The organism is Leifsonia sp. Root112D2, from assembly GCF_001424905.1.
Classification (GTDB): Bacteria; Actinomycetota; Actinomycetes; order Actinomycetales; family Microbacteriaceae; genus Root112D2.
Window position 1 is genome coordinate 1,303,881 of sequence record NZ_LMCU01000001.1, and the last position, 114,852, is coordinate 1,418,732.

Sequence of the window (114,852 nt, forward strand, 5' to 3'; positions counted from 1 at the left end):
GGCCGAAGAACGTGTACCTGATCGGGCTCGTCGTGTTCACCGCCGCATCCGCCTGGTGTGGATTCTCGGGCGACATCAGCATGCTCATTCTGGCCCGCGCGTTTCAGGGGCTCGGCGCAGCGCTCATGACGCCGCAGACCATGTCGGTGATCACTCGAACGTTTCCGCCCGATCGCCGCGGCGCTGCCATGGGCCTGTGGGGCTCGGTGGCCGGTGTGGCTACGTTGGTCGGACCGATTCTCGGCGGCGTGCTCGTCGACGGCTTCGGCTGGGAATGGATCTTCTTCGTCAACGTTCCCGTAGGCATCATCGCGTTCGTGCTGGCGTGGAGGCTCGTGCCCAAGCTGACGACTCACACGCACAGGTTCGACATTCTCGGCGTCATCCTGAGCGCGGTGGGAATGTTCCTGGTCGTGTTCGGCATTCAGGAGGGCGAGAACTACGACTGGGGCACCATCGTCGGGCCGATCTCGGTGTGGAGCCTCATCATCGCGGGAATCATCGTTCTGGCGGCCTTCGTCGTCTGGCAGCGCTTCAACAGGGCCGAGCCGCTGGTGCCGCTCAAACTGTTCCGCGATCGCAATTTCTCGCTCGCGAACGCCGGCATCACCATGGTGGGCTTCGTGATCACCAGCTTCTCGCTACCCCTCGTGTTCTTCTTCCAGATCGTGCGTGGCCTCACTCCAACCCAGTCGGCGCTCATGCTCGTGCCGATGGCGCTGCTCTCGGGCGGGCTCGCACCCCTGGTCGGCAAGATCATCGACCGCGTTCCGCCGCGCTACATCGCGGTCAGCGGCATGCTGCTGCTCGCCATCGCGCTGGCCTGGTACTCCACCATGCTCAGCCCCACCGTGCCGATCGGCATGCTGCTCTTGCCGAGCGCCGTTCTCGGCCTGGCGAACGCGGGAATCTGGTCACCGCTCTCCACGACGGCAACACACAACCTGCCGCCGCGGGACGCGGGTGCGGGTTCCGGCGTGTACAACATGACCCGCCAGGTGGGCGCGGTGCTGGGCAGTGCGGCCATCGCGGCCCTCATCCAGGCGCGCCTGACGGCTGAGCTGCCCAAGTCGCCCGGTGGAGTCTCGATGGACTCCTTCTCCAGCGGCGGCGCGTTGCCCGCGGCACTGCACCAGGGGTTCACGAATGCGATGGCCCAGTCGCTGCTGCTGCCCGCGGCAGTGGCCGTGATCGGCGCCGCGATAGTGGTCTTCTTCGCCAAGCCGAAGCGCGGCCAGGCGTGGGAGGGCACGGGCTCCGTACCCGCGCAGACGCCGTCAGCGGCCCGCACCCGATAGCGCCGTTCGCCTTTCCCTGGTCGCGGTTGCCGACCGTCGCCTTAGAGTGCGGCGGCCAACTCCGGGGTTGTCACGCGGATGAGGTTGGCCCACGGGTCGTCAAAGCTGACCGCCTTGCCGTCGTGGCGGGTCTCGACGCCGTAGTGCGACATCCGCTCGGTCAGCGCGCCGAGTTCGTCGCTCGACGGAACGAGAATGTCCACCTGACCGAGCCCCAGTGTGCGCGCACGGCGGCCGGCGCCCGCGCTGTTCCAGGTGTTCATGGCCATGTGGTGGTGGTAGCCGCCCGCGCTCACGAAGAGCGCCGAGCCGCCAAGAGCGGCCGTCGTCTCGAAACCGAGTCGGTTCACGTAGAACTCGCGGGCGGATGCCACGTCTCCAACCGAAAGGTGAACGTGGCCAACGCTCGCGTCGCCGAGCGCGGGCGACTCCACGCCCTCCGGCGTGAGGTTCTCGGCGAGAAACGCGTTCGGGTCGAGGTAGAGCGTCGACATCTCGACCTGGCCGTGCGCCCAGCTCCATTGGCTGCGATCGCGGTCCCAGTACAGCTCGACACCGTTGCCCTCGGGGTCGGTGAAGTAGAAGGCCTTGCTCACGAGGTGGTCGGAGCTGCCCGTGAAGGTGCCGGGGGCCTTGTTCGCCACCGAGTAGACGGCGGCCGCGAGTGCGGCCTCACTGTCGAACACGATGGCCGTGTGGAACAGGCCAGCGTCGCGCGGGGCCGCGTGCTTGAGCTCGGGGGCGTGCTGCAGAATCACCACGGGCGTTGTTCCGCGCCCGAGTACCGCGCTGGCGGCATCCTGTGCCAGAAGTGTGAGGGTGACGCCGTCGCGGTAGTAGGCGATCATGTCGTCGAGGTCGGCAACGCGCAGGGTGACGGCGCCCATGGTGGTGTCGGGGGCGAGAAGTTCGGTCATGTCGTTAAGAACACCGATGCGTATGCATATATTTCATGCGTGACCGTGCGCGCGGTTCAGTCTCGCCGAGCGTGGCTTAGTCGCGCGTGAGACGTTCGAGCAGCTCGCGGTAGCGTGCGGTCGTTTGTTCGATGATGTTCGCGGGCAGTTCCGGTGGAACGCCGGACTGGTCCCAGTGCGCCGCCAGCCAGTCGCGCACGATCTGTTTATCGAAGCTGGCCATGCGCTCATCGGGGGTCGCGCCGTTCGCCCAGGCGTCGGCATCCCAGTACCGGCTGGAGTCGCTCGTGAGCACCTCGTCGCCGAGAGTGATCGCGCGCGAGACCCGATCGGCGCCGAACTCGAACTTCGTGTCGGCCAGAATCAGCCCGCGCGATTCCGCGAGAGCGGATGCCTGACGGTAGATCTCGAGAGAGAGGTCGCGCAGCTGCGCCGCGACCTCCGCGCCGACGATCTCGACGGTGCGCTCGAAGGAGATGTTCTCGTCGTGCTGGCCGAGCGGGGCCTTCCACGCGGGAGTGAAAATGGGCTCAGGCAGACGGTCGCCGTTGCCGAGGCCGGCGGGCAGCGGCACGCCGCACACGCTCTGCGACGCCTGGTATTCGGCCCATCCGCTGCCCGTCAGGTAGCCGCGCACCACGCATTCGATGGGGTACATGTCGAGGGGGCGCACCAGCATGGAGCGGCCGGCGACGGCATCCGGAATCTCTTCGATGGTCGTGTCGCCGACGAGCCGGTGGTCGGCGATGAGGTGGTTGCGCACGCCGGCGAGGCGGTCGAACCACCACAGGCTGAGCGTGGTGAGTAGCTCGCCCTTGCCGGGGATGCCCGGCTCGAGCACGTGATCGAAGGCGCTGACGCGGTCGCTGGCGACCACGAGAACGGCGGGGGTGTTCTCGAGACCGGATACCCCCTCCGGCACATACAGGTCACGCACCTTTCCCGAGTACACGGGAATCCAGCCGGGCAGCGCAGCAGAGTCGGTCACGGCTCCCATGATATTCGGCTCGGGGACCGGGCACGGCTGGCGTCGGATAGATTCGTTGCACGAGACCACAAATGGATGGGCGGGCGGCATGGCGGGCGAACTGAACTGGGCGGGCAACTACGAGTACCGGGCAGGCGCGGCCGAGCATCCGGCAACCCTCGATCAGGTGCGTGACGCCGTCGTCGGCGCACGAAAGGTGCGCACGCTGGGCACCCGGCACAGTTTCAATGCGGTAGCCGACGCGGATGCCGGTGGCACGCTCGTCGCGCTGCACGCGTTGCCGCCGCGCATTGATGTCGATGAGACCGCGCGCACCGTGACGGTCGGCGGCGGCCAGCGTTACGGCGACGTCGCCATCGCCCTGCAGGCGCAGGGCTGGGCCCTGCACAACCTGGCCTCCCTGCCGCACATCTCGGTGGCCGGCGCCATCGCGACCGGAACGCACGGTTCCGGCGATGGCAATGGCAATCTCGCCAGCGCCGTCGCCGCGCTCGAGATTCTGCGTTCCGACGGCGAGCTCGTCACGCTGCGCCGTGGCGACGCGGACTTCGCCGGTGCGGTCGTCAGCCTTGGGGTGCTCGGCGTTGTCACGAGCGTGACCCTCGACATTCAGCCGACATTCGAGGTCGAGCAGCGCATCTTCCAGAATCTGCCCTGGGATCAGGCACTCGCCAACTTCGACGCGATCACCTCCAGCGCATACAGCGTGAGCCTGTTCACCGATTGGCGCGACGACGTGAGCCAAGTCTGGCTGAAACAGCGGGCGGATGCGACGGGCCGCCTCGACGCGGTGAGCGAGCTGTTCGGCGCGCGGCGGGCATCCGAACCGGTGCACATGCTGCCCACGATGTCGCCGGTGAACTGCACGCAGCAACTGGGCGTCGCGGGACCGTGGCACGAGCGGCTGCCGCATTTTCGACTGGAGTTCACGCCGAGTAACGGGGCGGAGATCCAGTCAGAGTATCTCGTGCCCCGCGTGCACGCCGTTGCCGCGATCGAGGCGCTGCGCTCGATCGGGGAGCACATTGCGCCCGTGCTGCAGATCACCGAGATTCGCACGATGGCCGCGGACGACCTCTGGCTGAGCGAGGCGAGCGGGCGCGACACGGTGGGGCTGCACTTCACCTGGCTGCGCGAGCAGCAGGCCGTGGAGGCGGCGCTCGTGCACATCGAGGCGGCGCTGGCGCCGTTCGACGCGCGGCCGCACTGGGGCAAGGTGTTCCTCAACGCCGACGGTCGCGTCGCGTCGCTGTACCCGCGGATGCCCGAGTTCGTCGCGCTCGCGGAGCGCTACGATCCCCGCGGCGCCTTCCGCAACGCGTTCCTCGAGAGGCACGTCTTCGGGTAACTGCGCGGTGGGTTTCGAGACGCTCCTTCGTCGCTCCTCAACCTGCAGAAGTTCCGCTGGTTGAGGAGCGGTCGACGAAGGAGGCCTCGTCTCGAAACCTGCGCGCTACGCCACTCCGCCAGCGATGTCCGTGCGAAACTGGGCGCCCTCGAGGCGGATGTGGCCCATGGCCTCATAGGCACGCGAGCGCGCCTCAGCGAACGTGGTTCCGACCGCCACGACACTCAGCACGCGCCCGCCCGTGGCGAGGAGCGCGCCGGTAGACGGGTCCAGCGCCGTCGCCGCGTGGGCGATGTGCACGCCCTCGACTGCGGCAGCAGCATCCAGCCCGGTGATCTCGCGGCCGGTGACCGGGGCATCCGGATAATTCTCGCTGGCGAGCACGACCGTCACCGCCACATCCATCGCGAATTCGGGGCGGGGCATTCCCGCGAGTGAGCCTGTCGCAGCCCCGAACAGCAGCATCGAGAGCGGGGTCACGAGCCGGGGCAGCACCACCTGCGTCTCGGGGTCGCCGAAGCGGGCGTTGAATTCGATCACCCGGATGCCCGCCGGCGTCACAATCAGCCCGCAGTACAGCAGCCCGATGAAGGGCGTCTGTTCCGCGGCCAGCTGACGCACCGTCGGCAGCGCGACGGTCTCGATGACCTCGTCCACAAAGCCGTCGGGCAACCAGGGCAGCGGCGAGTACGCGCCCATGCCGCCCGTGTTGGGCCCGGCATCGCCGTCGCCGAGCCGCTTGTAGTCCTGGGCGGGCGCCAGCGGCAACACGGTGTGGCCGTCGCTGACGAGAAAGAGCGAGACCTCGGGGCCGTCGAGGAATTCTTCGACGAGCACGCTGCCATGGACCAGCCAGTGTTCGGCGTGCGCGGCGGCGGCGGCACGGTCGTCGGTGACGAGCACGCCCTTGCCTGCGGCGAGGCCGTCGGCCTTCACCACGTACGGCGCACCGAAGGTGTCGAGTGCGTCTTCGGCGTCGGCCAGCGTGTCGGCGCGCACGGCGCGACCGGTGGGCACGCCCGCCTCGTCCATGATGCGCTTGGCGAAGGCCTTCGAGCCCTCGAGTTGCGCGGCCGCCTGCCCGGGCCCGAATACGGGGATGCCCCGCGTGCGCAGTGCGTCGGCGACGCCGGCGACAAGCGGGGCCTCCGGCCCTATCACGACCAGTTCGATGTTGTTCTCGAACGCGTAGTTGGTGACGTCCTCCGGCGAATTCGCGTCGAGCGACACGACCGGCACGTCGGCGGCGATGCCCGCGTTGCCGGGCGCTGCGATGATCTCGTGGCCGGCATCCTCGGCGAGCAGGGCGGTGACGATGGCGTGCTCGCGGGCACCGGAACCGAGAACCAGAATCTTCACGCCCCCAGCCTAAAGGTCGCGCAGACTTTGGCAGACTGGGGTCATGGCCAGGGCGAGAATTGCGGATGCCGCAGGCGAGGCATCCGTGCGGGGCGCCCTCGCGGGCAGCGCGGAGGCGCCCGCCTCCCGCGACACGACAGCGATGGCGGTGCGGTACCTGCTGCAACTGCTCGCCGAGCAGGCCGAGGGCAACACGGTCGAGGTGCGCATTCCGCCGTTCGGCGCCGTGCAGTGCATTCCCGGGCCCCGGCACACGCGGGGCACCCCGCCGAATGTGATCGAGACGGATGCCGCCACGTGGCTCGCGCTCGCGACCGGGGCAGTTTCGTGGGACGAGGCCGTGGCATCCGGAGCGGTGCACGCCTCGGGCCAGCGCGCCGACCTCACCGCCTACCTCCCTGTCCTGACCACCGGATGGCCGCATTCAGCTTGATGCGCGACAATGGCGGTATGCAGAACAACGAGACGGTCACGCCCGACACCGTGACCGTGCGGCGGGCGCCGCGCTACGGCCGATTCATGATCGTGGGCGTGGTCGTCTTTGCGATCGTGGCGTTCATTCTCACCTACTCGTTTCCGCAGCAGCAGAACGCCGGCTACGGCCGTCTGCAGGTGTTCGGTTTCATGCTGCTGGTCGCCATCGTCGTCGGCGTAGCAGTGGGCGGCGTTGTGGCGCTGCTCGTCGATCGGGCGGCAACGCGCAGGGCGCGCACCGTGATCGTCGATAGAGTGGATGCGCACGAGGTCGTCGGTGAATCCGTCGAGTCGGATGCGACATCCGGCGCCTAAGAATCCCTCCATCATCACTCCCAGATCAGTAGCAGTACCGAACAGTTAAGGGGTACCCGGTTTGGCCGGTGGCGACGGTCTTCTCAGTCACGATCTTCTGCCCGGGGAGAAGAGTCCGCAGGACGCCTGCGGAGTCTTCGGCGTGTGGGCTCCCGGCGAGGAGGTGGCCAAGCTCAGCTATTTCGGGCTGTATGCGCTGCAGCATCGCGGCCAGGAGTCGGCGGGCATCGCCACGAGCGACGGCACGAAGATTCTCATCTACAAAGACATGGGCCTCGTCTCGCAGGTCTTCAACGAGAACGCGCTCAACACGCTGGTGGGCCACATTGCCGTCGGTCACGCGCGGTATTCGACGACGGGGTCATCCAGCTGGCAGAACGCCCAGCCCACGCTCGGCCGCACCGCCAGCGGCACCGTTGCCCTGGGGCACAACGGCAACCTCACCAACACGCACGAACTGCTGCGCCTCGTTCACGAGCGCTACCCCGCGCTCGACGGCGAGCTCTCGCGCGGCAACACGACAGACACCGCCGTGGTGACGGCGCTGCTCACCGGCGACCTCGACCACACGCTCGAGGCCACCGCCATGGAGGTGCTGCCGCGCCTGCGCGGTGCGTACTGCCTCGTGTTCATGGACGAGACCACGCTGTATGCGGCGCGTGACCCGCAGGGGGTGCGCCCGCTGGTGCTGGGGCGGCTCGAGCGAGGGTGGGTCGTCGCATCCGAGACCGCGGCGCTCGACATCGTCGGCGCATCCTTCGTGCGTGAGGTGGAGCCCGGCGAATTCATCGCCATCGACGAGAACGGCCTGCGTTCGCAGCGTTTCGCCGAGGAGAAGCGCGCCGGATGCGTGTTCGAGTACGTCTATCTGGCCCGGCCCGACACCACCATCGCCGGCCGTGGCGTGCACGAGGCTCGCGTCGAGATGGGGCGGCAGCTGGCCGCCGAGCACCCGGTGGAGGCCGACCTGGTCATCCCGACCCCGGAATCCGGTACCCCCGCGGCCATCGGTTACGCGCAAGCGTCGGGCATCCCGTTCGGTCAGGGGCTCGTTAAGAACTCGTACGTCGGCCGCACCTTCATCCAGCCGTCGCAGACCATCCGTCAACGCGGCATCAAGCTCAAGCTGAACCCCCTCAAAGAGGTCATCAAGGGCAAGCGTCTCATCGTGGTGGACGACTCGATCGTGCGCGGCAACACCCAGCGCGCGCTCGTGTCGATGCTGCGCGAGGCCGGCGCCGCCGAGGTGCACGTGCGCATCTCGAGCCCGCCCATCACCTGGCCGTGCTTCTACGGCATCGACTTCGCCTCGCGCGCCGAGCTCATCGCCACCGGCCTCGGCGTCGACGAGGTGCGTCAGGCGATCGGCGCGGACTCACTCGGTTACCTCTCCGAAGACGGCATGATCGCCTCGACCGAACAGCCGCGCTCAGAGTTGTGCACGGCCTGCTTCACGGGCAAATACCCGATTCCGCTGCCGGATGCCCACCTCATGGGCAAGAATCTGCTCGAGCGCGACCCGGCGGATGCTGCTGCCGGATCGGACGCCGCGCTCGGCGCCCAGGCCGGTGGCCGCGACCCGGGCCCCGATGCCGAGCTCGAGCCGGTGCTCGACGCGACCACGATGCGCGAGCGCGCCTTCGCCCAATCGGGCCTGCTGCCGCTCGGAGACCCCGGCCGCCAGGAGTAGCGCGACTCTGCTGGTTGAGGAGCGACGAAGGAGCGTCTCGAAACCAGCCCGCGCCACGCTGGTTTCGAGACGGGCGCTCCTTCGTCGGGCCCTCCTCAACCGGCGTAACTTTCTCGCTAATGCGTGTGCTGCTGCAGGAAGGTGACCGTCTCGTTCAGCGCGGTGTGTGCATCCTCGAACTTCTTCAGGTGGAACTGATACTCGTGCGGCAGCGACGGCTCGTGGTCGGCCGGCCAGAAGAGCTCGGTGACGTCGACCCCCGCCTGCTGCAGCGCGTGGCTCATCGGCACGGACTGCAGCCAGGTGAGCCCGTCGCCGTTGCCGCCGCTGATAAACGTGGGCGGAAAGTCCTTGGTGACGAAGTTCATGGTCGACATGGTGTTGCCGGCGTAGGTCTCCGACCAGTTCTTGGTGCCCGTGTAGCCCCACAGCGAGATCTTGAATCCCCAGCCCACGATGCCGGTCAGAGCGGCCATGTTGTCCATGTTGTAGACGCCGCAGTTGAGGATCGTGCCGGCGAGCTGCGAGCTCGTCAGCGCGGGCGTGATTCCCAGCAGATTGGCGTAGTCGGGGTTGACCGTGAGTGTGGCCAGCTGGCTGGCCAGCTGCGCCCCGGCCGAGTCGCCCGCGAGCACGATCTGCGTGGGGTCGACGTTCAGTTCGTCGGCATGCTCGTTGATGTAGCGCAGCGCCTCGTTGAGCTGGTTCACCGCGGTGGGGTAGGTGGCATTGGGCCCCACCGTGTAGTTGACGCCGATCGTCGTGTAATTGTGCGAGGCGAGAATGCGCAGATACGGGTCGACGTTCTCCTTGGAGCCGGAGATCCAGGCGCCGCCGTGGATCCACACGATGGTGGGCAGTGGTGTGGTCGCGGAGGCGGGCGTGTACGCATCCAACGTGGTGTCTGCGCCATCCGTGCCGTAGCTCACATCGCTGTGCGTGGTGAGCTTGGTGTCGGGAACGTACGGCTCCATCTCCTCCTGGGTCGCCTTGCCGCCGGCCTCGAACACCGAGCGAATAAGAAGAGCGGATGGCCACGGGGTCGCTCCCGTGACCAGCGAAATGGCGATACAGACCGCCACAACCGTGATCACGATGCGGATTCTGCGGCCCGTGCGTCGCGAGACGGTGAATGCGTTGCCCCAGCGAGGCGGTCGTGCAACGGCCATGTCTACCCCCAGTCGACACCAGTGTGGCAGAAGATGGCTCGCGACGGTGCGGCAGTTGGCCCGGTACTCTGGAGCAGTGACCGAGAGCAGCTCTTCTTACCGCGAGGCCGGCGTCGACACGGCCGCCGGCGACCTGGCCGTCGAACTCATGAAGGCCGCGGTCTCCCGCACACACGGGCCTGAGGTGCGCGGCGGCGTCGGCGGATTCGCCGGGTTGTTCGACGCATCCGCCCTCAAGTCCTTCGACAAGCCGCTGCTGGCCACCTCCACCGACGGCGTCGGCACCAAGGTGGCCATCGCGCAGGCCATCGACAAGCACGACACGATCGGGCAAGATCTGGTGGGCATGGTCGTCGACGACATCGTGGTGGTGGGCGCGAAGCCGCTGTTCATGACTGACTACATCGCCTGCGGCAAGGTCGTACCCGAGCGCATCGCCGCCATCGTGGAGGGCATCGCGCGCGCCTGTGCCGCCACCGGCACGGCGCTGGTCGGCGGCGAGACCGCCGAACACCCCGGCCTGCTCGGTCCCGACGACTACGACGTCGCCGGCGCGGCCGTCGGCGCCGTCGAGGCGGATGCCGTGCTCGGCGCCGATCGTGTGCGTGACGGCGATGTGGTGCTCGCGCTGGCATCCTCGGGTTTGCATTCCAACGGATATTCGCTTGTGCGACACATCCTGGCCGCCCGCGGAATCGGCTTCACCGACACCTCGGCCGAGCTCGGCGGACTCGTCGGCGAGGCGCTGCTCGAACCGACGCGGCTGTACACGACACCGCTGCTGAACGTGCTTGCGGATGCCGCGCTGAACGCATCCGTGCATTCGCTCTCGCACGTGACAGGCGGGGGTATCGCGGCAAACCTCGCCCGGGTGCTGCCGCTCGGTTCCTGGGTCGAGGTGGAGCGCTCCACGTGGTCGCCGCTGCCGGTTTTCCGCGCGCTCAGCGACATGGCCGGCACCACGCTCGAGAGCTCCGAGGGCACCTGGAACCTCGGCGTCGGCATGTTCGCCGTTGTCGCCGCGGATGCCGCGCCCGCCGTGACAGCGCGCCTCGCGCTCGACGGTATCCCGGCCTGGCAGGCCGGAGTCGTCTCGACCTCGGCGCGCGATCTTGCCGGCTTCGAACAGGGTGCCAAGGGCGTCGACGGGGGCGCCGTGCGTCTGGTCGGCAGCTACGCCGCCTGAGTTCTCTTCCGCACCGGCCCGACCGGGCCCACACGACTGGCACACTTGTTCCATGACTTCTTCCGCAACGGACGACTCGGTGCGAAATGGTGCGCCGGCGGTCATTTCCGTCAGTCGCGACGACCGTCATGGCTTCAGCAAGCCCGTCGTCGACGAGATAGTCCTGGTGGCCGGGCTCGGGGTGCAGGGAGATGCGCATTACGGGGCGACCGTGCAGCACCGTTCCCGCGTGGCCAGGGATCCGAGCCAGCCCAATCTGCGGCAGGTGCACCTTATTCAGGCCGAGGTCTTCGACGAGGTGCGTACCAAGGGGTTCGAGGTGCTGCCGGGGCAGATGGGTGAGAACGTGACAACCCGGGGGCTGAACCTTCTGGAGTTGCCGCGCGGCAGCATCCTGCACCTCGGCACGGAGGCAACCGTGGAGGTCACCGGCCTGCGCAACCCCTGCTCGCAGATCAATGATTTTCAGCCGCGGCTGCTCAATGAGATGGTCGGGGTCGACGACGCCGGTGCCGTCGTGCGCAAGGCTGGCGTCATGGGCATCGTGCTGCAGGGCGGTCGGGTGCGGGCGGGCGACACGGTCGTCGTCGAACTGCCTGACGGCCCGCGTATCCCGCTCGACCGCGTGTGACGCTCGACCGGAAGTTTTGCGACAGACCGGAAGAATCGAAGGATGCTTCCGGTCTGTCGCAAAACTTCCGCTCTGGGGTAAACGCGGTGTGCGCAGCTCGCGCCGGTGACAAATGTCACGGCAGGATGCTGACGCACGGCATCCGCACGCGGGCCTGCGTCTCGGCACGATAAGAGTGTGAATCAAACAGCTGTCATCCAACTCTCAGGGCTGAAGAAGAACTTCGGCCAACTCACCGCGGTCGACGGCGTCGACCTGACCATCAAGGCGGGTGAGGTCGTGGCGCTGCTCGGCCCCAACGGCGCCGGCAAGTCGACCACCATCGACCTGGCCCTCGGCCTGGCCCGGCCCACCGCGGGCGAGGCCCGCCTCTTCGGCGCCGACCCGCGCGAGGCCATCCAGTCGGGCCGCGTCGGTGCGATGCTGCAGGGCGGCGCGCTACTACCCGAGATGACCGTCTCGCAGGCCGTCGCGCTCGTCGCGAGCGTGCACAGGCATCCGCTCAGCGTCGAGGAGGCGCTCGAACGAGCCCGCTGCAGCGAGATAGCGAAGCAGCGGGTGAGCAAGCTCTCGGGCGGGCAGATGCAGCGGGCACGCTTCGCGGTCGCCGTCGTCTCCAACCCCGATCTGCTCATTCTGGACGAGCCCACCGCCGCGATGGATGTGGAGGCACGTCGCGTCTTCTGGCAGTCGATGCAGGAGTTCACCTCCGAGGGCCGCACCGTGGTCTTCGCCACGCACTACCTCGACGAGGCCGACACCTACGCCGACCGCATCGTGATGCTCAGCGCCGGCCGCGTGGTGGCCGACGGCACGCCCAACGAGGTGAAGGCGGTGGTCTCGGGCCGTCGCATCCGCGCCAGCTTCGACTTCGCGTGGAGCCCCGTCGTCGAGGCCGAGCTCGCCCAGCTGCCCGGCGTCACGAGCGTCGAACACCGCGGCGAGCAGCTCACGATAGTCAGCGACCAGTCGGATGCCACGCTGCGGCTCCTGCTCGCCGCTCACGACGACATTCACGACATCGAGGTCACCGCACACAACATGGACGACGCGTTTCTCGCCCTCACCGAAGCATCACGTATGGGAGTAGAAGCATGAGTATCGCTTATATCGGCCTCGAATCTGCCCGGCAGTTGCGCAACGCGCGCGGCCTCATCTTCACCTTCGCCATTCCCCTCGTGATGCTCTTGATCTTCGGCAGCGCGTACGGCTCCGGCGGCGCCATGGACAAGACCACGGGGCTGCCCTGGGTGGTCGTGACGACAATTCAGATGGCCGGTTACGGCGGCATGATGGCCGCGCTCGGGCAGGCCTTCAACATCGTCACCGAGCGCTCGCTCGGCTGGAACCGGCAGCTGCGCATCACGCCCCTGAGCGGATTCGGCTACATGGTGTCGAAGATCGTCTCGGCGCTCGCGGTCTCGCTCGTGTCGATAGTGCTGCTCATCACGGTTTCGGTTCTTGTGCTCGGCGCGAACCTCTCGTTCGCAGGCTGGGCAATGGCAGCGCTGGGGCTCTGGGGCGGCGTCATTCCGTTCGCCCTCATCGCCGTGCTGATAGGCCAGTTCGCCAAACCGCAGTTCGCGCAGCCGCTCTTCACGGTCGTTTTCTTCGGCATGGCGATAGTCGGTGGGCTGTGGATTCCGTTGCAGATCATGCCGGACTGGGTGTCGAATGTGGCGCAGGTGGTTCCGTCGTACTGGCTGAACAGACTGGGCCAGATGGGTGCGAGCCTGGGCGGCGACATCCTGGAGCCCCTACTGGTGCTGCTGGCCTGGACCGTTGTGCTTTCCGTATTCATCGTCTGGCGGTACAAGCGCGATGCCGCACGCAGCTGACACGGCCGACCGGTGGGGCGTCGCAGACGGCGACGCCCCCCCGCCCGGCGATACAGTGAACGACATGGATGCGATCGCCAGGCACCCGCAATCGAGCACGACACCACGCACCGCCCCCTGGCGGTCGTGGTGGTCGCGCGCGTGGGCCAGCGCGCGCAACCGCAACGCTCGCGGCTGGTACTTCGGGGCGTGCTTCGGCCTGATCTATCAGGTGATCATGGTGATCAGCATCTGGACCTCCATGACCACCCTGAGCCAGCAGCTGCTCGCGACCGTCTTGCTCGTGCCGTTCTACGCGGGATTTCTGCTGCTCCCGCCGATGAACTGGGGCGAGCGCCGCAGCATCCGCCTCACGGTCGTCGGCCTGTACTGGGCATACACCCTGCTGTTCTTCCCCCTGCTCGGCGCGGACACGTTCTGGCTGTGGATTCTGGTGGGGGCGGTCGCGACGACCCTCTGCGAGGAATTCCCGGTCGTGGTCACGGTGATAGCCGTTCTCGTTGCCGTGCCGCTGCTTTACGGTTTCGTCACCGACTTCATCGACTCGACCTTCATCGCCGCGCCGATCATCTTCTCCGTTGCGGCGATGATGTACGGCATCAACGTGCAGATCAAAAGCCTGCGCGAACTCAAGCAGGCGCAGGGCGAGATGGCTCGGTTGGCCGTTGTGGAGGAGCGGGCCCGCTTCTCCCGCGACATGCACGACATTCTCGGCCATTCGCTCACCGTGGTGACGGTGAAGTCCGAACTGGCCCGCCGGCTCGTCACGCTCGACCCGGCCCGGGCCGAAGAAGAGATCGCCGACATCGAGCGGCTCACGAGGGCGGCGCTTGCCGATCTGCGCTCCGCGGTGACCGGATACCGCGAGTTGAGCCTCTCCACGGAACTGGCCGTGGCACAAGCCTCGCTTGCCTCCGCCAACATTCAGGCGCACCTGCCGCAGAGCGCTGAGACCGCGGCACCCGATCTACGCGAGGTCTTCGGGTGGGTGCTGCGCGAGGGGGTCACCAACGTCATACGGCATTCGGGAGCCAAGAACTGCTGGGTCGAGTTGACGCGCAGCACGATGGAGGTTTCGGATGACGGTCGCGGGCTTCCCCCCGCCGGCTCAACGCGCTCAGGTGCCTGGGAGGGTGAGGATTGCGCCGGCAACGGTCTGCAGGGGCTGCTGGAGCGCGCGGCCGCCGCCGGCGCACGGGTGAGCACGGGTGCGAGCGCCCACGGCGGCGCGCGACTGCTGGTCGAACGGGCCGGCGAAGCCGCCGTGGACCGGTCGGGCGAGCGGGCGAACGCGTGAGCGAGACGATACGGCTGCTGCTCGCCGACGACCAGGCCCTCGTGCGGGGCGCCCTCGCGGCGCTGCTCGATCTGGAGGCCGACCTCGAGGTCGTCGCTCAGGTGGGGCGGGGCGACGAGGTGCTGGATGCCGTCGTGCAGTCGGGCGCCCAGGTGGCGCTGCTCGACGTGGAGATGCCGGGGCTCGATGGCCTGAGCGTTGCCTCGCTCCTGCGTGAGCATGCTCCGCAGTGCCGCTCCCTGATCGTGACCACCTTCGGGCGCCCCGGCTATCTGCGCCGCGCGATGGAGGCGGGTGCGAGCGGTTTCGTCGTGAAGGACACGCCGTCGAGCCAGCTGGCGGATGCGGTGCGTCGCGTCGCATCCGGTCTGCGGGTGGTGGATCCGGCGCTGGCGGCCGAATCGCTGGCATCCGGAAGCTCACCGCTGACCCAGCGCGAGACCGAGGCGCTGCTCGTTGCGAGGCGCGGCGGCTCCATCACCGACATCGCGCGCGAACTGCACCTCTCGCAGGGCACTGTGCGCAACCATCTCTCCAGCGCCATCGGCAAGACCGGGGCGCGCAACCGCTCGGATGCCGCGGCCATCGCCGCCGAGAACGGCTGGCTGCTCTAAGCGCGAGCCCCCGCTTATTCGACCGGGCGAAGCCGAAGCTCCTGCATGCCGCCGTCCACCGCGAGACTCGTGCCGGTCGTCGACCGATTATGCGGGCTCGCCAGGTACGCGATGGCCTCGGCGATCTCCTGCGGGGCGACGAGTCTTCCGTGTGGCTGGCGCGCAGCAAGCGCGGTGCGTTCAGCGGCGGGGTCTGCCGCCGAATCGAGCAGCCGCCCCACCCACGGCGTGTCAGCGGTGCCGGGATTGACGCAATTCACCCGGATGCCCTCGCGGAGGTGATCCGCCGCCATCGCCCTGGTCAGTGACAGCACGGCGCCCTTCGAGGCGCTGTACGCGGCGCGCAGCGGCAATCCCGCCGTTGCGGCGATCGAGCAGGTGTTGACTATCGCGGCGGAGGCCGACCGGCGAAGATGCGGCAGCGCCGCACGGCTGACCCGAGCGATGCCGACGACGTTAATGTTGAGCACGCGCATCCACTCGTCGTCGCTCGTGTCGGCGACGCTGCCCTGTGCGCCGATGCCCGCGTTGTTCACGACGATGTCGATGCCGCCGAAGCGTTCGACCACGGCCTCGACGCCCGCGCGCACGGATGCGTCGTTCGCGACATCCGCCTCGACGGCGAATGCCGCCGGGTTCGCGCCGTCTATGCGCAGGTCGAAGACGGCAACATTGGCGCCGCCCTCAAGCAGCCGCTCAACGACCGCGGCGCCGATGCCCGCGGCACCGCCCGTGACTATCGCGGTGAGTCCGTCGAATTCCATGCTGTGCCCCTTATGCCTGACGGAAGAGCTGGCGCTGGCGGCCGAGCCCTTCGATCTCGATCTCGACGACGTCTCCGGCCTTCAGGTACGGGAAGCGGCCCGAGAGCGCGACCCCCTCGGGCGTGCCGGTGAGCACGACGTCGCCGGGCTCGAGCGCGAGAAACTGGCTGAGGTGCCAGATGATGTGGTCGATGCCGAACACCAGGTCGGCGGTCGTCGAGTCCTGGCGCGGTTCACCGTTGACCCAGCTGCGCAGACGCAGGTTGCCCGCGTCTACCTCGTCGGGCGTGACCAGCCACGGTCCGAGTGGGCTGAAGCCGGGCGATGACTTTCCCTTGGACCACTGGCCTCCCGAGAGCTCGAGCTGAAACTCGCGTTCCGAAAGGTCGTTGGCCACGAGATAGCCGGCGATGTGCTGTGCCGCGTCAGCAGGCGAGTCCAGGTAGAGCGCCCGCTTGCCGATGACGACGCCGAGCTCCACCTCCCAGTCGGTTTTGAGGCTCTTGCGCGGAATGTCGACGTCATCGTTCGGGCCGCCGACGGTGTTCGGCGTCTTGAGAAACATGATCGGGATCTCCGGGGGCAGCGATCCGGACTCGGCGGCGTGCGCGGCGTAGTTCATGCCGATGCACACGATCGCGCTCGGTCGGGCGACGGGGGAGCCGATGCGCATGGTGGAGGCGCCCGGCAGCTCGGGCAGGGTGCCGGCATCCGCTGCGTCGCGAATTCGTGCGAGAGCACCGGATGCGAGAGCGTCGCCGTCGATCTCGTTCACGATGCCCCTCACGTCGAGGTATCGCTCCCCGTCGATCAGAACCGGGGTCTCGTTACCGACATCACCGAGTCGGGCAATCTTCATGCGCGCATTCCTCTTCGATAGCAATTCTCGACAGACATGGGATGTCTATTCTGCGTATTACCGTAGTTGACCGTGGAAGTCACCGCAACTGGCCATATTGGTGGGATGACTGCGGGTCAACTAGGATCACCGCATGGCAGTCACGGAAGAAGCTATCTCCACGATCAAGGCCATGATCGTGGCGGGTGAACTCAAGCCGGGTGACCGGCTTCCGCCCGAGAAGGAGCTCAGCGAGCGCCTCGGCGTCTCCCGTAACTCGTTGCGCGAGGCGGTCAAATCGCTTGAATTCATCCATGTGCTTGATGTGCGTCGCGGCGACGGCACCTTCGTCACCAGTCTGGAACCGCGCCAACTGCTCGAAGCCATGTCGTTCGTGGTGGATCTGCACCGTGATCGTTCGGTGCTTGAGATCTTCGAGGTGCGGCGCGTGCTCGAGCCGCACGCCGCAGGGGTGGCCGCCCGGCTCATCAGCGATTCGGAGCTCGATGCACTCGCCGCATCGCTCGCATCCGTTGACGAATCGACCGATGTGGATCGCATGGTCGCGCACGATCTCGAATTTCACCGGATCATCTCGAACGCGAGCGGCAATGCCTACCTCTCGAGCCTGCTCGACAGTATGTCGGGCTCCACGACGCGGGCGCGCATCTGGCGCGGCATCACCCAGAATGAGTCCGTCGGCCGCACCCTGTCGGAGCATGCGTCGATTCTCAAGGCGCTGCGCGAGCACGACGTTGAGATGACGCGTGCCGCACTCGTGGTGCACATCGGCGGCATCGAGTCGTGGCTGCGAGCGGCGGTCGAGGCATGAGCCTGCTGGTTGCTGTGCCCGACGCCGCCATGCTCAAACGGCTGGGCCCGTTGCCCGCGGGTGTCGAATCGACGGTGTGGGCGCTCGGTTCCGATCCCGTCGACGACCGCTTCGACCTTCTCGTGCTGCCGTACATGATTCCCGCACGCGCCCTCGCCGGTCTTGCCGGGCAGGCCGCCACCGTCGTGCAGGGCCAGATGCTCGGATTCGACGGCGTCGCAGACAACCTTCCTCCCGGCCACATCTACTGCAATGCCGTCGAGGTGCACGAGGCAGCAACGGCAGAGCTCGTGCTCGCCCTCATCCTTGCCGCGCAACGCGGCATTCCCGACTTCGTGCACGCAGCGGATGGCGGGGCCTGGGCTCATGCGCGCTACCCCGGCCTGGCGATGCAGCGGGTGCTGCTGCTCGGCGTGGGCGGCGTCGGCCGCCAGACGGCGCAGCGGCTGGAGCCCTTCGACGTGGACCTCGTGCGCGTCGCGCGAACCGCGCGCCGGGACGAGTTCGGTGAGGTGCACGGCTGGAGCGAGCTCGAGGCCCTCCTGCCCACGGCGGACATCGTGGTGCTCGCGGTGCCGCTGAACGATTCCACCCGGGGACTTGTCGACGACGCGTTTCTCGGCGCCATGAAGCATGACGCGCTCCTGGTCAACGTTGCGCGAGGCCCGGTGGTCGATACGGATGCGCTCACGCGAGCGGTGGCGAGTCGGCGGGTGCGGGCGGCGGTCGACGTGACCGATCCCGAACCGCTGCCCGCGGGGCATCCGCTCTGGAAACTGCCGGGGGCGCTCATCAGCCCGCACGTCGGCGGCGATGTGGCGTCAATGAGCCGCCGAATGGATCGACTGGTGCGCGAGCAGATCGCGCTGTTGCTCGCGGGCGAGCAGCCCAGGAACGTCGTCGTGCGCAGCTGACGCTCGCGCATAGCGTTCGCTGAGTACCGCGAGATGCCTCACGAGTTCGCGCGGCTCGGTGACGCGGAAGTCGAGCCCGAGCATGCCGATATAGACGGCGATGATCTCGAAGCTGTCGGCACCGGTCACCAGCACGCAGCTGTTCTCATTGATGGATTCCACCACGCCGACCGTGGCATTGATGCGACGCAGCACCTCCTCAGCCGGCGCGAAGACGGTGATGCGGGCGTGCACCTTCCACCCCGTGGAGGCGACGTCGCGAAGCACGAAGCTCGTATAGTCGCCGCCGGGCAGTGGCACGGCATCGAAGCCGCGATGCGTGCGCATACGCGGCTTTGTCCAATCGACGCGGAAGGTCGACCAGGCGCCCGAGTTGACATCCCTGCCGACCAGATACCAGCGCCGCAGCCAGTTCACGAGCCGGTACGGCTCGATGAGGTGCTCCCTGCCCTCGATCAGCTCGGATGCGATGGGTACGGATTCCCACGGTGTCGGCGTGCTTTCCGTGGCCCGGTACTCGAAGCGAAACCACTCGCGGTCCCGGATCGCCGTTGCTATCTGGGCGAGTGTCGCGGCATCCACTTCGGGATCGTCGACGTTGCTGCCGTTATTCTCCGGTGCTTCTGATGTCGCATCGTGGATTGCCGCCACCTGTCGACGCAGGCGGTGCGGCAGTACCTGTTCCAGCTTGGCCAGTGCCCGCGCGCTGCTTTCCCGGATGCCGCTGACACCGGTTCCGGTACGCAACCCGATCGCCACGGCCACCGCTTCTTCATCGTCGAGGAGCAACGGCGGAAGCGTGGCTCCAGCGCCGAGCGTGTAGTAGCCGGCCGAGCCACGCGTGGCGTCGACGGGGTACCCGAGCGTGCGCAGCCGATCGATGTCGTTGCGAATCGTGCGCGGGCTCACGCCGAGCCGATCGGCCAGTTGGGAACCGGGCCAGGCCGGTCGGGATTGCAGAAGCGAGAGCAGGGCGAGCAGGCGCGCGGACGTATCGAGCATGATGAAAAGATTCTCGCACATTAGGAATCAAACGTTCCTATATCGCTTCTATCGTGAAGTCATGACAAACACGCAGAGCACCGGCTCGACAGACATCCGCCCCTTCCGTGTCGACATCGCCCAGGGCGAGCTCGACGATCTCAACGAACGCCTCGCCCGCACCCGCCTTCCCCGGGTGACGCCGGAAGAGAACTGGGACTACGGCACCCCGAACGGCTACCTCGCCGAAACCGTCGAGTACTGGAAGGACGGCTTCGATTGGAGGGCGCAGGAGGCACGCATGAATGCGTTCCCGCACTACCTGACCGAGATCGAAGGTCAGACGGTGCACTTCATCCACGTTCCGTCGGCCGAGAAGACATCGACGCCATTGCTGCTCGTGCACAGCTACCCCGGCAGCTTCGCCGACTTTCTCGACATGATCGGCCCGCTGACCGATCCGGTCGCGCACGGCGGCAGGGCCGAGGATGCCTTCTCGGTGGTCGTTCCCTCGATCCCGGGTTTCGGATTCAGCACGCCGCTTGTCGGTGCGGGCTGGACGATGGCGCGGGCGGCGCACATCCTTGACGCCCTCATGCGCCGACTCGGCTACGAGAGCTATGGCTCGCACGGAAGCGACGCCGGTGCCATGATCTCGCGGGAACTCGGGCTCATGAACCCCGCCGGGTATCTCGGCATGCACGTGCTGCAGCTGTTCTCATTCCCGTCCGGCGATCCGGCCGAGTTCGAGAAGCTCGAGCCGAAGGACTATGCGGCGCTCGAGCACATGCGGTGGTTCCAATCGGTGGGCGGCTATAACGCCATCAACGCCTCGCGCCCGCAGACGGTCGCGGTGGGGATCGCAGATTCCCCGGTCGGCCAGCTCGCCTGGAGCGAACTCTTCAACTCCTTCGGCAACGGCACCAGTCTGGTCACCCGTGACCAGATTCTCGCCCAGGTAACCCTGTACTGGTTCACGAACACGCAGGCAACCGCCGGTCGCTACCACTACGAGGAGGCGCACGCCGGCGCCGAGCCGGCCATCAACGCGGCTCCCACGGGAGTCGCGGTCTTCGCCGACGACTTCACGTCGATCCGTAGCCTCGCTGAGCGGGACAACAGCAACATCGTGCACTGGAGCGAATTCCCCGATGGTGGCCACTTCGCAGCCATCGAGCGACCGGATGCCGTCGCTGGCGACATCCGCGCATTCTTCGCAACCCTTCGCGCAGCCTGAACGAGCCCAGCCGCGACGAGAGAGTCCGTTCGCGACGAGGTCGCCCGCCACAAGGGCGACTCTCGCCGCCAACGGACTTTCTCAGCGAAAAGAGACGAGGAGTAGCAGACCGAAGGGTTCAGGCGCGCTTGGGCTCGTCGTGCGACTCGAGTTCTTCTGCGTAGTCGTCGCTCGGAGAATCAGGCTCGTAATCGGCCCACTGGGCATACTGATCGTCGACGTGATCGTGCCCGGTGAGCTCGCGTTCGAGCGCGCCGTAGTTCACGTCTGGGCTGAAAGACTTCAACTCGCGTGCGATCTTCGTGTGCTTTGCTTTTTGACGGCCGCGCCCCATGCGTGACCCCCTTACGATGCCAGGCCGGGTAGGCGATGAGCGACCCGGGATTCCGAACAGGGAACTACAGAAATCTAACCGCTAGTTTAGCATGTGGGACCCGAGTAACCTTGGTGCGCCCGTGCACCCGAACATGATGGGATGAGGCGTGAGCCCGAGCGAGATGAACACCCAGGTGGTCATTGTGGGCGCGGGCCAGGCGGGCCTCGCTGTCGCGTACTACCTGCGGCGATTCGAACTCACCCCTGGCGTCGATTTCATCGTCTACGACCGGGGTCCCGACGCCGGGGGCGCGTGGCAATTCCGCTGGGAGGCGCTGAAGCTCGGCAGTGCGCACCGGGTGAATGATCTGCCGGGCATGAGCGAACTCGGCCTCAGCTTCGAGACCGCGGATCGCTCGCTGCCGGCACGCGAGGTGGTGGCCGACTACTACAGGCGCTACGAGGATCATTTCGGGCTGCAGGTGCGCAGGCCCATCGAGGTGAGCCACGTGTTCAACCGTGGCGCCGACCTCGTGGTGGCCCACAGTTCGGGCGAGACGACCACGCGCGCGCTCGTGAACGCCACCGGCACCTGGGGCGCGCCGTTCGTTCCCTATTACCCGGGCATCGACACATTCCGCGGTCGGCATGTACACACCAGCGGCTACGTCTCGGCGCTGCAATTTCGGGGGCAGCGGGTCGTGGTCGTCGGTGGTGGAACATCCGCCATCGGGTTTCTGCTCGAGCTGGAAGGCGTGGCGTCCGAGCTCGTCTGGGCAACGCGCCGGCCCGTGGACTTTCGCCACGAGAGCGAGCTGAGCATCGAGGGTGGCGTGGCCGCCGTGGCGATGCAGGATGCTGCGGCGCGCGCCGGTCGCGCCCTGCCCAGCATCGTGAGCGGCACCGGTGTTCCGCTCACCAGACGTAACGCGGCGGGCGTGGAGCGCGGGGTGCTTGTGGAGCGGCCCATGTTCACGTCGATCGAGGAGGGTGGCGTGCGTTGGCCCGATGGGTCCTTCTTCGAGGCGGATGCCATCGTCTGGGCCACCGGATTCCGCCCGGAACTGCGACATCTGGCACCGCTGAAGCTGCGCGAGAAGGCGGGCGGACTCACGGTGGAGTCGGGGGCGGCGTGGCAGGATCCCCGAATCTTCCTGGCCGGCTACGGCCCCCAGGCGTCCACGATCGGCGCGAACCGCGCCGGCCGCATGGTGGCGCGCCAAATCATGGCGCAACTCTAACCCGCTGCGCGGCCGTCGGGAGCGTCAGCGTTTGGTGCGGTGAGTGCTGCGCGTCGAGGTCTTCGCGGCAGGCTTCGCCGTCTTCGCGGCGGCTTGGGAGGCCGTCGACGCCGGCGCGAGGGGCCTGCGCATCACGGGCGGAATCGGCTCGCCGCGTCGATCCTGACCGGGCAGCGGGCGCGAGCGGCGCCCGTAGATGAGCGAGGACGAATCGAGCAGCCACGGCACCAGCGCGATGGTCACCCCGTGGCAGAGCATGAGCTGGCGGGCGATGCGCCGCGAGCGGTGGTTGTGCAGCAGCCCCTCCCACCAGTGGCCCACGATGTACTGCGGCAGATACACGGTCACGACCTCGGAGCCGTGCTCCTCGCGGCGCTGCTTGATGTACTTGATGAGCGGCACACCGAAATCACGATACGGCGACTCGATGATCGTGAGCGGCACATGGATGTTCTGCTCGGCCCACTGCCCCTGCAGCTTCTGGGTCGACTCCTCGTCGATGGCGATGTTCACAGCCTCGATGCTGTCGTGCCGAGCCGCGATGGCGTAGTCGAGGGCCTTCAGCGCGGGCTTCTGCATCTTGCCGATCAGCACAATCGCGTGGTCGCCCTTGCTGCCGAAGGTGGTGGTCGCGTCGACCTCGACCTCTCTCTCCACGTCGCGGTAGTAGCGGTTCACGCCCATCATCAAGAGGAACAGGATCGGCATGAAGATGAACACCAGATACGCGCCGTGCGTGAACTTGGTGATGGTCACCACCACGAGCACGCTGAAGGTGAGAAGCGCCCCGAAGGCGTTGATGCAGAGGCTGCGGATGATGCCCACCCGGTCGGGCGCACCGCTCTTCAGCAGTCGAATCCAGTGCTTCACCATGCCGGACTGGCCCAGCGTGAACGACACGAACACCCCGATGATGTACAGCTGGATGAGCTGCGTGAGGTTGGCCCGGTAGATCAACAGCAGCACGCAGGCGCCGAGCGCCAGCAGGATCATGCCGTTGGAGAAGACGAGTCGGTCGCCGCGGGTGTTCAGCGACTTGGGTGCGTACGAGTCGCGGGCCAGCACCGAACCCAGCAGCGGGAATCCGTTGAATGCCGTATTCGCGGCAAGCAGCAGCACGAGCGCCGTTGCCGCCTGCACGATGAAGAACAGGATGCTGTTGTTGCCGAAGACCGCGGATGCCACCTGGGCTATCACGCTGCGCTGCGGCGAGGTGGCGCACTGCGCCCACCCTTGAAGATCACACGGATTCTCGGCGTAATGCACGTGGGTGATCAGCGCGATGGCGGTGAGGCCCACGAACAGGCCGACGGCGATGGATGCCATCAGCAGCAGCGTCGTGCGCGCGTTTCTGATCTTGGGGGTGCGGAACGCGGGAACCCCGTTGGCTACCGCTTCGACGCCGGTCAGGGCGGAACATCCGCTTGCGAAGGAGCGCAGCAGCAGCAGGATCACCGCGGCCTGCGTGATGTTCTGCGCGTGCACGCTGTATCCGGCGGATTCGGCGATCGGTGCGCTGCCGAACAGTGTCTGCACCAGACCAGTGACCACCATGAGCACGATGCTTGCGATGAACACGTAGGTGGGAATCGCGAACGCCTTGCTCGACTCGCGTACTCCGCGCAGGTTTACTGCCGCGATGAGCACCACAAAGGCGACGGCGAGTTCGACACGCCATCCGCTCAGCCAGGGCAGGGCCGAGATGATGTTGTCGACACCACTGGCCACCGACACCGCAACCGTGAGCACATAGTCGACGAGCAGAGCGGATGCGACGATCAGACCTGCCTTCTCGCCCAGGTTCTTGTGGGCCACTTCGTAGTCGCCGCCGCCGGAGGGGTACGCCTTGATGAGCTGGCGGTAGGAAGCGGCGACGGTGATGAGCAGCACCACGACGCAGGCCGCGACCCATGGGGCGAAGCTCAGAAAAGCAAGCCCGCCGATCGTGAGGATCATGAGCATTTCCTGCGGACCATATGCCACGGAGGAGAGCGCGTCGCTGGCGAAAATGGGTAGCGCAAGGCGCTTGGAGAGCAGCTGCCCCTCGAGCTTCTCGCTCGGTAGCGGCTCGCCAATCAGCCAGCGCTTCGGGGATCGCCCCTCGTTTGTCACGAGGGATGACACTACACCTCGCGGGGCCGCTGTCAAATCGGATCGGGAATACTGTTGTCAGTCGGCGCGTTGGGAGTGGGCCGCCACCTCTTGATAGCGAGATCGATGTGCTGTTTTCCGGAGCCTTTTGCGACCGGCACGCCTACACTTGAGGCATGGCACACACACGCCATACCGGCACACGGCACTCCCCAGCGGGCTTCGCCGAATGGCTGGACGACCGGCTTCTTCCGATACTCGGACCGCCGCCGCTCGGACCATACGACGTCGAGACGCCGCCCACGCCCGATCACCTTCTCTGCCCCCTCTGCGGCACGCCGATGGCGGGGCACACGATGGAACGGGATGGCGCGCACGCCTTCATCCACTGCCCGGGTGCGCACGACACCGGTGTGGCAGAAACGGGCCGCGCGGCCTGAATCGCGCGCAGCAGCCGCGCCCACGCCGAAATCCGTGGGTGCGCGAGTTTGGCCGTGCTATCGGCCGAGCGCGGACAGGACGTTCTTTCGCAACTGCGTGAGTTCGTCGCGCAGCTGGGCGACCACGGCATCCGTCAGCGTGCCGCGTGCGGCGGCGGTGCGCAGATCGGTGCGCAGATGCTGGCGGAACTCGGTGAGCACCACATCGGAGTCGCGCAGGGCGGCCCGCGAGTCGGCGCGGCGATCCATCGGTTCTGTTGAATCCCTCGGCTGGCGCTCGGGTTCGGGCCCAGCCTCGCGCCTGGCGTCGCGTGCGGCCGAGGCAAGGTCGGCACGCAGGCTCTTCATGGCCGCGTTGACGCCGGCGCGCACCTCGTCGGCCAGACGGCGCACCGAGTCTGTCACCTCGTTCTCGATGGCGTCGAGCTCGTCTTCGCGGTCGGCGAGCTCGGCCCGGCCCGCATCGGTGATCTCGTAGACGGACTTGCGGCCGTTCGTGGCCTTGGTGACGAGGCCTTCCTCCTCGAGCTTGGCCAGTCGCGGGTAGATCGTGCCGGCGCTGGGGCTGTATGTACCGCCGAAGCGGTCGCTGAGCGCCTGGATGAGTTCGTAGCCGTGCCGGGGGGCCTCGGCCAGCAGGCTCAGCAGGTAAAGGCGCAGGCTGCCATGCGCGAACACCGGCGTCATGCTGTTGCCCCCGCTTCGGACCCTGTGCCTGCCGAGGCACCCGGCGCTGCCGCAGATCGCAGCATCGAGACGTTGCCCGACACCGAATTCACCCGGATGTCGCTCCACGACCCGTCGAGGCTGCCCAGCGTTCCGGTGTAGGCCTTGCCGCGCGCGCCGACGATGCGGGTGTTGTCGACCAGCAGCTTGCCGGTGATCGTGTTGAGCACGTAGCGGCATCCGCCCGCATTGGCCAGGCGCAGCGTGAGATCGCCCGAGACCGAGTTCGCGGTGATCTCGTCGGGCGTGTCGTTCAGGTCGAGGAACACATCGGCGGAGACGCCGTCCACACTGAAGCGGGTGATGTCGCCGGTGGCCGTGATATCGCCCGAGACCGTGTGCGCGTTGATGCGCCCGGTGTGATTGCGCACAGAGAGCTCGCCGCTCACGCTGTTGAGTTCGAGGCTTCCGCTGAGTTCGTCCACCACCACCTCGCCCGAGACGGTGCTCAGCCGGGAGTCACCGGCGAGGCCGGAGACGAGGGCGCTCGCCGAAACCACGCCGAACTTGAGGGCGACGTCGCGCGGAACCAGCACGCTGACATCCGCCTTCGCGTTGTCGCGCCAGCCACGGAACACCTCGATGAAGTTGTCCCAGCGCAGCTGCGGGTGGTCGATCTCGAGGGTGTCGCCGTCAATGGAGATCTTGAGGTCTTTACCGCTGACCGAGTGCACCTCGATGCGGGCGCTCTGCTCGTCGTGGCCGATGATGTCGACCTGGCCGCCGATGAGGCCCACCTTGAGCGCGCGCACCAGCTCGATGTCGAGCACCTTCGTCTCGCCGGGCTGTATCAGCCACTTCTCCTGTGCCATCGTTCTGTCCTTTTCTCCGGTACCGTCACGTCTGATAACGCGATATATCGCGTTGTGTTCAAAACACGATATATCGCGTTTGCCGGATGCGCAAGCGCCGCACGCAATTCGTGGTTGACATTGACGTAACGTCAAGCTCTAGCGTGGGTTGCATGCCGAATGAAGGAGACGGAGATGACGGCGAATGACCGCGACTGGTCGATTCAAGAGATAGCGCGGCTGGCCGGCACCACGAGCCGCACCTTGCGCCACTACGGCGAGGTCGGGCTGCTCGAGCCGAGTCGAATCGGCTCGAACGGCTATCGTCACTACGACCAGAATGCCCTCGTGCGGCTGCAGCGCATTTTGCTGCTGCGAGACCTCGGGCTCGGCCTTCCGGCCGTCGCTGAGGTGCTGAATAACGAGACGGATGCGCCGCGCGCCCTCCAGAACCACCTCACGTGGTTACAGCGGGAACAACAGAGGCTGGCGCGACAGATCGCATCCGTCGAGACGACGCTCACGGCAATGGAAGGAGGTGAACAGCTCATGGCAGAAGAGATATTGGACGGCTTCGACCACACCCAGTACAAGGAGGAGGTCGAACAGCGCTGGGGCGCCGATGCGTACGCGAAGAGCGATGCGTGGTGGCGTTCGAAGAGCGAGGCTGAGAAGAAGGAGTACCACGAGCAGCATGCCCAGATCGCGCGTGACTATGCGGCCGCACACAGTGCGGGGGCGGATGCCGCAAGCGAGACGGTGCAGGCGATAGTCGCCCGCCACGTCGACTGGCTCAATCTGAGCGCGTCGGTGACGGGAGGGCCCATCACGGCCCAGCGTCTCAACGGCTACGGCGATATGTACGTGGCCGATCCGCGCTTCGCCGCGAACTACGGTGGGCAGGCCGGTGCCGAGTATGTGCGCGATGCGTTTCGCGTGTACGCAAGCGGACTCCCGTTGGTCGAGTAGCGCGCTGGAGCTGAAGCGATTGCGCCAGCAATCGCCTCAGCTCCAGCGCCGAGCGAGCGTGCGAGCTACTCGACCAGCGCGGCGCCGATCGTGTTCAGTTCGGCGAGAGCGTCGGCCGGCAGCTCGAGCGCGGCGCCGGCGACGTTCTCGTGCAGGTGCGCGACAGACGACGTGCCGGGGATGAGCAGGATGTTGGGCGAGCGCTGCAGCAGCCAGGCCAGGGCAACAGACATCCGGGTCGCGCCGAGGCGCTCGGCGACACGGCTCAGCGTCTCGGACTGCAGCGGCGAGAACCCGCCCAGAGGAAAGTACGGCACGTAAGCGATGCCCTGCGCGGCGAGCGAATCCACGAGGTCATCGTCCTGGCGATTGGCAATGTTGTAGAGGTTCTGAACCTCCACGATCGGTGCGATGGCCTGCGCCTCGGCCACCTGTTCGCCCGTGACATTGCTCACTCCGAGGTGCGCGATCAGGCCTTCATCGCGGAGTTCCACCAGTGCCGAGAACGGCTCTGCTATCGAGCCGGCCTCCGGGCTGTCTATACCGCCCACCCGCAGATTCACCACATCGAGTCGTTCAAGGCCGAGCCGCGTGAGGTTGTCGTGAACCGCCTGGCGCAGCTGGTCTCGTGAACGGGCCCGCGGCCATCCGCCGTCGGCGTCGCGCAGTGAGCCGACCTTGGTGACCAGGTGGAGGGCATCCGGGTAGGGGTGCAGTGCCTCCTTGATGATCTCGTTCGTGACGAACGGCCCATAGAAGTCTGACGTGTCGATGTGGGTGATGCCGAGCTCCACGACCGCGCGCAGCACGGCGAGTGCGGCCTCGCGGTCGGCGGGCGGCCCGAAAACATGCGGCCCGGCGAGTTGCATTGCGCCGTAGCCCGTGCGGGTCACTGTGAGGTTGTCGGCGAGGCTGAAGGTGCCTCCGGCAAGTGTTGTGCGTGTGGATGTCATGGCTCAACTCTGCGCCGGTGACCGCGGCACAGCGAGAGTCCTCGTGTTCCTAGGGGCGACAGGGACAGTCATGCGTCCGCGCGCGGGTCTACCGTTGTGACATGGACGACAACGCGCTCGGGGAGTATCTCAAGGCACGGCGCGGACTTGTGCAGCCGCAGGATGTGGGAATCCGGGCCGGGGGCATCCGCCGTGTTGAGGGCCTGCGGCGCGAGGAAGTGGCGATGCTTGCGGGCATCAGCTCCGACTATTACCTGCGACTGGAACAGGGGCGGGATCGACGGCCCTCTGTTCAGGTTCTCGAGGCTCTCGCGCAGGTACTGCAACTGGATGAACTGGCCACCCGCTACCTCATCAACCTTTCCCAGGAAAAGCCGCGCAGGACCGCGCGCCGCGCGCGCGAAATCGTGCCGAGCGGCATTCGGCAACTGCTCGGCGTGCTGCAGCAGCCCGCCTTCGTGGAGGGCCGCTACCTGGACGTGCTCGCCTCCAATTCGCTCGCCGCGGCGCTCTCGCCGACGTTCGACGTCGGCGGCAACCGCATCCGCGACTTCTTTCTCGATGAGCGCGAGCGCAGCCTCTTCGTCGACTGGGAGGCAATCGCTCCCAGTATCGTCGCGGGCTTCCGCGCCCTGGTGGGCGCCGACACGAGCGATCCGCGATTCGTGCAGCTCGTCGGCGAGCTTTCTCTCGGCAGCGAGCCGTTTCGGCGGCTTTGGGCCCGGCATGACGTCAAGCTGCAGGGCAGCGGACCCTCGCTCCTGCGCCACCCCGAACTCGGCGATCTGAAGTTGCGCCGCGAGAAGCTAAGCGTCGGTGGAACGGATGGGCAGCTGCTCGTCGTCTTTCACGCCGAAGCCGGATCGGAAACGGCCGACTTGCTCTCGGTGCTGGGCTCCCTCGAGGCATCCCGCCCCCGCCAGACCATCCCGCTCCCGTGAGGTGCGAAGTGCTCGGTGTATTTGCAGAGACTGCAATGAGATAATCTCTGCGACTGGCGATGTCGCCGTTCGCCATCGCGCACCCGCCGCACCCGCGGCATCCGTCTGCCGCACTCGAGGGGAACCCCGTGCACTTTCTTGCCGTTCTGAGCATGAAGAACCGCGCGCTCATCGCTCTCATCACGATTGTGGTTGCCGTGTTCGGCGGGCTCGCGCTCACCAACCTCAAGCAGGAACTGGCGCCGTCGATCCAGTTTCCGCAGCTGGCGATAGTGACGAACTACCCAGGCGCCTCCCCCGAGGTCGTCAACAACGACGTCTCCACGCCGGTCGAGGCCGCCATCCAGGGCGTGCCCGACCTCGACAGCAGCTCGGCGGTGAGCAGCACCAACCAGTCGCTCATCACGGTGAAGTTCACGTACGGCACCAATCTGGCCACGGCCGAGCAGAAGCTCGACCAGGCCATCAACCGCATCAAATCCACGCTGCCCGACGGCGTTGAACCGCAGGTGCTCAGCGGCAGCATCGACGACCTGCCTGTGATTCAGCTCGCCGTCACCAGCACCGAAGACACCAAGGCGCTCGGCGCGGACCTCACCCGGCTCGCCCTGCCCGACATCAAGAAGATCACGGGCGTCAACGACGCACAGCTCGTGGGCCAGGTCGGCCAGCGCATCACCATCACGCCGGATGCCGCGAAGCTCGCGGCAGCGCACCTCACCACCCAGGACATCAAGACCGCCCTGACGCAGAACGGCGTTCTCGTGCCCGGCGGCTCGATCACGGAGGGCGACAAGACGCTCTCGGTGCAGTCGGGGGCACAGCTGAGTTCAGTGAAGGATATTGCAGCGCTGCCGATGTTGGCTGGAGCGGGCGTTTCGGCGGGTTCAGGGATCGCGGCAGGTGCGAGGGTCGCGACGACTGTGACGATCGGCAGCGTCGCATCCGTCGCCGAGACCGACGACCCCACGACCTCGCTCTCGCGCGTCGACGGTAAGCCGGCGCTCACCATCGCCGTCACCAAGTTGCCCTCGGCCAACACCGTCGAGGTGTCGAAGGGCGTGCGCGCCATTGTCTCCGATCTCACCGCCAAGGTGGGTCACGACGCGAAGATCACCATCGTCTTCGACCAGGCGCCGTTCATCGAGCAGTCCATCAACTCCCTCACCGAGGAGGGTCTGCTCGGTCTCGGTTTCGCCGTGGTGGTCATCCTCATCTTCCTGCTGTCGATCCGCTCGACGCTCGTGACCGCGATCTCCATCCCCACCAGCGTGCTCATCACCTTCATCGGCATGCAGTCCACCGGTTACACGCTCAACATCATCACCCTCGGCGCCCTTACCATCGCGATCGGTCGGGTTGTCGACGACTCCATCGTGGTGATCGAGAACATCAAGAGGCATCTGGTGCCCGGCGCAGATCGCGCGAGCACGATCATCCGCGCGGTCAGGGAGGTTGCCGGTGCCATCACCGCCTCGACCATCACGACCGTCGCGGTGTTCCTGCCGCTCGCCTTCGTGGGCGACATGACGGGCGAGCTGTTCCGTCCGTTCGCGCTCACCGTGACGATGGCGCTGCTCTCGTCGCTGCTCGTGGCGCTCACCATCGTGCCGGTGCTCGCGTACTGGTTCCTGCGGCCGCACAAGCAGAAGAAGCACGCGCCGCAGGCCGTGCTGGGCGACGCCGCGTTCGTCGATGAGGTCGACGCGGCAGGCCACGCCACCACGAGCGGCACCGGCACGAGCGCGCCCGACGAGCTCGAGCATCCGTCGCGCCTGCAGAAGGCCTACCTGCCGATCATCCACTGGACGCTCAAGCACTCGGCCATCACCGTGATCATCGCGATTGTGGTGCTCGGCGGCACCATCGCGCTCGTGCCGAGCATGAAAACCAACTTCCTGGGCGCCACGGGGCAGAACACGCTCACCGTCACGCAGAAGATGGCGCCAGGCACGAGCCTTGCGGCGTTGGATGCCGCCGCGAAACCCGTCGAGAAGAAGCTGCTGGCCACGAAGGGCATTCAGACGGTGCAGCTCTCGATCGGCTCGAGCGGCAGCGCGCTGCGCGACGCGTTCACCGGCGGCGGTGGCGGCGCCGTCACCTACTCCATCACGACGGATGCCAGCGTGGACCAGACCGCGCTGCAGAACACCATCGAGCGCGAGCTGAAGAGCATCACGAGCTCGGGCGAGACCACGGTCTCCTCCTCGAGCGGATTCGGCGGCTCGAGCGACATCGAGATCGACGTGACGGCATCCACCGGCAAGGCGCTGACGGATGCGACGGATTCGATCACGAAGGCGGTCGGCGGGCTCGACTCCATCAAGCAGGCATCGAGCAACCTCAGCTCCTCGCTGCCGTACATTGCGGTGACCGTCGACCGCGCGAAGGCCGCGGCGGCCGGGCTCAGCGAGGTGGCCGTGGGCGGCATCGTCTCGCAGGCCATGCAGCCGACAACGGTCGGCTCGGTGGCCATCAACGAGACGACGCTGAAGATCTACATTCAGAACGCGAGCGCACCGACGAGTGTCGCCGAGCTGGCCGCGCTGAAGGTTCCGACCGCGCGCGGGGTGGTGGCGCTCGACACGCTGGCGACGGTGAAGCAGACCACGGGGCCAGCATCCATCACCACACAGAAGGGGTTGCGCAGCTCGGCCATCACCGCCACGCCGGCGACGGACAACCTCTCGGTGGCCAATGCGGATGTGCAGAAGGCGCTCAAGGACGTCTCGCTGCCTACCGGCGCGACCGCGACGATTGGCGGCGTGACCGCCAGCCAGGGGGATGCCTTCTCGCAGTTGGGCATCGCGCTGCTCGCGGCCATCCTGATCGTCTACATCGTCATGGTGGCGACGTTCCGTTCGCTTCGCCAGCCGCTGTTGCTGCTCGTCTCCATCCCGTTCTCGGCGACGGGGGCCATCGTGCTGCAGATCGTCTCGGGCATCCCGCTCGGAGTGGCCTCGCTCATCGGTGTGCTCATGCTCATCGGCATCGTGGTGACGAATGCGATCGTGCTCGTCGACCTCGTGAACCAGTACCGGCGTCGAGGCATGAGTGTTCCGGATGCCGTCACTCACGGCTCGTCACGCCGGTTGCGCCCGATTCTCATGACGGCGCTCGCGACGATCTTCGCGCTGCTGCCGATGGCGATCGGGGTCACCGGGCATGGCGGCTTCATCTCGCAGCCGCTCGCGATTGTGGTGATCGGCGGGCTGGTCTCCTCGACGCTGCTCACCCTCGTGGTGCTGCCGACGCTCTACAACCTGGTGGAGGGCGCCAGGGCGCGCCGCGCCGCGAAGCGGGAGGCTGCAGCCTAGCGTGGCCGACTTGGTTTCGAGACGCTCGTTCCTCGCTCCTCAACCGGCGAACCGCTGGTTTCGAGACGCTCGTTCCTCGCTCCTCAACCGGCGAACCGCTGGTTGAGGAGCCGCTGAGGGACGAAGCGGCGTCTCGAAACCACCCGCACGGCCCCGGATGCCACGAGCGCCCCACCCAGCAGCGCCACACTCACGAGCGCGGTTCCCGGTGTGAAGCCCACCACGAGCAGCATGCCGATGCCGACGACACCGAGCACCGCTGCAACGCCTACGCTCACCGCCTGCACGCGCCGCGTCTGACCGAACCCCGCGGCGCGCGGCGCCGAAAATGTCTCGAAGCGGGCCATCGCGGCCGTCACCGCTGCAACGGCCAGCACCACGAGCAGCAGCCAGGCCGGCCGCGTCGCCCACCATTCGGCGCTCAGGGGGGTCGGCAGCGGCATCCGGGTCATCAGCAGCACGCCGGCGAGGGCCACGAGCACGCTCATGTGCCAGAGGTAGATGGTCATCGCGCGGGAACCGATGGCGGTCACCGCGGCGAGGCGTGCCGGCGCGGCGGCGACCCACGAGCGGATGCGCGGCTGCAGCACCGAGAACAGCATCAGCTGCACGACGCCCAGCAGAACGAGGCAGAGCGTGGGCGGGTTGAGGTTGACGAGCATATCCCCCGAGTACACGCCGGCGGCGGTGAGGGTGACGAGAGCGGCGAACGCGGCACCGGCTGCGGCGAGGCGCACGCGCACCGAGAGGCGGTCGAGCGCGCCGTCGGCGAGCCAAAACCCGAGCTGCTGCACGAGCAGCCACACGAGGGCCAGGTTGAGGTAGCCGATGGGCTCCACGCCGGTGGCGATACGCACGGCATCCACGCCGATCACGCCGGCGAGCATGAGCGCGCCGGTGGCGAGAGGCGAGCGTTCGTGGGCGCGCACCAGCAGCGGCACCAGCGCGGAGCATCCGATGTACACGGCGAGAAACCAGAGCGGCTGGCTGATGCGGAATCCGGCCGTGGCGACGATGTCGGCGGGCACGCCGACGGCGCTGAGCATCGCCAGCCCCACCCCGACGGATGCGACGAGCACCACCGCGGGTCGCAGCAACCGGGCCAGCCGGGCGCGCACGTAATCGCTGCCGGATGCGCCGCGCTGCTCCATGCGCCGCCACTGTGTGATGCTCGAGAAGCCACCCGCGATGAAGAACAGTGGCATGATCTGCACGATCCAGCTCACCGGCGCGAACCAGGCCTGGCCTTCGAGAGCGTTCTGCAGAACGGGGCCGTTCGCGCCCATGCTGACGCCCACCATCATGGCGTGCAGCATGACCACGACGACGAGGCAGGCGGCGCGAGCAACGTCGATGCTGAGGTCGTGATGGGTGGGGGCGGGGGTGCTGGTGCGGTGTGGCGAGCCGATAAGTGCGGTCATCGTCGGTCTCCTTCGTCGGCGGAGTTTCCGCCGGTGACGACACCGTACGAAGCGGATGCGTGCGCTCACCTCCCCCCGAAGAGCGGTCTTGGTGCCCCTACCGCGGTAGGGCATCCGCTGGTTGAGGAGGACTCGACGAAGGAGGGTCCGTCTCGAAACCAGAGCCGTACGTGCGGGTTTCGAGACGCTCGTTCCTCGCTCCTCAACCCGCGTATGGGAACAGGCAATTTTAGGCGGAAGCGCGCACCAGGCCGAGTTCGTAGGCGAGCACGACGGCCTGCACGCGGTCGCGCAGCGAAAGCTTGCCGAGAATCTTGCTCACGTGGGTCTTCACGGTCTGCTCGGCGATGAAAAGCGAGCCGGCGATCTCCGTGTTGGAGAGCCCGCGCGCCACCAGCAGCAGCACCTCGCGCTCGCGTTCGGTGAGCTCGCTCAGGCGTGCCGAATTCGGCGGCGTCACCGGGGCTGTGCGGGCGAACTGCTCGATCAGCCGGCGCGTCACGCTCGGCGCCAGCAGCGCGTCGCCCGCGGCGACGATACGCACGGCGGCCACGAGTTCCTCGGGCAAGGCATCCTTGAGCAGAAAGCCGCTCGCGCCCGCCCGCAGCGCCTCGTACACGTAGTCGTCGATGTCGAAGGTCGTGAGCACGAGAATGCGCGGCACATGCACGACGCCGCGGGCCGGCTGCGTGAGTTCGCGGGTGGCCTCGAGCCCGTTCTTCACGGGCATCCGCACGTCCATGAGCACGACGTCGGGGTGCAGCCGGTGGGATAACTCCACCGCCTCTGCGCCGTCCTTCGCCTGGCCGATGACGCTGATGCCGTCCTGCGCGTCGAGCAGGGCGCCGAAGCCGGCGCGCACCATGGCCTGATCGTCGGCGATGAGAACGGTGATGCTCATGAAGGCTCCGATTCTGCGTCAGAGGCGGTGTCGGCCGGGTGGGTGGCAGCCGTTTGGATGCCGGCCGCGTCCAGCGGCAGCCACGCCTCAACCGTATAGCCACCGGCATCCGTCGACCCGAAGCGGATGTGGCCGCCGAGCAGCGCCGCCCGCTCGCGCATGCCGAGCAGCCCGTGTCCGCCGCTATCGGTAGCGGCGAGCGGTGGAGTGTCGCTGCCGACCCCTGGGGCGACCGTGCTGCGGGAGGCCGCATCATTCGCGATCGTGAGATGCAGCGCGGCGCCGAGCGTCGCATCCGCTGCCCGCTCGATGCGCACGGCCGTCGGTGCCTGCGGTGCGTGCCGAATCACGTTACTCAGCGCCTCCTGAACGATGCGGTACGCGGCGACGGCGGTGGTCTCGGGCACCTGGGCGGTGCCGTCGGTGAGGCCGTTCTCGATCTCGAGCGACACCGGTACGCCGGCACGTCGAGCGGATGTCGCGAGCTCGGGCACCGCAGAAAGCTGCGGCTGGGGTGCGAGCTCGCCGCTCGTGTCGTCCTCGCGCAGCACGCCGAGCAGACGGCGCATCTCGCGCATGGCGGCACGGGCCGATGCGGCGATGTCGGTGAACTCGGCGGTGGTCGCGGCATCCATGCCCGGCAGACGGTACGGCGCCGTCGTGGCCTGCACCTGAATGACCGACATGCTGTGCGCCACAACGTCATGCAGCTCGCGGGCGATGCGATTGCGTTCCTCCACGAGCTCGCGGCGACCCTGCTCGGCGGCGGTGAGCTGACGTTCGTGGTGCAACTGCTCGCGCGCGTTCTCCCGCTGGGCGAGCAGAACGGCGAGGGCGAGAAGGGGAGCGGAGATGCTCGCGAACAGGATGATGCTGGTGATGGCGCCGCCGAGGTGGTCGACGTGCGCGACGGATACGACGACGGATGCCGCGACGCTGAGTGCCCACGCCACAGCCGACAGTCGCCACGGGTTGCGCAGCCCGATTACGACCAGCACGGCGCACTGCGCGATGAGGCCGGCAACCGGCCAGGGCCAGGGGGCGTCGACGGCCTGCGCGAGCAGGGGAACGGCCACGACCGGAATGAGCGACGTGACTATCGCGGCCTTGGGCAGCTGCACCGCGAGCAGGATCGAGCCGCACTGGAGCACGCCGAGCAGGAAGGCGGCGGCGACGGGGACGCCGTAAATGCCCGCGTTGAGCGGCACGCTCACGGCGAAGAGGGCGGCGGCGAGCACGGAGAGAATGCTCCAGGCGACGACGCCGGGGCGTGGGACGTAGATGCTCCTGGGGGCGCGCGGTGCGGTGGGCGCGGTAGGTCGCGTGACCGGGGGCAGCGGTGCGGTGGGCTGGAGGCCGGATGCGTGGGTTGCGCGGGGTGCGTCACCTGGTGCCGTGCCGGGCACGTCGGATACCGGCGGCACGCCTGGGGGGTACGGTGCGGGACGCGCGGCGGGCGTGCCGGGCTCGCCGGGCGCGCCGGACGCTCGAGGTGCGCTGGGCTCGCCGGGTGCGCCGGACGCTCGAGGTGCGCTGGGTACGGTCGAGTCAGACATGCGTGCAGCCTAACGAGCGGGGGCCGCGCGGCGCATCCGTCTGGGGAGCTGGTTCACGACCGTACGCGGGTAGGGGGCGGCGGGTGCCACCGTGACACTGTCGGCGCACCGTCACCCGAGGTAGCGGTGCAGGAAGGCGACGATGTTTCTGCGCATGGGTGGGTCGAGCAGTGCCACAGAGTGTCGCTTGCCCGGCATGGTCACGAGGGTGTGCGGAACGTGCGCGCGACTCAGCGCGGCGGCGAACGCGTCGCCCTGCTCGCGGGGGATCAGCTCGTCGGAGGACTGCGCGATGAAGACCGGCGGGTCGCTGCGGTCGATCGCGTAGAGCGGTGAGGCATCCATCGCCTGGGGGCAGTCGCTGAACGTGCGGCAGCCCAGATAGGCGCGCTCGATCTGTGCGACGTACGGTACCGGATGCCCGAGACGCTGCCCCGCTTCGGTCAGGTCGATGGGGCCGGAGAGTTCGGCGACCGCTGCAACGCGCGTACCCGTGTCGGTGGGGCCGCTGCCGCGCATGCCCAGCAGGGCGGCCAGATTGGCACCGGCTGAGCCGCCGAGCACACCGAGTCGGGCCGGGTCGATGCCGAAGCGGGCCGCGTTCGCCGGACGGCGAATCCAGGCGACCGCGGTGTTCACGTCGTCGATTGCGGCGGGAAAGGTGACGGCGGGAACGAGCCGATAGTCGAGCGAGTATGCGACGAAGCCCGCGCTCGCGAGCCACCGGCACACGGCCCGCCAGTCGGTGTTGGCCTTGTCGCCCATCGACCAGCTGCCGCCATGGATGGCAACGACGCCGGGCAGAGCCGCCGCGCCGGGCACGCGTGCCGGCGAACAGACGTCGAGGCGCAGCACGGTGCCGTCCGCCGCCGTGCCGTAGACGAGATCGGATGTCACGCTGACGCTGCGCGGGATGCGCGCGGTGCGCACGCCATCCGTGGGCTTGTCGGTCGAGACGGCCGCGAGCACATCGTTGGACCCGGCGGCGGCCACCGACGTCGGGGTCGCGGCGCGGCATCCGGCGAGGGCACCGGCGAGAACGGTCGCAGCGACGACGGCGACGGCTGCCGTGCGCACGAAGCGGGCAGCAGTGCCCGAGTGCCGGGACCGGCGTGCTGCGGCGAGGCCGACGGTGGCGGATATGCGGGGGGTGGTGCGGGTGGTGCGATCGTCGTCGATCACACGGGTAAGGCGGGTCACGGTTTCTCCAGGCGAGCGGGTGGGCGTTTCTTGCACCGAAATTCGCGTAAGAGAACGTGAGACGAGAATAGATCACTCGGGCCACGTAATTCCACGTGTGGAGTACGCCCCGTTCGGGCCACTTGTGGCGGGCGCCTCCTGCCCGACGCGTGCGCACAACCCAGGCAGAATGCGCACGAGCCGGGCTGCAACCCCGCGATCACGGGCGGGCGCGGATGCCTGCTGCAATTCTGCATGAGTTGTGCGCAGGGGGCGGAGGAAGCAGTCTGGGGCGGAGCAGCGAGTCCGGTATCCCGGACGGAATCGCGCGGGGGTACGCGGAGCGTTCCCAGGAGCGCGACTAGCGTCGGTCTCGTGACAGCACGCGCGCTTTCCGTCGACCCGCTCTGGCCCCGGGCCGGAGGTTGGCCTGCCGTGGGCGACGTCGAAGAGCCCCTCGACCTCGCGCTCGTCGGGATCCCGACCTGGCGCACCTCGCTCTCGGCCACGGGCGCCGGCGAAACGCCCGCTGCCGTGCGCGCTGCGCTGCGTTACTACAGCGCCTTCCTCGCGCCTGATCGCTCGGCTCCCGCGGAGCCGTCGGGGGCGACGCCGGCGCGCGTCGGCTCGCTCGATGCCCTGCGCATTGCCGACTTCGGCGACGCATCCGAACCCGATGGCGCCGAGGGCGAGGCGCGCGCTGCCGCGCTGGTGGCGGATGCCGCGGCGCGAGCATCCGTCGTGGTCGCGCTGGGCGGCGACAACGCGCTCACGGTGCCGGTCGCACTCGGTACCTGGGGTGCCGACATCGCGCGCGCCGGCCTCATCACGCTCGACGCGCACTACGACCTGCGCGACGGCATCAGCAACGGCTCGCCGGTGCGACGCCTCGTCGAGGCGGGTCTCGACGGCCGGCGCATCGTGCAGATCGGCATCGCCGACTTCGCGAACTCGCGAGCCTACGCCGAGCGTGCAGCCGAACTCGGAATCACCGTCGTGCACCGCGACGAACTGTACCGGCGGCCGATCGCGGATGTCATGGCCGAGGCGCTGCAGATCGCCGGCTCCGCGGGCGGCCCGATCCACCTCGACATCGACGTGGACGTATGCGATCGCTCCGTCGCACCGGCCTGCCCCGCCGCGGTGCCCGGTGGGATCTCCGCTTACGAGCTGCGGTCGGCGGTGCGAGCCGCGGCGCGGCATCCGCAGCTTCGCTCGGTCGACATCGCCGAGGTGGATGCGACGGCGGATGCGCCAGACGGCCGCACCGTGCGCCTCGCCGCCCTCTGCGTGCTCGAGGTGGTCGCCGGCCTGGCCCACCGCACGCCTTCTCGGGCCAGCTGAGCGAGCCAGGCGGAGCAACCGCCATCAGGCTGGCTCGCGCAGCGAGGCTACCGAGAGAACGACGGCGTCGGCCTCGGCCGAGGCGAGGCTCTGGCATCCACAGGACTGTCGCAGAACGAGGTGCACGTCGAGCTCGTGTCGCCGCCAGCCGCCATCGTTGCCCGCCATGAGTTCGAAGAGGCGTTCGGTGGCCACGCGTGCGAGCTGCTGGGCTGGCACCCGCACGGTCGTGAGGCTCGGCGTGGTGACGCGGGCAACGCCGAAGTCGTCGAAGCCCACGATCGAAAGGTCTCCGGGTACATCGATCGAGGCCGCTCTGAGCGTGGTCAACGCCCCGAGCGCCATGTCGTCGTTGGCGGCGACGATGCTGTCGAAGCCGGCGATGCGCCCTCCGAGTCCGCGCACGGCCTCGGCTCCGGATGCTTCGCTAAGGTCGCCCTCCACGATGAACGCGTCGTTCTCGAGCCCGTGGGCGCGCACGGCATCGAGGAATCCGTCACGACGGTCGACACCGGTCTGGTGATCGAGCGGTCCTGAGAAATGAAGCAGCCGGGTGCGGCCGTGCGCCGTGATGAGATGTTCGGTGATCGCCCGGGAGGCCCGACGGTCGTCGATGCCCACGGTGATGGCCGTCGGCAGATACGGGAAGCTCCCGATCATCACGACCGGGAGCCCGCTGTCGATGAGCCGCTCGACCGTGGGGTCATCTATCGCGGCGCTGGTGAGAATCGCGCCGTCGGCGCTGTGCGAGCGCATGACCCGCTCGTAGGCGGCGAGTCCGTGTTCATTGTCAGGGTTCGTGGAGACCAGCAGTTGCACGTCGTGCTCGTTGGCAACGGAGGACGTGCCGTCGAGAACGAGCATGAAGTAGCTGTGCCCGAAGACGTGAGTCGCGGTCGTGGGAACGATCAGCGCGATGGTGCCCGCGCGCTGGTTTCGCAGCGCTCGTGCCGCCGAACTGGGAACATAACCGAGCTCCTTCGCGGCGGCCTGCACCGCCTTTTTCGTGTCGACGCCGATACGCGAGTTGTCGGCGAGAGCCATGGAAACCGCAGACGGAGTGATGCCGACCCGCTCGGCGATATCGCGGAGGGTGACACGGGAAACCTTCATCCGTTCGGCCATGTCCGGCTCCTTCCGCGGCGGGCACGAGCCCTGAAATCATTACCGTAGCCCATGGTGTTAATTCGTCCCGGTGACGATGGCTCTGATCACCGCCAGCGGCAGCTTCGGCTTCCGATCCTCGGTGAGCAGGCCGTTCGCCTCCTGCATCGTGTCGGTGAGCTGGGTGTAGCACGTGCCGACGAGTACCGTGCTGCTTCGCAGCGCGTCGTACAGGTCACGCAACTGCTTCTCGAATTGTTCGACGGTGTTCGCGCTCGAATATCCCCAGCTGTCGCCAGCGCCGTTCCCCCGCCCAGCCCGCAGCTCGATGCCGCCGAACTCCGTGAGCATGAACGGCGCATCCTCGCGCAGCGAGTCGGTGAGTACCATCGTGCGACCGGCGGGGCCGATGCCGTTGCGCAATGCGGCGAGGCCTTCGGGCCCGCGGTACCGGGCGCGAACGGTCGCCGGGTCGTGGTCGTAGTCGTGCACCGAGAAGATGTCCGACTCCAGGTGCTCCCAGCCATCGTTCGAGATGACGGGCCGCGACGGGTCGATTGCTCGCGTCAGCTGAACGAGCGCTCGCGCGAACGCGCGTTGTGCGGGGTCGTGCGCGACGTCCTGGATGCCCCAACTCTCGTTCAGCGGAACCCACGTGACGATCGACGGATGCGACCGGTCGCGGTCGAGCGCGGCCAGCCATTCGTGGGTGAGCCGCTCCACGGCGGTCGAGGAGAATCGATAGGCGGCGGGGGCCTCGGCCCACAGCAGGAGCCCTTGGCGGTCGGCCCAGTAGAGAAATGCGGGATCCTCGATCTTCTGGTGCACGCGGGCGGAGTTGAAGCCCAGCGCGAGAATCAACTCGACCTCTTCTCGCAGCGCATCCGGGTGTGGAGCTGCAAGGTGCGATTGCGGCCAGAACCCCTGGCTGAGCACCGATCTGAGGTAGCAGGGGAGGTCATTGAGCAGGAGCTGCCCGTCGCGGATCGAAACCGTTCTGAGACCGAGGTAGCTGTATACGGTGTCGATCGGGTGGCCGTCGTTCTCAACGATGACTGCCGCGTCAACCAGCTGCGGCGAGGCGGGTGACCAGAGGATGCCCTCTCGGTCCTGTCCGTTCTGCAATCGCGGCACCGTGATGGTTCCGGTGTGCCTCTGCGACACAAGCTGCGTGGAGAGCTCGGCGATCGTCTCTTCTCCGTGCACCAGCTCGATCCGGCAACTGGTGCCCGGAGCCGGCGGACGGTTCAGGCGCAGTTCGTATTCCACCGTGCCGCGAGAGAGCTGCGGCGTGAAGTGCACCTGCTCCACGAAAACTTCCGGAGTGGCTTCGAGCCATACGGTCTGCCAGATGCCGGTGGTGCGGTGGTACCAGATCACGTGGGGTTCTTCGAGCCAGTCCTGTTTGCCGCGCGGCTGCTCGACGTCGTCGGCCCGATCCTCCGCCCGCACGGTGATGTGCTGGGCGATGCCCTCGACGATGGCGTCGGTGATGTCGAACGAGAACGGGGTGTGGCCACCCTCATGGCTTCCGACGAGTTTTCCATTGACCCAGACCCTGCTGCGGTAGTCGACGGCTCCGAAATGCAGGTGGATGCGTGGTCGGCTCGGGTGAAATCCTGCCTCGAGCACGGCCTGCCAGGGCACGTCTCGCTGGTACCACACAACGTCGTGGAATCCGCCGTCTCCCACACCCGAGGCGGGGCTCTCGGGCGGGTAGGGAACGGTGATCGACCCATCGAGACGATGGGCGGAACCGTACCAGCCCTCCCGCTCTCCAACCTCGGCATCGTCGTGCGCGAAGCGCCACGTTCCGTCGAGCGTCGACCAGCGCTCGCGCAGCAGCTGAGGGCGCGGGCGGGCAACGGAGAGCCGACTGGCCCGGAGCGCGGAGGAGTCGTTCATTTACTCGGCGTCCTTTGGAGAGAGACTCGCGGCTTTCTTCGGAAACGAGGCGGCGGCCTCTGTCGGTGTTCGTCGCATAGTGCCATCGTGCTCCTCGGTGAGGTCGATGAGCCCCATCCGCCGCAGAAAAGGTGTGAGACCGCGCCCGGTTTCGGCGAACACCTCCGATGTCGCGTCACGGGAGGTCTCCGGCTGCAGCACGAACTCTTCGACATTGTGCCCGCCCGAGGCGTACGACCAATCAACGAAGTCGAGCAGCGGCCACCAGGTCAGGCCGCGCACATCCACTCCCTCGCGGTGCAATTGGCGCACGGTCGTGGTGGCGGCTTCGAGCCAATCCCGACGCAGGCGTTCCGGGCCCTCGATGCTGGTCTCGGTGACCAGCATCGGCATCCCGTATCGTTCCTGCCACTCCATCAGAACCGCACGAAGGCCGTCGCTCCATCGGTTGGCGGTGACCTGGCGCACGGTGCCATCGAACCGCTCGAGTATGCGAGGGGTCAGGTCGGGGTAGTAGTTGACACCCAGCAGGTCGATGACCGGCGCACTGCTCTGCAGCTCGTCGAGGTGCTCGCGTGGTGTTCCGTGCTCGACAAGCCAGCTGTGCAGCGGATGCGTCTGGTCGACCCGACCGAGGATCAGATCCGTGGGCAGCGGCGCGAGTGAGCGAAGAAGCTCGACCTCGTCGACCAGCCCGTCGTCTTCGGTCTCGTAGAGGGCCGAGGCCTCGACGTGCACGATGACCGCGTCGGGGTTGGCGTGCCGCACGGCGGCGATGGAATTTTGCACCCCTCGGGCGATGGCCACCGTGACGGTGCTCCAGCCATCCCATCCGGTCAGGGCGGGCGGCCACACGCCGCGAAGTCCGCAGAAGGATGCTGTGGTCAGCGGCTCGTTCACCGGCGTGATGTGGTCGACCACCCCGCGATAGCGCGCGGCGAATGCCCCGGCGAATTCGGCGAGTGCCTCGGGGAATCCGGGATCGGCGAACGACCCCTCCAACCAAGTGGGTGTTCCATAGTGCACCAGGTCGGCAATCACCGTGAGTCCATGTTCGTGCACGGCCAGGTGGATCCGCTCGTCGAGTCGGCTCCAGTCGAACCGGCCGGGGGCGATGTGCACGAGCGGCCAGCTGACGCCGTATCGCAGACCTGTGGCGCCGAGCTCGGATGCGGTGGCGATGTCGGAACGCCAGTTTCGGTCGTGGGCAGTGAGTTCGAACTCGTTCAGCGGCCCCATGGTCGAACCCGGCGCCGGGTAGACGCAGGTGTCCTCGATTCCGATCAGCCAGCGCAGCCGGTCGTGGGGGAAGCCTTCGATGAATGTGGTCACTTGAGTCCTGTCGTTGCGACACCCGCGACAAAGTATCGCTGGGCGAGGAAAAAGGCGATAGCGATGGGAAGCAGCGAGAGCACGGCTCCGGCCATCAGCACGGCGTGATCTGTCACGTGCTGCCCGCCGAAGAGCGCGAGTCCGGCCGGGAGCGTGCGCATATTCGGTGTGCTGGTCACGACCAGCGGCCAGAGAAGGTCGTTCCACAGGGCGGTGAAGTTGAGAACGGCCACGGTGGCGATGGCCGGCTTCGCGAGCGGCAGGATGATCTGCCAATAGATGCGGAAGTGTCCGGCACCATCGATGCGGGCGGCCTCATCGAGCTCGCGCGGGATCGAGACGAAGAATTGGCGAAAGAGGAAGATTCCGAATGCGCTGGTGGCGCGCGGGATGATGAGTCCCTGGTAGCTGTTCAGCCAGTCGAGATGGAACAGCTCGATGAACACCGGGATCAACGTCACCTGGAACGGCACCATCAGGGTGACGAGTACCAGCCAGAAGGCGAGATTCCTCCCCCGAAAGTTGAGTCGTGCCAGCGCGTATGCGCACATCGAGTCGAACAACAGTGTCAACACGGTGGTGATGCCGGCGAAGACGATGGTGTTGAACACGAGCAGCAGGAAGGGGATCTGCTCCCAGACGCCCTGGTAGCCGTGCAACGTCCACTCGGTGGGGAACAGGCTCGCGGGGTTGCCGAAGAGATCGCGTTCGGTGCGGAACGAGGTGGAGAGCATCCAGATAAAGGGAACCAGGGCCAGCACGAGGCCTACACCGACGAAGATCCACTTCGAGGCGGCCGAGAGACGCGAGGAAGGCCGGAGGCTTCTGCGGCGAAGCGTGTCAGTCGACATCGTTGTACCTGAAGATTCTGAGTTGAAGGGCGGAGATGATCACTATCACCAGGAACAGGGCCCAGGAGATGGCGGCCGCATAACCGGTGTGGAAGTTCACGAACCCCTCCCGGAACAGCAGGGTGACGAGCGTCTCTGTGGAGAACAGCGGGCCGCCCCCGGTCATCACATAGACCAGGTCGAAGAGCTGGAACGACTGGATCGTCATGATGAGCGTTCCGAAGAGCATCGTCGGGCGCAATGCCGGGAGGGTGATGTAGCGCAGCAGTTGCATCGAGCCCGCCCCATCCAGGCGAGCCGCTTCGTAGCGCTCGGACGGCACGCCCTTGAGGCCGGCGATGAGGATGATCATCACGAATCCGGCGTTCTTCCAGATGTTCACGAAGATGATCGTGGAAAGCGCCAGTTCGGGGGATTGCAGAAAGCCGATCTTGCCCAGGCCGAGTGCAGAGGTGATGCCGCCGATCAGCCCGAGTTCGGGGTCGAGCAGAAAGCGCCAGACCAGGCCGATCGAGGTCAGGGAGACGACCGTCGGAAAGAAGAACGCCGACCGGATCATGCGGGTGCCGAGCCCCTCGCCGGCGAGGGCCAGGGCGAGCGCGAGCCCGATGGCCACGATTCCGACGACAGAAACGACGGTGATAGTCGTGGTCTGAAGCAGCGCGCCCCAGAATTTCGAGTCCTGCGTGAGAGCAATGTAATTGCCGAGCCCGACCCACGGTTGCTCGGTGGCGCCGATGGTCCAGTCGTGCAGGCTGTACCAGAACGAGACCAGGATCGGCCAGAGTACGAATACGCCCAGGATGAGAAAGCTGGGGGCAAGAAAGAGGAGGGCCGGAGAGAGGCGCAACCGGCGTGACCGGGAGCCGCGGCCCGACCCGGTCCGGGAGCCGTGCTTCGGCTCCCGGACCTGTGTCAGAACAGTCATTTCGTTGTGCAGCCCGAGAGTTCGTTGAGCTTCTTGGATGCGGTGGAGGTGCCCTCGTCGATGGAGGTTCCCCGGGTCAGGCTTCCAATCAGCGGAACGTAGGCGTCCGTGTCGATCTGGGTGGCGTTCGGCACCTGCGGCAGGTACAACCGGGAGTCGGGCACCTGTGAGGCGAAGACCGACACCACGGGGTTGGCCTTGAGGTCGGCGTCGTCTGCCAGGTCGGTGCGCAGGGACGGGAAGCCCGTCGAGAGCGAGAACTTCTTCTGCGCCGTCGCGCCGGTCCAGTAGGCCAGGAACTCCTGCGCCTCCTGGGGGTGCTTGGACTTCGCGGAGATGGCCAACGGCGCGGTGGATCCGAGGGTGACCGGCTTGCCCGAGGTAGACACGGGCACCGGGACGATGCCCAGGTCGATGCCGGCGGATTTGAAGCCGGGCGCGGCCCACGGGCCATTGATCTCCATCGCGGCCTTTCCGGCGGAGAACAGCGCGTCAGCCTCCGCGCCGGTCAGTCCCACCGGGGAGATCTTGTCTTTGACGACGAGATCGACCCACGGCTTCAGGCTGTCCCTGCCCGCGGTGCTGTCGAGCACGCTGCAGTTCTTCTGGTTGACGATGTCGCCGCCCTCCAGCCACTGCAGCACCGGCCACATCTGAATGGTGTTGTTGTCGGCGAGCACGAGACCGTAGGTTCCGTTCTTCGTCAGCTTCTTCGCGGCATCCTTCAGCTCTGCCACCGTGGTCGGGGGAGTCACCCCTGCGGCGGTGAAGAGCGCCTTGTTGTAGTACAGGCTCAACGTGGCGTAGTTGGCCGGCACGGCGTAGAGCTTCTTGTCATAGGTGAACTCGTTGACGAGCGCGGGCGCGAAGTCCTTGACGTTGATCTTCGAGGCGCCCTCGCCCGTCAGGGTGAGCGGAAGTACCGAGTTGGTCTTCACGTATTGCGCTATGACGTTCGGATCGGACGCGGGAGCGGCAATGTCGGGGCCTTGTCCGGTCATCCACGCCGAGGGCAGCTTCTGCTGGATGGTGTCCCAGGGCTCCGCCGACATGGTGACCTTGACCTTCGTCTGGGACGCGTTGAAGTCCTTGACGATCTGTTCGTAGCCCGGTGCATCGCCACCTGTGAAACCGGTCCAGACGGAGAGTTCGACGGGTCCATCGGATGTCGAACCGCTGCCGCCGGAGCATCCGGTGACGATCAGGCCGAGCGCCGCAGCGACGGCCACCGCGGCAAGCTGTTTCTTGTAGTGCATGGGACTCTCCTTCGAGCATTCGGATTGACGACGGAATCTGCTTCATCGTTAAAGCAGCATGATATGCGAGGAGCGTCGCGAAGCGCAAGCTCGAGAAACAGCTCGGGTGTGCGGTGCGCGATACTTCTTCGGCGGTTCGGCCGTGCACTCTCTAGAATCGCGAGAGTCGACGTACTTTCGTTCGGCGCCGATCGCAGGAGGGCACATGAGCGCTCGAGCCAATCAGGCGCGGCTCATCGTTGCCCAGTTGCTGGGCGGCGTGGGAATCGCATCCGGTGTCGCCGTCGGCGGGCTGCTCGCCGAGCGCGTCGCGGGCAACACGCAGAGCGCCGGCTTCGCGCAGACCGCGGCGGTGATCGGGGCGGGAGTGCTCGCGATTCCGCTGGCGCGTCTTGCCGCCAGGCGGGGGCGACGCGCCTCGCTGACGCTCGGGTTCGGACTCGGTGCCGTTGGAGCCGTCGTAGTTCTCGCGGCGGTCATCGGCCAGCAGTTCTGGCTGCTGCTCGCCGGCATGATGCTGTTCGGATCCGGCACCGCCACCAACCTGCAGTCGCGCTATGCCGCGACCGAGCTGGTCGAGCCGAGGCATCAGGCGCGGGCCATGTCGATCGTGCTCTGGGCCACGACGGTCGGCTCCGTCGCCGGACCGAATCTCTCCGAGCCCGGCAACAACCTCGGCTCCGCGATCGGGCTCGAGCCCTTCGCCGGGCCCTACCTGTTCTCCGTGGTCGCCTTCCTCCTGGCCGCGCTCGTCGTTGCGACGCTGCGCATGGGGTTGCCGCCGGGCAGCAGACCGCGTCGCGCTCGCGGCGCTTCCGTCACTGCTGGGGTGGATGCGACGGCTGTTGTCGCGGATGCCGGCGCGGTTTCTGGCGCGGATGCCGGCGCGGAGCATCCGAAACCGGTGACGGTGCTCGCGGCGCTGCGTATCGCTGCGCGCGATCGCCACGCGCTCTTCGCTCTTGTGGCGATTGTCGCAGGGCAAATGATGATGGTCTCTGTGATGGTGATGACGCCGGTGAGCATGAGCCATGACGGCATGTCGCTCGAGCTCGTCGGGCTGGTCATCAGCGTGCACATTCTCGGCATGTACGCCGCCAGCCCGCTCTTCGGCGCGCTCTCCGACAGGATCGGCCCGAAAGCCGTCGTGCTGCTTGGCGCGCTGCTGTTCGTGACGGCCTTCACGCTCGGGGCGATGGATGCGACGGCGCCGCACTCCGACATGGGCCGCATCATGGTGTCTCTCGGCCTGCTCGGGCTCGGCTGGTCGGCGTCGATCATCGGCGGATCGACGCTGCTCACGCAATCCGTCTCGCCGTCAGCGCGCGTGCCGCTGCAGGGGGCGGTGGACGCCATGATGAACCTCGGCGCCGCCGCGCTCGCGGCCGTCGCTGGCCCGGTTCTGGCCTGGGGCGGCTTTCTGGCCGTCAACGTCATGGCGGCGTGCATTCTGGCGCCGCTGATCGTGCTCGGCGTGCGCTCGCTTGCCGCAGGCGTGCGCCCCGGTGGTCAGCGGGACGCGGTTTCGGCCTCGACTTCCGGGGATGGTGTCGAGGGCGACTGAACCCCGTTCTTCCACACCCGTCTCACGAGCGGCACCCCCGGGCGGTAGGCGAGGTGCACGTACGATGGCGCGGCGAGCTCAACCAGGTCTGCTCGACCGCCGACTGCGATGCGCCCAATGTCGGTGCGCCGCAACGCCGCGGCGCCGCCCGCGGTGGCGGCCCACAGCGCCTCGGCCGGGGTCATGCGCAGCTCCCGCACCGCGAGCGCGATGCAGAACGGCATCGACGAGGTGAACGACGAGCCCGGGTTGCAGTCGCTCGCGAGGGCGACGGTGACGCCCGCGTCGATCAGGCGGCGGGCATCCGGGTATGGATGCCGCGTGGAGAATTCGACGCCGGGAAGCAGGGTGGCGACGGTGCCGGGCTGGCCGCCTGCCCCGCTCGCGGCCAATGCGGCAATGTCGTCGTCGGTGAGATAGGTGCAATGGTCGACGCTGGCGGCGCCCAGCTCGACGGCGAGGCGCACACCCGGGCCGGTGCCCAGCTGGCTGGCGTGCACGCGCAGGCCGAGCCCGCGGGCGGCCCCGGCCTCGAGGATGCGCCGCGACTGCGCGGGCGTGAAGGCGCCGGTCTCGCAGAACACATCGATCCACCGCGCGTGCGGCGCACAGGCATCGAGCATCTCGCCGACCACGAGGTCGACGTATCCCTCGGCGTCGTCGTCGAACTCGGGCGGCACGACATGCGCCCCGAGGAATGTCGTCTCCTCGGTGACGGCCGTGGCCGCCTCGAGAATGCGCCGCTCGTCGTTCACCGTCAGCCCGTAACCGCTCTTCACTTCGACGGTGGTTGTGCCCTGTGCGAGCATTTCCGCGACAAAATCGCGCGCACGGTCGATTAAGTCCGTCGTTTTCGACTCGCGCGTTGCGGCGACGGTGGCGCGTATTCCTCCAGCGGAATATGTGTCACCCGCCATGCGGGCCTCGAACTCGTCGGCGCGGTCGCCGCCGAAGACGATGTGGCTGTGGCTGTCGACGAAGCCCGGAATGACGGCGTGACCGCCCAGATCGATCACCGCATTGACGGATGCCTCGCTCGGCGCGGCAGGCGCCGCGCCCACCCACGCGACCCGTCCGCTCTCGACCAGCACCGCGGCATCCGCCACGATGCCCAGCGGTCCGTGCGTGCGCCCCGCGCCGGGCTCGTTTGTCACGAGCTGGCCTATGTTCGTGAGCAGCGTGGTCATGCCGACCTAGCCTTCCCACATCGGCACGCGCAGGCCGCGCTCGCGCGCCACCTCGGCGGCGCGCTCGTAGCCGGCATCCACGTGGCGCATCACGCCGGTGCCCGGATCGTTGGTGAGCACGCGCTCGATCTTCTGCGCGGCCAGCGCCGTGCCGTCGGCCACCGTCACCTGCCCGGCGTGGATCGAGCGGCCGATGCCCACGCCGCCGCCGTGGTGGATCGACACCCAGGTGGCACCGGATGCCGTGTTCAGCAGAGCGTTCAGCAGCGGCCAGTCGGCGATTGCGTCGGACCCGTCGGCCATGCCCTCGGTCTCGCGATACGGCGAGGCGACCGAGCCGGAGTCGAGGTGATCGCGCCCGATCACTATCGGGGCGCTGATCTCCCCCGACGCCACCATCTCGTTGAACTTCAGCCCGGCCAGGTGTCGCTCCTTGTAGCCGAGCCAGCAGATGCGCGCGGGCAGACCCTCGAAGTGCACCTTCTCCTGCGCCTGGGTGATCCAGCGCCGCAGGTGTTCGTCGTGCGGGAACAACTCGAGAATCGCGCGGTCCGTCGCGGCGATGTCAGCGGGCTCGCCCGAGAGCGCCGCCCAGCGGAACGGCCCCTTGCCCTCGGCGAACAGCGGTCGGATGTACGCGGGCACGAAGCCCGGAAACTCGAAGGCGCGCTCATAGCCGCCGTTGCGAGCCTCCGCCCGAATGGAGTTGCCGTAGTCGAAGACCTCGGCACCGGCATCCTGAAACTCCACCATCGCCCGCACCTGTTTCGCCATGGATGCCTGCGCGCGCCTCGTGAAGTCCTCCGGGTCGGCCTCGGCCAGGGCGTGCCATTCCTGCACGCTGACGCCCTCGGGCAGGTAGCTGAGCGGGTCGTGTGCACTGGTCTGGTCGGTGACGATGTCGACGCCGACCCCACGCCGCAACAACTCGGGGAAGATCGTGGCCGCATTACCGACGAGCCCCACCGAGAGCGGATGCTTCGCCTCCTTCGCGACGATCACCCGCGTGAGCGCGTCATCGATGTCATCCGTCAGCTCGTCCAGGTAGCCGTGGTCGACGCGACGCTGCAGCCGCGCGCGGTCGACATCCACGATGAGCACGACGCCCTCGTTCATGGTGACGGCGAGGGGCTGCGCCCCGCCCATGCCGCCGCATCCGCCGGTGAGGGTGAGGGTGCCGGCCAGCGTCCCCTTGAACCGTTTGTCGGCGATTGCGGCGAAGGTTTCATAGGTGCCCTGCAGGATGCCCTGGGTGCCGATGTAGATCCACGAACCGGCGGTCATCTGGCCATACATGGTGAGCCCGAGGGCCTCGAGCCGGCGGAACTCGGGCCACGTCGCCCAATCGCCCACGAGATTCGAGTTGGCGATGAGCACGCGCGGCGCCCACTCGTGCGTGCGGAACACGCCGACCGGTTTGCCCGATTGCACGAGCAACGTCTCGTCATCCTCGAGCGTGGTGAGGGTGCGCACAATCGCGTCGTACGCCTCCCAGCTGCGCGCGGCCTTGCCGGTGCCGCCGTAGACGACGAGGTCGTCGGGGCGCTCGGCCACCTCGGGGTCGAGGTTGTTCATGAGCATGCGCAGCGGAGCCTCGGTCTGCCAGCTCTTCGCGGTCAGCGTCGTTCCGTGCGCGGCGCGCACGGTGCGTGGTTCGGTCATGCTTCGATCAGACACCAGCGGATGCCCCGCGACAACGCCCCCGAGCGCCGCGCCGTCTGGCATCCCAGACAGCAGCTCAGCGCGTTGGTTGAGGAGAGCGAGGAACGAGCGTCTCGAAACCAACCCGCGCGGGTCGGTTTCGAGACGAGGCCTCCTCCGTCGACCTCTCCTCAACCAGCCGTTCCTCAGCGCAGGCTGGCGTCGGCCGCAGCGCCAATCTCCTCGGCGAGCGCCGCGAGCACGCGCGAGTGCAGTCGCCACTGCTGCCAGTAGAGCGGCACGTCGATCGGGTCGTCTCCGATCGCCACGAGCTCCCCGGATGCCTCCAGAGAACCGATCTGCGCCTCGGGCAGCATTCCCCAGCCGAGGCCGAGCTGCACCGCGCTCGCATACTCCGCCGAGGCCGGAACGAAGTGTCGCGGCGGGTTGGCCCGGCGCCCCGCATGCCGCCGCAGATAGCGATCCTGCAGATCATCGCTGCGGTCGTAGATGACCACCGGCGCCACCCGAAGCTCGGCCGCCGTTGCGGCGACCGAACCCGTCGCATCCGCACCCCCGAACCACCGAATCGCGAACTCCGGGCTTGCCATCGCCCGGTACCGCATGCGCCCGAGCGCGCGCACCTCGCAGCCCTGCACCGGCGTGGCCACCGAGGTGATGGCGGCCATCACGCTACCGTCGCGCAGCCGAGCCGTCGAGTGATCCTGGTCCTCCCGAAACACGTCGAACACGACACGGTGAGCGGATGCGACGCGAGCGAGCGCGGGCAGCGCCCACGTCGCGAGGGAGTCCGAGTTGATGACAATCGGAATGGCGATCGGCGCGTCTGTTGGCACCGTGGCGTCCGGCGCAGCTGCCGCGTTCTCGGCGCCGAGCGCGCGTGCCGTCTCGGCCTCGAGCAGTGTGATCTGCCGGGCGAGCCGCAGCACGGTCTCGCCGGATTCGGTCGTGCGCACGGGTTTGCTGCGCTGCAGCAGCACACGGCCGACCGCGCCCTCGAGCGCCTTGATGCGCTGGCTGATCGCGGAGGGCGTCACCTGCAGAGCGCGCGCGGCCGCCTCGAAGGTGCCGTGATCGATCACGGCCACGAAGGCACGCAACTGGTCCAGGGGAAGCTCCATCATGAGAAATTCTAATGCAGCATCAGAAACATTAGCTGGAGCGGTGGCTGGAGCATCCGTAATGTGGTCAGCTATGGAGAGCTTTGCGCAGCTGATCGGTGCGGCGGCCGCCGGGCTCGGGGTCGGCCTGTCGCTCATCGTCGCGATAGGCGCGCAGAACGCTTTCGTGCTGCGCCAGGGCATCCGCCGCGAGCATGTGCTGCCCATCGTCGTGATCTGCACGCTGTCGGATGCCGTGCTCATTCTGGCCGGCATCAGCGGCATCGGCTTCGTTGTCGCGAAGGCGCCGGTCGTGCTCACGATCATCCGCTTCGGCGGGGCGGCGTTCCTGATTGCGTACGCTGCGCTGGCGGCGAGGCGCGCGTTCCGCCGAGAAGCGTTGCGAGCGGATGCCAACGGTGGCGTACCGCGCCCGTCGTTGCGTGCCGCGGCGCTCACCGTGCTCGCCCTAACCTGGCTGAACCCGCACGTCTATCTGGACACCGTTCTGCTGCTCGGTTCCGTCGCGAACACGCATGGCGAGTCGGGCCGCTGGGCGTTCGGCGCCGGCGCCGTCGTGGCCAGCGCGCTCTGGTTCTGCGCCCTCGGATTCGGCGCCAGGTTTCTCGGGCCGCTGTTCGCCCGGCCGCTCCCATGGCGCGTGCTCGACGCCGCCATCGCTGTCACGATGCTCGCGCTCGGCATCCGCCTGCTCGTCGTGCCGTGACGCGAATGGTTCGTTAGCTTGTCTGCGCCCGTGACTCGACGAGTTCGGCGAGCTGTCTGGTGACGGTGCCCCAGCCATCGTGGAAGCCGAGTTGTTCGTGCCGGTCTCGATCGGCGACATTGCGGTGCATAGCGGTAGCGGTGTATTCGGTGCCGTCCGGATGCTCCTTCATGGTGATAACGGCGCTCACGAATGATGCCTCCGAGGGGCGCCAGCCGGCTATGAGCGCGTCGGTGAAGACGATGCGCTCGAGTTCGTCGACCGCGAGGAAGCAGCCGGTGATGTGAGGGCCGAAAACGATGCCGTCCTGGCTTATCTCGGTGCGGAAGGACCCGCCGGGGCGCAGGTCCATCTCGCGCACGCGGCAGACCTCCGGCGCCGGAACCCACCATTGCTCAAAACGTGAAGGATCGGTCCAGGCCTGCCACACCGTCGAGCGCGGGGCTTTGATGATGCGCGAGACGGCGAGGTCGAGCTCGGGGTGAGGAGGAGTGATCATGCGGACGGTTCCTTGTCATGAGTAGTGGTGACGAAGTGCTCGAGCCGGTCGGTGCGACTTTCCCAGATGCTTCGCTGTTCGCCGAGCCAGCTTTCGATCACGGTGAACGACTTCTTCTCGAGCGTGCAGGTTCGCACGCGGCCGGTTTTGCGCGTTCTGATCCAGCCGGTGTCTTCGAGGTAGCGGATGTGCTTCATGAACGACGGCAGCGCCATCTCGAACGGCGCCGCTAACTCGCCGATGCTCGCCGGCCCGGTGCCCAACCGGCCCAGTACCGCGCGGCGGGTGGGATCGGCGAGGGCTTGAAAGACACCGTCGAGCTGGGATGAATACTGAGCCATGCGGCTAGGTTATATAAAATGAACACTAAGCACAAGGGCTAAGTATTGACTGCACTCGGTGACGGGCTATCGGTGCAAGGGGCTGCGGCGATTAGTGGATCGCGTCGCTGTTTCCCTGCGGAAGCTCTTGCCAGGGTAGCCACTGTCCGGCAGGGGGTAGCGAGGTTCGCGCGAGCGTCACGCGCTCGTCAGGCAGTTCCTTGGTGCGGCTGCGCCCGGATCGCATCCCGGCACCCGGCTCATCAAGCCGAAACTCGATCCAGCGACCCGGCCAAGGGTCGAATCGCTCGGAATAGCCGCCCGAGACGACGGTACGCACCGTCCATTCAAGTTCTTCAGCCAGCCCCGTGAGGTCATCGTCACAGGCATCGCAGCCGCAATCGGGGAAGTGAAAGTCGTGGAGCAAACCGGCGTGAAGGTACACAGCCGGGAACCGCGTGAGTACAAATGTCAGCGGGGCCGCGGTCGGATCGCGGGGCACGACCCGTATGGCGCGAACGACATCGTCTGGCTTGAGGAGGAAATCGGTAGCGGCCGTCGGCGTTTCCTCGACGGTCACGTCGAAGGCACTCTGCAGCCACTCGATCAGGGCAGTGGCCACGTCGTGCAGAGGCGCGAAACGCTGCAGATTACTCATCCGGGAGTATGCGTCATCGGGTGGAGAATCTCTTGCCCATCGATTGCCGTAGTCGATCACGCCACCCTGCTCGTCGCGGTAGGTCTCGACCGGGAACGTGGGGCGTCGGTACTCGGTCATGTTTCCACGCTAGCGGTGAGCGTTGCCTTCATCGAGCACCCGCGTAGTCAACTGAACAGCTTGAGGGTCTCCAACCCACGCTCGCTGATGCTGACGACATACGGTCCCGCTTGAGTCGATGCGCGCCGGAAGATGGCCTTCTCGTGATCGAGCAAACGCTGCACCTTCTGCGTTCCGGTGAGTTGGTTCCTGCCGAGGGCGAAAACGCGGGCCGTGGCCGCAACAACCGCTCGCGCCTCAAGCGGGCGCTTAGCAATCGCCTTGTCGCCGGTGAGCAACACTTCGCCCTCACCGCTCGCATCCCGAATCCAGTCGATGTCGGCGAGGGCCTGCGCGGTGACGGAGCCGTAGCGCTCTCGCATGCTGACAACTTGCCACCCGGCGGCGCGAAGTGCCTTGGGCACCTCATGGTCGCCGAGACTGCGGTCTGAGAAAAACCGCAATTCCGTCACGTGCGCCTACGCCGCCGCGAGTGCGAGGTTCTCGACGGTCGATGTGGGTATGTCGTAGTCGGCGGCCACATCTTGGATGGTCTCGCCGGAGGCGATGCGATCGAGTACATCGTCGACTCGGACACCGTACTCACTCAGTGTTGGTTGACCGAAATTGATTTCCGGGTCGATCGTGTACTCCGCGCCATTTGCACGTGGGATGCGCACCTGCCCAATGAACCCGTTGCGGTAGTTCACCTGCTTGAGGTGCTCGCGGACAATCTCCCCAAACGTCGCCTGTCCATTCCGCACCACAACGAGCCGGTTGTCGTCGAACGCCGAATTTGTCTGCCGCAGATCCCAGAGTATCTCTGCACCGTCAGTCTTCAACCGATCACTCGCCAGCGCATGCTCGATACCGATCTGCGTGCGTAGTTGCTCAAGCGCGGGGCGGATACGCGACACGGGCACGCCCGCCTTGGTGAAGGCTCGCACGATCCACGCCTCGGCGAGACCGATGAATGGCACTGTATAGCCGCGGCCAGGGCGCTGGACAGTGATGAACGCCGGCTTTCTGTTCCCGGAAGTCGTCGCGTAGCCGCTAGCCCAGTGATTGAATGTCGATTGCGGAAGGCCGAGCATAGTAGAAGCCTCACTCTGTGTGTACAGAGGAATCAGATTGAGTTCGTCCACGATAACCTCCTCCTGTCGACGTCAAGGCTAGCAACCCCGGCACGTGTCGAGCACGAGCCACTCGGGCTGAAGCCCAGTCTAGAAGTGACCGCCGACGTCTGACTGCATGAGAGACACGCCCCTCTCGATCTCGGGTGACAGAAAGCGGCCATGCTCCGGGCCGGATGCGACGCTGCGCACCACTTGGCGGGAGCCAGCGGTCGCACCGCGCGCGGATCAGGCGGCCAGATGGAACGTGCTCGCGAAGCGGTCGAGGAGCTCGCCGTGCCCGCGCAACACCTCGACCACGCCGGTCGCGATCGCGCGATCCGCGGCTAGCTCGCCAGAGATGAGCCGGCGGATGCCCGGGCCCGCGGCGAAGGCGAGATCGACCGGCCCATCTCCTCGCGTTACCTCGAGTGCGGAGCCATCCACCCGGATGAGCAGCTCGGCGGCACCGAAGCGCGCCGCGTACGCGGTGGTCGGCAGCTTCGCCGCCACCTGCGCCCGGAAGGCGGTGCGCAGCGCCATGGTCATCGAGTCCGGAGTGATGATCTGCTCCTCACGCGGATCGCCCATGGCTTTGAAGCCCCAGGCGCCGAGCGCGAGCACGACGGGCTCGAGCTCACGGCCATAAGGCGTCAACTCGTAGACGATGACGCGCGAGTGCGGCACGCGGCGCAGGATGCCGACCGCCTGCAACTCCTTGAGTCGCGTTGCCAGAATGTTGCTCGGAATTCGCGGGAGCCCCGCGGCGAGCTCTCCGTAGCGGCGCGGCCCGACGAGCAGGTCGCGCACGATGAGCAGGGCCCAGCGTTCACCGATGAGTTCGACAGCCCGCGTGACGCCGCAGTACTGCCCGTAGTCGCGTGCGGCCAACGACCTCAGGCCTGCTGATTCGCGAAAGCCTCGGGACCCTGCTCGGCGGCGGTCGGATCCATCCAGCCGAATTCGAGGATGTTGCCGTCGGGATCGTTGAGCTGGCGCTGGTACATGAAGCCGTAGTCCGAGGCGGGGCGCGGCTCCGCGCCGCCCGCTGCGATGCCGTCGGCGATCGCCTTGTCGACGGCTTCACGAGTGTCGAGGAAGATCGCGGTCGACACCGACGGGTTCACTGCCGGGTCGCCGATCGGAAGCTCGGTGAAGGTCTGGAAGTAGTCGCGCACCAGAATCATGAAGTAGCTGTGGTCTTCTTCGACGACGACGCAGGCCGCGTTGTGATCGGTGAAGAGCGGATTGATGGTGAATCCGAGGGCGGTGTAGAACCTTTTCGCGCGCCCCAGATCGGTCACCGGCAGGTTGACGAACATCGCGGTCATGGTGGTCTCCTCTTCGTGGGTCCGGTACGTGGACGGTGACAATACTTGCAAAAAACAAGTACTGCGTCAAGAGCTCGGGTCACGGCGACAGCGTGATGCGGTGACCCTCCATCGGGGCAAGCGAAACGCTCACCGGGTGCTGGCCCGATGAGCGTTCCACCGTTCTGTCCGAACCCCTCTACAGGTAGGGCCGGGTGATGAGTTCGATCGCGTGGCCGGAAGGGTCCTTGAAATACACCCCTCGTCCTCCGTGTTCGGTGTTTGTCTCCCCCGGACGGGTCATCTGCGGATCCGCCCAGTGGGTCACATCCCCGTCGACCAGACGCGAGTATGCACGGTCGAAGAGCTTGTCGTCGACCAGGAATGCGTAATGCTGCATCTGGATCTCGACGGGCGGCTCCGCGAACTGCAGCATCACTCCATCGTCGAGGAGGATGTTGGTGAACAGGCCCCAGGAAGGAGCTTCCGAGGCCTCAATGAGATTCCGATAGAACTCGGCAGACTCGTTGCGATCCTTCGAGGCGATGATGGTGTGGTTGAACGTTGCTGAAATGGTGACTCTCCTGTTTCTCTGCTTGTGCCTGACGTGTACTCGACGCCACTCGACGCGTGGGCATGCGAACGGCGCGCCAGAAGGAATGGGGGCGCTCGCGAGCGGCGAGACGGTTGCTCGAGCGAGGAGAACGGATGCGGCGGTCGCGACGACCACCGCAGCCTCAGAGAACTACCGGTTTACCAAACTGTGCATGGCATAGAGCCGATCCGGTAATCACACCCCAACGATAACGCAGCAGCGTCCGGCAGTGAGCCAACCCGTGAACGCCGCAAGCCGAAGGTCTTGCGCGGCGGCGCATCCGGAGATAACATACAACCAAATGGTTGTACAAGAACTCACAGACGAAGACGTGAACCGCATCTTCCGGGCGCTCGCCGACGCAACGCGACGTGACATCGTACGCCGCACCCTGCTCGCCGAGGCCTCAGTCTCGCAACTGGCGGATGCGTATGACATGTCATTCGCGGCAGTGCAGAAGCACGTCGCGGTATTGGAGGAGGCGAGGCTCGTGGCCAAGGAACCTCGCGGTCGCGAACGGATGGTGCGAGGAGACCCCGAGCGCATCCGTCAAGCCCAGCGCCTTCTCGACCAATTCGAACAGATCTGGCGATCGAGGATCGACCGCCTCGACGCCCTCCTCGCCGAGGGCGAGACCCCATCCACCCAGAAAGGCTGATCATGCCCGTCATCTCCGTCGAGAAAGATCTCGACCTGCTCACCATCACGATCGTCGCCGAGTTCGCCGCCCCTCTCCGTCGACTGTGGGACGCCTACACCGATCCCCGGCAGATCGAGCGCTTCTGGGGTCCGCCTACATACCCCGCGACCTTCCTCCGTCACGATGCCATCACCGGTGGCCGCAGCGTTTACAAGATGACCGGACGTGAGGGCGACGAGCACTACGGATGCTGGGAGTGGACATCCGTGCAGGCGCCCGACGCATTCGAGGTGGTCGATTCCTTCGCGGATGCGACGGGCAAGCCGAACACGACCCTTCCGACCATGCGCACGGCCTTCGCCTTCGAGCCGATCGACGCCGGATCCCGTCTCGTCACCACGTCGCGCTTCGACTCTCTTGAGCAGCTCGAGCAACTGCTCGAGATGGGGATGCTCGAGGGCACCCGCGAGGCGATGTCCCAGATCGACACCGTGCTCGCCGACCTCGCGGCCTTCGCCGCCGACCGTGCGGTGGAGGCGCAGGTCCTCAGCGAAACGCAGGTGCGTGTGGCACGCGTCATCCGCGGCTCCCTGGAGCAGGTGTGGCGCGCACACAACGATGCCGACCTGCTGAAGAAGTGGCTGCTCGGGCCCGACGGTTGGACAATGCCGGTGTGCGAGATCGCGGCGAAGGCCGGCGACAGCTACCGCTACGAGTGGGAGAACGAAGTCGGCGGAGATCGCTTCGGATTCACCGGCGAGCTGCTGGAGTCGGAGGAGCCCTCTCGCTCCGTCACAACCGAAGCGATGATCGGAATGGACTTTCCGGCGACGCTGAACGAACTCACCCTGACGCCGGTTGAGGGCGGCACGCTCCTCTCCCTCGTCATCACCTACGCGAACGCCGAGCAGCGCGACGCCGTGCTCGCCACGGGTATGACCGGCGGCATGGAGACAAGCTACGCGCGGCTCGAGGGAATTCTGGAGTCGGCAGTCGCGTAAGTCACGTTCCAGCAGGTGGAGCGTCGGTGTTCGGCGTTCGAGTGTCTACCGGAACTGCTTCAAGGCGTGGCTGTAAAGGTTCGGGTTGTCGCGGGTTTCGGCGGCCACCACAAGGGCGTGCTCTCCTATGACTCGTGTGTAAGCGCCAAGGCAGGGGATGACGACGATTTTGCTCAGCCCTGCGTGCCAGGCTGGGACTAGCGCATCAAGCGACAGGCGTTCCGGTTGCTCTTCAGGATCTCGTGGGAGAAGCCGAGACCGAGCGTCAGACTTAGCCAGGTTCCATGTCGTGTATCGGTCAGTGAAAGCTTCAGCACCAAACTCGTCGCGCCACGATGGGCCGACGAGCTGGCGGTATTTCCGGCCGGTGTTGTAGGCACACTCGAGGTCGCATTTCGATCCAGATCGGATGCCGGCAGAGGAACCTTTAGAGGCACGTCGAATAACGCGCGTGTAGTGGCTAGATCAGTTGCCGCTCGAAGACGATGTTGACCGGCGTGAATCCTTGTGATTCGAAGAAGCCGTGCGCGTCAGTATTAAAGTGCCATGAGTCAAGTCGCAGCGTCGACACGTTCAACGTGCGGGCCAGGCTCACCACTGCGTCCATGAGTCGTTGTCCGATACCGGTAGCTTGGGAGCTCGGTTCGACAGAGATGTGATGGATGTAGAGCACGGACGAGGCTTGCATGAATGGGTTGGCATCGCGGGTTCTGTGTTCTGCAATCAGATAGCCGATCGGCCCTGACGCTCCTGTCTCGGCGACGAGAACATGACTGCCCTCGGCGAGCTGGGATCGGAAGAACTCTCTGATGTCATCGGCAACAGGCTCGTTGAACAAGTCTGGGCGTCCGTCCGCGTGCAGTTGTTGGATGCCGATACCGAGTTGTGTTAACGCGTCGAGGTCAACGTCTTCCGCATGACGAATCTCAACTCCTCGATCGGCATCTTCCATGATCACAATCTACGTGGTGGTCCTAGCCACGTCATCCGACACTCAGACCTGCAGCGGGGTAGCGGGCGCCCCCGAAAGCGGGTCGGTCGTCGGCTTAGCCGCTCAGGAGAGTTCGACCGCGGAAACGCGCTGGCCCATGTTTCCGTGTAGTGACTCATCGAGGTTAGCCCTCGAGCACGCGGGCCAACCGCGCTGTGACGCACCGGTCCTTGAGCCGATCGAAGCACCTGCGAGCTCTGCTGCCTGCGCATAACTCATGCAGAATCGGGGGCTTATCCTGAGTCTTCCGTGAATATTCGCGGGTTGCCGCGTGGGCCGATCGCAAACTGCATGAGTTATGCGCAGTTGCTTCGGCGAACTCGGCAAGCGGTAGCTTCGGCGACCGGAGGCGCTCTACTCCAGCGCCCCGGTGACTCCCTCGGCGGCGGCGAGCACGGCGCCCGACTGCACGAGGCCGACGACCCCCTCGATCTCGGGCGAGAGAAAACGGTCATGACCCGGGCCGGATGCGACGCTGCGCACGAGCGCGCGCACCGCACCCGTTGCGGCCCCCGGCTCGAGCGGCGCTCGCAGATCGAGCGCCCGCGACGAGGTCATGATCTCGATCGCCAGCACCCGACCGAGTCCATCGAGCGAGCGGCGCAGCTTGCGTGCCGCCGCCCACCCCATCGACACGTGATCCTCCTGCATCGCCGAGGAGGGGATCGAATCGACCGACGCGGGCACGGCCAGACGCTTGAGCTCGGAGACGATCCCCGCCGCCGTGTACTGCGCGATCATCAGCCCCGAGTCGACCCCGGCCTCGTGCGCGAGAAACGGCGGCAGCCCCTTGCTGCGCGACACATCGAGGTGCCGGTCGGTGCGGCGCTCGCTCATGCTCGCCACGTCCGCGGCGGCTATCGCGAGAAAGTCGAGCACGTAGCCGATCGGGGCGCCGTGGAAATTGCCGTTGGACTCCACCCGGCCGTCGAGGGTGACCACCGGGTTGTCGACGGCGCTCTCGAGTTCGCGGGCAGCGACATCCGCCGCGTGCGAGGCCGTGTCGCGGGCCGCACCGTGCACCTGGGGGGCGCAGCGCAGCGAGTACGCATCCTGCACGCTGGGGTCTTCGGGGCCGGCATGGCTTGCCACGATGGGGGAGCCGGCGAGCAGCGCGCGCAGATTCGCGGCCGAGAGCCCTTGGCCGGTCTGCGGGCGCAGCGCCTGCAGATCGGCGGCGAACACGGCATCGGTGCCGAGCAGGGCCTCGACGCTCATGGCCGCGGCGACATCCGCGGTCTTCATGAGGCGGCGCAGATCGTCGAGGGCGAGCAGGAGCATGCCGAGCATGCCGTCGGTGCCGTTGATGAGGGCGAGCCCCTCCTTCTCGGCGAGCTGCACGGGCCGGATGCCTGCGGCGGCGAGTGCGTCACTCGCGTCGCGCTCGTCACCGTTCGTGTCGCGCACCGTGCCCTCGCCCATCACGGCGAGTGCGCAGTGGGCCAGTGGTGCGAGGTCGCCAGAGCAGCCGAGCGAGCCGTACTCGCGCACGATCGGCGTGATGCCCGCGTTGAGCACCGCGGCGTACGTTTCAGCGGTCTCGGCGCGCACACCAGTGCGCCCGGTCATGAGGGTTGAGAGGCGAAGCAGCATGAGAGCGCGCACGACCTCGCGCTCGACCTCCGGCCCGCTGCCGGCGGCGTGCGAGCGCACCAGGCTGGCCTGCAACTGCGCGCGGCGGTCGGAGGCGATGTAGGTGGTCGCGAGGGCGCCGAATCCGGTGGAGATGCCGTAGTGCGGCTCGGTGTCGTCGGTGAGGGAGTCGATAATCGCACGGGTGGCCCGCACCCCGTCGAGGGCAGCGGGGTCGAGCTCGATGCGCGCGCCGCGGCGGGCGACGGCGACGACGTCGTCGAACGAGACGGCGCCCGTGCCGACCGTGACGCTGGCGGGGGTGGCGGTGTTGGCGGTGTCGCTGGCGGTGGCGGGCTGCTCGATTGCGGCTGGGGTGCTCGTGGTCATGCTCCGATTCGAACACCGCCGATGCCGCGCTACAACGCCGCTCGACGGGTCGCTGTCTGGCATCCCAGACGGGGCTAGGGTGATGGCATGACGGATGGGACGGGTGCGGTTGTGGGCGTCGCCGCCGGAGCTGAAGCGCCCGCGCCCGCTGCCTCGAAGGTCCCCGCGGCCGAGAACACGCTGCGGGTGCTGAGCTATCTTGCGGCGCAGCGGGGGCCGGTCGCGGCATCCACTCTCGCTGGTGCACTCGAGCTGCCGCGTTCGACCGTCTACCACCTGCTCGCGGTGCTCGCCGAGCACGGTTTCGTGGTGCACCTGCCCGAGGAGCGCCGCTACGGTTTGGGGGTCGCGGCCTTCGAACTCAGCTCGGGATTCTCTCGCCAGCAGCCGCTCACCCGCCTCGGTCGGCCGCTCATCGCGCACCTCGTCGACAGCCTCGGCGAGAGCGCGCACCTGGTCGTGCTGCACGGTCGCGACGTGCTTTACCTCGTCGAGGAGCGTGCCCCGCACCGACCCTCCCTCGTCACGGATGTCGGCGTGCGGCTCCCCGCGCAGCTCACCGCGAGCGGGCGCGCGCTCCTCGCCGCGCTGCCGCCAGCCCAGTTGCGTGCCCTGTTTCCGGATGCCGCGGCTTTCGTCTCCCGCACGGATGCCGGCCCCCGCCGCTACTCGCAATTGCGCACCATCGTGCAGCGCGTTCGACAGGACGGGTACGCGGTCGAAGACGGCGAGATCACGCCGGGCATCGCATCCGTCGCGGTCGCCGTGCTCGACCACGCGGGCTGGCCTGCCGCGGGCATCGCGGTTACATTCCCGCGCGAGAATATAGCGCGTGAGCGCTGGCCGGCGCTCGCCGCCGAGATTCAAACGACCGCCGCAGAACTCTCCCGTCGCATCCGCGGCCACCCCGGCCGCCCCGCGTAGCCGCCCGCTTTCCTGGCACGCCCGTCCTCCTGCGCGTAACTCATGCAGAATCGAAGAGTGCCGCCGAACTCCCGCGGAATTCCGGCCTCTGTGTGTCGCGGATCACAGATTGCATGAGTTATGCGCAGGAGCAGATGCCCGCTGGCGGAATACGCTCGTCTCATGGCGAACAGGCTTGAGCGTGCGGCCGAGCGGGTCTCCCCGGTGGAGTTGCTCTTTGACCTGGTGTTCGTGTTCACCATCACCCAGGTGACCGAGGTGGTGGTTCATCCCGGCGGCTGGGTCGGCGTCGGTCAGGCCGCACTGACGCTCGCCATCGTGTATTGGATGTACGACGGCTTCGCCTGGCTGACTAATCAGGCGGGCGGCTCCGGCACGGTTCTGCGCCTCGGGCTCGTGGTCGCCATGATCGCCTTTCTGCTGCTTGCCGTCGCGATTCCGCAGGCGCTTGGCGAGCGGGCGCTGCTGTTCGGCGTGGCATATCTCGTGATTGTGCTGCTGCACAGCGGGCTGTTCGGCGCGGCCGCCACGCGGCAGGCATCTAGGGCGATACTGCGGGTGATGCCGTTCAACGTGGGCGGCGCGCTCGTGCTCGTCGCGGCCGCCTTCGTGCCCGAACCCTGGCGCTGGGCGATGTTTCTGCTCGCGGTGGCGGTGTTTCTGTCATCGACGTTCTGGCATGCATCACGAGGATTCGATGTGGGCGGATCGCACTTCGTCGAACGACACGGGCTGCTCATGATCATCGCATTCGGCGAGGCCATCGTGTCGGTCGGAGTCGGCGCCGCGGGGGTGGGGGTGAGCGCGGATGTGATAGTCGCGATTGTGCTCTGCGTCGGCGTCGTGGCGGCGATGTGGTGGTGCTACTTCTCCGGAGATGCCGACCGTGCAGACGAGACGATGACGACCGCCGCGACGCGTCGCCGCTCCACACTGGCGCTCACCGCGTTCGGATTCGACCATGTCGTCATGATCTTCGGACTCGTGCTCTTCGCCGCCGGCGTGCGGCTGTCGATCGACGACGTGTTCGCCACTGCGACGCCGCAGGTGGCCTGGCTGCTCGCATCCGGAGTGGGGCTCTATCTGCTCGGCGACGCGCGCTATCGCCAGGAACTCGCGCTCGGCCCGGCGCTCTGGCGGTACGTAGGAGCCGTGGCGTGCGCGTTAACGGGGCTGCTCGCATCCGTCGTGCCGGTCGCCGTGCAGCTGGGCGTGCTGCTCGTGCTCCTCATCCTCGTAGTAAGCATCGGGAATCTCACGAGCCTGCCTGGGCCACCGCGTCGGCGAAGGGCGTGAGCGGATGCTGCGCGTGACTTAAGCGGCGGCGTCCTGTAACGTAGGCAGGTCGGCTCTTGACACCGCGAATTGTCGCGGATGGGTTTGTAAGTCAGGTGGGCCGGTTTCGTGGAAGGCGCGAGTAACGCGCCAGTGACCACGAATAATCACTGTATGTGAACGGTCCCGCGCAATGACTGCCCGGGTTCTTGCAAGTACGCGACACATCCGTCGTGGGTTCTGCCATGCAATCAAACACAACCCAGGAATACAGCTATGGCCAATTTCAAGAAGACACCAGCCAAGTCTGCCGGCGCGAAGGGTGGCCCCAAGTCGGGCAGCCGCAGCCCCGGACACCGCGGATACAAAGCCGCCGAGGCCGGCGCGCCCAAGAAGCAGCGCTGGAACGCCGACGAGCGTGCCGCGCGTGCAACCGGCGGCGCATCCGCTGACCGTCGCCCCAATTGGGAGCCGCGCGGTGCCAGCGAGCGCCCTGCCTATGGCGACCGCCCGAACCGCACCGAACGCCCCGCGTACGGTGACCGCGTCAACCGCAGTGAGCGCCCGTCGTACGGCGACCGCCCGAACCGCGTCAACCGCAGTGAGCGCCCGTCGTACGGCGATCGCCCGAACCGTGGTGAGCGCACTGAGCGTCCGTCGTACGGTGACCGCCCGAACCGCAGCACCGATCGCCCGAGCTATGGCGACCGCCCCAACCGTGGCACGGACCGCCCCAGCTACGGCGACCGCCCCCAGCGTGGCGAGCGCCCCGCGTATGGAGATCGCCCGAACCGCAGCACCGAGCGTCCCTCGTATGGTGACCGTCCAAACCGCACCGAGCGTCCCTCCTACGGCGACCGCCCGAATCGCAGCACCGATCGCCCGAGCTATGGCGACCGTCCGAACCGCAGCAGCGAGCGTCCCAGTTACGGTGATCGCCCCAACCGCACCGAGCGGCCGTCGTACGGGGATCGCCCCAACCGCGGCGACGACCGTGCCCCGCGCCGCGACTTCGGCAGCGACCGCCCGCAGCGCGCTTACGACGACCGCGCCCCGCGTACCGAGCGTTCCTCGTACGGCGATCGCCCGAACCGCAGCAGCGAGCGCCCGTCTTACGGTGACCGTCCGAACCGTGCCGAGCGCCCCGCATACAGCGACCGTGCCCCGCGTCGCGACTTCGGCAACGACCGACCGCGCACCGAGAGCCGCGACTCCAGCTTTTACCCGAACCGCGAGGACAAGCCCCGCTTCACGCCGACCGATGACGTGGTGCTCGAGCGCCTCGAGGCCGACGCGATCGAGGCATCCGATGTCGTCGGTGTGAGCTTCGCCGACCTCGGTCTTGGCGGCAACATTGTGCGCGAGCTCGCCGTTCTCGGTGCGGCCAGCCCGTTCCCGATCCAGGCCGCGACCATCCCCGATGTGCTCGCCGGCAAGGACGTGCTCGGCCGCGGCAAGACCGGTTCCGGCAAGACCATCGCCTTCGGTGCCCCGCTTGTGGAGCGGCTCATGGAGAACAACGGCGGCAAGAACCGCCGCCCGGGCCGCCTGCCGCGCGCCCTCATCCTGGCCCCGACCCGTGAGCTCGCCCTGCAGATCGACCGCACGGTGCAGCCCATCGCCCGCGCCGTCGGCCTCTTCACCACGCAGATCTACGGTGGCGTTCCGCAGCACCGCCAGGTGGGCGCGCTGCAGCGCGGCGTCGACATCGTGATTGGCACCCCCGGTCGCATCGAGGACCTCATCGAACAGGGTCGTCTCGACCTCAGCGAGGTCACCATCACGGTGCTCGACGAGGCCGACCACATGTGCGACCTGGGCTTTCTCGAGCCGGTGCAGCGCATCCTGCGTCACACCGCAGAGGGCGGCCAGAAGCTGCTGTTTTCTGCGACCCTCGACAAGGGTGTTGCCCAGCTCGTCAACGAGTTTTTGCCGAACCCGAGTGTGCATGAGGTCGCCGGTGAAGACCAGGCCTCTTCGACCATCGACCACCACGTGCTGGTCGTGGAGCACCGCGACAAGTCGCGTATCATCGAGCAGCTCGTTGACCGCGGCGGCAAGACGCTGATCTTCTCGCGCACCCGGGCCTATGCCGAGCAACTCGCCGACCAGCTGGAAGACGCCGGCGTGCGTTCCACCAGCCTGCACGGTGACCTCAACCAGTCGCGCCGCACGCGCAACCTGGCACTGCTCACCAGCGGTCGGGTCAATGTACTGGTGGCGACGGATGTTGCCGCCCGCGGCATCCACGTCGACGACATCGACCTGGTGATTCAGGCGGATGCCCCGGATGAGTACAAGACGTACCTGCACCGCGCCGGCCGCACCGGCCGCGCCGGCAAGCAAGGCACCGTCGTCACGCTCATTCCGAAGCAGCGTCGCCGTCGTATGGACGATATGCTCGGCCGCGCCGAGATCGAGGCTGCCTACGCCAACGCGATCCCCGGCGACCAGATTCTGACGGATCTGGCCTCGGTCGGCGAGGCAACGCACGACGAGGCCTAAGCCTCAGCACGACAGATGCGGGCGCTCACCTGAAGGTGGGCGCCCGTTTTCGTGGGCGAACTCCTCCTGAGGTCGGTATCCCCTGCCCCCCTGCGCATAACTCATGCAGAATTTCTCGGGGCCGTACGACTTCCGCGTCTTTTCGCGGGTCGCCATTCTGTGCCGACCACATTGCATGAGTTATGCGCAGGCGGCCAGGCGCAAATGACAGGGCGCAGGCGGCGGGACGAAACGAGAGGGCGCAGGCGGCAGGGCGCCGGCCGAAGCTGGGCAGAGCGCGGGTGGGAGTTCTGGCGGATGAGTCAGCCGCTGAGAGGACGTGAATCGACCTTCAAGCGCACGGCGAAGGTCGATTCACGTCGTCTCAGCGCCCGAAGTAGGTTGCGGACGCTAGCCGGCGGTCGGGGCGGCCGGGGCCGCTGCTGCGGCCTCGAGGGCGTCGAGTGCTGCGGCGAGCTTCGCGAGCTCGTCGGCGCTGAGACCGGCGAGCAGCTCGCCCACGAGCACCGCGCGCTGGGACCGGGCGCGTTGCACAGCCTCGGCACCGGCATCCGTCGCCTCGATAAAGAAGGAGCGGCCGTCGGCGGGGTCGGCCTGGCGGGCGACGAGCCCACGGGTCTCGAGTTCGGCGATAGCCCTGGTCGCCGACGGGGCGGCGACGATCTCGATGCGGGCGAGGTCGCCGGGCCGCAGCGGCCCCTTGCGCACGATGGTCGAGAGCGCGGAAAGCAGCCCCTGGCTCAGTCCGTCGCCGGCGGGTCGGATGCGGCGATTGATGCGCCCCACGGCGACGGCGAGCCGGCCCGCGACCTCCGTGCTGTCGAGAGGCGCCATCGCCCGGCCGGAATCAGCAGTTGACACTACACTCGACTCTCGCTTGAAACCTTCACCGTTTCGATTGAGTCTTCCATATGCATGTACTTCTTGCCGCGGCTGAACGAGGCGATTGCGCCGATGATCGACATGATCGCCGCAGCGATGAACACCACAGTCAAGCCATCGTGGAAAGGTTGCGAGATCAGTTGCGGGAAAAATTCCTTGCCCGTGAGGGTCGCGATGTCTGCGTTGGACATGTGCTTCAGGACACCGGTTGGCTCGAGCAGGCTCTGAATCGGGTTGTAGCCGAGGAACGCCGCGAAGACGCTGCCGACCGGCGGCAACTGACCGATCTGGTGCGCGATGGCCTGCGGAACGCCGTGCGCGGCGAGCCCCTTGGTGAGCGTGGCCGGCAGCGACGTCGAGAGCCCTGCGATCAGCAGCGAGAAGAAGATGCCGATCGAGAGTGAGGTGCCGGCGTTCTGCACGGTGCCAGCCATGCCCGACGCGGATCCGCGCTCGCGGGCGGGGACGCTGTTCATGATCGCGGTGCGGTTGGGAGCGCCGAACATGCCGGATCCGATGCCGCTGAGGAAGGTGATCACTGCGAACCATCCGTAGTCGAAGTTCACCGGGATGACCAGCAGCAGCACGAAGGTGGCGGCTACCAGCACAAGGCCGGCCGTGGCAAAGAAGCGTGCGCCGAAGCGGTCGGAGAGCGTGCCGGAGAGCGGCCCGGCGAACAGGAATCCGATGGTGATGGGCAGCATGTAGATGCCGGCCCAGAGCGGCGTGTCCGCATAGGAGAAACCGTGCAGCGGCAACCAGATGCCCTGCAGCCAGATGATCAGCATGAACTGTAGACCGCCACGACCGACGGATGCGAGCAGCCCGGCCAGGTTCGCCATCGCGAAGGCACGGATCTTGAACAGGCGCATGTTGAACATCGGCGACTTCGTGTGCAACTCCACGAAGACGAAGACCACCAACAGCGCCGCGCCCCCGATGATGCTGCCGAATACCCACGGGTTCGCCCACCCGGTGGCACTGTCTCCGTATGGCTGAATGCCGTAGGTGATGCCGGTGAGCATCGCCGCGAGGCCGGCCGCGAAGAGCACATTGCCCGGCCAGTCCAGCTTGCCGGGGTTGCGGCTGCCCACCTCGTGCAGCGACTTGTATGACCAGATCGTTCCGATGATGCCGACGGGAACGCTCACGAAGAAGACGGCGCGCCAGTCGATGACCGCGAGCAGGCCGCCCACGATCAGCCCGATGAAGCTGCCCGCGATAGCGGCGACCTGGTTGATGCCGAGTGCCATGCCGCGTCGGTTGGATGGGAAGGCATCCGTCAGAATCGCGGTGGAGTTGGCGAACAGCATGGCGCCGCCGACGCCCTGCACGAAGCGCCAGGCGATGAGCCACATGGCCCCGGCGCCCGCCTGCATCGGATCGAGCGCGAGCGCGATGGAGCCGACGGTGAAGACGACGAAGCCGAGGTTGTAGATTTTCACGCGGCCGTACATATCACCGAGACGCCCGAATGTCACGACGAGAACCGCGGTGACGAGCATGTAGCCCATGAGCATCCAGAGCAGATAGCTCACATTGCCGGGCTCGAGCGGGTTGAGTTTGATGCCCTTGAAGATGGCGGGCAGCGAGATGATGACGATGGAGGCATTGATGGTCGCCATCAGCATGCCGAGCGTGGTGTTGCTCAGCGCAACCCACTTGTAATGCGGATGATCATGCGTGAAAAGAGCGGGACGCCGCGCCACGGAAACTCCAGAAAATAGACGGAAGCAAACTAGTTGCTTTACGCCAACTAACTATACGCTCGTGGGCGTTGTCAGGATGAGAGCACCTGCGCCTGCGCATAATTCAGGGTGGATTCGCAACTCGTCGAGCGTGCACGGTTCCTCGCCGGCGTGCCGCGGCACCTACCCTGAATAGTGCGAGGGAGGCGAGCGGATGCCACGCGGCCAATCCTCCCTGTAAGAACCTCGGTCGGCGCTCCAAGCGGGCACGCCGATAGGCTGGGCGCTTGCCTCTCCTCCTTCTCGCCTGCATCGGTCTGGTCGCCGGTATCGGCATCACCGCGGTCGGCCCCGGCGGTGTGCTGGCCACGATCGGGTTGTTCCTGTTCACCGGGTTGTCGCCCGCGGTCGTCGCGGGCACCGCGATGGTGACCCATGTGGCGACCGGCACGGTTGGATCTCTGGCCTACCTGCGATCCGGTCACCTGCGCGAACGCCAGACCGTTCGCGTCGCCGTCATACTGCTGGTCACCGCGATCGTGGGAACGCCGATCGGTGTGCTGCTCAACTCGACCGTATCCGGTCGGGGGTTCGGGATGCTCCTGGCCGGTTTCGTGCTGATCGTCGCGATGCTGGTCTGGTATCGACAGAGGCACACGGCCGACGACGGGCTGCACCCGCGGCATCCGACACCGGCGTTGATTGCGATAGGACTCGTGGTGGCGGTCGCCAGCGGAATGTTCGGCGTCGGCGGCCCGCTGCTCACGGTGCCGTTGCTCGTGGCCATCGGCACCCCGATCCTGCCCGCGCTCGCCGCCGCACAGGCGCAATCGATCGTCATCTCGATTGTGGGCAGCGTCGGCTACCTCAGCATCGGTGCGATCGACTGGCAGCTGGCGCTTGTCGTCGGTGTGCCGGAACTGTGCGGAGTGCTCATCGGATGGAAGGTGGCCCGCGCGGTGCCCGCCCGTTACCTCAGGTGGGCGATGATTTTCATCCTGATCGCTGTCGCACCCGTTCTCGCGTTCAAGCCCTGAGGATTACGCGGGTGGGGGCACCTCGACGACGTGGATGTTGACGCCGGCGGCGGCGATCTTGTCCAGTTCAGCGTGGTCGGCGCTCGAATCGGTGATGAGCTCGTGGATCTCGGAGAGGTCGGCCACCTTGGCCAGGGTCAGTCGGCCGATCTTGGAGCCATCGGCCACGACTATCACGCGCTGGGCGTGCGTGACCATGGCGTAGTTGGTGCGGGCCTCCGTCTCGTCGAAGGTGGTGGCACCGGTGAGCGCGCTCACGCCATCCGTGCCCAGAATTGCGGTGCCCACGTTGATGGCGTTGAAGGTGTTCTCGGCGAGCGGGCCGACCAACTCGAAGGAGTTCGAGCGAATGAGCCCGCCCGTCATCATCACGCGCAGATTGGGGCGCGAGGCGAACTCCATCGCGGTCGTGAGCGAGTTGGTGATGATCGTGAGCTCCGAGCGATTGGCCAGCGCCTTCGCCACCTCCGCCGTCGTGGAGCCGCCGCTGAGCGCAATCGCGTAGCGGCCGCTCGGAATCAGCTGCGCCGCCTTGCGCGCGATGAGCTGTTTCGCCTCGCGATACTGCGAGTCCTTGAGCCGCACGGGTAACTCCGACTGGTCGCCGCGCACGCGTGCCCCGCCGTGGGTTCGGGTGAGTAGCCCCTGCTCCTCAAGGTCCGCGAGGTCGCGACGGATGGTTGCAGCCGAGGCGAGCAAGGCATCCGACAGCTCACCGAGTCGCACCTCACCGCTCTCGCTGAGCAGCGACAGGATGGCGATCATGCGCTCGGATCGCTTCGAGGATGCCGCCCTCGGCCCGGTCGCGCTCACTCCGATTGCAGACACATCAGCTCCCTCACTGCTACTCGGAACGTTAACATCTCCCATGCCACCATGCGCTGGGATCCGATCAACCGATCATACATTTTGATCATTTCATCCACTATCGCTTGTTTTGTTGCACGAATCGCTCATTCGCATCGATGATCTGTGTATGACAACAGTGACCTTCATCGGTGCAGGCAGCGTCGTTTTCACCCGCCAGCTCGTCGCCGATCTCCTCGGATTCCCCGAACTGGCCGATATTTCGTTGCGGCTCTTCGATATCAACAGCGAGCGTCTCGCCGTGGCAGAGGGAACCGCTCATCACGTGAATGATCGGCTCGGCGCACGCGCGCAGATCAGCGCGACGCTGGACCGCGCAGAGGCGCTGAGCGGTGCCGACTTCGTGGTGAACATGATGCAGGTGGGCGGCATCGACGCCACCCGCAAAGACCTGGAGATCCCCGCCCGCTACGGCCTCAAGCAGACGATCGGCGACACCACCGGAATCGGCGGCGTGTTTCGCGCCCTGCGCACCTTTCCCGCGCTCAGCGAGCTGACCGCCGACATGCGGCGGCTGTGCCCGGATGCCTGGCTGCTCAACTACACGAATCCGATGGCGATGAACATCTGGTGGGCATCCGTCGTCGCCCCCGAGATCAAGGCCGTCGGGTTGTGTCACAGCGTCTACTGGACCGTCAACGACCTGTGCGAACTCGTCGGCGTTCCGGTCGAAGAAGCGCACTATCGCGCGGCCGGGGTGAATCACCAGTCGTGGCTGCTCGAATGGCAGCACGAGGGCCGCGATCTGTACCCGCTGCTGCGTGAGCGCATCGAGGCCGAGCCCGAATTGCGTCGCCGGGTGCGCGTGGAGATGTACCGCCGACTCGGTTACTACCCCACCGAGACGAGCGAGCACTCCTCGGAATACCTGTCGTGGTTCCTGCGCTCAGAGGAGCAGATCGAGAAATTCCGGCTGCAGCCGCTGGAGTACATCGGCATCAGCGAAGAGAACGTGGCCGAGTTCGAGCTGGCTAAGCGCTCGCTCGCCGACGGCACGCCGCTCACGCTCGAAGAGGGCGCCGCCGAGTACGCGCCGCAGGTCATCCACTCCATGGTGACCGGTACCGAGCGCGTCATCCACGCCAACGTGGTCAACACCGGCCTCATTGACAACCTGCCGTCGGATGCCGTGGTCGAGGTGCCCGCTACGGTCGACTCTGCGGGGCTGCGGCCCCACGCGGTTGGCGCGTTGCCAGTGCAACTCGCTGCGCTCAACCAGCCATATGTCTCAGTGGGGCGGCTTGCTGTCGAGGCCGCCAGAACCGGTGACCCGAAGCTCATCCGCCAGGCGGTTCTCATGGACCCGAACGCGAGCTCCACGCTCACCCCCGAGCAGATCTGGGATGTCTGCAACGACCTCGTGACGGCGCACGGCGAGCTGCTTCCCGAGCCGCTGCGCGAGCTCATCCCCTCTTCCGCCCTGTAATTCCGCAGGGAAGCGCTCAGTTTCGCTGAGCACTATCGACGATTTTCTTGTCACTTGAACAGTCCTCGATGCACTATTGCTCACATATCGACGGCGCAGAGGCGCCCCGTCAGCCCCAGAAAGTGGAGATCAATGATGACTCGTTTCACCGCAGGCCCCCGTGCCATACGCCGTTGGGGCGTCGGTATTCTCGCCATCGCCCTCGGCGCAGCATCGCTCACCGCATGCTCCGGCCAGCAGGGCACAAGCACACTTGACACCAAGGCCAAGGTGCAGCTCGAGGTGTGGTCGGGCCAGACCGATGCGGCCGAGAAGATTCTGGAGTCTCTCGCCAAGGAGTTCGAGAAGGACCACCCCAACGTGACCATCAACATGTCGCCGGGTGCCTCTTCGACCGATCAGCTGCTGCAGAAGCTGTCTGCCGGTTTCGCCGGCAACCAGTACCCGGACATCTCGTACGCGTTCGGTTCGTGGGCCGGCCAGCTGGAGGCATCCGGTCGCACGCTCGATATCTCCGAGCAGGTGAAGAAGTCGGATGTGAAGTGGAACGAGTTCACCGCGGCGGCTCGCGGCACCGCCCAGCCGACGGGCAAGAAGGTCATCGGCTTTCCCGCGGTGGTCGACAACATCGGCCTGCTGTACAACAAGACCCTGTTCGACAAGGCAGGCCTCGCGTACCCGACGAATGACTGGACCTGGGACGACTTTCGTGCCGCGGCCAAGAAGCTGACCGACCCGGCCAACCACATCTACGGCTACGGATACTCGGTCTCCGGCAGCGAGGAGACCACCTGGCAGTTCTGGCCTCACCTCTGGCAGAATGGCGGCTCGATCATCTCCAAAGACCAGAAGAAGGCGGAGTTCGCCTCGACTGCCGGTGATGACGCGCTGTCGTTCCTGCGCTCGATGGCGGTCGACGACAAGAGCGTCTACCTCGACCAGACCGATGAGAAGTTCGGCCAGCTGTTCGTCAGCAACCGCATCGGCATGATCACCTCAGGGCCGTGGGAACTCTCCGACCTGAAGACCGGCGGCACGAAGTACGGCGTCGTGCAGCTTCCCGGCACCAACGGCGACCACCAGACCGTCTCGGGGCCCGACATCTGGGCGCTGTTCGACCACAAGGACGCGAACCGCTCGTACTGGTCGTACCAGTTCGCCGAATGGCTCACCTCGTCGGCGCAGGACGCGCGATTCAACGTGGCCATCGGCAACCTGCCGCTGCGCACCTCGGAGAACTCCTCCGACGCCGTCGCCAAGCAGACGGCGCAGTACCCGGGCTACGACGTGTTCGTGAAGAACTCAGACAATGTCAAGCAGGCCCGGCCTACCTCGAAGGGTTACGCCGCACTGTCGGTGGCGATAGGGAAGGCGATCTCCGCGGTGCTGCAGGGTCAGGGTGAGCCGAAGGCCTCGCTCGAGAAGGCCGCGCAGACGGCCGACGCCCAACTGAGTAAGTAGGCGGGGCATCGGCAGAACCGACATGAATGACACCATCACCGACAGCGCGCCGCGCCCGGCCACACCGGATGCCTCCAGCAAACGCCGACTGCGGCGCGCGGCCGCCCGCAAGTCGGCATTCACGGGCTGGGGCTTCGTCGCCCCGGCAACGATCATCATTCTCGGCCTGTCGATCTTCCCCGCCGTCTGGGCGTTCCTGCTCTCCCTGCAGAGCTGGGACGGCTTCAGCGAGGCCACCTTCGTGGGCGGCGAGAACTACGCCCAACTGATTACGGATGCCGACTTCGGCAACGCCGTGCTCAACACGGTCGGGTACACGGTGCTGTTCGTGCCGGCATCCGTTCTGGCGGGGCTGTTCCTGGCCGTCGCGCTCAACCGCCGCATTCGCCTGATCAGTTTCTACCGCACCGCCATCTTTGTGCCGTTCGTCGCCTCGGCGGCCTCCACGGGCATCCTCTCGACCTATCTCTTCAGCCCACAGTTCGGGCTGGTGAACAACGTGCTGCGGGTGCTGCACCTGCCGCAGCAGGGCTGGCTCGACGACCCGCACCAGGCCATGCTGGTCATTGCGATCATGTCGCTGTGGGGCTCGGCCGCCTTCACGACGGTGATCTATCTGGCGGCCTTGCAGGATGTTCCTGCCGAGCTCATCGAGGCCGCCCGCATCGACGGGGCGAGCCCGTGGCAGGCGTTCTGGCGGGTGATCTGGCCGCAGCTGGCGCCGGTGACCGTGTTCGTCACCATCTGGCAGACGATCGAGGCCGTACAGCTGTTCGACCTCGTGTACACGACGACCCGCGGAGGCCCCCTGGGTGCGACGCAGACCATCGTCTACTTTCTCTACGAGAAGGCGTTTCACACCCTGCAGTTCGGCTACGGGTCGGCAGCGGCGTACGTGCTCTTCGCGGCCACGCTGCTCATCACCATCGGCGTCGTCGTCTACTCGCGACGCAAGGGCTTGGAGGCTTTCTGATGAGCACCGACGTTCTCTCCCAGGTGGTCACGTCATCCGAGCAGGTGGCCAGTCGGTCGGCACCGCCGCGTCGCCGCAAGCGCGGCCTGAGCGGATGGCACTTCGTGCTGCTGCCGATAGCAGTGCTGTTTCTCATTCCGTTCGTGCAGATGACGCTCGCGTCGTTCTCGCCGGCGAAGGAATTGGTCGCGTTCCCGCCGCCCTTCATCCCCTCGCATCTGACGATCGACGGCTACGTCAAGCTTTTCACCCAGACCGACATTCTGCTCTGGCTCGGCAACACGGTGATCGTGTCGCTGACCGCCATCGTGTCGAACATCGTGCTGTGCTCGCTGGCCGGCTACGGTTTCGCGCGCCTGAAGTTCGCTGGGCGTAATTTCGGCTTTCTCATGATTCTTGCCACGATCATGATCCCGACCCAGCTGCTGATGATTCCGACGTACATCCTGTTCTCCAAGCTGGGACTGCTGAACGGACTCGGCGCCGCGATAGTGCCCTGGCTGGCCACGGCGTTCGGCATCTTCCTGATGCGCCAGTTCTTTCTCGCCCTGCCCGCCGAGCTCGAGGAGGCCGGTGCGATAGACGGATGCAACCGGTGGCAGATCTTCTTCAGGATCGTGCTGCCGCTGGCCCGCCCGGCACTCGCCACCCTGGCGATCTTCACGCTGCTCGGGGCCTGGAACGACCTGGTCTGGCCGCTCATCGCCATCAACAATCAGCAGGCATTCACCCTGCAGCTCGGCATCGCGAACTTCCAGGGCACGCACCAGACCGACTGGAGCCTCATCATGGCGGGCAACGTGGTGGCCACCCTGCCGCTCATCCTCTTCTTCCTCTTCGCGCAGAAGCAGTTCATCGCGACCATGACGTTCTCGGGCCTGAAGGGCTGACGCACGCCGCCTCAGCGGGGAAGCGGCTGGGGCTGGCGGATGCGTGCGGCGCAACACGAGTAGCCACCAACTTAAGAGCAGGTGACATTTCGGCGGCGGGGGTTGGCAGGCTCAAAGCGCGCGAATAGGCTCGGCTGCGTGTCGCCCCCGACTGGGTGGCACCCGAATGGGGGTCGCAATGGCGCGCCTTCGCTCGGTGACGAAAATGCAGGGCAGCGTTCGCCCACGAAGGAGCTCTTCCGTTATGCATCAGAAGTCCGCGCCCGTCTCGGCTGAGACCCGGCGCCACCCACTCTTCAGGCTCAGTGCTATCGCCGCCATCGCGGCGGGGGCACTGGGCCTTTCCACTCTCGTGGCGGCGCCCGCGTTCGCGGCCGATGTCACGAACACCATCGCCCAGGTGCAGGGCACCGGCGATGCGAGCCCTCTCGTCGGCAAGACCGTCACGGTCGAGGGTGTCGTCACCGCCGACCACACCGTGGGCGGCTACAAGGGCATCTACATTCAGACGCAGGGATCGGGAGGGGCCTCGGATGCCACGCCCGGGGCATCCGACGCCGTCTTCGTCTATCTGAACAACGCCACGACGGATGCCGCGATCGGCGACCTCGTGCGGGTCACCGGAGCGGTCAGCGAGTACTTCGGGCTCACGCAGATCACCGCATCGGCAGCCGGCGCGATCGAGATCGTCACCGCCAAGGTGGGCGTTCCCGCAGCGACGCCGCTGCCCGACACCGTGCGCGGCACCGACCGCGAGCCGTTCGAGAGCATGCTCGTCGCGCCCACCGGCACCTACAAGCTGGCCTCGAGTCACCAGCTCTACAACTTCGGCACGCTCTGGCTCTCCGCCGGTGCGGACCCGCTGGTCAAGAGCACCGAGACCACGCGCCCCGGCGCCGACGCGAATGCGATAGCCGCCGCGAACCGGGCAGATCGCCTCTTCCTCGACGACGGCTACAGCATCCAGATCTCCAACAAGCTGCACACGGGAGACCAGCCGTATTTCACGAAGAACACCGTCGTGCGCAACGGCGACACGGTCGACTTCCCCAAGAACCCGTACATCCTCTCCTACGGCTTCGACGACTGGCGGCTGCAGCCGACCGTGCCCATCGACGACGCGAGCTCGGCCGACTACAAGCCCACCTTCGAGGCGACGAACCCACGCCCGGATGCCGCGCCGAGCGTCGGCGGCGACTTCGCCGTGGCCTCCTTCAACGTGGAGAACTACTTCACCACGCTGCAGAGCGAGAACTCGCTCGCCCGCGGCGCGAAGACGGCCGCCCAATTCGCGATTCAGAAGTCGAAGACCGTCGCGGCCATCAACGCCCTCGGCGCGAACATCGTGACGCTCGAAGAGATCGAGAACGCCGTGCACTTCGGCCTGCCGGTGGACACCTCACTCGCCGACCTTGTCGACGGCCTCAACGCCGCCGCCGGTTCGGATGTCTGGGCCTACGTGCCCACCCCGGCCCCGTTGCGTGACGCGGTCGCCACCACCGACGTGATCATGACGGCGATCATCTACAAGAAGGCGGCGGTCACCCCCGTTGGCGACAGCAAGACCGTCATCGACGAGACCGTGTGGAGCAACGCCCGCGAACCCATCGCGCAGACCTTCACCGACGGCGGCAAGACCCTCACGGTGGTCTCCAACCACTTCAAGTCCAAGGGCGGCGGAACCGGTGACGAGCCGGCCGACGGCCAGGGCTTCTTCAACGCCGACCGGGTGGCGCAGGCGAAGTCGGTGCTGGGCTTCGTCAGCCAGCTGAAGGCATCCAGCGGCAGTAATAATGTGCTGCTGCTCGGCGACTTCAACGCCTACTCCAAGGAAGACCCGATCGACGTGTTCACCCAGGCCGGCATGGTCGACCTGGTGCCCGCGAAGACGAAGGGCCAGTACACCTACAGCTTCGACGGCGAAGTCGGCGACCTCGACCACGCCATAGCGACGCCCGAGTTGGCGAAGTCGGTCGCGGGCGCCGGGGTGTGGGACATCAACGCACCCGAGTGGTCCGATCGCGGCTACGCCTTCGGTGCGGCCGAGGCCGGCACGCCGTTCCGCGCCAGCGACCACAACCCGATCAAGATCGGTATCACCGAGAAGGATGCCCCCGTCGCCATCGACGTGCTGTCGATCAACGACTTCCACGGGCGTCTCGAGGCGGGCGGGGCATCCGGCGGTGCAGCGGTGCTCGCGGGCGCCGTCGACAAATACCGTGCAGCCAACCCGAACACGCTGTTCGTGTCGGCCGGCGACAACATCGGCGCCTCCACCTTCACCTCATTCATTCAGCAGGACAAGCCCACGCTCGACGCGCTGAATGCCATGAAGCTCGACGTGACGGCGCTCGGCAACCACGAGTTCGATAAGGGCGTGAGTGACATCAAGGATCGCGTCATTCCCGACTCGACGTTCCCGTACCTGGCTGCCAACGTCTTCGACAAGGCGACGGGCAAGCCCGAGTTCGACCAGTATTTCGTCAAGACGGTCGACGGCGTGCGCATCGGCTTCATCGGCGCCGTCACCAACCAGCTGCCGTCACTTGTGACGCCTGCAGGAATCGCGAACGTCGACATCAAGGACGTCACGGCCTCGGTCAACACGGTCGCCGATCAGCTACGCGACGGCGACCCGGCGAACGGCGAAGCGGATGTGACGATGCTGCTCGTGCACGACGGCGCGGCAACCCCGGCGCTCACCGACTCCACCGGCGACTCCGAGTTCGGCGACATCGTGAACGGTGTCGACGCCAATGTGGATGCCATCATCTCGGCACACACGCACCAGCTGTACAACCACGAGATCGCCATTCCGGGAACGGACCGCACCCGGCCCGTTCTGCAGTCGGCCAAGTACGGCGAGGATTTCGGTCACACGAGCCTCACGGTCGACCCGCAGACGAAGAAGCTGCTCACCATTAAGAGCGAGGTGCTGCCGCTGAACGACGCGAGTGGCAAGGCGCTGTACCCGGCCGATGCGGCCGTGGCGCAGATCGTGACCGACGCGGTTGCCGTGGCGAAGGTGGAGGGTGCCAAGAAGGTCGGCGACATCACGGCCGACTTCAACCGGGCCCGGCAGAGCGACGGCTCGGAGAACCGGGGCGGCGAGTCCACCCTGGGCAACTTCGTGGCCGATGTGCAGCTGTGGGCCGCCAAAGACAAGGGCGCAGAGATCGCGTTCATGAACCCCGGCGGCCTGCGTGCCGACCTGCCGTACGCATCCAGCGGTGCGGGAGACCCTGACGGCAACGTGACGTACCAGGAGGCGGCGGGCATCCAGCCGTTCGCCAACACCCTGGTCACCGAGACGCTGACCGGGGCGCAAATCAAGCAGGTGCTCGAGGAGCAGTGGCAGCCCGCCGGATCGAGCCGGCCGTTCCTCAAGCTGGGCGCATCCGCTTCGCTGACGTACACGTATGACCCGAGTGCGGCTGCCGGATCGCACATCACGCACGTGTATCTGAACGGTAAAGAGGTCGCCGACGGCGACAGCCACACCGTGGTGGTCAACTCGTTCCTGGCTTCGGGCGGCGACAACTTCGCCACCCTGGGCAAGGGATCGGGCCAGGCCGACACCGGCAAGGTCGACCTGCAGGCGATGGTCGACTACTTCGTGGCGAACCCGACGGCCAGCCCCGACTACGCGCAGCGCGCGGTCGGTGTGAAACTGTCGGCCCCGGCTGACGGCAAAGCCTATGCCGCCGGCGAGAAGGTGACGGCGTCGCTCTCCTCACTGTTGTTCAGCGCCGGGGAGCCGGCCGCCACCTCGGTCGAGCTGAAGATCGGCGACACGGTCGTCGGCTCGGGCACCATCGACCCGGCTATCGTCGACACGACCGACGAGGTGGGGCGCGCGAGCGTCGAGGCCACGATTCCCGCCGGGCTCACGGGCGCGCAGCAGCTGACAATTGCGGTTGCCGGCACGGGCACGTCGATCGCAGTGCCGATCACGATTGCGGATGCGACGCCTCCGGTCGAGAAGGCCGCCAGCGTCACCGTGGGCCTGCCGAGCAAGCTGTTCGCCAACCACAACTCGACGCTGCACTACACGGTGAACGTCTTCGCCGCGAAGGGCGCGACGGCCACGGGAACTGTCACCATCTTCGACGGTAAGAAGGCCATCGCCACGGTGAACCTGACCGCGAAAGACAAGGGTCACGCCAAGGTGAAGCTGCCGAAGCTCTCGCGCGGGGTGCACGTGCTGAGCGCGAGCTACGCGGGCAGCAACACCGTGAAGTCATCGAAGGCGCTGCCGCTGCCGGTCGTGCTCTGGTAGCTCGTCACGCCGGTTGAGGAGAGGTCGAGGAACGAGGCCTCGTCTCGAAACCTACCCGCGCGGCAGGTTTCGAGACGCTCGTTCCTCGCTCCTCAACCAGCGGACTCTTCCCGGTCGGCCATCTTCTGCAGGCGGGCGTTGTACGCGGTGAGGTCGGCATCACCGTCGCGGTCGGCTTGGCGGTCGAGCCGTTTGGCGGTGCGCTCGTCTGACTTCATCCAGCGGTAGGCCACGCCCAGCGCCACGAGCACCATGGGTATCTCGCTGGCGCCCCAGGCTATGCCGCCACCGGCATGTTGATCGGCCAGCAGCGCCGCGACGTTGGTCTGCCCGAGTGCGCGCCACCAGTCGAGGGCCAGCACGTCGCTGCTCTCCATGAGCGCCACCCCGAAGAAGGCGTGAAAGGCGAGCGTGGCCAGCAGCGTGATGAGCAGCATCGGATACGACGGCCGCTTCGGCCCCGGATCCACCCCGATGAACACCCAGAAGAACAGGTAACCCGACGCCAAAAAGTGGAACATCATGAACACGTGGCCCACGTGGTCCTGCTCGGCCCACTGGAACGCTGGCGAGTAGTAGAAGGCGATGAGGCTGCCCGCGAAGATGATGCCAGCGACGGCCGGCCGCGCAAGAAACGCGAGAAAGCGCGAATGCGTGAGCAGCAGCATCCATTCACGGATGCCCCTGCTGCCGTCGTGCCTGGTCGGCAGCGTGCGCAGCGCCAGCAGAATCGGCCCGCCGAGCACCAGCAACGGCGGGGCGAACATCATCAAGCCCATGTGCTGAACCATGTGGCTGGAGAAATGGATGAGCCCGTAGACGAAGGCGCCGCCGCTGGTCACCCAGACCAGCACAACGCATCCGGCAAGCCAGGCGATCACGCGGTAGATCGGCCAGCGGTCGCCGCGCCGTCGCAGAATGATGACGGATGCCACGTACCAGGCTGCCATCACGACGATGAGGCCCAGCCACATCCAGTCCCAGTGGAATGTCGTGAACATGCGCGCGAAATTCACGGGCGGCGGATACGTGAAGCCAAGCAGGCCGTCGCGCGCGAAATTGCCCGTCAGTGGCGCCTGCGAAACCGGGGGAGGACTCTTGGCCAACCCCACCGAGATGCCGATGGCGAGGGCCATGAAGACCACCTCGGCGGTGGCGAAGCGCAGGAACAGCCTGCGATTCATCGGGTCGGCACGCAAAGAAGGAATGATGCGTTTGCGCTGGAAAGCGCCGAACAGCCCGAGCACGATCAGAATGGATGCCTTCGCCACGATGAGCAGGCCGTACGGCGCAAGCAGATCGGCGAAGGTGCCCAGTCGCAGCGCCGAGTTGACGATGCCGGAGAAGGCCACGGCTCCGAACGCCCAGGCGGCGAGAGCCGAATAGCGTGCGACGGCGGTGCCGAAGCCTTTGTTGATGGTGCGCCGCAGCACCAGGATGCCGGCGAGCCCGCCGACCCACACGGTCACGCCCACGAGATGGATGGCCAGGCTGTTCACCGCGTTGTCGTGCTCGAGCGAGCCCGCCGCGTGCCCCGAGAGGGCAAGCGGCAGCAGCGCGAAGAGCGCGAAGCCTGCGGCGAAACCGACGGTGGTGAGCCGGCGGGCGACGAGCGCGATAATCACGGCGACCAGAATGCACAGGGCCGAGACCACGAGCGACTGACCGAGCGCCACGTTGATCAGAAACGTGCGGAAGGTGCTGGCGAACAGCGGGTCGCCGACCGGCACGCCCGAGATCTGGATGCCGCTGAGAATGATCACGATGACCGCGGCGACGAACCACACGATGCCGGCGATTGCCGCCCAGCGCACAGCCTTCCACTGGGAATGGCCTACCTCGCCGTGCCGCTTCGTCTGGCCCGGCAGCACCGTGGCGGCGAGCACGAGCAGGCCCACCGTCGCGGCGGCCGCGATGTCGTGAATGGTGCGCACGATCGGCAGCCCGTAGGTCACCAGATCGCCCGGGTTGTACAGCGCCGTTCCCGTCGAGAACGCGCCCGTGAAGGCCATGCCCAGCAGGGTGAGCGCAACCGCCGCAGGCACACACAGCGCGAACACGAGCGTGATGACGCTCAGCTGTGGCATGCGAAACTCGGGCGGCGTGGTCTGCGTCGTCTCGACCTCGTCTGTTATCGCCATGTCATTCCTCATCCGGATGCCACGGCCGGGCATCCTTCGGTCGCCGCCGGGCCGTCACCAGCACGACCACGATCGCTATCACGGCGAGAGCGACGATGCCTCCGGCAATGCCGACGACGATTCCGAGGTTGCCGTCATTCGCCGTCGTTCCCGATGCCGGCGCGGCGGTGGCCTTCGAGGTTCCGGATGCGCCCGCCCCGCACGCGGGTCGGCTCGCGCTGCCCTTCGCCTCGGCAGTTCCGGCCGGAGGCTCATAGCTGAACTGGAGGGACTTCGAGCTCTGGCTCGAAACGGTGTGACCGTCCGCAGACACGATCTGCCACTCGACCGTATATGTTCCCGGTGCGCCGAGCGCGACGGGCACGGTGACAACGCGACCCTCCGTGCTGGCGCAGGCGGTCTCGAAGTGCCGGGCCGCGGCATCCGGACCGGTGACCTGCACGATGGAGGAGGTGCCGTTGCCCGACAGGTCGAGCACGATGTCGTCGAAGGTGAGCGACACGCTGTGCAGCGGCGTGCTCACGGTGCTGCCGGCCGCGGGCGAGCTGTCGACGAGGTAGTCGTGCGCCGAGGCGGCGGATGCCGGGGCCAGCGCGAGCGCACCGGCGAACGCCAGCGCGGCGAGGCTCGCGAGAAGCCTGCCGCGTGTGGCGTGGCGAGCGGTTGGGGCTGGCCCCGACACGGCTACTTGCCTTCCGGGTTGCGCGGCGCCGTGGATGCCGCGGAGGCTCCGGATGCGCGTCGACGCGTGAGCGCGAATACCGCGACGACGAGGGCAATCGCGCCGAGCGCGATCCCGCCGATGCCGAGCCCGATCGCGACGCCATCGGTGGCCGAGGTTGCCGACGTGGCCGACATGCCCGACGTGCCTGAGGTGCCCGGCGTAGCCGTCACGCTCGGCGCCGTGCTCGCCCCGCCCGACGCATCCGCGCTCGGCGGCGTGTCATTGATGTACAGCGTCGGTGCCGGGTGCTCCGGCTCCTTACCCGAGGCGGGCGTCTTCTGGTCCCAGTCCACGACGGTTCCGTCGGAGTACGTCTGGTGCGCGGGCAGCAGGACGCTTCCCGTGTCGGGAACCGGACCGGCCGAGATAGTGAACTGCTGGAACTGCGATGGGGCGATCTGCACGCCCTTCTCGGCGGTCCAGATCACCTTCGTCGCGGCCTCCGTGATGGTCGCGGTCGCCGTCTTCACCGGCTTGGCGAGTTTCTCGGTGACCACCTGGGTGCTCCAGCCCGGTACCGGCTGGTACGAAACCGAGCTGAACGGGGTGTCCGTCGGCAGGTCCACCTCGAGCTTCACGGTGCCGGCGGTTGCTGACTCGGTCGGCACCTTGAAGGTGAGGGTGGCGTAGCTGCCGGCCGCGGCCGCATCGGGATTGACCCGAACGTGGGCGCTCGCGGCGAGCGGGGCGGCCAGGGCGAGCGCGGTGGCGGCGCCGAGGGCGACGGCCGCGCGGGCGATGGTTGTCTTGCGCATAGTGATATACATTCTTCCTTCCCGTAGCGGGCGCATGGCGCGCGCTACGGGTACGTGGATGTGCGGCCGCGAGCGGTGCTCGAAGCCGAAATTGTTGGTCCGGCTCCTGAAACTGCTGCAGGGCCGACGATCAGGCGAAGGCGAGCCGCGTGGGCGGGCCGCGGTGGCGCATCCGCCCGATGAGCACGGCTGCGTCGCGCAGCGGAATGAGACGAACAACGACGGGGGAGCCGAGGGCTACATCGAGCGGCACGGGTGCGACGGATGCCACGAATCGGGTCACCTGCACCCGGGCACGTTCGCGCAAGCCCCAGAACGCGCGCTCGCCGTAGCGCAGCATGAGCACGGTGAGAAGCGCGGCGGTGGCGTGACCCAGCCACATCGTGGAATCGGAGGCGAACAGGCTGTGCTGGTGCGCATCCGCGGTGCCGCCTGCGGTCAGGGCCGAGATGTCGATGTGGGTGACGTGGTGTGCGTGCGCGGCCGTTCCGATGATCACCGGGCCGGAGCCGCCGAGGCCGAAGAGCGCGTGGAACAGAAACTGGCTGAGGGCGACCGACACCGTCAGCCGCCACAGTGAGAGGGACTTTCCCGCGAGAAGAATGCAGGCCATCGCCGAGAAGGAGAGGGCTATCGCGAGGCCGACCATTCCGGGCGTCTCGCCGCCGGATGCCACGTGGAACAGCGCCGCCACGAAGGTCGCGAATGCGGCCGCGAGCCACCCACGGGCGAAGCGCGCCCAGCGAGTGCCCATGATGCTCCCTGCGGATGTCTCTGCTGATGTCAGCGGTACGCCTCCAGCCTACGCGGTGCGCCGCCGTCGGCAGTCGCGCCTTATCCACAGGCCGGGCTCTCCACAGCGCGGCGGCCGGCGGGCTGAACCGTCAGGGGCGGCGGCTACCATTGCCGGGTGAGTTGGAACGCGGATATCCCCTTTGACCCGGATGAGTTCGAGCCGCCGCCCGACGAGTTTGAGGGCTACGCGCCGCCACCCGACGATGCGTGGGCGGGCGAGCCCGTCGGTGCGGTGGGCCGCGCAGCCGAGCGGGGCGCGGCATCCGCTTCGCATCGCCCGGTGCCCAAGGCCGCCACGTCGAAGCACTCCACCGCGCTCGAGGCTCTGCACACGGTCTTCGGCTACGACTCGTTCCGGGGCGACCAGGCCGCCGTCATCGAACAGCTGGTCGGCGGAGGCGACGCCGTCGTGCTCATGCCCACCGGCGCGGGCAAGAGCCTCTGCTACCAGATCCCCTCGCTGGTGCGCGAGGGCACGGGCATCGTCGTGTCGCCACTCATCGCCCTCATGCAAGACCAGGTCGACGCGCTCACCGCCGTGGGCGTGCGCGCGGCATTCCTCAACTCGACGCAGGATTCTGCCAGCCGCAGCCAGGTCGAGCGCGCCTACCTCGCCGGCGAGCTCGATCTGCTCTACGTCGCCCCCGAGCGGCTCTCTTCCGAGGCGACCAAGGCGTTTCTGGCGCGGGGAACCATCGCGCTGTTCGCCATCGACGAGGCGCACTGTGTCTCGCAGTGGGGCCACGACTTTCGCCCCGACTACCTGGCACTCTCCGAACTCGCCGAGCGCTGGCCCGAGGTGCCGCGCATCGCCCTCACCGCCACGGCAACCGAGGCCACGCATGCCGAGATCACCACGCGGCTGAAGCTTCAGGATGCCCGCCACTTCGTCGCCAACTTCGACCGCCCCAACATTCAGTACCGCATCGTGCCGAAGCTGGAGGTGCGCAAGCAGTTGCTCGACTTCATCCGTTCTGAAGAAGCGCAGACACCCAGTGCAGGCATCGTCTACGCCCTCTCCCGCAAGACCGTCGAGCAGACGGCCACGTTCCTGCAGGCCAACGGCATAGCCGCGCTGCCCTACCACGCGGGTCTGGATGCCGCCACGCGCGCCCGCACACAGTCCCGCTTCCTGCGCGAAGACGGCATCGTCGTGGTGGCCACCATCGCGTTCGGCATGGGCATCGACAAACCCGATGTGCGCTTCGTCGCGCACATCGACCTGCCGAAATCCGTCGAGGGCTACTACCAGGAGACCGGCCGCGCCGGCCGCGACGGCCTGCCGTCAACCGCATGGTTGGCCTACGGCCTGCAGGATGTCGTGCAGCAGCGCCGCATGATCGACCAGTCCCCGGGCGACATCGCCCACCGGCGCCGCATGTCCGCTCATCTGGATGCCATGCTCGCGCTGTGCGAAACGGTGCAGTGTCGCAGGGTGAACCTGCTGGGATACTTCGGGCAGGCATCCGAACCGTGCGGCAATTGCGACACCTGCATCAACCCACCCGAGGGCTGGGACGGAACCGTGCCGGCGCAGAAGCTGCTGTCGACCGTCGTGCGCCTCAAGCGCGAGCGCGGGCAGGCGTATGGCGCGGGGCAGCTCATCGACATTCTGCGCGGCAAGACCACCCCGCGCACCACGCAGTTGGGCCATGAGACGCTTGCCACGTGGGGCATCGGCGACGACCTCAGCGATCAGGCGTGGCGTGGCGTGGCCCGCCAGCTACTCGCCCAGGGCGTGCTCGCGGCCACCGGCGACTATGGCACGCTCGGCATCACGCCGGTGGGTGCCGAGGTGCTCGGCGGCACGCGAACGGTGATGCTGCGTCGCGAGCCGGATCGCCCGGAACGTGCGTCGCGCTCGGCGCGCAAGGCCGTGGCATCCGCCGATCTGCCCGAGAGTGCGCTGCCGCTGTTCGAGGCGCTGCGGGCCTGGCGTGCGGAGACCTCCCGCGAGCAGGGTGTGCCCGCGTACATCGTCTTCGGCGATGCCACGCTGCGCGCCGTCGCCGCCGAGCGGCCGGCCGCACTCGCTGCGCTCGACGGCATCACGGGCATCGGCGCGAAGAAGCTCGAGGCCTACGGCGAGCAGCTGCTCGCCGTGGTCGCCGCGCAGGCCGTCGACGCGTAGCGGCGGGATGCAGCGGCGTCAGGCGCCGCCGGTGCTCTGGCGCACGATCAGCGTGTGCGGCGCCACCACCTCTTCGGCCTCCGAGTCAGGCGAGTCGATGCGCGCCGCAATGCGCGCGACAGCGTGGTGAGCTATGAACGGGGTGTCCAGCGAGACCGAACTCAGCGTGGGCCGCGAATACCGGCCCTCCTCGATGTCGTCGATGCCGACGATGGCGACGTCTTCCGGCACACGCAGGCCGGCGTCGAAGACGGCCTTCAGCGCACCCAGGGCGAGCAGGTCCGAGTAGCAGAAGATCGCATCCGGCCGCGGGTCGACCGCAAGCAATTCGGTGGCCGCCGCATAGCCGTCGGCGCGGTGGTACTGCACTGCCGTGCGCATGAGTCGGGCATCCGCCTCAATGCCGGCGGATGCGAGAGCGTCCAGATAGCCCGCCGTGCGCAGGTGCGGGGTGGCGTAGTTTTCGAAGGGCTGTTCGCCGATCGCGGCGATGCGACGGCGGCCGATGTCGATCAGGTGTTGCGTGGCATCCCGCGCGGCCTGCTGGTTGTCAATCGCGACATGGTCGTAGCGGCCGTCGAACTGGTGCTCGCCGAGCAGAACGAGCGGCATCGTGGTCTTGTCGCCCATGGCCAGGAGTTCGGCCCGGGTGACGAGGGGGCTGAACAGGATGCCGTCGAACAGCATCGTGCGATCGCCGCCGGTGAGCAATTCCCGCTCCCGATCGTGATCATGCCCGGTCTGGTCGATCATCACCCGGTAACCGACCTCGGCGGCGGCCGTGATGACATCCCTCGCGAGTTCACTGAAGTACGGCACATCGATTTCGGGCACGATGAGCGCGAGCATCCCCGTGCGACCGGTGCGCAGGGTGCGCGCCACCGGGTTGGGGCGATAGTCGAGTTCGGCGATGGACTCGAGCACCTTCGTCCGCATCTTCTGGCTGACATGCTCGTAGCCGCTGACGACATTGGATACGGTGCGCATGGAGACCTTGGCGTGGTCGGCAACATCCTTGAGCGTTGCCGGCGGGGTCATGACCGATCTCCTCGTTCGCAGTGACAGACGTGGGATCAGCATAACGTTTGCAACGTGCGCAAATGTGAGTTACTATTTTGCACACGTTGGCAAATAGGACCGAGTCCGCGCCAGCATCACCCGACTCGGACCCGAGATTCGGTTATCCCGACCGAAAGCGCCGATCACAAAGGAGTGTTCATGCACAGCTCACAACCCCGGCCCGCACAGGCCGATAAGCGCCTCACGGCCGGCCCGCGCCGGCTTCGCCGCGCATCCGCCCGCATTGCGGTGCTCGGCATCGCGGCTGCGGTCACGATCGGGCTGGCCGGCTGCGGCCCGTCGATCGACTCGGGCACGCCCGCCACGAAGGACCCGAACGTTCTGACGGCACCGAAGAGCGACAGCTCGGTCAAGGGCACGATCACGATCTGGGACCGCTCCGGCGACCTGTTCAAGGTGTTCGATGCCACGATCAAGAAGTTCAACGAGAAATACCCGAACATCACCGTCAACCACCAGGCCGTCGATATCGATGCCAAGCTGCAGAACACGCTCATCACCGGTACCGATGTGCCCGACGGCGTCTTTCTCGATGACGCGAAGGTCGCCGGCTATGCCGACAGCCTCTGGAATCTCTCGAGCGTGCTGAAGCCCTATCTGCCGCACATCGCGAAGCAGAAGGTCGATGTCAACTCGCTCAAGGGCGGCATCTACGGGGTGCCGTTCGACCTCGACCCCGGCCTGCTCTTCTACAACGACACGGTGCTCAAGAAGGACGGCATCGACCCGGCGTCGATCAAGACCTACGACGACCTGCTCGCCGCCGCCAAGAAGGTCAAGGCCGCCGATCCGTCCTCCGGGCCGATCCACCTGGAGCAGAGTGCGTTTCTCGGCCAGCTGTGGCTCGAGATGTTCGCCAGCCAGCAGGGCACCAGCATGACGGATGCCTCCGGCAAGCTCCGCCTGGACTCCCCGGAGTACAAGCAGATTCTGACCTGGCTCGACACCGTGCAGAAGGAAGGCCTGGGAACGCGCGCCGAATACCTGGGGCCGACCGACGTGAACACGCTCGACAGTGGCAAGCAGGTCTTCGTGCCCTGGTCGATCTGGTGGGACTTCGCGCCGCAGCAGCTGCTGAAGAAGACCATGGGCGACTGGCGTGCCATGCCGCTGCCCGCCTGGAAGGAGGGCGGAGCGCGGTCGGGCGCCATGGGCGGCTCGTCGTTCGTCATTCCCAAGGATGCCAAGAACCCGCAGGCGGCCTGGCTGTTCTACAAGTTCCTGATGTTCGACAAAGACGGCTACACGGCGGTCTACGGCCCGAACTCGGTGTACCCGAAGGGAACCAACACCTCGGTCCCGGCCTACAAGCCCGCCGCAGACCCGGCCAAGCCGCTGTTCGGAACCATCGATGCGATGGGCGGCCAGGACCTGTGGAAGACCGCGATCACCGCGGGCGCCGAGATTCCCGGAGGAACGCCGACGCCGAAGTGGTGGGCCAGCGCGGTCGACTACCTCGGCAACAACCTGCAGAAGATGCTCGACGGCTCCATGACGCCGGAACAGGTGATCTCGCAGTCCACCAAGGACATCCAGACCAACCTGATCGACCGGCAGTAGCGCGCCCGCGCATCCACACCAACTCCAGGAGAGGTAACACCCCATGACCGTCACGACCGCCGTGAAGGCGCCGCAGACGGCTCCGCGAGCATCGCAGCGGGGACCGCGCTGGTCCCTGCTGCGACGCCGCTCGGCGCCGTATGTGTTCATCTTCCCGTTCGTGGCGATCTTCGCCATCTTCTCGATCTACCCGCTCATCTTCACCTTTCGGTTGAGCTTCACGAACTGGCATGGAACCGGGGCCGCCAGCTGGGTGGGCTGGGACAACTATGCCTACCTGCTCTCCAGCCCCGGTTTCTGGGCCTCGCTCGGCAACTCGGGCATCCTGTGGCTGCTCATCATCCCGGTGCAGATCGTCGTCGGGCTGCTCGCGGCGGTGCTGCTGAACAACGCCAAACTGCGGATGCGCGGCTTCTATCGCACCGCATTCATCGTTCCGTTCGTCACACCGCTGGTGGCTATCGCCCAGATCTGGATCGTCGTCTTCGACCAGAACTACGGGGCGGTCAACGACTTTCTCAACATCTTCGGCATTCCGGATGTCGGCTGGCTCACGACCAGCGCCTGGTCGAAGCCTACCCTCGCGCTGCTCTTCCTCTGGAAGACCACCGGCTTCGCGATCATCATCCTGCTCTCCGGTCTGCAGTCGATCGACACCACCGTCTACGAGGCGGCGGAACTCGACGGGGCGTCACGGATGCGCCAGCTCTGGAGCATTACGGTGCCCCTCATCAGCCGCACCCTCATGTTCCTCGTGGTGCTGCAGACGCTCGCGGTGTTCCAGATGTTCGCCGAGCCGTTCGTGGTGACCAAGGGCGGCCCGTACGGGTCGACGACAACGGCGGGGCTCTACCTCTACAACCACATCACCGTCGCCGATCTCGGCACCGGCGCGGCCAACTCGTTCCTGCTGGTGATAGTCGTGATGGCGCTGTCACTCGGCTTCGTTCGACTGCTGAGAGCGAAGGACTGAGATGACCACCGCATCCGTCACCACAGCGCCCGCGAACTCGCCGGCACCGGCCGACCGCTCGCGCCGAAGCCGCCGTGCCCGCCCGGCGATCGCCTCCCAGGCCCTGCTCGTGCTGCTCACGATCGGCTTTCTCGCCCCGGTGGCCTGGGCCCTGCTGTCGGCGTTCAAGCCGGCCAACGACATCATTCGCGACCCGCTCGGCTTCGACCTCACGACGTTCACGCTGCACAACTTCCAGCAGATGTTCGGGGACATTCCCATCGCATCCGGATTCGCGAACACCGCGATAGTGCTGGTGTTCAAGGGCGCCATCACGCTGTTCTTCGCGCCGCTGGCCGGCTATGCCTTCGCCAAATACGACTTTCGGCTGAAGAATTTCTTCTTCGGCACGGTGCTGGTCACCCTCATGCTGCCGACGATCGTGCTGATCATTCCGCTGCTGCTGGAGATGAAGGAATTCGGCTGGGTCAACACCTACCAGGCGCTGATTCTGCCCGGCTCCGTGGATGCCTTTGCCATCTTCTGGATGCGCCAGGTCATCGCTTCGGTGCCCGACGAGCTGCTCGACGCGGCACGGGTTGACGGCTGCAGCGAGTTCGGCATCTTCTGGCGCGTGGTCATGCCGGTCATCCGCCCCGGGCTCGCGGGCCTGACCGTGCTCACCGTCATGAACATCTACAACGACTTCGTCTGGCCCGTGGTGATCACCACCACCGATCGAATGCAGACGCTCCAGGTGGTGCTCTCGACGCTTGCCCAGAACATCAGCGGCCAGAAGATCGGCGCCGACTACGCCACCGTCACCGGCGAACTGCTTGCCGCGAGCTCGATCGCCCTGATTCCTCTCCTCATCGTCTTTGCGCTGCTCCAGAAGCACTTCATCAACGGCATCCTTGCCGGAAGTGTCAAGGGCTGAGTTTCATCACCGACACTGAACCGACCGAAAGGCTGTACCACCATGGCTTCTGCCATCCCCAAACCCGAATACCCCCGCCCCGACCTCGATCGCTCGGAGCGGTGGCTCAGCCTCAACGGTACGTGGGATTTTGAGAGCATCGACGGCGCGGCGACCATCACGGTTCCGTTCGCGTGGGAGAGCGAGGCATCCGGCATCGGGCGCAGCTGGCTCGCCTCGGCGAGCTATCGCCGCGGCATCGTGGCGCCTGCCGAGTGGGAGGGTTCCCGGGTATTCCTCTGCTTCGGCGCGGTGCACCATCGGGCAACGGTGAGCATCGACGGAACATTGATCGGCACGCACGAGGGCGGCTACACCTCCTTCGAATTCGACGTGACGGATGCGCTGCGAGCGGGCGTCGAGAGCGAGCTCACCGTCGAGGTGGATGCGCCAGCGGACAAGCGCTCGATCCCGCACGGCAAGCAGCGTTCGCTGCCGCGCGACGACTACGACGGCGTCTCCTTCGCTCCCAGTTCGGGCATTTGGCAGAGCGCCTGGCTCGAAGCGCGCGGGCGTAGCTATGTCTCCGAGGTGAGCCTGCGCGGCGATTCGCTGAACGCCTTTGAGGTGGCGGTGACGGTGTGTGGGGATGCCGCGGCAGCAGCATCCGTCGCCGTTTCGGTTGTGGGTGCGACCCAGGGTATGGAGCTGGTGACGGATGCGACGGGCCGGGCCACCGGCATCCTGCCCATCGACGAACCGCGGCTCTGGTCGCCGGAGGACCCCCACCTGTACGAGCTCGAGATTCGCGTCGCCGACGACCGACTCGTCGCGACGGCCGGGCTGCGTTCCTTCGAGACCCGCGGCGAGCAGCTCTACCTCAACGGTGAGCGTTTCTACCTCAAGGGCGTGCTCGACCAGGGCTATTGGCCGGCATCGGGCATCACTGCCCCGGATGACCACGCCCTCGTGCGCGACCTGGAGTTGGCGCGCGACGCCGGCTACAACCTGGTGCGCAAGCACCTCAAGTTCGAGGAGCCGCGCTGGCTGCACTGGGCTGACCGCCTGGGCATGCTCGTGTGGGCGGAGCCGGCGAGCACCAGTCGTTTCAGTGCCCAGGCCGCCGCGAACTTCGAGGCGCAGATCGCCGAGATGGTCACGCGCGACGGCAACCACCCGAGCATCGTCATCTGGGGGCTGTACAACGAGGAGTGGGGTCTCGACTGGGACATCCCGGGCGACCGCGCCAAGGCGGAGGCGGCCGGTCGTGCCTACGAGCTGCTTGCAGCCCTCGACCACACGCGGCCGATCGTCGAGAACTCCGGCTGGGCGCACGTGAAGACCGACCTCGTCGACTGGCACTACTACGACGAGAAGCCGGGCTCATGGGCCGAGAACGTCGCGGCGCTCGCCTCGGGTGAGCGGCACGATTTTCCTGTTCCACTGGGGCCGGCGTTCGTCGTGGACAAGTCGCTGTATGCCGACGCGACCGTGCCGCGAGGTGGCATCCCCCTCCTCAACAGCGAATACGGTGGCGGCTTCACGAGCCTCGAGCGCGGCTGGCATCTGCGCTGGCAGACCCAGGAGCTGCGTCGGCACGACCGTTTCGCCGGCTACGTCTATACCGAGCTCGCGGATGTCGAGCACGAGTCGGCGGGGATTGTCACCGCTGAGCGGCGGACGAAGGATCTGGGCGGGCTCGATCCCGCCGACGCGAATGCCGAGACAGTGCTGGTTCTCGATGTCGTTCCCGTGCAGGCAGGAACGGACATCGCCCTGCCGACGGGGGAGCTGACACTCGGCGTGCGGGTCTCTCACCACGGCCGTTCGGCGCTCTCGGGCCGTATCCGCGCCGCGTGGGCCGCGCAGGGCGAGCCGTTCGGTGCCGTCGAACGCGTACATGAGGTCGAGACGGCCGTGACGGCGCATCCGTTCGAGGTGACGGATGCCGCGGTGCTGTCGCTCACGGTTCCGGCGGCATCCGCCGCGGTTGGGTCGGCGACCGCGGCACGCCTGCACGTCTGGCTCACGGATGCCGACGGCGCGGTTCGAGCGCGCACCTTCCTCGACGCGGGCCCGCTCGAGGAGCGTCGCTCCTAGCGCGGCTAGCGTCCCCGCTTGCGGCGCCGCGGTCTGCTCAGGGCCTGGGCGCGCGGGAAGCGGGCTGCGGATGCAGCGTCTCGCCGCGCTCGAGCATCGCCACGTACTCCGTGATCTTGCGGGCGCGCGTCTCGGCACGCACCACGTTGCCGAGGCGAAAGAGGATCGCGAAACGGTTCGTGCCGTTCAGCGTGTCGAAGAACGCGGATGCCGCCGGTCGGGCCGCCAGCGCCGCCGCCAGATCCGCGGGAACCTCTATGGATGCCTGTCCCGCGTATGCGGTCTCCCAGCGACCGTTCGCCTTGGCGCGCTCGATCTCGGCGAGCCCGGCAGGGCGCATCCGGCCCTCATCGATGAGGCGGGAGACGTGCTCCTGGTTGCGCTTCGACCAGATGCTGCGCGGGCCACGGCGGCCGAAGCGCTGCAGTGAGAAGTCGGCGTCGAGCGCGGCCTTCTGACTGTCGATCCAGCCGAAGCACAGGGCCTCGTCGAGCGCCTCGGCGTAGGTCGGGCCGGGGTGCGTGGCGCCCTTCTTCACGATCGTGAGCCAGACGGCATCCGCTGTGGCGTGGTTGCCGGCGAGCCAGCGCGCCCAGGTCGCTGCGTCGTCACAGCGCAGAATCTGTTTCTCGGGCATCCGTCCCCGTCCTTCCTGGTCGTGCTCCATTCTCGCAAGCCGCGGTCTCACCGTCATGCACAAACGCGACAACTCCCGCGCAGCAGCGCCTGGCCACCGCGAAACACCCTGACGCTAGGCTGTGGGCATGCGGCGGTCGCCCGTCGTCCCCTCCCGTGATTGGAGTGCGTATCGTGACGAAGACGTCATTGGTCGCGACCGTTCGGCACGAACTCGAGCATGCCCGCAGCGCCCCGAGCGGCCGCAGCGCGACATCCGTCTATAGCGGGCACGAACGGGTGCTGCGCCAGACCGTCATCGCCCTCTGCGCCGGCCGTCGCCTCGAGGAGCACGAGAACCCCGGCGAGGCCACGATCTTCGTGCTGCAGGGGCGAGTCGTGCTCTCGGCCGGCGAGGTCTCCTGGTCGGGCCGAACCGGCGACTTCCTCGTCATTCCCGAGGCCAGGCACGCCGTCGAGGCGGTGGAGGACTCGGCCATTCTGCTCACGGTCGCCAAGCTCCCCTGACGACACCGGATGCTGCGCTCGCATAACTCATGCAGAATTGTGCGGCGTGTCGGGAGATCCCGTGTTTACGGGAGCCGCAGTCGCGCGCTCAGTATTCTGCATGAGTTGTGCGCAACTCGGAGAGGCAGCTTCGGCCTCAGCTGAGGAGTTTGCGCAGCGTGCGCAGATTGCGTGTGGTCGTGAGGGCCTTGTACCGTGCGCGGCCCGATGCCTTGCCCACAACGCTGTCGAGCGTGTGCCCGCGTTCGACCGTCCAGTAGAGCACGCCGTCGCCGTCGGCCAGCGCCTCCAGCGCGGGATCGAGCTCGGGCCGCACCGCCAGCAGCCCCTCACGCGGCTCCTCGCCCATGAGAAAGATGACGTACGGATGCCACCCCTCGCGTTCGGCATCGAACGGAAACGCCGCGACGATGCGCTCCAGCTCGGCGGTGTCGATCACATGCACCCAGGCCTCGTAGCCGAAGCGCTCCCGCAGCGCGGTCTCGATCGCCGCTTTCAGAGCGGATGCCGCGGCATCCGCCTCGAAAATCACGTTGCCGCTGGCGAGCACGGTCTTCACGTCGGCGTAACCAAGCTCGCGAAACGCGGCGGCCAGATCGGCCATCTTGATGTTCACGCCGCCGACGTTCACGCCGCGCAGCAGGGCGATGTATCGAGTCACGCACCCAGACTGCCATAGCGGCACGAAAGTTCTAGTAGCACAGTACTGTGCGTGATACAGTACAAGACATGACACCGAACTCGCCCCCGGAAGCGCCGAACGCGGCGCGGTCCGAGCCGTTCGCATCCGACCTGCTGCGCGGCCACACCGACACGATCGTGCTCGGCGTTCTGCGCACCACCGACCGCTACGGCTACGAGATCTACAAGACGATTCGGGATGCCACCGGCGGCCGATACGAGATCAAGGAGGCCACCCTCTACGCCACCTTCCGCCGCCTGGTCAAAGACGGTCTCGTCGAGGCCTACTGGGGCGACGAGACCCAGGGCGGCCGCCGCAAGTACTACCGCATCACGGATGCCGGCCGTGCCGTCTACGCGCAGAACGTGCGCGACTGGACGGCAACGCAGCAGATCATCAACACGCTTCTCGACACGAAAGGCAGCCTCGAATGAGCACCGCCGACTACTCGAACATTCACCGATACCTCGACGAGGCGTTCGCCGGCATCGCGATGACGCCGGAGATCCAGGACCTCAAGGAGGAGATTCGCGCCAACCTCGCCGCCCGTGTCGGCGAGCTCGTTGAGCGTGGAACGGATGCGAACGCCGCCGCGACGATAGCGATCGACGAGCTGGGCGACATCCGGCAACTCGTCGACGACATCGATGACGACGAAGGCCCCACGACGCGATCCGGCGGTGCATCCGGCACCAGCGCGTATCTGGTCAACCGTGTGCGCCCCAAGCCCGCGTTCGTCGTCGGCATCGTCATCGCCGCGATCGCCACGACCGGCGGCCTGGCGCTTGCGTCGCTGGGCGCCACCGGGCTGCTCCCGCTGCCGAGCGGCGTGCTCATCCTGCTGTCGGGAATCGTCGCAACCGGGGTCGCCTGGATCGTGGGCGACTCTCTCGCGCACGAGACGACGAGCAATCATCCGATGCCCACCACCAGGGCGGGCGGGTATTTTCTCGCGACGCTCCTCACGCTGTTCGGGCTCGAGTTCGGCGGTCTCGTTGCCCTTGGTGCGCTCGATGTGTGGGCGGTCGTGCTCGCGGCCGTCGGAATCGTGGCAGGGGTCGTGCTGTTCACCTTCCTCGGCGCCACCCAGACCAACCGCAAGAAGACCTGGGCCCGCGAGGCCGAGCGCCAGTATCAGGTCGAAGACCGCTTCTCCCAGGATCCCGTGGCCGCGGCGCGATTCGGCATCTACACCGTGGTGATCTGGTTGCTGGCCTTCGCCGTGTTCGTGGTGCTCAGCATCACGGTCGGCTTCCTGTGGTCGTGGCTTGCCCTGCTCGCCGGCTTCGCCGTCTTCATGTTCGTGCTGGCCCGGATGCTGTTCCCGGCCGACTCGAGGAAGGATGCGAAGCACCACTGACACACCACTCATACGAAGTGGTGGCCCGGATGCGCCAACATCCGAGCCACCTGTAACCCCGACATCCCTCATTCATAAGGAGCACATCGTGGCACAGCCCTATTCTCTCCCGTTCGATTCGTCGGCGGCGCTGCACGCCGCCGACCTCACCAAGAGCTATCCCGGCGGGCGCGGTAAGCCGCGCGGCGCCTCACGTATTCGGGCCCTCGACGGCCTCAGCTTCACCGCCGAGACCGGAACCATCTTCGGTCTGCTCGGCCCCAACGGCGCCGGCAAGTCCACCACCGTCAAGATCCTGGCCACCCTGACCCGGGCGGACTCGGGTTCGGCGACGGTCGCCGGCATCGACGTGGCGCGGCATCCGGAGCAGGTGCGTCGTGCCATCGGCTTCGTCGCCCAGAAGCAGGTCTCCGACCCTGCCGCCACCGGAACCGAGAACCTCGTTCTCGCCGGACGGCTGCAGGGCATGAGGGGCCGCGCCGCGCGGGAGCGCGCATCCGAATTGCTTGAGCGCTTCTCGCTCGAGAAGGCCGCTCGCCGCCAGGTGAAGACCTACTCGGGCGGCATGGCCCGCAAGCTCGACGTCGCTATAGGCCTCATGCACCGGCCCCAGGTGCTGTTTCTCGATGAGCCGACGACCGGGCTCGACCCTGAGGCGCGCGCCGAGATGTGGGCCGAGCTCGAGATCATGGCCCGCGTCGAGCAGATGACGGTGCTACTTACCACGCACTACCTCGACGAGGCCGACCGGCTGGCCAGCCGCCTCGCCATCGTTGACCATGGCCGGGTCGTGGCCGAGGGCACGCCCGACGAGCTCAAGAACGGACTTCATGGTGACGCCGTAATAGTGGAGCTGGCACCGGATGCGGCCGTCGACCGCGCTCTCGCCGCCATCTCCCGGGTCGCGTCCCTGCGGGAGATCAGCGTCGACGGGCGCACCCTGCGTGCCCGCGCCGAGCAGGGCGCCGCGGCGCTGCCGCTTGCGATAGCGGCGCTCGAGGAGGCGTCGCAACGCGTCGCATCCGCCACCGTTGCCCGGCCCAGCCTCGACGACGTGTATCTGCGCCATACCGGCCGCAGCTTCGCTGTCGGCGACGCCTCCGCGAACAGTTCCAGCACAAACGAAAAGGAGGTGGCAGCATGAGCGCCACGGCTCCCGCCACCGTCCCCGCCACGTCGAGGGTCACTACCGCGACCCAGCCGCGCGGCGCCATCATCACGCACACGGTTCTGCTCACCGGCCGGCAGCTGCGCGCATTCGTGCGGATGCCCGCCTACCTCATCATGAATCTCGTTCAGCCGATGATCTGGCTGCTGCTGTTCGGGCAACTGTTCAGATCCGTCGTGAACATTCCCGGGTTCAGCGGGGGAGGCGACTACATCGTGTTCCTCACGCCCGGAATCGTCATGATGATGGCGCTGTTCGGCAGCGCCTGGGCGGGCACCTCGTATATCGAGGACATGGATCGCGGAGTGATGGATCGCTTTCTCACCTCGCCCACCAGCCGCGGCGGTCTGGTGGTGTCATCGATGCTGTACCAGGCGGTGCTCACGGTGCTGCAGACGCTCGTCGTGCTCGGCGTGGCCTGGCTCACCGGTGCCCGCTTCGGCGGCGGGCTCGTCGGCATCCTGATTCTGCTGCTCGCGGCCGTGCTGCTCACCTTCGTGTTCGCCGCGTTCTCGGGTGCCGTGGCCCTGCTGGCCCGTCAGCAGGCAGCGCTCATCGGAATCTCGCAACTCATCTCGTTTCCGCTGATGTTTCTCAGCTCGGCCATCATGGACACGAGTCTTTCGCCCGAGTGGGTGCGCAATGTCGCCCGGTTCAATCCCTTCGAATGGGCGGTCGTGGCGGGGCGGCAGGCGCTGCAGGATGCCCCGGACTGGGCGGCCGTGTGGGCCAACCTCGGCCTGCTGGCGGCCCTCGCCGTCGTCATGACCTGGCTGGCGACGCTCGCGTTCCGCGCCTACCAGCGCTCCGCCTGAGCCGCGCCGACAGACGGCGCGGCTGTGGGGTTTCCACAGCCGGGCTCGGGCGCGCCGCAGCCACTTTGTAGCTCGCGCACGCACGACTACCGCGCCCGGCGCATCCGGCTTAGCGTTGAAGTGACGTTATTCGCGGATGCCCCGCGACATTCGACGAAACCAGAGGACCGACGATGGTTGACACCGCAGCGCGCGCCAAGCGAGACCCCAAGCGAGACCCCAAGCAAGACCCGAAAAAAGCCTCGCAGCAAACCCCGAGACGACGCACGACGGCGCAGAAGGTCGCGGCCAACGAGCCACCTGTCAGCACCGACCCGATCGACGCCGGCGTGCCCGCCACCGTGAATGTGCCCGCCCTCTCCCGGCAGCTGCTCGGCAGCTGGCCCGAGGTGCGCCTCGCCGCCCGCGAGGTCGCGGCGCGGCCCGAGATGCAGCGCATCGACGGTCTGAGCATGCAGGAGCACCGCGAGCGCGCATTCGGGCAGCTCAAGCTGCTCGTCGACAACGGCCAGGTGCACCGTGCTTTTCCGAAGAGCCTCGGCGGCGAGGAAGACCACGGCGGCAACATCGCCGGATTCGAGGAGCTGGTCACGGCCGACCCGAGCCTGCAGATCAAGTCGGGCGTGCAGTGGGGCCTGTTCGGGGCGGCGGTGTTGCACCTCGGCACCGAGCGCCACCACACGGCGTTCCTGCCCGCCATCATGAGCCTCGCGGTGCCGGGGGCCTTCGCGATGACCGAGATTGGTCACGGTTCGGATGTCGCATCCATCGCCACGACCGCCACCTACATTCCCGAGACGCAGGAGTTCGAGATCCACACGCCGTTCCGCGCCGCGTGGAAGGAATACAACGGCAACGCCGCCGTCGACGGCAAGGCGGCCGTGGTCTTCGCCCAGCTCATCACCCAGGGCGTCAACCACGGCGTGCACGCTGTCTACGTTCCGCTGCGTGGCGACGACGGCGAACTGCTGCCGGGTGTCTCCAGCGAAGACGACGGTCTCAAGGGCGGCCTCAACGGCATCGACAACGGCCGGCTCGCGTTCGAGAACGTGCGCGTGCCCCGCGTCAACCTGCTCAACCGCTACGGTGACGTCGCCGAAGACGGCACGTACACGAGCCCCATCTCCAGCCCCGGCCGTCGCTTCTTCACGATGCTCGGAACCCTTGTGCAGGGTCGCGTCTCGCTCGACGGGGCCGCGGTCGCGGCAAGCAAGGTGGGCCTGGCGATCGCCATCACCTACGGCAACCAGCGTCGCCAGTTCACCGCAGGAAGCGACACCGACGAGGAGGTGCTGCTCGACTACCAGCGCCACCAGCGCCGCCTGCTGCCGCGCCTGGCCACCACCTACGCCGCCGGATTCGCCCACGACAGCCTGCTCGTGAAGTTCGACGAGGTGTTCAGCAATAAGGCCGCCACCGACGACGAGAGGCAGGATCTCGAGACCCTCGCGGCCGCGCTCAAATCCCTCTCAACCTGGCACGCACTCGACACGCTGCAGGAGGCGCGCGAGGCCTGCGGTGGCGCCGGCTTCATGGCCGAGAACCGCCTGGTCGGCCTGCGCAGCGACCTCGACGTGTACGTCACTTTTGAGGGCGACAACAACGTTCTGCTGCAACTGGTGGCCAAACGCCTGCTCACCGACTACAGCCGCGGTTTTGCCAAGGCGGATGCCGGTGCCCTCGCCCGCTACGTCGTCAAGCAGGCGGCGGGCAAGGCCTACCACGGCTCGGGCCTGCGCGGCCTCGCCCAGACCGTTGCCGACTTCGGCTCGACGGCGCGATCGGTGGACCAGTTGCGCGAGACGAACGCGCAGCGCGAGTTGCTGACCGACCGCGTCGAGACCATGATCGCGGATGTCGCGGGCCGGCTGCGCAGCGCCAGCAAGCTGCCGAAGCAGCAGGCCGCCGACCTCTTCAACTCGCAGCAGAATGAGCTGATCGAGGCCGCGCGCGCCCACGGCGAGCTGCTGCAGTGGGAGGCATTCACGGATGCGCTCGAGCAGGTGACGGATGCCGGCACCCGCCAGGTGCTCGTCTGGTTGCGAGACCTGTTCGGCCTTGGCCTGCTCGAGAAGCACCTGGCCTGGTATCTCATCCACGGCCGGTTGTCGCCGCAGCGCGCGCAGGCCGTGAGCGCATACATCGACCGCCTCGTGGCGCGACTGCGCCCGCACGCGCAGGACCTTGTGGATGCCTTCGGCTACACCCAGGAGCACCTGCGCGCCCCGGTCGCCAGCGGCGCGGAGGCCGAGCGGCAGAACGAGGCCCGCGAGTACTACCGTGAGGAGCGCGCCTCGGGCACCGCCCCGGTTGACGAGAAAACCCTCAAGCCCAAGAAGAAGTAGCCCTGCCGGGGGTCGGGCTACTCGTTGCGCATCGCGGCGAGGCGCTCCCGCCGCCGCTTAGCCACTGCGCGGTTGTTCGCGATGCCCAGGACCACGATGCCCGCGATGCTGAGCACGGCGAGCGCCGAGGCGATGGGGTCGCCCCGCAGCGTGATCAGAGTAATGAATTCCAGCCACATGCGGTGGCGGCTGCTTGTGGTGTAGACGCCGCCCGTGCCGACAAAGTTCATGGACACAGCTAAGCCGACGATGAGCAGCATGATGCCACCCATAGCGGCATACTGCAGCCGTGACATCGGGTCGCGCGCTATCACGTCCCTGGGCCTGCGATCGGGAAGTACTGCGACGATGATCCACAGGATCGGCATGGCGATGAGCACTATCACGAGCATGCCCAGACCGACGCCAGCGAGCCCGAGCAGTCCCATCACGAGAATCACCTGGTAAATTGAGGCGAAACTGTCGGTATCTCCGGTGGGCGTGTTCGGTGGCGTCACGATGAGAAAGACGATGACTGAAATGACGACGGGTCCCCAGTACACAACGCCTGAACCGCCGCTCGTGTTCTCTGCACCGTCGTCCTGCGAGGGGGCGCGCCCCAGCTTCGAGGTGAGCACACCGGCCCAGCCGAAGAGGAAGGGCAGCACGAAGTGCACGATCGAGCCGCCGATCATCGCGATGGCGTACACGATCACGAAGCTCATGTAGTCCTGCGGCTGCGTCACCACAAAGGCCAGCCAGGCCCACACCGTGAGAGCGGTGCATACACCCGCTATCACGATCTCGAGCGGGCCCACGTTGTGGAACAGCCGCCTGTACCAGGGCAGTTTCGGCGCCTGCGTGGTCACCCGCTTCGCCGCGGCCGTCTTCGACCGCGCCGCCGTCGTTCGCCGTTCCTCGGTGTTCTTCGCCTTGCCTGTCGCCATTTTTCCCCCGTTCGGCGCGCTCTAGAGTAGCCCCAGCCCCCGCACCGCGTCACGTTCGGCCACCAGCTCGGCGACGGATGCGTCGATGCGCCCCCGTGAGAACGCATCGATCTCGAGACCCTCCACGATCTGCCACGCACCATTCACCGACCGCACCGGGAACGACGAGATCAGCCCCTCGGGCACGCCATACGAACCGTCGGAGACGACGCCGGCCGACGTCCAGCCCGCACCGGTGCCGTGCACCCAGTCGTACACGTGGTCAATGGCGGCGCTCGCTGCGGATGCCGCGCTCGACGCCCCGCGCACCTCGATAATCTCGGCACCCCGCTTCGCCACCCGCGGAATGAACTCGTTCTGAAGCCACGCCTCGTCCACGAGCTCGCGTACCGGCCGACTGCCGTCGGTACCGCGCGTGATTCTCGCGTGGAAGACATCCGGATACTGGCTCGCCGAGTGGTTGCCCCAGATGGCGACGTTCTCGATCGAGTCGACCGGCGCATCCAGCTTCGCCGCGAGCTGCGCCACCGCCCGGTTGTGGTCGAGCCGGGTCATGGCCGTGAACCGCTCGGCGGGCACGTCGGGTGCGGCTGCGCTGGCGATGAGGGCGTTCGTGTTGGCCGGGTTGCCCACCACGAGCACGCGAACATCGGATGCCGCTCCCGCGTTGATCGCTGCCCCCTGCGGCCCGAAGATTCCGCCGTTCGCCGCGAGCAGATCGGCCCGCTCCATGCCGGGCCCGCGCGGGCGCGCACCGACCAGCAGCGCGACGTTCACGCCGTCGAAGGCGTGAGTCGCGTCATCCGTCACCTGCACGTCGCGCAGCAGCGGAAACGCGCCGTCCTGCAGCTCGAGCGCCGTGCCCTCGGCGGCGGCGAGGCCCTGCGGAATCTCGAGCAGCCTCAGTCGCACGGGCGTGTCGGCGCCGAGAAGCTGGCCGGAGGCGATGCGGAACAGCAGCGCGTAACCGATCTGCCCTCCCGCGCCGGTCACAGTGACGGTCACGGGTGATTTCTCGCTGAACAGAGCCATGCATCGAGCCTATGCGCGCGGTACTCTCCTGACATGACGTTCAATCCGAATTCGGATATCGGCGGGGGCAAGGTCAGTCGGCGCGGGCGTAACACGGGCATCGCGGCTGGGGGTGTCGGTCTCGGTGCGATAGTGATATTTCTCATCGCCCAGTTCACGGGAGTCGATCTCAGCGGTTTGGGGCTGACCGACGGTTCGAGCGGCCAGACTCAGGTGGGGCCGAGCGACAGCGTCACCGAATGCAAGACGGGGGCGGATGCGAACAACGACGTCACCTGCCGCATGAAGGGTGCAGCGGCATCCCTCGACACGTATTGGAGCGGTGAGACGCCCGGGCTGGGGGCGAGCTATCACACGCCCGAGTTCGTGCTCTTCACCGATCAGACCTCGAGCGGATGCGGCACCGCCTCGAGCGCGACCGGCCCGTTCTATTGCCCGCCCGACGAGACGCTCTACGTCGACACCGGCTTCTTCGACCAGCTGCGCAGCCAGTTCGGCGCATCCGGGGGTCCGCTCGCCGAGATGTACGTGGTGGCGCACGAGTGGGGACACCACATTCAGAACCTGCAGGGCGCCATGGCGACCATCGACCAGCGCGCGACCGGCCCGAGCTCAGACAGTGTGCGGCTCGAGCTGCAGGCCGATTGCTACGCGGGCGCCTGGGTGGGAGCCGCGACCCAGGTGAAGGACAAGAACGGCACCACATTTCTGGAGCCGATCACCAAGCAACAGCTGACGGATGCCCTTGATGCGGCCTCCGCGGTCGGTGACGACCGCATTCAGCAGGCCTCGGGAGGGCAGGTGAACCGGGAGAGCTGGACCCACGGCTCGAGCGCACAGCGCCAGCGCTGGTTCACCTCCGGCTACACCGGCGGCCCGACACACTGCGACACATTCGCGTCCCCCGCCTCGAAGCTCTAGCGCCTTCTGCTGGTTGAGGAGCGAGGAGCGAGCGTCTCGAAACCGCCCGCGCCACGCAGGTTTCGAGACGGCCGCGGGCGGCCTCCTCAACCAGCGAAAGTGCGGTGGAATTTGCACATTGGCTGAGCACGAGTAGCGTATGAAAGCTTCGTTCGAGGCCAATCCCCTCCCACGAAGTAGTGCTCGAAGAGAAGCGTTCTCTTCTGCTGTGAAGGGGTTGATTGATGCATCTGTCCGTGGCGGGGAGCTCGGATCGCGCGTTCGGCGCTGTCGAGGTGCCGAACTCGAAATACCATGCGCATCGCGCGCTCATTCTCGCCTCGCTGGCCCCGGGCATCAGCCGCATCTCCGGCCTCAGCGATGCCCGTCACGTGCAATACACGGTCTCGTTGCTGCGCTCGCTTGGCACCCGTATTGAGATCGAAGGCGACACCTTCATCGTGCACGGCGGCCCGTATCACCCGAGAAGCGACACCGTCACGGCAGGCAGCTCCGGCACGACCCTGTATTTCATGGTCGGCCTCGCCGCGTTGGCGGATGCCGACGTCACGGTCACCGGTCAGAAGTACTTCCAGCGCCGCCCGATCGGCCCGCTGCTACGGGCGCTGGGTGAGATGGGCGTCGAGGTATCGTCACCCACGGACTGCCCGCCGATCCGGGTCACGGCCGCACGCCCGTCGGGCGGAACCGTGCACATCGCCGGCACGCTCTCGCAATGGGTCTCGGCCCTGCTGTTGCTGGCGCCGTTCGCGAAGCAGCACACCACCATCGTCATCGACGGTGAGCTCAACGAGCGCCACTACATCGAACTCACGATGCGCATGATGGCGCAATTCGGACTGCGGGTGCAGGCATCCGCAGACGGCCGTCGTTACGAGATAGAACCGAATCAGTCCGCGCATCCGACCGATCTGCGGCTGCCGCCGGATATCGGCTCCGCCGCATTCGGTCTCGCCCTCGCCGCGCTGCATCCGGCCGACGTGCTGCTGCGTGGGTTACGCAACACGTCCTCCGCGGGCGTGGACCACCCCGAGGCCGACTTTCTCGACATCGCGGGCCGCATGGGCCTGCCCATGGTCTACGACCCGGATGCCGACGGCGTGCGCGTTCGGCACGACGGCATCCGGTTGAAAGCCACCGAGATCGATTGTCGTGATGTGCCCGACATGCTTCCCATCCTGTCCGTGCTCGCCGCGCGCGCGGAGGGCGAGAGCGTCTTCCACAACGTGGAGCACGTGCGGCTCAAGGAATCCGATCGCGTCGTCTCCATGCTGCAGCTGAACGGCATGGGCGGCAGCCTCGACTTCGACGGCAGCGATCTGCATGTTCGCGGCGTCGAGAGAATGCACGGCGCGAACCTGTCGTCGTTCAACGACCACCGAGTGCTCATGTCGCTCGCCGTTGCGGCATCCGCCGCCGAGGGGCGTTCGACGCTCACCTTCCCAAATGCGTATCGCATCTCGTATCCGCAGTTCCTCGACTCGATGAACGAGCTGCATGCCACCATGGCGGTCGAAGAGGGGCCGGCCAGGTCGGGCACCAGGCTGGGGCGCCGCCGCATTCCCGCGATGGATGCCGCGGCCGCCGGTGAGGTCACGGGCGCCGATTGGGTTCGCCGCTGGGCCACCGAGAAGCCGCACGCCCTGGCCGTCGTGGACGCCGCGCCCGACCGTACCGACCATCTGAGCTGGGGCGAACTCGATGTCGCCGTCGACAAGGCGGCGGCGCTGTTCCTCGACCTCGGCGTCGAGCATGGCGACCGCATCGCCGTGCAGCTGCCGAACTGCCGCGAATTCGTGATCATCGCCGCGGCCGCCATGCGCATCGGGGCCGTGATCTGCCCGATCATGCCGATCTTCCGCCAGCGCGAGGTGGCGTACGCGCTGCGGCGCTCGCAGGCAAAGCTGCTCGTCGTCGCCGACAACTTCCGTGGCCGCCAGCACGACCGCGAGATCGCGCAGATTCTCGACAGCGGGGCCGGAGCCGATGGCATCCGCCTGACGAATGTGCTGGTGCTGCACGGCACGCCGGGGGTTGCGCATGTGCTGCCAGAGTGTGCGAACCCCGCGGTCACCTGGCAGGCCTGGCACCGAGCATCTGCGTGGGCGCATGTCGACCGCGCCGCGCTCGACGCCCGCGCTCCGTCGCCCGAGGATGCCGCCCAGCTGCTGTTCACCTCGGGCACCTCGGGCGAACCGAAGGGCGTGATCCACCGGCACCGCAGCCTGAGCCGTGCCGCCTGGATGGAGGTCGAACAGCTCGGCCTCGATTCGTCGGATGCCGTCTACATTCCCTCGCCGCTCGCTCACCAGACCGGGTTTCTCTACGGCATGTGGCTGGCGTGGGAGCTGGGGGTTCCGCAGATCGTGCAGGGGGTCTGGGACGCCAAGCGCGCCATCGAGGTGCTGAGCACCTGGGAGGGCACCTTCGTTCAGGCGGCGACGCCGTTCCTCACCGACCTCGTGCGTGAGGTCGAGGCGGGCACCCCCGCCCCGAAGGCGCTGCGCATCTTCGTGGCGACGGGCGCGGCGGTGCCGCGGGCGCTCGCCGAGCGGGCGACGCGCGTGCTCGGCGCATCCGTCTGTGGAGCATTCGGAACCACCGAGACGGGCCTGGGTGCGCTGGCCTCGCCCACCGATCCGGCCGCGAAGACGTGGGGAACCGACGGCAAGGCCATGCCGGGGGTGCAACTGCGCATCGTTGACGACGAGGGGCGGCCCGTCGCATCCGGTATCGAGGGCAACTTCGAGCTGTCCGGCCCGACCGTCTTCGACGGCTACCTCGACCGCCCCGATCTGAGCGCCGAGGTGTTTGCCGCCGATGGCTGGTATCGCACTGGCGATCTTGCCACCCTCGATGATGACGGCTATCTGCGTATCACCGGGCGCGTACGCGACGTAATCAACCGCGGCGGCGAGAAGATTCCGGTCTCCGAGATCGAGCAGCTGCTCTACGGCCACGAGGCGATAGACGATGTGGCGATAGTGGCCATGCCCGACGCACGCCTGGGCGAGCGCGCCTGCGCCTTCGTCACGCTCGTCGACGGGTGCACGCTCAGCTTCACGCAGATGCAGCGCTTTCTCGACGAGCACGAGGTTTCCAAGCACTACTGGCCCGAGCGGCTCGAGATCATCGAGATCATTCCGCGCAATGCGGTGGGCAAGGTGCAGAAGTTCCTGCTGCGCGAGCAGGCCTCCGCTCTGAAGCCCCAGCGGCTCAGTGCCGTTCACCACCCCTCGAAGGAGAACACCAGCAATGACACCGAGTCAGACCGTGACGCACGACGGCCGCGGAAGCCGCATCGAACAGCCTGAATACGAAGCACTTCTGCGTCGTGTCACCGCCTGGGTCGAGGGGCCGGGCGAGCGCTGGTCCGAGCGCATCGAGGCCGACGGCGAGGTGCCGGGCGAGCTGTTTGACGAGCTGAAGCAGAACGGATTCCTTGGCCTCGCGGCCCCGGTCGCCCTCGGCGGCCACGGCCTCAGCTTCAGCCAGTGGATGGGGCTGATGGAGGTCTTCTCCCGCTCGCACGCGTCGATCCGGATGCTGGTGCACGTCATCAACGGCACCTGGCGGTCCATGAACCCCCACGCCAGCGATGCGCAGCGCGAGACGTACGTCAAGCCGTCGGTCGCCGGCGACATCCTGGTCGCGTTCACTCTCACGGAGCCGGACAACGGCACCGGTGCCGACATCAGCTGCAGCGTGCGCCGCGAGGGCGACACGTACTATCTCTCCGGCCGCAAGCACCTCATCACCTTCGGGGTGAGCTGCGACTACTGGCTGCTGTTCGCCCGGCTCGAGGGCACGAGCGGCAAGGATGGCACCATCGGCCTGCTCGTCGACCGCAAGGCTGCAGGCGTCACCGTCGAAGACACCTCGAACACCATGGGGGTGCGTGGCACCGACCATGCCCGGCTCACCTTCGACAACACGCCCGTGCCGGTCGCGCAGCGTCTCGGCGAGGAGGGCGACGGCCTGGCCATCGCGCTCGGCGGCTTTCTCACGCCCAGCCGCATCTCAGTGGCCATGAGCTGTGTCGGTCTCGCAGAGCGTGCACAGCAGCTCGCGGTCGAGTACGCGCAGAAGCGCGTCACCTTCGGCAAACCCATCTCCTCTCGGCAGGCGATCGCGTTCATGATCGCCGAGAACGAGGCGGACATCGAGGCGGCGAAGGCGCTCGTGCTGCACGCCGCGCGCGAGTGGGAGGACGACTCGCCGCAGGCATCCGCTCTCTCGTCCATGGCCAAAATGGTGGCCGTCGATATGCTCACGAGAGTGACGGACAAGGCGCTGCAGGTGCACGGCGGGCTGGGTTACTGGAAGTCGGAGGCGATCGAGCGGGTGTATCGCGACGCGCGGGCGCAGCGCTTCGAGGAGGGCACGAACGAGATTCAGAAGACGGTCGTGGCGCGGGATGTCTTTGCCCGGGCTGCGCAGGCGGCCTCGGCTGCTTCGACGGCAAGCGAGGAGGCGAAGTGACCGCGGAACACCAAGGCAAAGTAGCCCTGATCACGGGAGCATCTCGCGGAATTGGGCGCACCTTGGCGCTGGATCTCGCCTCGCAGGGTGCGACGGTCGTCGTGAACTACCGCACGAACGCCGCGCTGGCCGATGAGGTCGTGGCCGAGGCGAAGGCCCGCGGCGGTGACGGCATTGCGGTCGGGGCCGACGTGGAGAACCCTGAGGAGATCGTGCGGCTCTTCGACGCGGTTGCCGACACGTATGGGCGTCTCGACTTCTTCATCAACAACGCGGCGGCCGCCGCGTTCAAGCGCATTCTCGATCTCAAGACGCACCACCTCGACCGCTCCTACGCCATGAACGTGCGCCCCTTCGTGCTCGGCGCGCAAGAGGCAGTGAAGCTCATGGACAAGGGTGGACGCATCGTCGCCGTCTCCAGCTACGGCAGCCTGCGCGGCTTCGCCACCTATGCGGCACTGGGTTCGTACAAGGCCGCCGTCGAGTCGTTCATCCGTTACATGGCCGTGGAGTTCGCCGACTACGGCATCAACGTGAACGGCGTCAACGGCGGCCTGATCGACTCGGATTCGCTCGAATACTTCTACTCCATCCCGGGCATGGCAGCGATGGAGAGCGTGCTCAAGGCGATTCCGCTGGGCCGGCCGGGCACCGTGCAGGACATGGCCAATGCCATCGAGTTCCTGCTCTCCGACAAGTCGGCATACATCACGGGGCAGACGATCGTGGTCGATGGGGGGCTCACGGTGGCCGCTCCTCCCTACTGGCACGACACCACCGAGCCGCTCGGCGTGCCACCGCGACCGACACGCGGCTGAATCCCGTGGCCCGCGCCGACCATTCATCGCACGGCGGCACGTCCGTCGAGGCCGTGAGCCGATACCCGACGCTGCAGACCCCGATCTCGATCGGCACGCTGCGGTTGCCGCATCGGGTTCTCATGGGCTCGATGCATCTCAACCTGGAGACCTCGGATGGCGGTGCGCTCGCCGCCTTCTACGCCGAGCGCGCGCGCGGCGGGGCAGGCCTCATCATCACCGGCGGTGCGGCCGTCAGCCGGGTCGGCGCGGGCAACGCCGGCTACGCCCTCATCAACGATCCGTCGCACGCCGATCGGCTGCGGGCGGTGACGGATGCCGTGCATGCCGAGGGCGGTCTCATCGCGCTGCAGCTCTTCCACGCCGGCCGGTATGCCTTCGAGTCTGCGTTCGGACTCACGCCGGTGGCGCCCTCTGCCGTGTACAGCGCGTTCTCGAAAGCGGAGCCTGAGGCGCTGAGCGAGGAAGGCATCCGCTCGACCATCGACGATTTCGCATCGGGGGCGGCGCGGGCGCTCGAACTCGGCTTCGACGGCGTGGAGGTGATGGGTTCGGAGGGGTACCTGCTGAACCAGTTCGCCTCTCCGGTGACCAATCTGCGTGACGACGACTGGGGTGGCGACGCCGAGCGGCGGCGTGCGTTTCCGGTGGCGGTCGTGCGCGCCGTGCGTGCCGCCGTGGGCGACGCCCCCGTTCTCATGCGCATGTCCGGCGCGGATCTCGTGCCCGGCTCGTCGACCCAGGAGGAGGTCGACGCGCTCGCCGTCGCCCTGGCGGCTGCGGGCGCCGACGCGATAGACGTCGGCGTCGGCTGGCACGAGTCGCGGGTACCCACCGTGCAGTCGATGGTGCCGCACGGAGTGTGGGCGGATGCCGCTGGTCGCGTCAAGCGCGCGCTGACCGTTGCCGGGTCTGTCGCGCCGGTAATCGCATCCAATCGCATCAATACTGCCGCGCAGGCGGAGCGGATTCTGGCATCCGGCGTGGCGGATCTGGTGTCGATGGCGCGCCCGTTCCTTGCGGATCCGGCGATTCTGGCGAAGTCGTTCGCGGGCATGGCCGAGTTTGTGAACACCTGCATCGGGTGCAACGAGGCGTGTATCGACCGCACCTTCGGCCTCGACCCGGTCTCGTGCACGGTCAACCCGCGCGTCGGCCGCGAACTCGAATTTCCGACGGCGCCGCTGGTTGAGCGCGGTGGAGCTTGGGGAATCGCGCAGCGATTCGCGACCCCAGCGCCGAGCGAGCGTGCGAGCGAGGAACCTCTCCGCATCGCCGTCATCGGCTCCGGCCCCGCCGGCATGGAGGCCGCCCGTGCCGCGGCTGCCGCCGGAGCCCGCGTCACGCTCTTCGAGGCGGGGCCCCGCATCGGTGGCCAGTTCCTGCTGGCCGGCATGGTGCCGGGCAAGGAGGACTTTCTGCAGACCGTGCGCTACTTCGAGAACGAGCTCGCCCGCCTCGGCGTCGAGATTCGCCTCGGCGCCCCGGTCGACGATGTCGACGCGCTCGCCGGCTTTGATCACGTGGTCGTCTCCACGGGTGTGCTCCCGCGTCCCGTCGCCCTCGCCGGGGTCGAGCTGCCGCACGTCATCGACTACGCGCAGGCGTTCGCCACCCCGCACTCCGTCGGCAGGCGGGTCGCCATTCTCGGAGCAGGCGGCATCGCTGTTGACCTGGCACATCTGCTCGTCGAGCCGTCCCCCCTCCCCGAGACAGCCCCGCTCCTTGAGGAGGTCGCGCAGCGACCGTCTCGAAAGGAAGGGTCCGAAAAGGCAATCCAGCGCCGCTTTCTCATCTCCCACGGCCTCGCCGCCGGAACCCTTCCGCCGCCGGCGCGCACCGTCACGATCATGCGCCGCTCCGGCTCCATCGGCGCCGGCATGGGAACGACGGTGCGCTGGGCCGCGGTGCGCGCGATCCGCACGGCGGGAGTGCGCACGCTCACGGGTGTGGCCTATCGGCACATTGACACCGACGGCGTGTGGATCGAGCACGAGGGCGGTCAGGAACTCATCGAGGCCGACACCGTCATTGTTGCCGCGGGCCAGGTGGCACATGCGCCGCTCGCCGACGCGCTCGAGGCGCGGGGCATCCGGTATTCGGTCATCGGTGGAGCGCTGAGTGCGACCGCCCTCAACGCCGTTGCCGCATTTGAGCAGGGCCTGCGCGTCGGAACATCGATAGCCCAGCGACCGAAAACAGGGGAGTATGAATGAAGCGAGAGGCGCACAATCATGGATGATCGCATCGTCATCAGCGGGCTTGGCGCGCTGACCCCGCTCGGCAATAGCTGGCGCGACACCTGGGCCTCTCTCACGGCGGGGCGCAGCGGCGTTGCACGCATCACTCAGTTCGATGCCGGCGATATGCCCACGCAGATCGCCGCTGAGGTGAAGGGCTTCGACCCGCACGGGTCGCTCACGGTCAAGCAGGTGAACCGCATGTCCCGTAGCTCCCAGCTCGCGGTCGTCGCCGCGCGCGAGGCGGTTGCAGACGCGGGTCTCGACCCCGATTTCTCCGAGCGAGAGGCTGGCGTGATAGTCAACAGCGCCGTCTCGGGTTTCACTGAGATTCAGGATGCGACGGAGGTGTTCCACTCCGGCGGCGAGCGGCACATGAGCCCGCGCTTCGTGTCGTCGTCGCTCACCAACATGCCGGCTTGCGAGATTGCGATGGAGCTGAACATCCATGGCCCGGTGAATGCCAGCGCCCTTGCCTGCGCAAGCGGCGCGTACGCCTTGCTGGAGGCGCGTCGGCTGCTGCTGTCGGGGGAGGCCGATGTGGTTCTGGCGGGTGGCGTGGATGCCGCGATCACCCCGGTCATGTTCGCCGGGCTCAGCGCCATGCGCGCCCTGTCGAAGCACAACGACGCACCCGCCGAGGCCAGCCGCCCCTTCGACGCGGATCGCGACGGTTTCGTCTTCGGCGAGGGCGCGGTCGTGCTCGTCATGGAGCGACTGGCGGATGCCCGCGCTCGCGGCGCGCACGTCTACGCCGAGGTGCTCGGTGGTGCACTCACGAGCGACGCCTTCAATGTTGTCGCGCCCGAGCCCAGCGGCATCTACGCGACGCGCGCCATCACGCGGGCGCTGGCGAACGCCCGGCTGGATGCATCCGATCTGGATCTGGTGTGCGCGCACGGCACCTCAACGAAGGCCAACGATCGCACCGAGACCTCGGCGCTGCACCAGGCGCTTGGCGCGTCGGCGGCGGATGTCGCGGTGACGGCTCCAAAGTCGATGACCGGCCACCTGATCGGTGCGGCCGGCGCGCTCGCCGGCATGCTCTGCGCGCTGTCGATCAGTGAGGGTGTCATCCCTGCCACCATCAACTACACGACCCCCGACCCGGAGTGCGACCTCGACTACGTGCCGAACGTCGCGCGCGAACAGCGCGTGCGCCACGCCCTCACGAACGCCTTCGGCTTCGGCGGCCAAAACTGCGTCGTAGCCTTCGGCGAGGTGGGTTGAGGAGAGGTCGACGAAGGAGGCCTCGTCTCGAAACCCCCACGAATCCCCCCGCTGGTTGAGGAGTCCGAGGAACGAGGACGTCTCGAAACCCGTAAGCACGGCTGTGATTTCGAGACGCTCGCTGGCGCTCACTCCTCAATCAGCAGAGCCCGAAATCGGCGGCACCAGCATCCCGGCCTCCTCGCGCACCCAGACGACCCGTTCACCCTTGCGTTGCTCTCTCGTGGCGAACCGGTACCGATATCGTCGCGCCCGGATCCAGCGCGGAGCCACCCCGTCGAACGGGTCGACGCGCAGCAGTCGCAGCGTCGACGCATCCGCCTCGAGCAGTCGCGCGAGCAGAACGATGAACCAGCGGGTGTCGGATGAGCCCAGCGCGAGAAACCACATCTGCCAATCGAGGCGCAGGTGGTACGGGGCGAACTGCCGCGGCATCCGGCGTGGGTCGCCCGGTTTGCCCCTGAACTCGTATTCCCGCCAGACGGCGTCATCGTCGGGCTGGGCGGCATCCGTGCCCTCGATCACGATTTCGTAGCGCACCGTCGTGACGCTGCCGAAGGCGCCGTAGGCGTTCACGAGGTGCCAGCGGTTGAAGCTCGCGTTCATGAGTTGGTGGCGGGCGACAAGGTTGCGTGCCGGCCACCAGCTCAGATAGATGATCAGCGCGCTGACCGCCAGAACGACGATGGCGAACCAGGCCGGCGCCGTCGCATCCGCATAATTGGTGCCGGTGGGCATGGCGGCGACGACCACGTGGGCGGCAGGGTCGCTCACGGCGGCGAAGGCCAGGATGACGGTGAGCACGTTGAGCCAGGCGAAGTTTCCGGTGACGATGAGCCAGAGCTGGGTGAGGATAACGATGGCCGCGGCGATGCTCGCGACCGGTTGCGGGGCAAACAGGAAGAACGGCACGACCAGCTGGGCGAAATGGTTGCCGAGCACCTCCAGCCGGTGAAACCAGTGCGGCAGCAGGTGGGCGCGGCGGCTCAGCGGGTTCGGCATCGGCTGGGTTTCGTGGTGGTAGAAGAGCGCAGTGAGGTCGCGCCACGATCGGTCTCCGCGCATCTTGATCATGCCGGCGCCGAACTCGAGCCGAAACACCAGCCAGCGGATCAGCCAGATGACGGTGACCGGCGGCGCGACCTCGTTGGAGCCGAGAAAGGCGACCATGAAGCCGGCCTCGAGCAGCAGGCTCTCCCAACCGTAGCCGTAGAAGGTCTGCCCCACGTTCACGATGGAGAGGTAGCCGAGCCAGATCGCGAGAAAAAGAACGAGCGGCAGCCACGGCGGTGCCAGCTGCGGCAGGCCGGCGACGATGGATGCCGCGATGACCGCCCCCGAGACGGCAACCGCGCGCAGCAGACGGTCGGAGTACCGCCACCGGAAGAGTGTCGGCTGGCGTCGCGCATAGGCGAGCCGCAGAAAGTCGGGAACCGGCAGCAGCCCGTGCTCGCCGAGGAGCGCCGGAAGCTGCGCGAGAGTGGAGAGAAAGGCAACGAGATAGATCGCGGCGACGCCCCGCTGAAGCACCTGCCGCGCCAGTTCATACCCGTTCGCGCCGAACCAGTCCATGGCGCTTCCACGCTAGGCCCGGTGCGTGGGCGTGGCAACGGGCGTGGAGTCACAGCCCGAAGGATGAATCCGAGATCTCGCCAGAATCAGGCTTGGGCGAGCACCGGTCACCGATCCTACTTTTCATGGCGCGATATTGAATGGGTTTGGATTCGTCGCGGTCCCGGTCAGGATGTTTGGTGTCGAAGAGTCTGCTGCGTGCCCGAGCAACGCAGGAAGCTTTAGGACACGCTCCATAGCTGCGAGAAGGCCGAACTGGTTCATATAACTCGGGTAGGTGTAGTGCGGTACATACCGGCCCACGATCCAACTTGGAATCTGGCAGGACGTGGCAAGCGGGCTGACGTTCGGATCTGCGCAGTTCTGGCCGACCTTGTCGTCACCTTTGAGCGTCCCACTCTTCGCTCCCTCATCGAAGGTGACGACGACGATAAGGTTCCCCCGCTGATAGTCAGGGCCTGAACGGATCATTGACATGACCGCTGAGAGGTACCGGTCGATGTTGTTAATTCGACTTGTACCGCCCGCAACGGTGATGCCGTTTTCTGTCACCGGGTCATGACCGTTTTCAATGTCGTTGGGTTGCAGGTAGGTGAAAGACGGCAGCGTGCCCCCCTTCACGGCGTCGTAGAGTGCACCGTTCCTTTTCTTCCAGTCACCCGCGGGAACGTCGTTCTGGTCGCAATTAATTCCGTCGAAGAAGACTGCGGGATTGTGCCGAGCAACGTACAGACGATGCTTGGCGGTTGAAGTGATCGCGTAAACATGAGCGTCGTTCTTATCGCACGCGGTCGGCATGTCGTCAGCGAACGTGCGCCACCCTGCAGCCCCATAGGTCTTTTCGATTTGTGAAAACAGTGATGGAATCGTGGCCGCGAAATGGCCGCCGCCGTATTTGCAGGAGGACTCAGCGCTGTCGGGCGGGCAATCGGAGAGTGTGAATTTGGCGAGTGCGTCACTGCCTGAATCACTGGTGGGGTTGAGTCCCGCGGTCAGGGCGATGTAGTTGCCTTCGGAACCGTGTGTGGTGCTGTGCATGACCCCCTTCGCGAAATGGCCGCACTGGGCGGTGAGAGTGT

The 114,852-nt window shown here is 66.9% G+C and carries 99 protein-coding genes (2 of these 99 running past the window's edge); 50 read left to right on the forward strand and 49 right to left on the reverse strand.

The features are described 5' to 3' along the window. On the forward strand, positions 1–1,298 hold the 3' portion of the coding sequence (locus ASC63_RS06050) for a DHA2 family efflux MFS transporter permease subunit (protein ID WP_055810809.1). The gene continues 214 nt to the left of window position 1, outside the view; only the last 1,298 of its 1,512 coding nucleotides appear in the window; its start codon lies off the left edge, out of view; its stop codon occupies positions 1,296–1,298. A 41-nt stretch (positions 1,299–1,339) separates the two neighbouring features. Here the strand turns inward: ASC63_RS06050 and ASC63_RS06055 are convergent, their stop codons facing one another. Together ASC63_RS06055 and ASC63_RS06060 are read right to left on the reverse strand one after the other, a co-directional pair. Further along, positions 1,340–2,215, reverse strand: coding sequence for a VOC family protein (locus ASC63_RS06055; RefSeq protein ID WP_055810811.1), 876 nt, complete (start codon positions 2,213–2,215; stop codon positions 1,340–1,342). A gap of 76 nt (positions 2,216–2,291) precedes the next feature. Further along, positions 2,292–3,212 carry a phosphoribosylaminoimidazolesuccinocarboxamide synthase gene (locus ASC63_RS06060; protein WP_055810813.1) on the reverse strand — a complete coding sequence of 307 codons (921 nt, stop codon included), beginning with the start codon at positions 3,210–3,212 and terminating at the stop codon, positions 2,292–2,294. A 79-nt stretch (positions 3,213–3,291) separates the two neighbouring features. Here ASC63_RS06060 and ASC63_RS06065 point away from each other — a divergent pair, with 79 nt between their 5' ends. After that, complete coding sequence (locus ASC63_RS06065) at positions 3,292–4,551, forward strand: D-arabinono-1,4-lactone oxidase (RefSeq protein ID WP_055810815.1); 1,260 nt, start codon at positions 3,292–3,294, stop codon at positions 4,549–4,551. Between the two features lie 105 nt (positions 4,552–4,656). On the opposite strand, the gene purD is transcribed toward ASC63_RS06065, so the two are convergent. Beyond that, a complete protein-coding gene (gene purD / locus ASC63_RS06070) occupies positions 4,657–5,910 on the reverse strand; it encodes a phosphoribosylamine--glycine ligase (protein ID WP_055810817.1) in 1,254 nt (417 codons plus the stop codon). 43 nt (positions 5,911–5,953) lie between these two features. Here purD and ASC63_RS06075 point away from each other — a divergent pair, with 43 nt between their 5' ends. From ASC63_RS06075 to purF, 3 genes are all read left to right on the forward strand, one after another. Then, positions 5,954–6,343 (forward strand): sterol carrier family protein, encoded by a 390-nt coding sequence (locus ASC63_RS06075; RefSeq protein WP_055810819.1) that lies wholly within the window; start codon positions 5,954–5,956, stop codon positions 6,341–6,343. A gap of 17 nt (positions 6,344–6,360) precedes the next feature. Next, entirely contained in the window at positions 6,361–6,699 is a 339-nt protein-coding gene (locus ASC63_RS06080) for a potassium transporter Trk (RefSeq protein WP_157487593.1), read from the forward strand. A gap of 61 nt (positions 6,700–6,760) precedes the next feature. Continuing rightward, a complete protein-coding gene (gene purF / locus ASC63_RS06085; protein WP_082487299.1) occupies positions 6,761–8,389 on the forward strand; it encodes an amidophosphoribosyltransferase in 1,629 nt (542 codons plus the stop codon). Between the two features lie 116 nt (positions 8,390–8,505). Here purF and ASC63_RS06090 read toward each other — a convergent pair whose 3' ends face one another. Next, complete coding sequence (locus ASC63_RS06090; RefSeq protein ID WP_055810822.1) at positions 8,506–9,558, reverse strand: alpha/beta hydrolase; 1,053 nt, start codon at positions 9,556–9,558, stop codon at positions 8,506–8,508. Positions 9,559–9,634: 76 nt separating this feature from the next. On the opposite strand from ASC63_RS06090, the gene purM reads away from it, so the two are divergent. The 6 genes from purM (at position 9,635) to ASC63_RS06120 (ending at position 15,124) form a co-directional block, all read left to right on the forward strand. After that, the gene (purM, locus tag ASC63_RS06095; RefSeq protein WP_055810824.1) at positions 9,635–10,744 is read left to right on the forward strand and encodes a phosphoribosylformylglycinamidine cyclo-ligase; all 1,110 of its coding nucleotides are present in this window, start codon (positions 9,635–9,637) and stop codon (positions 10,742–10,744) included. Between the two features lie 52 nt (positions 10,745–10,796). Continuing rightward, positions 10,797–11,375, forward strand: a complete 579-nt coding sequence (locus ASC63_RS06100; protein ID WP_055810827.1) for an MOSC domain-containing protein — start codon at positions 10,797–10,799, stop codon at positions 11,373–11,375. Between the two features lie 177 nt (positions 11,376–11,552). Next, the gene (locus ASC63_RS06105; RefSeq protein WP_055810829.1) at positions 11,553–12,473 is read left to right on the forward strand and encodes an ABC transporter ATP-binding protein; all 921 of its coding nucleotides are present in this window, start codon (positions 11,553–11,555) and stop codon (positions 12,471–12,473) included. Further along, on the forward strand, positions 12,470–13,213 hold the full coding sequence (locus tag ASC63_RS06110; protein ID WP_055810831.1) for an ABC transporter permease: 744 nt from the start codon (positions 12,470–12,472) through the stop codon (positions 13,211–13,213). Before ASC63_RS06105 ends, ASC63_RS06110 begins: the two co-directional genes overlap by 4 nt. A gap of 64 nt (positions 13,214–13,277) precedes the next feature. Continuing rightward, positions 13,278–14,510, forward strand: a complete 1,233-nt coding sequence (locus tag ASC63_RS06115) for a sensor histidine kinase (RefSeq protein ID WP_055810832.1) — start codon at positions 13,278–13,280, stop codon at positions 14,508–14,510. After that, positions 14,507–15,124: a response regulator transcription factor gene (locus ASC63_RS06120; RefSeq protein WP_055810835.1), complete on the forward strand. Its 618-nt coding sequence runs from the start codon at positions 14,507–14,509 to the stop codon at positions 15,122–15,124. The genes ASC63_RS06115 and ASC63_RS06120 overlap by 4 nt, the downstream gene beginning before the upstream one ends. Positions 15,125–15,138: 14 nt before the next feature. Here ASC63_RS06120 and ASC63_RS06125 read toward each other — a convergent pair whose 3' ends face one another. Both ASC63_RS06125 and ASC63_RS06130 read right to left on the reverse strand, forming a co-directional pair. Then, positions 15,139–15,888, reverse strand: coding sequence for an SDR family NAD(P)-dependent oxidoreductase (locus ASC63_RS06125; RefSeq protein WP_055810836.1), 750 nt, complete (start codon positions 15,886–15,888; stop codon positions 15,139–15,141). A 10-nt stretch (positions 15,889–15,898) separates the two neighbouring features. Next, positions 15,899–16,747, reverse strand: coding sequence for a fumarylacetoacetate hydrolase family protein (locus tag ASC63_RS06130; protein ID WP_055810838.1), 849 nt, complete (start codon positions 16,745–16,747; stop codon positions 15,899–15,901). A 133-nt stretch (positions 16,748–16,880) separates the two neighbouring features. Between ASC63_RS06130 and ASC63_RS06135 the strand changes: the two genes are divergently transcribed. Continuing rightward, positions 16,881–17,558: a FadR/GntR family transcriptional regulator gene (locus ASC63_RS06135; RefSeq protein ID WP_055810840.1), complete on the forward strand. Its 678-nt coding sequence runs from the start codon at positions 16,881–16,883 to the stop codon at positions 17,556–17,558. After that, positions 17,555–18,472: an NAD(P)-dependent oxidoreductase gene (locus ASC63_RS06140; protein WP_055810842.1), complete on the forward strand. Its 918-nt coding sequence runs from the start codon at positions 17,555–17,557 to the stop codon at positions 18,470–18,472. The genes ASC63_RS06135 and ASC63_RS06140 overlap by 4 nt, the downstream gene beginning before the upstream one ends. Here the strand turns inward: ASC63_RS06140 and ASC63_RS06145 are convergent. After that, complete coding sequence (locus ASC63_RS06145; protein WP_055815032.1) at positions 18,380–19,474, reverse strand: helix-turn-helix transcriptional regulator; 1,095 nt, start codon at positions 19,472–19,474, stop codon at positions 18,380–18,382. The genes ASC63_RS06140 and ASC63_RS06145 overlap by 93 nt on opposite strands. A 61-nt stretch (positions 19,475–19,535) precedes the next feature. Between ASC63_RS06145 and ASC63_RS06150 the strand changes: the two genes are divergently transcribed. Further along, positions 19,536–20,690 carry an epoxide hydrolase family protein gene (locus tag ASC63_RS06150; RefSeq protein ID WP_055810844.1) on the forward strand — a complete coding sequence of 385 codons (1,155 nt, stop codon included), beginning with the start codon at positions 19,536–19,538 and terminating at the stop codon, positions 20,688–20,690. A gap of 118 nt (positions 20,691–20,808) precedes the next feature. Here ASC63_RS06150 and ASC63_RS06155 read toward each other — a convergent pair whose 3' ends face one another. Further along, the gene (locus ASC63_RS06155) at positions 20,809–21,024 is read right to left on the reverse strand and encodes a DUF3073 domain-containing protein (protein WP_055810846.1); all 216 of its coding nucleotides are present in this window, start codon (positions 21,022–21,024) and stop codon (positions 20,809–20,811) included. Between the two features lie 148 nt (positions 21,025–21,172). Between ASC63_RS06155 and ASC63_RS06160 the strand changes: the two genes are divergently transcribed. Further along, a complete protein-coding gene (locus tag ASC63_RS06160; protein ID WP_082487302.1) occupies positions 21,173–22,246 on the forward strand; it encodes an NAD(P)-binding domain-containing protein in 1,074 nt (357 codons plus the stop codon). Positions 22,247–22,270: 24 nt separating this feature from the next. Here ASC63_RS06160 and ASC63_RS06165 read toward each other — a convergent pair whose 3' ends face one another. Beyond that, positions 22,271–24,358, reverse strand: coding sequence for an APC family permease (locus tag ASC63_RS06165; protein ID WP_235491930.1), 2,088 nt, complete (start codon positions 24,356–24,358; stop codon positions 22,271–22,273). 155 nt (positions 24,359–24,513) lie between these two features. Here ASC63_RS06165 and ASC63_RS06170 point away from each other — a divergent pair, with 155 nt between their 5' ends. Beyond that, positions 24,514–24,777, forward strand: a complete 264-nt coding sequence (locus tag ASC63_RS06170; RefSeq protein ID WP_055810849.1) for a hypothetical protein — start codon at positions 24,514–24,516, stop codon at positions 24,775–24,777. 57 nt (positions 24,778–24,834) lie between these two features. Here ASC63_RS06170 and ASC63_RS06175 read toward each other — a convergent pair whose 3' ends face one another. Both ASC63_RS06175 and ASC63_RS06180 read right to left on the reverse strand, forming a co-directional pair. Further along, positions 24,835–25,464, reverse strand: a complete 630-nt coding sequence (locus ASC63_RS06175) for a PadR family transcriptional regulator (RefSeq protein WP_055810851.1) — start codon at positions 25,462–25,464, stop codon at positions 24,835–24,837. Continuing rightward, positions 25,461–26,315, reverse strand: coding sequence for a DUF4097 family beta strand repeat-containing protein (locus tag ASC63_RS06180; RefSeq protein ID WP_055810853.1), 855 nt, complete (start codon positions 26,313–26,315; stop codon positions 25,461–25,463). The genes ASC63_RS06175 and ASC63_RS06180 overlap by 4 nt, the downstream gene beginning before the upstream one ends. A gap of 174 nt (positions 26,316–26,489) precedes the next feature. Between ASC63_RS06180 and ASC63_RS06185 the strand changes: the two genes are divergently transcribed. After that, the gene (locus ASC63_RS06185) at positions 26,490–27,263 is read left to right on the forward strand and encodes a MerR family transcriptional regulator (protein ID WP_055815035.1); all 774 of its coding nucleotides are present in this window, start codon (positions 26,490–26,492) and stop codon (positions 27,261–27,263) included. Positions 27,264–27,328: 65 nt separating this feature from the next. On the opposite strand, the gene ASC63_RS06190 is transcribed toward ASC63_RS06185, so the two are convergent. After that, positions 27,329–28,216, reverse strand: a complete 888-nt coding sequence (locus ASC63_RS06190) for an oxidoreductase (protein WP_055810855.1) — start codon at positions 28,214–28,216, stop codon at positions 27,329–27,331. A gap of 101 nt (positions 28,217–28,317) precedes the next feature. On the opposite strand from ASC63_RS06190, the gene ASC63_RS06195 reads away from it, so the two are divergent. After that, positions 28,318–29,157 (forward strand): helix-turn-helix domain-containing protein, encoded by an 840-nt coding sequence (locus ASC63_RS06195; protein WP_055810857.1) that lies wholly within the window; start codon positions 28,318–28,320, stop codon positions 29,155–29,157. Positions 29,158–29,285: 128 nt separating this feature from the next. Beyond that, entirely contained in the window at positions 29,286–32,474 is a 3,189-nt protein-coding gene (locus ASC63_RS06200; protein ID WP_157487702.1) for an efflux RND transporter permease subunit, read from the forward strand. Positions 32,475–32,557: 83 nt separating this feature from the next. Here the strand turns inward: ASC63_RS06200 and ASC63_RS06205 are convergent, their stop codons facing one another. From ASC63_RS06205 to ASC63_RS06220, 4 genes are all read right to left on the reverse strand, one after another. Then, complete coding sequence (locus ASC63_RS06205) at positions 32,558–33,895, reverse strand: acyltransferase family protein (RefSeq protein WP_055810859.1); 1,338 nt, start codon at positions 33,893–33,895, stop codon at positions 32,558–32,560. A gap of 229 nt (positions 33,896–34,124) precedes the next feature. Then, entirely contained in the window at positions 34,125–34,796 is a 672-nt protein-coding gene (locus tag ASC63_RS06210) for a response regulator (RefSeq protein WP_055810861.1), read from the reverse strand. Further along, positions 34,793–36,352 carry a sensor histidine kinase gene (locus tag ASC63_RS06215; protein WP_157487595.1) on the reverse strand — a complete coding sequence of 520 codons (1,560 nt, stop codon included), beginning with the start codon at positions 36,350–36,352 and terminating at the stop codon, positions 34,793–34,795. The genes ASC63_RS06210 and ASC63_RS06215 overlap by 4 nt, the downstream gene beginning before the upstream one ends. Before the next feature lie 111 nt (positions 36,353–36,463). After that, on the reverse strand, positions 36,464–37,552 hold the full coding sequence (locus tag ASC63_RS06220; protein WP_162242878.1) for an alpha/beta hydrolase: 1,089 nt from the start codon (positions 37,550–37,552) through the stop codon (positions 36,464–36,466). A gap of 354 nt (positions 37,553–37,906) precedes the next feature. Between ASC63_RS06220 and ASC63_RS06225 the strand changes: the two genes are divergently transcribed. Beyond that, positions 37,907–38,875 carry an arginase family protein gene (locus ASC63_RS06225; RefSeq protein ID WP_055810866.1) on the forward strand — a complete coding sequence of 323 codons (969 nt, stop codon included), beginning with the start codon at positions 37,907–37,909 and terminating at the stop codon, positions 38,873–38,875. Positions 38,876–38,899: 24 nt separating this feature from the next. Here ASC63_RS06225 and ASC63_RS06230 read toward each other — a convergent pair whose 3' ends face one another. The 6 genes from ASC63_RS06230 to ASC63_RS06255 are packed head-to-tail and all read right to left on the reverse strand — an operon-like array spanning position 38,900 to position 46,251. Further along, positions 38,900–40,000, reverse strand: coding sequence for a LacI family DNA-binding transcriptional regulator (locus ASC63_RS06230; protein WP_055810868.1), 1,101 nt, complete (start codon positions 39,998–40,000; stop codon positions 38,900–38,902). A gap of 57 nt (positions 40,001–40,057) precedes the next feature. Further along, positions 40,058–41,884 carry a glycoside hydrolase family 2 protein gene (locus ASC63_RS06235; protein ID WP_055810869.1) on the reverse strand — a complete coding sequence of 609 codons (1,827 nt, stop codon included), beginning with the start codon at positions 41,882–41,884 and terminating at the stop codon, positions 40,058–40,060. Continuing rightward, the gene (locus ASC63_RS06240) at positions 41,885–43,216 is read right to left on the reverse strand and encodes a family 1 glycosylhydrolase (protein ID WP_055810871.1); all 1,332 of its coding nucleotides are present in this window, start codon (positions 43,214–43,216) and stop codon (positions 41,885–41,887) included. After that, the gene (locus tag ASC63_RS06245) at positions 43,213–44,067 is read right to left on the reverse strand and encodes a carbohydrate ABC transporter permease (RefSeq protein ID WP_082487306.1); all 855 of its coding nucleotides are present in this window, start codon (positions 44,065–44,067) and stop codon (positions 43,213–43,215) included. The genes ASC63_RS06240 and ASC63_RS06245 overlap by 4 nt, the downstream gene beginning before the upstream one ends. Continuing rightward, entirely contained in the window at positions 44,057–44,995 is a 939-nt protein-coding gene (locus ASC63_RS06250) for a carbohydrate ABC transporter permease (protein ID WP_082487307.1), read from the reverse strand. Before ASC63_RS06250 ends, ASC63_RS06245 begins: the two co-directional genes overlap by 11 nt. Then, complete coding sequence (locus ASC63_RS06255; RefSeq protein ID WP_055810874.1) at positions 44,992–46,251, reverse strand: ABC transporter substrate-binding protein; 1,260 nt, start codon at positions 46,249–46,251, stop codon at positions 44,992–44,994. Before ASC63_RS06255 ends, ASC63_RS06250 begins: the two co-directional genes overlap by 4 nt. A 205-nt stretch (positions 46,252–46,456) precedes the next feature. Here ASC63_RS06255 and ASC63_RS06260 point away from each other — a divergent pair, with 205 nt between their 5' ends. Continuing rightward, entirely contained in the window at positions 46,457–47,815 is a 1,359-nt protein-coding gene (locus ASC63_RS06260; protein WP_082487707.1) for an MFS transporter, read from the forward strand. Here the strand turns inward: ASC63_RS06260 and hutI are convergent. The 3 genes from hutI to ASC63_RS06275 all read right to left on the reverse strand — a co-directional run bounded on the left by hutI (position 47,761) and on the right by ASC63_RS06275 (position 51,788). Next, positions 47,761–49,002 carry an imidazolonepropionase gene (gene hutI, locus ASC63_RS06265; RefSeq protein WP_055810878.1) on the reverse strand — a complete coding sequence of 414 codons (1,242 nt, stop codon included), beginning with the start codon at positions 49,000–49,002 and terminating at the stop codon, positions 47,761–47,763. The two genes, ASC63_RS06260 and hutI, sit on opposite strands and share 55 nt — an antisense overlap. Positions 49,003–49,008: 6 nt before the next feature. Next, on the reverse strand, positions 49,009–50,664 hold the full coding sequence (hutU, locus tag ASC63_RS06270) for a urocanate hydratase (protein WP_055810879.1): 1,656 nt from the start codon (positions 50,662–50,664) through the stop codon (positions 49,009–49,011). A gap of 185 nt (positions 50,665–50,849) precedes the next feature. After that, positions 50,850–51,788: a LysR family transcriptional regulator ArgP gene (locus tag ASC63_RS06275; RefSeq protein ID WP_200936795.1), complete on the reverse strand. Its 939-nt coding sequence runs from the start codon at positions 51,786–51,788 to the stop codon at positions 50,850–50,852. 70 nt (positions 51,789–51,858) lie between these two features. Here ASC63_RS06275 and ASC63_RS06280 point away from each other — a divergent pair, with 70 nt between their 5' ends. Further along, positions 51,859–52,491 (forward strand): LysE/ArgO family amino acid transporter, encoded by a 633-nt coding sequence (locus ASC63_RS06280; protein WP_157487597.1) that lies wholly within the window; start codon positions 51,859–51,861, stop codon positions 52,489–52,491. 13 nt (positions 52,492–52,504) lie between these two features. Here ASC63_RS06280 and ASC63_RS06285 read toward each other — a convergent pair whose 3' ends face one another. From ASC63_RS06285 to ASC63_RS06320, 8 genes are all read right to left on the reverse strand, one after another. Continuing rightward, positions 52,505–52,990 (reverse strand): SRPBCC family protein, encoded by a 486-nt coding sequence (locus ASC63_RS06285; RefSeq protein ID WP_055810885.1) that lies wholly within the window; start codon positions 52,988–52,990, stop codon positions 52,505–52,507. After that, positions 52,987–53,331 (reverse strand): ArsR/SmtB family transcription factor, encoded by a 345-nt coding sequence (locus tag ASC63_RS06290; RefSeq protein WP_055810887.1) that lies wholly within the window; start codon positions 53,329–53,331, stop codon positions 52,987–52,989. Before ASC63_RS06290 ends, ASC63_RS06285 begins: the two co-directional genes overlap by 4 nt. Positions 53,332–53,422: 91 nt before the next feature. Next, entirely contained in the window at positions 53,423–54,088 is a 666-nt protein-coding gene (locus tag ASC63_RS06295) for a DUF6226 family protein (protein WP_055810889.1), read from the reverse strand. A 47-nt stretch (positions 54,089–54,135) separates the two neighbouring features. Next, entirely contained in the window at positions 54,136–54,540 is a 405-nt protein-coding gene (locus ASC63_RS06300; protein WP_055810892.1) for a hypothetical protein, read from the reverse strand. Positions 54,541–54,546: 6 nt separating this feature from the next. After that, a complete protein-coding gene (locus ASC63_RS06305) occupies positions 54,547–55,212 on the reverse strand; it encodes a DUF433 domain-containing protein (protein ID WP_157487599.1) in 666 nt (221 codons plus the stop codon). A gap of 216 nt (positions 55,213–55,428) precedes the next feature. Beyond that, positions 55,429–56,070: a winged helix-turn-helix transcriptional regulator gene (locus tag ASC63_RS06310; protein WP_055810896.1), complete on the reverse strand. Its 642-nt coding sequence runs from the start codon at positions 56,068–56,070 to the stop codon at positions 55,429–55,431. 5 nt (positions 56,071–56,075) lie between these two features. Continuing rightward, positions 56,076–56,510, reverse strand: a complete 435-nt coding sequence (locus ASC63_RS06315) for a VOC family protein (RefSeq protein ID WP_055810898.1) — start codon at positions 56,508–56,510, stop codon at positions 56,076–56,078. Positions 56,511–56,688: 178 nt separating this feature from the next. Then, positions 56,689–57,219: a VOC family protein gene (locus tag ASC63_RS06320; RefSeq protein WP_327063332.1), complete on the reverse strand. Its 531-nt coding sequence runs from the start codon at positions 57,217–57,219 to the stop codon at positions 56,689–56,691. Between the two features lie 166 nt (positions 57,220–57,385). On the opposite strand from ASC63_RS06320, the gene ASC63_RS06325 reads away from it, so the two are divergent. Then, complete coding sequence (locus ASC63_RS06325; protein WP_055810899.1) at positions 57,386–57,742, forward strand: ArsR/SmtB family transcription factor; 357 nt, start codon at positions 57,386–57,388, stop codon at positions 57,740–57,742. A gap of 2 nt (positions 57,743–57,744) precedes the next feature. Beyond that, a complete protein-coding gene (locus ASC63_RS06330; protein WP_055810901.1) occupies positions 57,745–58,725 on the forward strand; it encodes an SRPBCC family protein in 981 nt (326 codons plus the stop codon). Positions 58,726–59,185: 460 nt separating this feature from the next. Here ASC63_RS06330 and ASC63_RS06335 read toward each other — a convergent pair whose 3' ends face one another. Next, positions 59,186–59,677 (reverse strand): GNAT family N-acetyltransferase, encoded by a 492-nt coding sequence (locus tag ASC63_RS06335; protein WP_157487600.1) that lies wholly within the window; start codon positions 59,675–59,677, stop codon positions 59,186–59,188. A gap of 393 nt (positions 59,678–60,070) precedes the next feature. Continuing rightward, positions 60,071–61,678, reverse strand: coding sequence for a histidine ammonia-lyase (hutH, locus tag ASC63_RS06340; protein WP_082487309.1), 1,608 nt, complete (start codon positions 61,676–61,678; stop codon positions 60,071–60,073). 87 nt (positions 61,679–61,765) lie between these two features. Between hutH and ASC63_RS06345 the strand changes: the two genes are divergently transcribed. The 3 genes from ASC63_RS06345 to ASC63_RS06355 all read left to right on the forward strand — a co-directional run bounded on the left by ASC63_RS06345 (position 61,766) and on the right by ASC63_RS06355 (position 66,382). Continuing rightward, positions 61,766–62,602, forward strand: a complete 837-nt coding sequence (locus ASC63_RS06345) for an IclR family transcriptional regulator (RefSeq protein ID WP_082487312.1) — start codon at positions 61,766–61,768, stop codon at positions 62,600–62,602. A 162-nt stretch (positions 62,603–62,764) separates the two neighbouring features. After that, positions 62,765–63,898, forward strand: a complete 1,134-nt coding sequence (locus ASC63_RS06350; RefSeq protein ID WP_055810905.1) for a low temperature requirement protein A — start codon at positions 62,765–62,767, stop codon at positions 63,896–63,898. A gap of 255 nt (positions 63,899–64,153) precedes the next feature. Then, positions 64,154–66,382, forward strand: a complete 2,229-nt coding sequence (locus ASC63_RS06355) for a DEAD/DEAH box helicase (RefSeq protein WP_055810907.1) — start codon at positions 64,154–64,156, stop codon at positions 66,380–66,382. 390 nt (positions 66,383–66,772) lie between these two features. On the opposite strand, the gene ASC63_RS06360 is transcribed toward ASC63_RS06355, so the two are convergent. Both ASC63_RS06360 and ASC63_RS06365 read right to left on the reverse strand, forming a co-directional pair. After that, entirely contained in the window at positions 66,773–67,243 is a 471-nt protein-coding gene (locus tag ASC63_RS06360; RefSeq protein ID WP_235491936.1) for a MarR family transcriptional regulator, read from the reverse strand. After that, positions 67,243–68,973 (reverse strand): MFS transporter, encoded by a 1,731-nt coding sequence (locus ASC63_RS06365; RefSeq protein WP_055810909.1) that lies wholly within the window; start codon positions 68,971–68,973, stop codon positions 67,243–67,245. Before ASC63_RS06365 ends, ASC63_RS06360 begins: the two co-directional genes overlap by 1 nt. 266 nt (positions 68,974–69,239) lie before the next feature. Here ASC63_RS06365 and ASC63_RS06370 point away from each other — a divergent pair, with 266 nt between their 5' ends. Beyond that, complete coding sequence (locus ASC63_RS06370; RefSeq protein ID WP_055810911.1) at positions 69,240–69,989, forward strand: sulfite exporter TauE/SafE family protein; 750 nt, start codon at positions 69,240–69,242, stop codon at positions 69,987–69,989. A 3-nt stretch (positions 69,990–69,992) separates the two neighbouring features. Here ASC63_RS06370 and ASC63_RS06375 read toward each other — a convergent pair whose 3' ends face one another. Further along, positions 69,993–70,817: a DeoR/GlpR family DNA-binding transcription regulator gene (locus ASC63_RS06375; RefSeq protein ID WP_235491938.1), complete on the reverse strand. Its 825-nt coding sequence runs from the start codon at positions 70,815–70,817 to the stop codon at positions 69,993–69,995. 148 nt (positions 70,818–70,965) lie between these two features. Here ASC63_RS06375 and ASC63_RS06380 point away from each other — a divergent pair, with 148 nt between their 5' ends. The 5 genes from ASC63_RS06380 to ASC63_RS06400 all read left to right on the forward strand — a co-directional run bounded on the left by ASC63_RS06380 (position 70,966) and on the right by ASC63_RS06400 (position 79,885). Beyond that, complete coding sequence (locus ASC63_RS06380) at positions 70,966–72,282, forward strand: alpha-glucosidase/alpha-galactosidase (RefSeq protein ID WP_055815054.1); 1,317 nt, start codon at positions 70,966–70,968, stop codon at positions 72,280–72,282. Between the two features lie 135 nt (positions 72,283–72,417). Then, positions 72,418–73,743 carry an ABC transporter substrate-binding protein gene (locus tag ASC63_RS06385; protein ID WP_055815056.1) on the forward strand — a complete coding sequence of 442 codons (1,326 nt, stop codon included), beginning with the start codon at positions 72,418–72,420 and terminating at the stop codon, positions 73,741–73,743. 22 nt (positions 73,744–73,765) lie between these two features. Beyond that, a complete protein-coding gene (locus ASC63_RS06390; RefSeq protein ID WP_055810913.1) occupies positions 73,766–74,716 on the forward strand; it encodes a carbohydrate ABC transporter permease in 951 nt (316 codons plus the stop codon). Then, positions 74,716–75,606, forward strand: coding sequence for a carbohydrate ABC transporter permease (locus ASC63_RS06395; RefSeq protein ID WP_055810915.1), 891 nt, complete (start codon positions 74,716–74,718; stop codon positions 75,604–75,606). Before ASC63_RS06390 ends, ASC63_RS06395 begins: the two co-directional genes overlap by 1 nt. A gap of 244 nt (positions 75,607–75,850) precedes the next feature. Beyond that, positions 75,851–79,885 carry an ExeM/NucH family extracellular endonuclease gene (locus ASC63_RS06400; RefSeq protein ID WP_055810917.1) on the forward strand — a complete coding sequence of 1,345 codons (4,035 nt, stop codon included), beginning with the start codon at positions 75,851–75,853 and terminating at the stop codon, positions 79,883–79,885. Positions 79,886–79,977: 92 nt separating this feature from the next. Here ASC63_RS06400 and ASC63_RS06405 read toward each other — a convergent pair whose 3' ends face one another. The 4 genes from ASC63_RS06405 to ASC63_RS06420 all read right to left on the reverse strand — a co-directional run bounded on the left by ASC63_RS06405 (position 79,978) and on the right by ASC63_RS06420 (position 84,259). Then, positions 79,978–82,026: a cytochrome c oxidase assembly protein gene (locus tag ASC63_RS06405; protein WP_055810919.1), complete on the reverse strand. Its 2,049-nt coding sequence runs from the start codon at positions 82,024–82,026 to the stop codon at positions 79,978–79,980. A gap of 1 nt (position 82,027) precedes the next feature. Further along, positions 82,028–82,708 (reverse strand): copper resistance CopC family protein, encoded by a 681-nt coding sequence (locus ASC63_RS06410; protein WP_055810921.1) that lies wholly within the window; start codon positions 82,706–82,708, stop codon positions 82,028–82,030. A gap of 2 nt (positions 82,709–82,710) precedes the next feature. After that, the gene (locus ASC63_RS06415) at positions 82,711–83,505 is read right to left on the reverse strand and encodes a YcnI family copper-binding membrane protein (RefSeq protein ID WP_055810923.1); all 795 of its coding nucleotides are present in this window, start codon (positions 83,503–83,505) and stop codon (positions 82,711–82,713) included. A gap of 130 nt (positions 83,506–83,635) precedes the next feature. Then, complete coding sequence (locus tag ASC63_RS06420; protein ID WP_055810925.1) at positions 83,636–84,259, reverse strand: hypothetical protein; 624 nt, start codon at positions 84,257–84,259, stop codon at positions 83,636–83,638. A gap of 156 nt (positions 84,260–84,415) precedes the next feature. On the opposite strand from ASC63_RS06420, the gene recQ reads away from it, so the two are divergent. After that, positions 84,416–86,431: a DNA helicase RecQ gene (gene recQ, locus ASC63_RS06425; RefSeq protein ID WP_055810926.1), complete on the forward strand. Its 2,016-nt coding sequence runs from the start codon at positions 84,416–84,418 to the stop codon at positions 86,429–86,431. Between the two features lie 18 nt (positions 86,432–86,449). On the opposite strand, the gene ASC63_RS06430 is transcribed toward recQ, so the two are convergent. Next, positions 86,450–87,469 carry a LacI family DNA-binding transcriptional regulator gene (locus ASC63_RS06430; RefSeq protein ID WP_055810930.1) on the reverse strand — a complete coding sequence of 340 codons (1,020 nt, stop codon included), beginning with the start codon at positions 87,467–87,469 and terminating at the stop codon, positions 86,450–86,452. A 180-nt stretch (positions 87,470–87,649) separates the two neighbouring features. On the opposite strand from ASC63_RS06430, the gene ASC63_RS06435 reads away from it, so the two are divergent. The 4 genes from ASC63_RS06435 to ASC63_RS06450 are packed head-to-tail and all read left to right on the forward strand — an operon-like array spanning position 87,650 to position 93,039. Beyond that, the gene (locus ASC63_RS06435) at positions 87,650–89,071 is read left to right on the forward strand and encodes an ABC transporter substrate-binding protein (RefSeq protein WP_082487711.1); all 1,422 of its coding nucleotides are present in this window, start codon (positions 87,650–87,652) and stop codon (positions 89,069–89,071) included. Positions 89,072–89,114: 43 nt separating this feature from the next. Beyond that, entirely contained in the window at positions 89,115–90,044 is a 930-nt protein-coding gene (locus ASC63_RS06440; protein ID WP_055810932.1) for a carbohydrate ABC transporter permease, read from the forward strand. A gap of 1 nt (position 90,045) precedes the next feature. Then, the gene (locus ASC63_RS06445; RefSeq protein WP_082487320.1) at positions 90,046–90,960 is read left to right on the forward strand and encodes a carbohydrate ABC transporter permease; all 915 of its coding nucleotides are present in this window, start codon (positions 90,046–90,048) and stop codon (positions 90,958–90,960) included. Positions 90,961–91,002: 42 nt separating this feature from the next. Beyond that, positions 91,003–93,039 (forward strand): glycoside hydrolase family 2 protein, encoded by a 2,037-nt coding sequence (locus ASC63_RS06450; protein WP_055810934.1) that lies wholly within the window; start codon positions 91,003–91,005, stop codon positions 93,037–93,039. Between the two features lie 37 nt (positions 93,040–93,076). Here ASC63_RS06450 and ASC63_RS06455 read toward each other — a convergent pair whose 3' ends face one another. Further along, positions 93,077–93,676 (reverse strand): YdeI/OmpD-associated family protein, encoded by a 600-nt coding sequence (locus tag ASC63_RS06455; RefSeq protein ID WP_055810935.1) that lies wholly within the window; start codon positions 93,674–93,676, stop codon positions 93,077–93,079. A gap of 173 nt (positions 93,677–93,849) precedes the next feature. On the opposite strand from ASC63_RS06455, the gene ASC63_RS06460 reads away from it, so the two are divergent. After that, on the forward strand, positions 93,850–94,182 hold the full coding sequence (locus tag ASC63_RS06460) for a cupin domain-containing protein (protein ID WP_055815064.1): 333 nt from the start codon (positions 93,850–93,852) through the stop codon (positions 94,180–94,182). A 136-nt stretch (positions 94,183–94,318) separates the two neighbouring features. On the opposite strand, the gene ASC63_RS06465 is transcribed toward ASC63_RS06460, so the two are convergent. After that, positions 94,319–94,843 carry a DUF1697 domain-containing protein gene (locus tag ASC63_RS06465; RefSeq protein ID WP_055810937.1) on the reverse strand — a complete coding sequence of 175 codons (525 nt, stop codon included), beginning with the start codon at positions 94,841–94,843 and terminating at the stop codon, positions 94,319–94,321. A gap of 68 nt (positions 94,844–94,911) precedes the next feature. Between ASC63_RS06465 and ASC63_RS06470 the strand changes: the two genes are divergently transcribed. The 5 genes from ASC63_RS06470 (at position 94,912) to ASC63_RS06490 (ending at position 100,552) form a co-directional block, all read left to right on the forward strand. Beyond that, a complete protein-coding gene (locus ASC63_RS06470) occupies positions 94,912–95,298 on the forward strand; it encodes a PadR family transcriptional regulator (protein WP_055810944.1) in 387 nt (128 codons plus the stop codon). Next, positions 95,295–96,224: a permease prefix domain 1-containing protein gene (locus ASC63_RS06475; protein ID WP_055810947.1), complete on the forward strand. Its 930-nt coding sequence runs from the start codon at positions 95,295–95,297 to the stop codon at positions 96,222–96,224. The genes ASC63_RS06470 and ASC63_RS06475 overlap by 4 nt, the downstream gene beginning before the upstream one ends. Before the next feature lie 88 nt (positions 96,225–96,312). After that, complete coding sequence (locus ASC63_RS06480; RefSeq protein WP_055810950.1) at positions 96,313–97,368, forward strand: ATP-binding cassette domain-containing protein; 1,056 nt, start codon at positions 96,313–96,315, stop codon at positions 97,366–97,368. Then, positions 97,365–98,207, forward strand: a complete 843-nt coding sequence (locus ASC63_RS06485) for an ABC transporter permease (RefSeq protein ID WP_055810953.1) — start codon at positions 97,365–97,367, stop codon at positions 98,205–98,207. The genes ASC63_RS06480 and ASC63_RS06485 overlap by 4 nt, the downstream gene beginning before the upstream one ends. A gap of 173 nt (positions 98,208–98,380) precedes the next feature. Continuing rightward, the gene (locus ASC63_RS06490; RefSeq protein WP_082487325.1) at positions 98,381–100,552 is read left to right on the forward strand and encodes an acyl-CoA dehydrogenase family protein; all 2,172 of its coding nucleotides are present in this window, start codon (positions 98,381–98,383) and stop codon (positions 100,550–100,552) included. 17 nt (positions 100,553–100,569) lie between these two features. Here ASC63_RS06490 and ASC63_RS06495 read toward each other — a convergent pair whose 3' ends face one another. Continuing rightward, the gene (locus tag ASC63_RS06495) at positions 100,570–101,478 is read right to left on the reverse strand and encodes a hypothetical protein (RefSeq protein ID WP_055810955.1); all 909 of its coding nucleotides are present in this window, start codon (positions 101,476–101,478) and stop codon (positions 100,570–100,572) included. A 21-nt stretch (positions 101,479–101,499) separates the two neighbouring features. After that, positions 101,500–102,510 carry a malate dehydrogenase gene (locus ASC63_RS06500; protein WP_055810958.1) on the reverse strand — a complete coding sequence of 337 codons (1,011 nt, stop codon included), beginning with the start codon at positions 102,508–102,510 and terminating at the stop codon, positions 101,500–101,502. A gap of 33 nt (positions 102,511–102,543) precedes the next feature. Here ASC63_RS06500 and ypfJ point away from each other — a divergent pair, with 33 nt between their 5' ends. From ypfJ to ASC63_RS06530, 6 genes are all read left to right on the forward strand, one after another. Then, positions 102,544–103,431 (forward strand): KPN_02809 family neutral zinc metallopeptidase, encoded by an 888-nt coding sequence (gene ypfJ, locus ASC63_RS06505; protein WP_055810959.1) that lies wholly within the window; start codon positions 102,544–102,546, stop codon positions 103,429–103,431. Positions 103,432–103,655: 224 nt separating this feature from the next. Continuing rightward, positions 103,656–106,745: a 3-phosphoshikimate 1-carboxyvinyltransferase gene (aroA, locus tag ASC63_RS06510; protein WP_082487328.1), complete on the forward strand. Its 3,090-nt coding sequence runs from the start codon at positions 103,656–103,658 to the stop codon at positions 106,743–106,745. After that, the gene (locus ASC63_RS06515; RefSeq protein WP_082487331.1) at positions 106,687–107,913 is read left to right on the forward strand and encodes an acyl-CoA dehydrogenase family protein; all 1,227 of its coding nucleotides are present in this window, start codon (positions 106,687–106,689) and stop codon (positions 107,911–107,913) included. The genes aroA and ASC63_RS06515 overlap by 59 nt, the downstream gene beginning before the upstream one ends. Further along, positions 107,910–108,731 carry an SDR family oxidoreductase gene (locus ASC63_RS06520; protein ID WP_055810967.1) on the forward strand — a complete coding sequence of 274 codons (822 nt, stop codon included), beginning with the start codon at positions 107,910–107,912 and terminating at the stop codon, positions 108,729–108,731. Before ASC63_RS06515 ends, ASC63_RS06520 begins: the two co-directional genes overlap by 4 nt. Before the next feature lie 5 nt (positions 108,732–108,736). Continuing rightward, positions 108,737–110,947, forward strand: coding sequence for an oxidoreductase (locus ASC63_RS06525; protein ID WP_200936799.1), 2,211 nt, complete (start codon positions 108,737–108,739; stop codon positions 110,945–110,947). 18 nt (positions 110,948–110,965) lie between these two features. Next, entirely contained in the window at positions 110,966–112,201 is a 1,236-nt protein-coding gene (locus ASC63_RS06530) for a beta-ketoacyl-[acyl-carrier-protein] synthase family protein (RefSeq protein WP_055810970.1), read from the forward strand. Positions 112,202–112,336: 135 nt separating this feature from the next. Here the strand turns inward: ASC63_RS06530 and ASC63_RS06535 are convergent, their stop codons facing one another. Beyond that, a complete protein-coding gene (locus ASC63_RS06535) occupies positions 112,337–113,773 on the reverse strand; it encodes a lipase maturation factor family protein (RefSeq protein WP_055810973.1) in 1,437 nt (478 codons plus the stop codon). A 123-nt stretch (positions 113,774–113,896) separates the two neighbouring features. Beyond that, positions 113,897–114,852, reverse strand: partial view of an alkaline phosphatase family protein gene (locus ASC63_RS06540; RefSeq protein ID WP_055810977.1) — the 3' portion only. Its footprint extends 280 nt past the window's final position; 956 of the gene's 1,236 nt are visible here — the last part of the coding sequence; the start codon falls outside the window, past its right edge — the gene reads right to left on this strand; the stop codon is at positions 113,897–113,899.

What these genes read in the sequence shown, in the direction of transcription:
- ASC63_RS06055 (WP_055810811.1), bottom strand. Translation starts at nt 2,215, where the DNA reads ATGACCGAACTTCTCGCCCCCGACACCACCATGGGCGCCGTCACCCTG.
- ASC63_RS06060 (WP_055810813.1), bottom strand. Translation starts at nt 3,212, where the DNA reads ATGGGAGCCGTGACCGACTCTGCTGCGCTGCCCGGCTGGATTCCCGTG.
- ASC63_RS06065 (WP_055810815.1), top strand. Translation starts at nt 3,292, where the DNA reads ATGGCGGGCGAACTGAACTGGGCGGGCAACTACGAGTACCGGGCAGGC.
- ASC63_RS06075 (WP_055810819.1), top strand. Translation starts at nt 5,954, where the DNA reads ATGGCCAGGGCGAGAATTGCGGATGCCGCAGGCGAGGCATCCGTGCGG.
- ASC63_RS06080 (WP_157487593.1), top strand. Translation starts at nt 6,361, where the DNA reads ATGCAGAACAACGAGACGGTCACGCCCGACACCGTGACCGTGCGGCGG.
- ASC63_RS06090 (WP_055810822.1), bottom strand. Translation starts at nt 9,558, where the DNA reads ATGGCCGTTGCACGACCGCCTCGCTGGGGCAACGCATTCACCGTCTCG.
- ASC63_RS06100 (WP_055810827.1), top strand. Translation starts at nt 10,797, where the DNA reads ATGACTTCTTCCGCAACGGACGACTCGGTGCGAAATGGTGCGCCGGCG.
- ASC63_RS06110 (WP_055810831.1), top strand. Translation starts at nt 12,470, where the DNA reads ATGAGTATCGCTTATATCGGCCTCGAATCTGCCCGGCAGTTGCGCAAC.
- ASC63_RS06115 (WP_055810832.1), top strand. Translation starts at nt 13,278, where the DNA reads ATGGATGCGATCGCCAGGCACCCGCAATCGAGCACGACACCACGCACC.
- ASC63_RS06125 (WP_055810836.1), bottom strand. Translation starts at nt 15,888, where the DNA reads ATGGAATTCGACGGACTCACCGCGATAGTCACGGGCGGTGCCGCGGGC.
- ASC63_RS06130 (WP_055810838.1), bottom strand. Translation starts at nt 16,747, where the DNA reads ATGAAGATTGCCCGACTCGGTGATGTCGGTAACGAGACCCCGGTTCTG.
- ASC63_RS06135 (WP_055810840.1), top strand. Translation starts at nt 16,881, where the DNA reads ATGGCAGTCACGGAAGAAGCTATCTCCACGATCAAGGCCATGATCGTG.
- ASC63_RS06140 (WP_055810842.1), top strand. Translation starts at nt 17,555, where the DNA reads ATGAGCCTGCTGGTTGCTGTGCCCGACGCCGCCATGCTCAAACGGCTG.
- ASC63_RS06145 (WP_055815032.1), bottom strand. Translation starts at nt 19,474, where the DNA reads ATGCTCGATACGTCCGCGCGCCTGCTCGCCCTGCTCTCGCTTCTGCAA.
- ASC63_RS06150 (WP_055810844.1), top strand. Translation starts at nt 19,536, where the DNA reads ATGACAAACACGCAGAGCACCGGCTCGACAGACATCCGCCCCTTCCGT.
- ASC63_RS06155 (WP_055810846.1), bottom strand. Translation starts at nt 21,024, where the DNA reads ATGGGGCGCGGCCGTCAAAAAGCAAAGCACACGAAGATCGCACGCGAG.
- ASC63_RS06170 (WP_055810849.1), top strand. Translation starts at nt 24,514, where the DNA reads ATGGCACACACACGCCATACCGGCACACGGCACTCCCCAGCGGGCTTC.
- ASC63_RS06175 (WP_055810851.1), bottom strand. Translation starts at nt 25,464, where the DNA reads ATGACGCCGGTGTTCGCGCATGGCAGCCTGCGCCTTTACCTGCTGAGC.
- ASC63_RS06180 (WP_055810853.1), bottom strand. Translation starts at nt 26,315, where the DNA reads ATGGCACAGGAGAAGTGGCTGATACAGCCCGGCGAGACGAAGGTGCTC.
- ASC63_RS06185 (WP_055815035.1), top strand. Translation starts at nt 26,490, where the DNA reads ATGACGGCGAATGACCGCGACTGGTCGATTCAAGAGATAGCGCGGCTG.
- ASC63_RS06190 (WP_055810855.1), bottom strand. Translation starts at nt 28,216, where the DNA reads ATGACATCCACACGCACAACACTTGCCGGAGGCACCTTCAGCCTCGCC.
- ASC63_RS06195 (WP_055810857.1), top strand. Translation starts at nt 28,318, where the DNA reads ATGGACGACAACGCGCTCGGGGAGTATCTCAAGGCACGGCGCGGACTT.
- ASC63_RS06205 (WP_055810859.1), bottom strand. Translation starts at nt 33,895, where the DNA reads ATGACCGCACTTATCGGCTCGCCACACCGCACCAGCACCCCCGCCCCC.
- ASC63_RS06210 (WP_055810861.1), bottom strand. Translation starts at nt 34,796, where the DNA reads ATGAGCATCACCGTTCTCATCGCCGACGATCAGGCCATGGTGCGCGCC.
- ASC63_RS06215 (WP_157487595.1), bottom strand. Translation starts at nt 36,352, where the DNA reads ATGTCTGACTCGACCGTACCCAGCGCACCTCGAGCGTCCGGCGCACCC.
- ASC63_RS06230 (WP_055810868.1), bottom strand. Translation starts at nt 40,000, where the DNA reads ATGGCCGAACGGATGAAGGTTTCCCGTGTCACCCTCCGCGATATCGCC.
- ASC63_RS06235 (WP_055810869.1), bottom strand. Translation starts at nt 41,884, where the DNA reads ATGAACGACTCCTCCGCGCTCCGGGCCAGTCGGCTCTCCGTTGCCCGC.
- ASC63_RS06245 (WP_082487306.1), bottom strand. Translation starts at nt 44,067, where the DNA reads ATGTCGACTGACACGCTTCGCCGCAGAAGCCTCCGGCCTTCCTCGCGT.
- ASC63_RS06250 (WP_082487307.1), bottom strand. Translation starts at nt 44,995, where the DNA reads ATGACTGTTCTGACACAGGTCCGGGAGCCGAAGCACGGCTCCCGGACC.
- ASC63_RS06255 (WP_055810874.1), bottom strand. Translation starts at nt 46,251, where the DNA reads ATGCACTACAAGAAACAGCTTGCCGCGGTGGCCGTCGCTGCGGCGCTC.
- ASC63_RS06260 (WP_082487707.1), top strand. Translation starts at nt 46,457, where the DNA reads ATGAGCGCTCGAGCCAATCAGGCGCGGCTCATCGTTGCCCAGTTGCTG.
- hutI (WP_055810878.1), bottom strand. Translation starts at nt 49,002, where the DNA reads ATGACCACGCTGCTCACGAACATAGGCCAGCTCGTGACAAACGAGCCC.
- hutU (WP_055810879.1), bottom strand. Translation starts at nt 50,664, where the DNA reads ATGACCGAACCACGCACCGTGCGCGCCGCGCACGGAACGACGCTGACC.
- ASC63_RS06275 (WP_200936795.1), bottom strand. Translation starts at nt 51,788, where the DNA reads ATGATGGAGCTTCCCCTGGACCAGTTGCGTGCCTTCGTGGCCGTGATC.
- ASC63_RS06280 (WP_157487597.1), top strand. Translation starts at nt 51,859, where the DNA reads ATGGAGAGCTTTGCGCAGCTGATCGGTGCGGCGGCCGCCGGGCTCGGG.
- ASC63_RS06285 (WP_055810885.1), bottom strand. Translation starts at nt 52,990, where the DNA reads ATGATCACTCCTCCTCACCCCGAGCTCGACCTCGCCGTCTCGCGCATC.
- ASC63_RS06290 (WP_055810887.1), bottom strand. Translation starts at nt 53,331, where the DNA reads ATGGCTCAGTATTCATCCCAGCTCGACGGTGTCTTTCAAGCCCTCGCC.
- ASC63_RS06295 (WP_055810889.1), bottom strand. Translation starts at nt 54,088, where the DNA reads ATGACCGAGTACCGACGCCCCACGTTCCCGGTCGAGACCTACCGCGAC.
- ASC63_RS06315 (WP_055810898.1), bottom strand. Translation starts at nt 56,510, where the DNA reads ATGACCGCGATGTTCGTCAACCTGCCGGTGACCGATCTGGGGCGCGCG.
- ASC63_RS06325 (WP_055810899.1), top strand. Translation starts at nt 57,386, where the DNA reads ATGGTTGTACAAGAACTCACAGACGAAGACGTGAACCGCATCTTCCGG.
- ASC63_RS06330 (WP_055810901.1), top strand. Translation starts at nt 57,745, where the DNA reads ATGCCCGTCATCTCCGTCGAGAAAGATCTCGACCTGCTCACCATCACG.
- ASC63_RS06335 (WP_157487600.1), bottom strand. Translation starts at nt 59,677, where the DNA reads ATGGAAGATGCCGATCGAGGAGTTGAGATTCGTCATGCGGAAGACGTT.
- hutH (WP_082487309.1), bottom strand. Translation starts at nt 61,678, where the DNA reads ATGACCACGAGCACCCCAGCCGCAATCGAGCAGCCCGCCACCGCCAGC.
- ASC63_RS06345 (WP_082487312.1), top strand. Translation starts at nt 61,766, where the DNA reads ATGACGGATGGGACGGGTGCGGTTGTGGGCGTCGCCGCCGGAGCTGAA.
- ASC63_RS06350 (WP_055810905.1), top strand. Translation starts at nt 62,765, where the DNA reads ATGGCGAACAGGCTTGAGCGTGCGGCCGAGCGGGTCTCCCCGGTGGAG.
- ASC63_RS06355 (WP_055810907.1), top strand. Translation starts at nt 64,154, where the DNA reads ATGGCCAATTTCAAGAAGACACCAGCCAAGTCTGCCGGCGCGAAGGGT.
- ASC63_RS06380 (WP_055815054.1), top strand. Translation starts at nt 70,966, where the DNA reads ATGACAACAGTGACCTTCATCGGTGCAGGCAGCGTCGTTTTCACCCGC.
- ASC63_RS06385 (WP_055815056.1), top strand. Translation starts at nt 72,418, where the DNA reads ATGACTCGTTTCACCGCAGGCCCCCGTGCCATACGCCGTTGGGGCGTC.
- ASC63_RS06390 (WP_055810913.1), top strand. Translation starts at nt 73,766, where the DNA reads ATGAATGACACCATCACCGACAGCGCGCCGCGCCCGGCCACACCGGAT.
- ASC63_RS06395 (WP_055810915.1), top strand. Translation starts at nt 74,716, where the DNA reads ATGAGCACCGACGTTCTCTCCCAGGTGGTCACGTCATCCGAGCAGGTG.
- ASC63_RS06400 (WP_055810917.1), top strand. Translation starts at nt 75,851, where the DNA reads ATGCATCAGAAGTCCGCGCCCGTCTCGGCTGAGACCCGGCGCCACCCA.
- ASC63_RS06405 (WP_055810919.1), bottom strand. Translation starts at nt 82,026, where the DNA reads ATGGCGATAACAGACGAGGTCGAGACGACGCAGACCACGCCGCCCGAG.
- ASC63_RS06415 (WP_055810923.1), bottom strand. Translation starts at nt 83,505, where the DNA reads ATGCGCAAGACAACCATCGCCCGCGCGGCCGTCGCCCTCGGCGCCGCC.
- ASC63_RS06420 (WP_055810925.1), bottom strand. Translation starts at nt 84,259, where the DNA reads ATGGGCACTCGCTGGGCGCGCTTCGCCCGTGGGTGGCTCGCGGCCGCA.
- ASC63_RS06430 (WP_055810930.1), bottom strand. Translation starts at nt 87,469, where the DNA reads ATGACCCCGCCGGCAACGCTCAAGGATGTTGCCGACCACGCCAAGGTC.
- ASC63_RS06435 (WP_082487711.1), top strand. Translation starts at nt 87,650, where the DNA reads ATGCACAGCTCACAACCCCGGCCCGCACAGGCCGATAAGCGCCTCACG.
- ASC63_RS06440 (WP_055810932.1), top strand. Translation starts at nt 89,115, where the DNA reads ATGACCGTCACGACCGCCGTGAAGGCGCCGCAGACGGCTCCGCGAGCA.
- ASC63_RS06445 (WP_082487320.1), top strand. Translation starts at nt 90,046, where the DNA reads ATGACCACCGCATCCGTCACCACAGCGCCCGCGAACTCGCCGGCACCG.
- ASC63_RS06450 (WP_055810934.1), top strand. Translation starts at nt 91,003, where the DNA reads ATGGCTTCTGCCATCCCCAAACCCGAATACCCCCGCCCCGACCTCGAT.
- ASC63_RS06455 (WP_055810935.1), bottom strand. Translation starts at nt 93,676, where the DNA reads ATGCCCGAGAAACAGATTCTGCGCTGTGACGACGCAGCGACCTGGGCG.
- ASC63_RS06470 (WP_055810944.1), top strand. Translation starts at nt 94,912, where the DNA reads ATGACACCGAACTCGCCCCCGGAAGCGCCGAACGCGGCGCGGTCCGAG.
- ASC63_RS06475 (WP_055810947.1), top strand. Translation starts at nt 95,295, where the DNA reads ATGAGCACCGCCGACTACTCGAACATTCACCGATACCTCGACGAGGCG.
- ASC63_RS06485 (WP_055810953.1), top strand. Translation starts at nt 97,365, where the DNA reads ATGAGCGCCACGGCTCCCGCCACCGTCCCCGCCACGTCGAGGGTCACT.
- ASC63_RS06490 (WP_082487325.1), top strand. Translation starts at nt 98,381, where the DNA reads ATGGTTGACACCGCAGCGCGCGCCAAGCGAGACCCCAAGCGAGACCCC.
- ASC63_RS06495 (WP_055810955.1), bottom strand. Translation starts at nt 101,478, where the DNA reads ATGGCGACAGGCAAGGCGAAGAACACCGAGGAACGGCGAACGACGGCG.
- ASC63_RS06500 (WP_055810958.1), bottom strand. Translation starts at nt 102,510, where the DNA reads ATGGCTCTGTTCAGCGAGAAATCACCCGTGACCGTCACTGTGACCGGC.
- ypfJ (WP_055810959.1), top strand. Translation starts at nt 102,544, where the DNA reads ATGACGTTCAATCCGAATTCGGATATCGGCGGGGGCAAGGTCAGTCGG.
- aroA (WP_082487328.1), top strand. Translation starts at nt 103,656, where the DNA reads ATGCATCTGTCCGTGGCGGGGAGCTCGGATCGCGCGTTCGGCGCTGTC.
- ASC63_RS06515 (WP_082487331.1), top strand. Translation starts at nt 106,687, where the DNA reads ATGACACCGAGTCAGACCGTGACGCACGACGGCCGCGGAAGCCGCATC.
- ASC63_RS06530 (WP_055810970.1), top strand. Translation starts at nt 110,966, where the DNA reads ATGGATGATCGCATCGTCATCAGCGGGCTTGGCGCGCTGACCCCGCTC.
- ASC63_RS06535 (WP_055810973.1), bottom strand. Translation starts at nt 113,773, where the DNA reads ATGGACTGGTTCGGCGCGAACGGGTATGAACTGGCGCGGCAGGTGCTT.